Consider the following 115,343-nt stretch of genomic DNA (forward strand, 5'->3'; position numbering starts at 1 on the left):
ATTGAGTTATACACTTAGCGTCTGCTTTATATCTTTATGGTAGATAGGTTTTGCTATGACCATTCTTTCTATTGTTTTATGGAAAATACTCTGTTTAAACTGAGAGCGATTAATCCTAAAACAAAATTCATCAAAGTAAGCTTGTATATGCCATTTGGTAACATGGGTCGGTATTGCTCTTAGCCAAGATTTTAATTGCATGATTATAATATGGAGTTCTTTAAAGTTTTTACCGTTGTCACTAAATTTCTGTTCAATATTGTACCGCTTTTTTAAAGGTTCGTAACCTCTCCATTTATCAGTGACGATCTGGGCCGTAGTACTGATGTGTTCCTCGAATATTGGCGTTAACGATTTTGCGGAGTAATCGTCAATGGACCTGACATAGACCCGCTTGACCTGTTGCTTTTTACTCAATTCTACTGCTATAACAGCCTTTTTCTTTTTTGAATCGTAGCTCCTTCCCTGTTTGCCCTGTTCTTTTCCGCCAACAGTAAATTCATCGACATGGATCAACTCTGACAGAGGATAGTTTTGACTACTTTTCATAGCATTTCTAACTTTTTGCATAAAATACCAAGCTGTGCCCTGTCGAATGTCAAATCGTTTTCCCATTTGTATGCTCGAAACACTCTTACTGCTTGTACTCATTTCAAATACGACACAAAATGCCTTTTGCAATCCAAATTTAACCTTATGGAACAACGTGTTGGCGGTTGAACTTTCAACATGTTGGCACCCATAACATTGATATTTGTATCCAGATTTCTCACAGCCTTTTGTATGTCCACATTTCATGCAGGTAAAGCCGTCCTGCCATTTTATTTTTGCCAAATAGGCCTTACAAGCATCGTCATCAGGTAATTCCTTTATAAAGTTCAGTATACTTTGCCCTGTAAATTGTTCCATAATGCTTAGTTTTATTGGTGACAAGATACAGCATTTAAGTGACTAACTCAATAAAAGAATATGTCTCTATATGAGCGTGTTAGTGTGTGACGTATTTTAGATTCAATGATGAGATTTTGTTTATAAATATGATTCTACGCTAAGACAGTGCTAGCATGAGTAAAGCGGCAATTGTACCTCCTAAGATTGGAGCTACTACTGGAATCCAAGCATAACTCCAGTCGCTGCTTCCTTTCCCTTTTATGGGTAAGATTGCATGAATAATTCTGGGTCCTAGGTCTCTAGCAGGGTTTATGGCGTAACCGGTTGTGCCTCCCAACGATAATCCAATGGCCCAGACAACAAAGGCAACAGGAAGTGCTCCCAAAGATCCAAGTCCTATAACAGTTTTCTGGTCTAAAATTGTAGCATCCGTAAAATAGAGCACTGCAAATATTAAAACGAAGGTACCTATTACTTCACTAATGAAATTGGCGCTGGTATCCCGGATTGCGGGATCGGTACAGAACACCGCTTTTTTTAAATTAATATCATTAGTCGCCTCAAAATGTCTTCTATACATTGCCCAAACTAAGAATGCTCCTATCATTGCGCCAATAAACTGAGCAAGAATATAATAAGGCACTTCTATCCATGGAAATAGTCCTGCAACGGCCAGGCTTATGCTCACTGCTGGATTAAGATGAGCGCCGCTATATGGAGAGGCAACAACAACGCCAACATAAACGGCTAAAGCCCAACCGGTGGTAATAACAATCCAGCCACTGTTCTGTCCTTTGGTCATATTTAAGACTACATTAGCGACTACGCCTCCTCCCAAAAGGATTAGTAACATGGTGCCGATAATTTCTGCTATAAATGGTGTCATATATAAGTATGTATTAGGTTATTAGTTTTGCTCTGTCCAATATTGTAAAGCTTCAATTGCCCTATACCAACCTTCAATCCCTTTTTTTATTTCAGATTGTTCTTCAGTTGGAGAAAAGTGTACGTCGGTTTGCCATATTTTTTGGATTTCGTCTAGATCTTTCCAGTAACCAACGGCCAGTCCTGCTAAATATGCCGCGCCCATTACCGTTGTTTCAATCATTTTAGGCCTTACGGTATTCGTATTTAAAACGTCGGATTGAAATTGCATCATCAGATTATTAACCGTCGCGCCCCCATCTACCCTAAGTTCTTTTATAGTAACTCCAGAATCGGCCTCCATAGCTTTTAAAATATCCATGGTTTGATACGCTATGGATTCAAGTGCAGCCCTAGCAATATGGGCGTCAGTACTGCCTCTGGTGAGTCCGAAAATAGTGCCCTTTGCCTTTTGATTCCAATGTGGTGCTCCTAAGCCTGCAAAGGCAGGCACCAAATATATACCATCGGAACTTGCGACAGATTGGGCTAGCTTTTCTACGTCAGAAGAGTTGTTAATTATATTAAGGCCATCTCTTAACCATTGAACCACTGCGCCAGCTATAAAAATGCTTCCTTCCAAAGCATATTGGGTTTTGCCATTTATTTGCCAAGCTATAGTAGTTATGAGGTTGTTGGTAGAGATGATCGGTTTTTCTCCAATATTCATTAGCATAAAGCATCCTGTACCATAGGTGTTTTTTACCATTCCGGGTTTTGTGCACATTTGGCCAAATAAGGCGGCTTGTTGATCACCTGCGATGCCCGCTATAGGAATCTTAGTTGCGAAGAAGTTGGGATGTGTGTATCCGTAAATTTCGCTTGATTGCCTAACCAGAGGCAGCATAGTTTTTGGAATGGTAAACAAGTCTAAGAGTTCTTGGTCCCATTCCAAGGTGTTAATGTTAAATAGTAATGTCCGGCTGGCATTAGTAACATCGGTAATGTGCTGTTCTCCTTGGGTCATTTTCCAGATTAGCCAAGAATCTATTGTGCCAAATAGTAATTCACCAGCTTCTGCACGATTTCTAGCACCCTTTACATTGTCTAAGATCCATTTTACTTTGGTTGCCGAGAAGTAGGAATCAATAACCAATCCGGTTTTTTCTCGAATTAAGTCCGATTTCCCATTGGCTTTTAGGGAATCGCAATAATCGGAGGTGCGTTTATCTTGCCAAACTATGGCATTATATACGGGTTTGCCAGTATTTTTGTCCCAAACTACAACAGTTTCTCTTTGGTTGGTGATGCCTATTGCTGCTATATTGGCTCCACTAAGCCCTTTTTTTGTGACTACCTCTGCAGCCATGCCAGCTTGGGTTGACCATATCTCAATAGGATCGTGTTCTACCCAGCCTGGTTTTGGAAAGTATTGAGTGAACTCTTTTTGGGCTGTGGAAACAATGTTTCCTTTCTTGTCAAAAATAACAGCTCTAGAACTTGAGGTACCCTGATCTAGGGCGAGTATAAACTTTTCCATATGTTCTTAAAATCTTGGTTATAAGTTGATTAATTTTCTTTTTTCTGGTGTAGTATTGGGTTTGTTTTGTAGAACATAGTGCATGGCTAATGCGTTGTAATCTTCAATCTGTTTTTTTTGCCAGGTTAGATCTTTATTTAGTTCCAAAGCCATTATTTCAGCCACTATTGGAGCCATTTCAATTGAGACTTTGGCATCCAAAAATAATGCTCTTACCCTGCGTGCTAATACATCCTCTACGGTTCTTGCCATCTCATATCTAGTAGCCCAGACTACCTCTGCACCAATAAACTCTAACTTAGGATGTAGTTTTTTTCCCAAATCGGGAGAATTAACCGCTAATTCTAAAATAGCGTTTCTATCGGTTCCGTAGACGTATAAATGATCTTCACCGTGTTGAATATTTAACGATCCATGAATGGGAAGGTGTTGTGTGGCGCATTCTTTTTTGGGTAATTTTCCAATTCTAATTACTTTGTCAATGGTATCTTGCGCCATCCTTCTATACGTGGTCCATTTACCTCCTGTTATTGTAATCAAGTCCGATTTAGAAACAATGATCTTATGGCTTCTAGAGATTTCTTTGGTTTTTTCTGAGTCATCCTTAGGCGCTGCCAACGGCCTTAGTCCAGCAAAAATACTTAGTACATCTGACCTAGTGACCTTTTTAGAAAGGTAGTTGTTTGCCGTTTTTATTATAAAGTCAATTTCTTTTTGAAGTGCAACGGGTTCTAGGCTGTGGTCATCTAGAATGGTGTCTGTAGTACCAATTAACACTCTATTGTGCCATGGCACTAAAAATAGTACTCTTCCATCATCTGTTTTTGGAATCATAATTGCATCTTTCCCTGGTAAAAATGATTTGTCCAAGACCAAATGGATTCCTTGGCTAGGGCGAACCATATTTTTGGCATCTTTATTATCCATTTTTAAAACTTGGTCTGTGAATACACCTGTGGCGTTAATAATCACTTTGGCAGGTAGTACATATTCTTTATCGGTTTCCATGTCTTTTCCTACTACTCCATTTACTATACCTTCACCATCTTTTGTGAGTTGGGTCACTTGAAAATGGTTGAGAAGCGTCGCACCTTGTTCTATACAGGTTTGGGCAATATTAACGGCTAGTCTAGAATCGTCAAATTGTCCATCATGGTAAAGCACGCCTCCCTTTAATTTATGAGTTTTAATTGTTCTTAATCTACTTGCAGTTTCTTTGCTGTTAATATGAATAGATTTACCTAAGCTCAATCTACCCGCAAGAACATCGTAGATTTTTAATCCTATGGTATAGAACATTCCTCCCCACCACTTGTAATTAGGAATAATAAAAGACTGATTTTTTACCAGATGAGGTGCGTTTTTTAACATTAAGCCTCTTTCGTATAATGCTTCTTTCACTAAACCTAAGTCGCCCTGGGCTAAATAACGTACGCCGCCATGCACCAACTTTGTGCTCCTGCTAGAGGTGCCCTTGGCAAAATCTACTTGCTCTAGTAATAAAGTTTTATAGCCACGAACAACACTATCTAGAGCAACACCTAAACCGGTAGCGCCACCCCCAATAATGATAATATCCCACTTTTCTGGGGAGTCTAATTGTTTTATTATTGTTTCTCTCTTAAATAAATCCACTTTCGTTATGTTTCAAAATCATTCAATATTAGTTAAAATTATCCTAAATAAAAATATTATACAACAAAAATGAAAATTATTGAAGCCTAATTAAAAAGTTGGCTTATTATATGTTCTTCGAAAAACACTAAAGTATAGGGGTTATTTGTCTTTTTAAGTGTTTTAGATTATTTTATTATTAGATTGGAAAAATGATTTTAACCTTAATTTTGATATCTTCGTAAGGTTTCGTTTAGATGTTTTAATTTTGTTCTCTATAAGAGCTTATGGTATTTGTGCTTAGTGCTAAATAAAATTCAAAACCATTGAAAAACCAATAATTATGAAAAGACACCAAATTATATTGGAGAAACTTGCCCAAGAAAAATATGTTGAGGTATTGGATCTGTGTAAACTGTTAGGTGTTTCTGCGGTCACCATAAGAAAAGATCTTAAGTTTTTAGAAGAGAAAGGTCTTTTATTTCGTACCCATGGCGGCGCTTCTTTGGAAGATCCCTATATAAATGATAGGCATGTTACGGAAAAAGAGAAAATATCTGTAGAAGAGAAATCGGGAATCGCACAGGCTGCAGCTGCTCTTATAGTTGAAAATGATTCTATTTTGATCGGATCTGGAACAACGGTTCAGGCATTGGCCAAATTTAGCAAACCAATTGGTAAATTAATGGTGATTACCTCCTCTGTACATGTGGTTCTAGAACTTATAAAATTTAGAGATGTAGATGTTTTGCAGTTGGGTGGTTATGTAAGGCATAGTTCTGCCTCTGTAGTGGGAAGTTATGCATTGCAGATTCTGGAGAACGTTTCCTGTAGTAAGTTTTTTTTAGGGGTAGATGGGATAGACTTAGATTATGGCCTTACCACAACAAACTTAGAGGAAGCTCAATTAAATAGGAAGATGTTATCCTCTGCACAGAAGACAATTGTATTGGCAGATTCTTCAAAATTTGGTAAAAAGAGCTTTGCCAAAATATGTAATCTAGATCAGATAGATCATATTATTACCGATAAAGGGGTTTCTTCAACAGTGTTAGACAAGCTAGAAGATATGGGGATTTTAGTTACAGTAGTTTGATGCTTTTTCAATATTGAATTTACATCACCACATATAGAGTTAGTTATTTTGTAATAGGCTTTATATTTTTTAAAGCTAATATGTCTCCGAATAGGTGTTAGTTTCCGAATGCGAAACTTTTACCAATTCCTGTTTAGTTTATCCCCATATTAATCATAGCTTTGCCAATTAAATGGGGTGCTTACTAATTTATGTAGGCTGAGATGATACCCAAGAGCGCTTTTACGCTGTACCTGATCCGGATAATGCCGGCGTAGGGATTTTAGTTTATGGGTGTCCATAGTACTTCTCTTGATTCATCGTCCCATTTCATTGCTTAATATAAAGATTAATGATAGCGGATTTTTTAACGAACCTTACCGTACTAGAAGCTTTAGGAACTGCCTTTGGAGTTACTCAAGTCCTTCTAGCCAGAAATAATAATGTTAATAACTACTTATTTGGTATTGTATCCATTCTATTGGGGATATATGTACTATATCACTCTAAATTGTATGCAGATATCTTACTGAGCCTGTATTATTTTGTAATGAGTATTTATGGTTGGGTATATTGGAAATTTGGAAAGCATAAAGAGGAAGCCCCTATTTCCGGTTCTACTACCCAAGATCATTTAAAAGCGCTTGGGATTGTATTGGGTTGCTTTCTCTTAATGGCCTATTGGTTGCGATACCACACCAATTCCGATGTTCCATTTTGGGATGCTATTGTAGTAGCATTCGCTTGGGCAGGGATGTGGTTAATGGCGAAAAGAAAGCTTGAGAATTGGATATATCTCAATATCAGTAATATAATTTCTATACCCCTTCTATTTTATAAGGGCTTATACATCTACGCAGGTTTAACCATCTTTTTATTTATGGTGGGGACTTCTGGGTATTTAAAATGGCGTTCAATTGTTAGAAATGAAAGACAAGAAAAATATAACCCAGCTAAGGGGGCTGTGCTTAAATAAAGACCGATTCCCAAAGGCGGTTTTAGACTGGATACAAAATGAAAATCTTTGGAATATTTGGGTGCCTAAAGAATTTGGAGGTCTTCAAATGTCCTTGGTAGAAGGGTTGGGTCAACTTAAATCACTCGCCAAGATTGATGGGAGCTTAGGGTGGACAATTACCTTATGCAGTGGTGCCAATTTTTTTATTGGTAATCTGCAGCCTACAGTGGCGCAAAAAATATTTGGGGTAAATGCATCTCAGATCTGTTTTGGTGGTAGTGGAGGCGTATTTGGTAAGGCCGAAAAACAAGGAGATTCGTATATAATTTCGGGGAGATGGCACTATGCTACAGGGGCTGATTATCTTACTCATTTCACCCTAAATGCTAAAATCATGGAAGATGGTAAAGAGTTAGAGAATGCAGATGGTTCTCCTATGATTCGATCTTTTTTACTCCCTAAAGACAAAGTAGAAATTATAGAGAACTGGAATACTATGGGATTAAAGGCTACCGTAACTCATTCTTTTGATGTAAAAGAGGTGGTGGTAAATGAAAAATATAGTTTTCTTTACAACCAGGTATTGCTAGATTATCCAATCTTTAAAATTCCCTTTTCCGCTTTTGCCGATCTAACCCTTTGGGCCAATTATATTGGGATGGCTCAACATTTTTTGGAAGAAGCAACTGCAATTTTACCAACTGAACAGTTGGTTACTATAGAAGACACTATTGCTCATGCCGATAAAAATATGATAGGATTTGCCCAAGAGATGGAAGATGCAATTTCCAATCAATTAGTTTGTTCGGAAGATAAGGTTGTAAAGATCCATTCCCAAGCAGTAGATTCGGTTAAATCCATAACAGATTCTATTGTTAAACTCTATCCCTTTCTTGGAGTAGCAGCAAGCAGGGAGAATCATCAGATTAATCAAATTTTTCGGGATTATTTTACTGCCACTCAGCATCATATTTTTACTCGTTAGGTATCAGTTAAATTCTCCTGTGCTTGCGCGTAGGTAATCAGGCGGGCTTGCCCGAACGGTTACGGGCGGGTGTTGTTTTGTAATTGGTATATTCCTTTCATGGTATTATCGGTTTTCGATGAGATAATTTACTAGATAGGGATGGTTGTATTAGCCAATTCTTTAAGAAAACTATAACGACTTATTTTTCGTCATCATGACTTATAATTTTATCTTGGACTAAAAGATAAATTAATGGAACTAAAAGGTAAAGTTGCCTATATAACAGGCGGATCTAAAGGAATAGGGTACGGAGTAGCCCAAAAATTGTTACAAGCAGGAATGAAGGTGGCCGTTAGCGGTAGAAACTTAGATACCGTAACGAAAGCTGCAAAAGAATTAGGAACTGAAGAAAATGTGTTTGCGCTAGAATCAGATGTTACTAAACTTGAGGATGAGAATAAGGCTATTTCTCAAATTGTTGCAAAGTGGGGGAGCGTAGATGTAGTGCTCGCTAATGCTGGTGTAGGTCATTTCGCCCCCATAGATCAACTCTCTGATGATCATTGGCATCAGATGATAAATACTAACCTAACAGGGGCGTACCACACGCTAAAGGCTTCTGTGGAGGCTCTAAAGAAGAGTAAGGGGTATTATATAACCCTAGCTAGTCTTGCAGGAACTAACTTTTTTGCGAATGGAGCTGGATATAATGCCAGTAAATTTGGAGTAGTAGGATTTACTCAAGCAGCCATGTTAGACCTAAGGGGATATGATATAAAAGTCTCTACTATAATGCCTGGATCTGTGGCGACTCACTTTAATAATAATGAGCCTTCGGACAAGGATGCATGGAAAATTCAACCTGAAGACATAGGCGATTTGGTTTTAGATCTCTTACGTATGAACCCTAGAACCTTACCAAGTAAAATTGAAGTAAGGCCAACAAGACCCGATAAAAAATAAGCTATACCTCCTTTTCAGTTAGAGGAACGTCTGGATTACAGATTTCGGATATAAGCTTATTTAAAGCAGTGGTAAATAGGGCAATAGTCTCTTGGGTAATTTGATTATCCTTGGTTCTACTGCCCTTTTTTTCTTTGGTAGCAAAACTTAGAACTCCCGAGTTTAGATTTTTAAAAGAGATAATACCTGCTTCTATATTGTTAACCGGTGTAGTAGCATTGTACATTAAGGCGTAACAAAGTAACTGAAAGGCCTTGCTATATTCGTACTCTTCAATAAGGGTATCCCATTCCACTAACGCTACCTGAGTTTGGGTTACTCTGCCGGTTTTGTAATCAATAATCCTAATAACCCCGTCCTTCTCATCAATACGATCTAGTTTTCCTTTTAAGGTAATAGGGAACTCTACTCCGGGTACTGAAAGCTCTAATTTTAAATTCTCTTCAATTCCTAAAATCTTTATTTTGTGCTTTTTTATAGTTTCTAGCTCCATGGCTAGAAAATTAGAAATATACCTAAGGACTACCTGATATGCTATGAGGTTTTTCCCTTTAGAGATGTCTCCTTCTGCGAAACTTTTTGCAAAATGATGTAAAACGGTAGCCTTAACCTTTCCTTGCATGCTTTGTATCATACTAGCGTCTAGAAATTGATTGAGGTATGGCTTGTATAAATCTTCTAGGCTATCATGAACAATGGTACCAAAGGTATTACTCGCTACGGTCTCTTCTACTTCCATTACATCGTTTATTCCTAATAAGTTTCTTTTATAGAAGTCTATGGGGTTTCGTATATAATTGCTTAATGAGGTAGGGGAGAATCCACTGTTAGCATGTTTTTTAATTAAATCCATTAGTGGCACATCCTTATTTATGGATTGTAAGGTTTTAGGAGAGGTAGGTATCTTTGGGGCAGCAATAATTTCCGTTATTTGAGGAATTTTGTTTTCATCCGTAAGTAGCTGTGTTAGCAATCTACTCTTTTCCCCTCCTTCCAATACATCGGGTTCTGTATTGTATACTAGGTATATATTTTTTGCTCTCTGTAATAGTCGGTAAAAGTGATAGGTATAAACGGCATCCTTTTCTTTGTATGTGGGTAGTTGGTATACCTTTTTTAAGTCGAATGGAATAAAAGAGTTATTAGATTTCCCCGATGGGAGGATGCCTTCATTAACAGAGGTCAGTATGATGGTCTCAAAATCTAAAACCCTGCTTTCTAACATTCCCATTATCTGTAGCCCTTCTAGAGGCTCTCCTTGGAAGTCAAGCGTTTCTGTTCTAAGTAACTCTGTATACAGACTTTCCATAGATCTTAAGTCGTTTATAAACGCATGTTCAGCAAGCATTTCCTGAAGTTGGTTGAAGAGCGAATAAAACTTATATAGATATTCAAGCCCCAAATGGTCTTTAGATCTAGAAAACTTGTTTTTTAGTTTAAGGATTATCTCTTGGCTGTTATTTAAAAATTGAGAACCGTCGGATTGTCTTTCATAAAACAATAAATCTATTAGCTCAATAATATCAGGGGCAGCAGATCTAAGGTTGCTTGGATTTACAAAGGCCCAATTGTTCTTCTTAATTGTTTCTGCCAGTATACTAGCATGGTTTGTTTTGTTGTTGGTAAATAGTATTTGAATATAGGGGTGTGATAGAAAATCTAATACCTGCTGAAAGTACCATCCTTCCCCATCTCTTTTTAGGTATAGCTCTAAATACTGAGTGAATAGGCTTGCTAATGGCGTACTAGTTAATGGATAGCCCATGGTAATATTTACTGTATCTATTTCTTGGGGGATAGAGTTTAGGAGCGGGTTTAAAAGATTTTCGTCTCCAAGGACTATGGCAGCGTTTTTTAGGATATCCGGATTTTCTTGTTGTAGTTCTAATAGGAGGTTCCCCACATATTTGGTTTGTGAAACATTTTTTGGGACTCCTATGATGTTTATGTTTTTATTGTCCGAGTAATAGTTCGTAATGCCTTTTAGTGGTTTATTCTTTAAGGAAGGCCAAGACTTTAGGTGTTGTCTTATAAAATAGCCTGCATCATGGACTGGATCATTTAAAAAATAAGGATCGCTGTCCCAAAAGATTTCCGCATTACCTTTAGATAGTATTTCCTGAATAATAAAGGATTCGGCCGTATTTAGAGCGTTAAAACCAATAAAAACATGGGTCTTACTACTGTTGTTATTAAGGTATTGAGACAAATGCTCACAGGCGGTACGGTATATAAGTCCCTGATGGCCTATATTGTTACTCTTTAGTAATTGATTGAAAGTTGTATATAAAGGGTGTAATTGGTTCCAAAATTCGATATAGTTAGAAATAATTTCGCTTTTATCTTTTTGAAGCGACCAGTGGTTTATTTCCTGTACATCGGCTAAATAGGAGAATATATCTTTAGGGTTTATTAAATAGCGATCAATTTCATTAAAATCCTGTAGTAGAATTTGGCCCCATTTTGCAAAAGTGGAAAAGTTATCCTTTTCCTTTACCTCAAGAGTTAAGTAGGCTTTGTATAGTGTAAATAGCTGTTCGGTGCTACTAGCAGTTTCCAATTCGGAAATATGCTCTACAAAGTTTTCTATGCTATAAATTTTTGGGGCAAAACAAGTTTTGTTAGCTGTCTTTGCTATAGCAGTTCTTAATACTGTCCCTGCTCTTTTACTAGGAAGGACTAATACAATATTGTCTAGGGAAGGGTAGGTGTTTAAAAGATGGTCTACTATCTGTTGAAGAAAACTTTTCACTAGTGTTGATTTTGACAATTAATCTATAGGCTAAATATAGGGTATAGATTGGATTTAAGCACGTAGATGATGGCTTAAATGTGTAGGGAATAGAATATCACTTAAGTTTATTCTTGGCATAGGTTTAAACAAAAAAAGCTCCGCAATTGCGGAGCTTTTAATATACTTTTAGAAGTAACTAGTAATTATTTTACTAAGTTGATTTCAACTCTTCTGTTTTGTTCTCTTCCTTTAGCTGTATTGTTAGTAGCTATTGGCTTATCCTCACCGTAACCTACAGCAGATAATCTGAACTCTTCAATTCCTTTGTCTACTAAGAACTGCTTAACAGAAAGTGCTCTAGACTCAGAAAGTTTCTGGTTTAATGAGTTGCTACCTGTACTGTCAGTATGTCCTTCTACTGTAAACTTAGCAGTTGGGTACTCATTAAGAATTTTAATAATATCTACCATAGTTGAAGTAGAAGAAGCTTTGATAGAAGATTTACCAGTATCAAATAAGATAGTTCTAGCAAACTCGTTTAACTGCTTCTGAACCTCTTCAGTAACCTCAGGACAACCTTGGTTAGCTACAGTTCCAGCAACTTCAGGACACTTATCGTCTTTATCTAATACACCGTCTCCGTCAGTATCAGGCCATGGGCATCCTTTGTTTTCAGCAGGACCAGCCTCATTAGGACACTCATCATCCTTATCGGCAACACCGTCACCATCAGCATCAGGACATCCGTTTAAAGCAGCAGGGCCAGCTTCGTTAGGACAAGCATCATCTTTATCAGCAATACCATCTCCGTCAGTATCAGGACATCCGTTCATTTCTTTAGAGCCAGCAGCGTTAGGACACTCGTCATCCTTGTCTGGAATACCGTCTCCGTCAGAATCTGGACAACCGTTAAATTCAGCTAAACCAGGAATTTCTGGACAAGCATCGTCTTTGTCATATACACCATCACCATCAGTATCTACACCACCAAATTTAATGGCAAGACCAGCTAAATGCTGAAAATGAGTGATTGCTGCAGGGCTGCTAGGAGTAGCATAATCTTCAAATACATGCTTATAAGCAGTTTGTAAAGTTAAACCAATGTTATCGGTAAACCAGATATTAAGTCCAACGCCACCATTAATAGTACCAGCTCCAATTTCATCCATCCAAGTGTAACCACCACCGATTTCAACAAAAGGATCGATAACAGTGTTATTTAAGAAAGCATATTTAATTGTACCATCTAAAGCGTAATGAGAAAGGTCGTCTACCTTCATATCACCCCATTTGTCAATGCGGTTTAATGAACCTCTTGCTCCGATAGAAAAACCACTACCTACGTACTTAGATACTCCAACATAGGAGATAGATGGCAATACATTCCAGTGCTCAGATACATTGAAGAACTCCTTTCCGAAGCTGCTAACATCTCCGGTTGGGAAGACGTCAATAGCATTTGCCCCGAAACTTACTTGCCAAGGATTATTTTCGTCTTGCGCTTGTATGTTGTTGAAGCCTACCAGAAGTAAAGCAGCAACCAATAATTTGCTAAGATGTTTCATGTTCAATATTTTAAGTTAAGTGTTTATTAGCTGCAAATGTAAGTTGTTAATAACTATTAACAAAATCATTTAATTAGTTTTTTTGACTCAAAAAGTTTGGAAAAGGCCTCATTTAAATTACGTTCAGGCTTTTTCCAACCTCCGTAAATGCTTTAATTGCGTGGTCTAAATGAGCTCTTTCATGTGCTGCAGAAAGTTGTACTCTAATCCTAGCTTTACCTTTTGGTACAACAGGGAAAAAGAAACCAATTACATAAATTCCCTTTTCAAGGAGCATTTCTGCCATTTTCTGAGATAATTTGGCATCGTAGAGCATAACTGGGACAATAGCAGAGTCTCCGTCGATAATATCAAAGCCTGCTTTTTTCATTCCCTCTTTAAAATACTTGGTGTTTTCGTCTAGTTTTTCCTTTAGACTATTATCCCTTTCTAATATTTCAAATACCTTTAGAGAGGCGCCAACAATTGCAGGGGCTAAGGAGTTAGAAAATAAATAGGGTCTTGAACGTTGTCTAAGGATTTCAATAATCTCTTTTTTGCCGGTTGTATATCCGCCCATTGCTCCCCCCATGGCTTTTCCTAAAGTTCCTGTAATGATATCTACTTTGTCCATTACATTCTTTTCCTCTAGAGTTCCAATGCCTGTTTCACCAATAAAACCGGTAGCGTGGCATTCGTCTATCATCACCATGGCATCGTATTTATCTGCCAAAGCACAAATCTCATCTAAGGGGGCTACTAGTCCATCCATAGAGAATACGCCATCGGTTACAATTATCTTAAACCTAGCATCGTCTGCATTGGCTTGTTTTAATTGAGCCTCTAAATCTGCCATATCATTATTGGCATATCGGTATCTTTTTGCCTTACATAGCCTTACCCCATCAATAATGGAGGCGTGGTTTAGTGAGTCCGATATAATAGCATCTTCAGGACCTAATAAAGGTTCAAAAACCCCACCATTGGCATCAAAAGCAGCAGCATATAATATGGTATCCTCAGTTCCGTAGAATTCTGCTATCTTTTTCTCCAATTGTTTGTGGATATCTTGGGTGCCACAGATAAAGCGTACAGAAGACATACCAAATCCATGGGAGTCTAAAGTATCTTTTGCTGCTTGTATTACCTCTGGGTGAGATGATAATCCCAAATAGTTATTTGCGCAGAAATTGATTACCTCTTGTCCAGTATCAATTTTAATTACCGCCCCTTGAGGTGTGGTGATAATTCTTTCCTCTTTGTAAAGGCCCGCTTCTTTAATAGCGACCAATTCTTCCTGTAAATGTGATTTAATTTTTCCGTACATGTCTTTTGTTAAATAATAAAGTCTAATATAATATCGTCGTTGATATAAACAATTATTTTGTCTTTTATTTTATATCCCATCTTTTCCAAGGCCTCTGAATAGGCATAAAGTTGTTGGTGATATGCGTTATTTTTCTTTCCAGTTTTATAATCAATTATTGTAGCCTCATTGTTGTTTATTACAATTCTATCTGGTCTTAGTATCTTTCCGTCCACCGTAAGTATATCCTGTTCGTTCATAATAACTACATCAGGACTATAATATTCAGATAATTTGGAGTGCTCTACAATTGCGGAGATATTTTCTCTTACCTCATTATAATCTACCTGTGGAAGGTCCCCGTTTTTAACAGCGCTTTTAATCGCATTTTCAATATCTTCCTTAGTTTTAATTTGGCCTAAAATCAAATGGACTAAATTCCCTTTGCTAATAGCTGTTTCCCTTTCAGTATCCCAAAGCGCTCCAGATTTTGTTAAGATGCGGAATTCGGGTCGGTCTTTATGACTATAAAGGTATGGAATGTTTTCTTGTGTGTCATTTTGATTTAAAGTGCTATTAGCAATTTCTAACGCTCCAAACTGGTATTGAAGTTGACTTTCTTGCCATAACCCCTTCTCTATTAGATAGTGAATAAATAATCCCGAATAATATTTCGTTTTGTGTTCTCCTTTCTGGGTGAGGTCCTTCTTAGAAATAATATATAGGGCTTTTTCTGCTCTAGTTAATGCCACGTATAAAAGATTAAAGGCATCTAGCTCTAGCTTGTGCTGCTCTTCATTATATATAGACTCAGCCATCTCGCCATAGGTAATTACTTCTTGATTTTTATTGATTAATAGCTCTGTAAAACCATTAAACGATTCTTCTGGAACTGGAATCCATAATTTGGGGTTTATTTCTTCGTATATATTAGTGTTGGCAAAGGGATATATAACAATAGGGAATTCTAGGCCTTTGGACTTGTGGATTGTCATTATCTGCACAGCATCCACATTTTCTGGTGCTGTAATACTTAAAGAACTTTTCTTCTTTTCCCAATGGGCTAGAAATACTTGACTATTGGCACCTTCTTTTTGTTCTACTTCCTGTACTACATCTAATAAATAAGTAATATAAGCATCCGAAGTTTCTGCCAAATCGAACTTTCTAATGGCATTTTCCAAGCCGTCATAAACGGAAGATTGCTTCAACGTTTCTATGTTAAATCCATACTGTTCTGCTAATAGGGTAGCGACCTCTTGTAAGTGGGCATGAATATATTGATGTAAGTTCTCTTTACCGCTAAAAAGAAAGGATATAATGTTAAAACTAACTTCTAAATCTGTGGGTTGTAGGCTGTATCGAAGCAGATCAATTAAAAACCGAACCTTAGGATTGCTGTTCAGTAATAGGGTTTCAGATGAAATTATAGGGATGTTGTGTTGCATAAGGAAATCTGCCAAAAGAATTCCTTCTTTTTTCTTCCTAGTAAGGATACAGATATCTTTTAGAGAGTAATTTTTCTCTAAGACCTGCTCTAAAGTGTTTAAAACTGTTTTGCAGTACAACTCTCCTTCGTCTACATCCGCATCGGGATCTATAAAAGACAATTGAACCATGCCTCCCTTTTTGCTGTTGTACGCTTGTTGGTTGCCTTTTATAAATAATTCATTATAAGTGCTGTTTTCTAAAAACGGACTAGTAACAGTGAAGAAATTATTATTAAATTTGATGACTTCTTCATGACTTCTATAGTTGGCAGGAAGGTTTGTGGTTGTGGGTGGAAATACAAATGGATTTTCTTTTGTATTAATTAGATTTAAAAACTGCTCTGCTCTTCCTCCTCTCCAACGGTATATGGCTTGTTTAGCATCACCTACTAGCATTACGGAACCAATTTTTCCCAAGTCATCCTCACTTTCCAAGGCGTTGCCAATTAATGGGGTAAGGTTGTTCCATTGCATTTGAGAGGTATCCTGAAACTCATCAATAAAATAATGTCGGTATTTTTCCCCAATCCTTTCGTAAATAAACGGTGCCGGTTGATCTTTTATCTCGTTAGAAATAAGACTGTTAAAGGAGGAGATAGGTAATAGATCTCGTTCTGTTTCTAAAGATTTTATCTCTTGTTGTATAGCATTTAATACGGTTAAAGGAACTAGGTTGTTGTAGGCGTTCCGCATTAGAGATAGCGCAGTATTATTTTCTTTAATACGCTGAAAATAGTGGTTAAACTGAGAATGGAGTCCGTCTAAAATATCTTTTATGCCCTGTGGGCAACTCTTGGTATATAAAGGATCTGAATCGAACTTTTGTTTCCAACCGGCTTTAAAATCTATCTTTAAATCCCCGGATGCTATTTTATGAATGAATTTCGGAAAGTAGCTGGACTTAAAGTTGTTGAATTCTAAGCCATTCTCTTCTATTATATCTAGGACGTTTTGGGCGTCTTCTTTAATTTCTGCCTCTAATATTTTAACGTTTTGAATTAAGGTGGATTTTAAAACAAGGAAGTCATCGAGCTTTTTCTCTTCAAATTTTTTAAGATGAGGATGATGATTTTCGTTAAAGAGTAGCTTTCCAACATTGTGCAGGTCAATTGCGATATCCCAGCTTTTATCTTCGTCAATTTTTTCTAGTGCAAAGTCTATTAAAACTTTCGTTAAGGCTGCATCGCTACCCGCCTTATTTAGTAATTTGGCAATTGCCTCATCTAATAGAAGGTCGGTGTCTAATACCACCTCAAAATTTTGTGGCAACTTAAGATCCTTGGCAAAAGTTCTAATGAGGCGATGGGTAAATTTATCAATTGTAGAAACGTCAAAAAAAGCATAGTTGTGCAAAATTTCTTTAAGGGTTTGCTTAGCTCTTTTTTGTAAGATATGAATTTCAACTCCTAGCTCTTTAGAAATATCTAATAGCATTGGGGGAGTATCAGAATTTGCGCTTATTTTACCAAAAGCAAAAAGACTTCCTAAGATTCGTTGCTTCATTTCATTTACTGCCTTATTGGTAAATGTAATGGCGAGAATATTTCTATAACTCTTATTAAAATCGGAGGAAAGGATAATTTTCAGGTATTCTTTAGCAAGGGTATAAGTCTTACCTGAACCTGCAGATGCGTTGTATATATTGTAAGGAGCCTCTTGCACGTCGTTTTAGCTGCAAATTAAGCAATATTCAATAGTTCTTAACAAATATTTAGCTGAAAATCTAACTTAAATTGTTAATTTTGGGAAACAACATTATTTAACTTAAAAAAACATAATAATTATGGCTTTTGAACTACCGAAGTTACCCTATGCGTATGACGCATTGGAACCTCATATTGATGCTAGGACCATGGAAATACACCATACCAAGCACCATAATGGGTATACTACCAATTTAAACAATGCTATTGAGGGAACCGATATGGCAAACAAATCCATTGAGGATTTGTTGAAAAATATGGATATGTCCAACGCCGCAGTTAGAAATAATGGAGGAGGTTTTTATAACCATTCCTTGTTTTGGGATATTATGTCTCCAGACGGAGGCGGTGAGCCTACTGGCGAATTAGCTGATGCGATTAAATCTAGTTTTGGTTCTTTTGAATCCTTTAAGGATGCTTTTTCTAAAGCTGCAGGAACTAGATTTGGTTCTGGTTGGGCTTGGCTTTGTGTACATAAAGGTGGGAAGTTAGAAATTTGCTCTACTCCTAACCAAGATAACCCATTAATGCCAGATACAGGTTGCGGTGGATTCCCAATCTTAGGCTTAGATGTATGGGAGCACGCTTACTACTTAAATTACCAAAACAGAAGGCCAGATTATATTAATGCCTTTTTTAACGTGGTAAATTGGGAGAAAGTAGCTGCTGCTTACGCAAGCAACAAGTAATTTAATCTTTTGCCACCGTTAACAGCGTGTTGGTAAAATATTTAAGTCCCGTCTTAATCATAGAATTAGGACGGGATTTTTTTATTCTGGCGAGATGGTAGAAAATAGAAAAGGGCAGAGAAATCTCCACCCTTTTCATCCCAAATCTTACCATAAACTTAACCTACTTATGCTATGGCGAGACTAAAATAATGGTAATGGGAGATATAAAAAAGTTTTTTTATGAAATTTTCAATCATATATCCTATGTAAACAGATAAATGATTGCATAGATGGCAATTATTTTTGTTAAAATACTGATTTTCAATAATCAAAGGTTGTAAGTTTTTTATCCTGCTAAGTTTGGTTAATACAGCAGGAGTTTTGGTAGTCTAATTGAAGCTAACGTAAAGTAATGGGGTTTGGAGGAAGTAGAGGAGATATTAAAAGAGGGTATAAATCTCTTGTTTAAAAATAAAAAGGCAGAGTTTTAAACTCTGCCTTTTTCCCCAAATCTTACCATGAACTTAACCTACTTATGCTATGGTATAACAAACATATGTATAGCATTGGAAGGGAGAAAAGGTTTTGGTTGAACGTCTCTTAAATAGGTTGAAATACATGTTTGTGGCCAATTTCCTTAAAATAAAGCGGCTTGGATTTTGAGATAGAGGGGGCTGAATTTTAAACAATAAAAAAGGCGGGGAAATCCCCGCCTTTTTTGCCCCAAATCTTACCATGAACTTAAACCTACTTATGCTATGGTGATACTAAAGTAGTAGTGCTCAGTTCGATTTTAATTATAATTGCGTTGAAAAGTGTTAATTATCGATGAAATACACTTTTTTGTTAATTTATAATAAGTAAATGTTAATATGCTCTTTCGTTCTTGCCTTCATAAAAGTTTATAAAAGCCCTATTTACCACCCTGTTACCCCCTGGGGTAGGATAATCTCCCGTGAAATACCAGTCTCCTAAATTCTTAGGACATGCTTGGTGAAGGTTATCGATGGTTTGATAGATTATTTGGACTTCTGCTTTAATATCGGTCGGACTCAATAGCTCTCCAATTTTATCAGAAATTTCATCATCAGTAAATGGAGCGTAAAACTCTTTTACATAGTTTATTACGTCGGTATCTTTGTTGTGTACCTGCTTAAGACATTTTTGGTAAATCTCTTCCACAAGATGCATCGTATTTTGCTCTTCATGTAAGGTTAAAGCAGCCCTAAATGCGATGAAATCTTCTAGCTTAGCCATGTCTATCCCGTAGCAATCTGGGTAGCGGATCTGTGGAGCAGAAGACACCACTACAATTTTCTTGGGCGATAAACGGTCTAATATACCGAGTATACTCTTTTTAAGAGTTGTTCCTCTTACAATACTATCGTCTATAATAACTAGGTTGTCTCCCTTTTTTACAGAACCATAAGAGATGTCGTATACGTGTGCAACTAAATCATCTCTACTACTATCCTGAGTTATAAACGTTCTTAACTTGGCGTCTTTTATGGCTACTTTTTCTATTCTTGGACGTACTTCTAAAATAGAATGTAATTCTTCTGCAGTAATTCTTCTACCAATGGAAAGAATTTGCTCTTCTTTCTTTTTATTTAGGTAATTCTGTGCTGCAATTACCATCCCAAAGAAAGAGGTTTCGGCAGTGTTAGGGATATAGGAAAAGACGGTATTTCTTATATCTTCATCAATAGACTTTAAGATTAAAGGGAAAAGGAGTTTTCCTAGTTCTTTTCTTTCCTGATATATTTCCTTGTCGCTTCCTCTAGAAAAATAAATACGCTCAAAAGAACATGCCTTTCTTTCTGTAGGTTCTATGATTTTTTTGATTTTGACAGTGCCATTTTTTTTGATGATAATGGCATGACCTGGATCTAGTTCTTTTACATCATCAAAGTCTACATTGAAAACGGTCTGAATGGCGGGTCTTTCAGAAGCCACTACTGCAATTTCATCGTCCATGTAATAATAAGCAGGTCTTATTCCTGCTGGATCTCTAAGAACAAAAGAGTCTCCGTGACCTAATAATCCGGCCATTGTAAAACCTCCATCGAAGTTTTTTCCTGCCCTTTTTAAGATTTTGGCTACGTTTAATCTTTCTGCAATAAGTGGGGAAGCTTCTCTTTTGTTGTAGCCTTCCTTTTTTACCTCTTTGTATAGTTTTGCTACTGCATCATCTAAAAAGTGACCTATTTTTTCCATTACCGTAACGGTATCGGCCTTTTCTTTAGGATGTTGACCAATTTGGATGAGGTTGTCAAAAAGTTCATTAACATTGGTCATGTTAAAGTTTCCGGCAACAATTAGGTTTCGGTGCATCCAGTTGTTTTGTCTTAGAAAAGGATGTACATTTTCTATACTGTTTTTACCAAAGGTACCGTAACGCACGTGTCCTAATAAAACTTCACCTATATAGGGAATATGTCTTTTTTGTTTGGCAACATCATCGGCATATTCCGGATGTTCCTTAAAGCTTGTATTTATCCTATCGTTGATCTGGGAAAATATATCCTGAATTGGTTGCTTATCTATGGATCTAACTCGACTCATATATCTTTCGCCTACCTCCATATCTAACTTAATACTGGCAAAACCAGCCCCGTCCTGTCCGCGGTTATGCTGTTTTTCCATCATTAGGTACATCTTGTTTACTCCGTAAAATGCAGTACCGTACTTTTCTTTGTAATACTCTAATGGCTTTAGCAACCTTATTAGGGAAACTCCACATTCGTGTTTAATGGCGTCGCTCATTTTCTTCTAGAATTAAAAATGCCTTGATAGTTCAAGGCATATTATTATTGTAATTCAATATCAAATTGGGTTAATTCCCTAAATTGAATCAACCTATTATTAACTTCTTTTTTGTCTAAATTTTTCATGCGTTCGGTTCCAAATTTCTCTACGCAAAATGAGGCGAGATTAGAACCGTGTATTACAGCGCGTTTAAGGTTGCCAAAACTAGCATTCTTAGACTGTGTTAAATAGCCAGAAAATCCACCAGCAAAAGTGTCTCCTGCTCCAGTAGGGTCAAACACTTCCTTCAACGGAAGGGCAGGAGCAAAGAATACTTTGGATTCGTGGAATAGTAAGGCCCCGTGTTCCCCTTTCTTAATTACGATGAATTTGGGTCCCATTTGCTGGATTTTCTCAGCCGCTTTTACCAAAGAATATTCATTGGTAAGTTGTCTGGCCTCCTCATCGTTTATGGTAATTACATCTATATGCTTAATTACTTCCATTAGTTCGTCTAATGCATTGTCCATCCAAAAATTCATGGTATCCAATACTATTAGCTTTGGTCGTTCTTGCATTTGATTAATTACACTCAACTGAGTGCTGGGATGTAAATTTCCCAACATTACTACATCAGCATCCTTAAAGTTATCAGGAACTTTGGGTTCAAAATCTGCTAGAACATTTAATTCTGTGGATAAGGTGTCTCTAGAATTTAAATCGTTGTGATATTTACCGCTCCAAAAGAAGGTTTTGCCTCCTTTTACCACTTGTAATCCGGTGATATCAATATTCTTACTGGTTAATAAATCTAGATATTCTTGTGGAAAATCTTCACCTACTACTGAAACTATGGCCGATTCTAAATCAAATTGAGAAGCGGCTAAGCCTATAAAGGTTGCTGCTCCACCAAGAATTTTGTCAGTTTTCCCAAAAGGGGTTTCAATAGCATCAAAGGCAACGGTGCCTACAATTAATAGTTTACCCATTAAGTTTTAAAATTTGTGCAAAGATATGATTTTGAACTGCCAATCCCATACCTATAGAATTCAAATTTTATAAAAAAAACACTGTTATTTTATTTCCGACCAAAATCTGCAGGTATTTCCCCCCAGGCCTTGGTTTCCCATTTTACGATGACTGTGTTGTAAGAATTGGTTTTTAACCAGTTTTCTGCCCGTCTAACAAGGTCGAATACTTCTTTGTTTTTTGTAGATTCTTCTAGTTTTGAATTGCACTTTTTTTTGCGAACCCAACTCATTGCTGTTTTGGAGTCTGTGTAGATAATCCTATTGCTGTTGTGTTGTTTTAAAAAAGCCAATCCGTGTACTAGGGCTAAGAATTCGCCAATATTGTTGGTTCCTTGTTTAAAGGGGCCTTGTTTAAAGAGTTCTTTTTTGGTCTTGGTGTCTACCCCGCGGTATTCCATAATTCCAGGGTTGCCACTAGATGCGGCATCTACGGATATAGAATTGTAATTGGGGCTTCCTATCTTAAGAAATTGTTCTTTAGAAAGAGATGAGGTAGTGGCTTGTTTGCCTTTGTGGTCTTCATAATTTCCATCAAAGGCTTTTTTGGCTGTCTCAAAAGTAGGGAACGATTTATATTGTGCTCCTTTGTAATTGGTGATAGCGGCCTTGCATTCTTTCCAACTTTGGTAGATTCCTGGCTTATGGCCTTTCCAAACGGTATAGAACTTATTGTTTTTGGCCATTATTGCTCCATTACAATTTTGTGAATCACCTTTGGGAAATGTTTGTACTCCAATTGATGTACTTTATTTGCTATGGTTTCCGGGGTGTCCGTTGCCTCTAGAGTTACTTTTTCCTGTGCAATTATGGCGCCTTCATCATAATTTTCATTTACATAATGAATGGTAATGCCGGTTTCGGTTTCATTATTGTCTTTTACCGATTTGTGAACATGCATGCCATACATTCCCTTGCCACCGTATTTCGGGAGCAAAGCAGGATGGATATTTACAATTTTGTTGGGAAAGTTTTGAATGAGGTTTTCTGGAATCTTCCATAAAAAACCTGCTAGTACAATTAGATCTGGATTAAAAGATTTAAGGATCTCTAATACACAGTCCGATTGGTAAAAGGAAGTTCTGTTAAAATATAGTGCACTAACTTTTAGTCTATTGCAACGATCAAATACCTTTGCTTCCTTGTTGTTGGAAAGTACGCATTTAACATTAACCTCATTGCTATCTTGAAAATAATTGATTATATTTTCAACATTGGAGCCAGAACCGGAAGCGAATAGTACAATTCTTTTCATGTGATGATTTGGGGTTGTAATAGGAAAATAATTTTAGGCTAAAATAGCACTCTTGTGTTTAAATTTATTAATTTGGGTCACATTTTAACCACAAATGGTGTTATTAATCTAAAGTTTTTTATTTTTGCCAATCAATTTAAATTTTTAAAAACGATATTATTATGTCAGACATTGCATCAAGAGTAAAAGCTATCATCGTAGATAAGTTAGGTGTTGACGAGAACGAAGTGGTAACCGAAGCTAGCTTTACCAACGACTTAGGCGCGGATTCATTGGATACTGTTGAGTTGATAATGGAATTCGAAAAGGAATTTGACATTCAGATTCCAGACGATCAAGCGGAAAACATTGCTACAGTTGGTCAAGCTATAAGTTATATAGAAGAAGCCAAGTAATTTTATGATTTCTTGAACAAGTTTCAAAATTATCCATGTGGTAACGACGCTGCATGGATAATTTTTTTTAATTTACGCACTACTTATTTAGGTTAAACAAAAATTTGTTTCAATGCAATTAAAGCGAGTTGTGGTTACTGGTCTAGGTGCTTTAACGCCCATAGGCAATAATATAGAAGAGTATTGGGAAGGTCTTAAGAGCGGCAAAAGCGGCTCTGCACCTGTTACCTATTACGATACGGAGAAATTTAAAGTAAAATTCGCCTGTGAGTTAAAGGGGTATAATACTGAAGATTACTTTGATAGAAAAGAAGGACGTAAACTAGATAGGTTTGCTCAATATGCTCTTATCGCCTCTGATGAGGCCATAAAAGATTCTGGTCTTGATCTAGATAAAATAGATAAATTTAGAACTGGAGTTATCTGGGGAGCAGGAATCGGCGGCTTGGAAACTTTTCAAAATGAAGTTTTAAATTTTGCTGAAGGTGATGGAACCCCAAGGTTCAACCCTTTCTTTATTCCAAAAATGATTGCAGATATAGCTCCTGGGAACATTTCCATAAAGCATGGATTTATGGGACCTAACTATACTACGGTTTCTGCCTGTGCTTCTGCTGCTAATGCAATTATAGATGCATTAAACACTATCCGTTTAGGGTATTGTGATGTGGTAGTAACTGGAGGTAGTGAAGCTGCTGTGACCATCGCAGGAATGGGTGGTTTTGGAGCAATGCATGCACTTTCTACAAGAAATGACGAACCTGAAACGGCTTCTAGACCATTTGATGCTACAAGGGATGGGTTTGTTTTAGGAGAAGGAGCTGGTGCTTTAATATTAGAAGAATACGAGCACGCCAAAGCAAGGGGTGCAAAGATATACGCCGAAGTTGCTGGTGGTGGATTGTCTAGTGATGCTTATCACATGACTGCTCCACATCCCGAGGGAACCGGAGTGGTACGTGTTATGGAGAACTGCTTAAAAGATGCTGGGATGAAGCCAGAAGATGTAGATGCCATTAATACACATGGTACCTCTACTCCTTTAGGTGATGTAGCGGAATTAAAAGCAATCTCAAAGGTTTTTGGAGAGCATGCTCCAAATATCAATATCAACTCTACAAAATCTATGACGGGGCATTTATTGGGTGCCGCTGGTGCAGTGGAAGCTATTGCCTCTATATTGGCTATGGAACACGGCTTGGTGCCACCAACAATAAATCATACCACGGTAGATGAGAATATAGATCCGAAACTAAACCTGACGCTTAACAAAGCACAGGAACGAGAAGTGAATGTTGCATTGAGCAATACTTTTGGTTTTGGAGGACATAATGCATGTATTATTTTCAAAAAAATTAGTTAAGTCATCAGGTTATGAACTTTCCTACCAATTTATTTTATTCCCATTCCAAACAGGATGGGGATTTTTTTTTGGGAATGAGGAAAATATTGGGTTTTAAGCCCAAAAAAATAGAGATTTTTAAAAAAGCCTTTGTTCATCGCTCTGTCAATAAGAAAGATAAAGACGGAAACCCCATTAATTACGAACGCCTAGAATTTTTAGGTGACGCCATGTTGGGGACTATAATATCTAAGCATCTGTATTTAAAAGTTCCCGATGGTGATGAGGGTTACCTAACTAAAATGAGGTCTAAAATTGTGAGTAGAGAACACCTCAATGAGTTGGGGAAAGACCTGCGACTTATAGATTTTGTGGAAAGTAAAATCCCTAAATCTCGTTTTGGAGACAATATTCACGGTAATGTTTTTGAAGCCTTGGTAGGAGCTATTTACCTAGATAGAGGTTATAAATATTGTGAAAAGTTTATATCTGAAATGGTTATAGCGCCTTATGTTGATATAGAGCAGTTAGAAGGGAAGGTAATTAGCTACAAAAGTTTGGTGATCGAGTGGTGCCAAAAGCAAAAAAAATCTTTTAACTTTGATGTTTATGAGGATACAGGCAATGATGCTGTAAAGCATTTTGCTGTAAAATTAACCATAGATGATAAAGTGGTGGCTAAGGCTAGGGCTACTTCCAAGAAGAAAGCTGAGGAGAGAGCGGCGAAAAGAGCATACTTTGCATTGCAGGATAAAATAAAGAAATCTTAACGGAAAATATAGTGAACTCCAACGTTTTCGTAGTGCTAAGGTGGTTTTATAGGACCCGTAGACTAGGCTTGTTTCTATATTAACCCTATATTTACGACTTATCACGGAAAGTATGGCGGCGATATACAAAATTTCGGAAGATAGCTATGATGAGCAATTTACCTTAATCGCTTTACACTCTAGTAGAGAGGATCATTCACTTGTATACGCGCTAAATTCTTGTTTGAAAATAAAATTAAAAAGAGCGGTAAAGGATTTAGAAATATCTCCCAATGGAGCGTTTCCTTTTTTTGATTGGAGGGACCAGATTAACGATCGTTATTATACCCTTATTAGTAATAATAGCGTAGTAACAGAGGAATTAAACGTAGGAAACCTGTTCCAAGACCTTCCCTCATTTACTGCTTATAGTCTAATTCCTGAATATAAGGATGTGGATTATTTTTTAAAGGTAGAACATGATGAATGGGACGTGGAAAAGGAGATTCTTAAATCCATACTTACTATACCAAAGGTAATTACTGCTTATAGTGTGGATGCAAACAAACTTAAATCAAGAAATAATTTAATATATTAATATAATGCCAGCATTAAAAAAGACAAAAATAGTAGCCACCTTAGGGCCAGCTACTAGTAAGAAGAGTGTTCTAAGGGACATGATAGGAGCAGGAGTAGATGTCTTTAGGATAAATTTTTCACATGCCAACTACGATGATGTTAAGGAGCGTATAGCAATGATTCGCGAATTAAATGAAGAGTTGGGGGTCAATACTTCAATACTTGCAGATTTGCAAGGTCCAAAACTAAGGGTAGGAGTAATGGCAAAGGAAGTAATCGTTTCTCCAGGAGACGAAATTACTTTTGTTACGGGAGAACCTTTTGAAGGTGATTCTGAAAGAGTGTATATGAACTATGCTCAATTCCCAAAAGACGTTAACGAAGGTGAGCGTATTCTTTTGGATGATGGAAAGTTAATGTTCGAAGTAGTTTCTACTAATAAAAAAGATGAGGTAAAAGCTAAGGTAATTCAAGGTGGACCTCTTAAATCTAAGAAAGGGGTTAACTTACCTAATACCAATATATCTTTACCGGCTCTTACAGAAAAGGATGTGAATGATGCTATTTTTGCTATTTCCCAGAATGTTGATTGGATAGCCCTTTCTTTTGTAAGATTTAGTCAGGATTTAATTGATCTTCAGAACATTATAAAAGAACATTCAGAATATAAGATTCCTATTATCGCTAAAATAGAGAAGCCAGAGGCAGTAGAGAACATCGATAAGATTGTTGCCTATTGTGATGGATTGATGGTTGCTCGTGGAGATTTAGGAGTAGAAGTTCCTGCTCAAGAAGTACCACTTATTCAAAAACAGCTAGTATTGCGTGCTAAAAAGGCAAGAATTCCTGTAATTATTGCTACCCAGATGATGGAAACAATGATTACTAGCCTTACTCCAACTAGAGCAGAGGTGAATGACGTGGCTAACTCTGTTATGGACGGTGCAGATGCAGTAATGCTTTCTGGTGAGACTTCAGTAGGGAATTACCCAGTACAGGTTATAGACAGAATGGCAAGTATTCTTAAGAGTGTAGAGAATTCTGATCTTATTAAAGTTCCGCATGAGCATCCACACATCAGAACTAATAGATATATTACTAAATCTATCTGTTTTCATGCGGCCAATATGGCAAATGAAATAAAAGCTAAAGCTATTTCTACATTAACAAATAGTGGATATACTGCTTTTCAAATTTCTGCTTGGAGACCTAAAGCACATATTTTGGTGTTTACCTCAAACAAAAGAATCCTAACACAGCTTAACCTGCTATGGGGTGTAAGGGCATTTTATTACGATAAATATGTGTCCACAGACGAGACCATAGAGGATGTAAATAAAATTGCTTATGAAAAAGGATTTTTGGAAAAAGGAGATATGTTAGTCAGTCTAGCTGCCATGCCAATTAAGGCGAAAGGAATGGTTAATACACTAAGAGTTTCTGAAATGGGAAGCGATAATCTTAAAGCATAATTATATTAAACTTTATAGTTAAACCTGTTAGATTTAAAAATCTAACAGGTTTTTTTATGTCGATTATAGATCGAATTTTAGTTGTATAGAAACAGAGTTTTCAGTTTCTGGAGTGCTTTTTCCCGTATTTAGGTTAGATAAGGAAATACCTAGCAACCGAACAGAGTTTTCCAATTTTTCCTGATATAGCAATTCCTTGGCTAATTCTAAGATTAAATCCTTATCTGCAATAAAATATGGAATAGTTTTACTCCGCGTCTGGAGTGTAAAATCGCTATATTTAATTTTTAGGGTGATGGTCTTTCCAGCAATATTAGACTTTTTAAGACGTCGTTCCAATTCGTTGGCAATGTGTTTTAATCGCTCTAACATAAACACTTCGCTGCTAAGATTTTCATGGAAAGTACGTTCTGCACCTACCGATTTTGGAATTCTATTTGGTTTTACTGGACTTAGGTGTATGCCCCTTACCACATGATAATAGTATTCGCCACTCTTTCCAAAATGGGTTGTTAGGAACTCTAATGATTTTTGTTTTAAGTCTAGTCCAGTAAATACGCCTAGCTGATACATTTTGTCAGCCGTAACTTTTCCTACCCCATGAAATTTTCGGATTTCTAGTTCTTCTAAAAAAGAAAGTACCTCCTCCGGATTCACGGTTTTCTGACCATTTGGTTTGTTGTAGTCACTAGCTACCTTTGCAATAAATTTATTTATTGAGATTCCTGCTGATGCGGTTAGTCCTACCTCCTCATAAATTTTATTCCTTATTTCAGTTGCAATTAAAGAAGCAGAAGGATTTCCTTTTTTGTTGATGGTAACATCTAAATAGGCCTCATCTAAAGATAGGGGCTCTACTAAATCTGTATACTCTAAAAATATGTTGCGAATAAGTAGTGATATTTCCTTGTAACGGTCAAACCTAGGAGGTACAAAAATAAGGTCGGGACAGTTTCTTTTTGCCATGTAGCCACTCATGGCACTGCGCACGCCAAACTTCCTAGCCTCATAGCTTGCTGCAGCTACTACTCCTCTCTTTTCAGCTCCCCCAACAGCAATAGGCTTCCCTTTTAGGGTAGGATCATCCATTTGTTCTACAGAGGCATAAAAAGCATCCATATCTACATGTATTATTTTTCGTAGGGGAAAATCCAATTTCATACTGTAAATTTATAACAACTATAGGGGAGAACATATAATTATTGACTAAACTCGCATTGATTGAAAATAGGACTATGAAAGCAGAAATAAAAACCGCGATTATATTAGGAGCCACAGGATTAACTGGGGGGCTATTATTAAAGAAATTATTAGCAGATAATCGTTATGGTAAGATTAAGTTGTTTTCTAGATCTTCAGTAGGATTTACCCATCCAAAATTGGAGGAGCATCTTGGTGATTTGCGGAACTTAGCACAATATAAAAAGGAGTTTTATGCTGATGAGGTATTTTGTTGTATAGGTACTACAAAAGCTAAAACGCCAGATCCTGAAATGTATAGGGCAATAGATGTTGGTATTCCTGTTTCGGCAGCTAAACTCTGCAAGTCTAACAATATAAACACCTACATCGTTATTTCAGCTTTGGGGGCAAATCCAAAGAGTAGTACTCGTTATAACCGATTGAAAGGAGAAATGGAGAATACGGTATTGGAGTATGCTATACCTAAAACTCATTTCTTACGCCCCTCTTTAATTGTAGGGAAGAGATCAGAAAAAAGATTGGCAGAAGGGATAGCCAGTCAATTAATGAAAATATTGAATTTTGTGCTTGTAGGACCATTGGATAAATATAAGTCTATTAAACCTGATGCCATTGTTTCTGCTATGGTCTACTTGGCAAATAATCAGTATAATGAAGTTTATATCGAATCAGATCAGATAAGAAAGTTAGCTGAAGAATAGGGAAGCATAAGAAAGAACATTTCATCAATAAATAAATAGTGTGATAGAGATAGAACGTAAGTTTTTAGTGAATTCAGAGGCGTTTAAGGAGGGTTCGGTTAATTCTTATAGAATTACCCAGGGTTTTCTTAATACGGATCCTAGGCGAACGGTAAGGGTGAGAATCAAGGGGGATTCTGGATTCTTAACGGTTAAAGGAAAGGGAAGCGATAAGGGAACTACCCGTTTTGAATGGGAAACTAGTATTCCAGTAGAAGAGGCAGAGGCCTTAATGAAATTGGCAGAACCAGGAGTTATAGAGAAAATGAGATACGAGGTCCCAGTTGGCGAGCACTTATTTGAAGTGGATGAATTTTTTGGAGATAATACGGGATTGCTAGTGGCTGAAGTGGAATTAAATTCCGAGGATGAAGCCTATGAAACACCTGTATGGTTAGGGGAAGAAGTTACTGGTAACAACAAATACTACAACTCACAACTTAGTAAGCATCCTTTTAAAACATGGTAACAATGAGATATTTGGGCTATATTTTTCTTTTTCTATTAGTGATTTCTTGTAAAGAGACTGGAGAAAGGTCAGAAATGGTTAATACATCTATAGAAAAGAACACAGTTTCCGTAATGGAGAAGAAAAAGCGATTAGAGGAGCGGGGCTTTCAAACATTTGACTATGTGGATGAAGCAACTAAGGATACCATATTAATGCAGCAATATTTTATGGCCTTTTTAAAAAGAGGGAGTAATAAGTCTCTCTCTGAGGCGGAATTAGACAGTCTGCAAGCCTTGCATTTAGCACATCTTGGAAGAATGTATGAAATGGGGTATGCTGATATTTCTGGCCCTTTTGGGGATAATGGAGAAATAAGGGGAATTACGATTTATAATGTACCAACCCAAGAAATGGCAGATAGCCTTGCTAACTTAGATCCAATGGTTAAAGCAGGAAGACTTACTATTGAAATTCATCCGTGGTGGGCCGCTAAGGGATTCCATTTACGTTAGTCCTCATTTACTAAACCGCGAAAAGAATGGCTACATAATGGCAGATAGCAGCTGCTAATACAAAAAAATGCCATACAGCATGGTTGTAGGGATATTTTCTCCACAGATAAAAGATAACCCCCACAAGATAAAGGGCGCCTCCAATAAGAATCATGGTCATTATGTTAGAAGGAATAGTTTCAAAAAAAGTGCGTCCACCAACGAGCATAATGCAGCCCATTGCAATGTAAACGAGTGTAGAAATGATGTTCCACTTGCCCGTAAAAAAGATCTTAAAAACGATTCCAAATGCAGTTAAACCCCACAACACACTCAATAATGTAATACCAAACGTATTATTCATATAAATTAATAAGAATGGGGTATAGGTGCCGGATATGAGAAAGTAAATACTAATGTGATCTAGGATTTGAAATATAGGTTTTACCTGGGCATGTTGAAACCCGTGATAGAGTGTAGAAAATGTAAAAAGTTGTAAAAAGCAAAATCCATATATGGCTGCGCCAATAACTCCTACCGTATTATTGCTTTTTATGGCAAAAGCAATTAGAATAGGTATGCTAACTATTCCAAAAATAATTCCAAAGCCGTGAATGATGCTATTTACCAGTTCTAGCTTTATTTTTATATCGGGATTCTTTGCCTGCATGTTACTGAATTGAAATTTACTGATTGCACTTTATAACGCATACTAAGATACCGAAAATGGTGTATAGTGTACCTTCTTATGGCAGTGTTGTTAAATTAGGACATATAATTAAAAGTCAAAAAAAAAGAATGTAAAAGCTACCTTAAGTAAGTCTAATTAACCATCAAAATATTATGGAGATCTAAGAAGGTCTATCCTGGGTAATATATTAGAAGAATTGACCTAAGTGCTGGTGACACTTTTTTAACGGAAAGCACCTTCAGGGAATTTAACTTTATCTGGGGCTTCGTTCAGTATAGGCAGGGCGTATTTCAATATACGGTTCCTGCGAGCGGTGGCGTCTTTTGGTTCTACTGGATAGGATACTACTGCTTCCATCCACGCATATTTAGTTACTCTAAAATAGACTGAGGGTTCCCATGGTGTATGACTTTGGTTTATTAGCTGTGGATAGGTTTTTTTAAAATCTTTGGACGCCGCTTCCAGTAAACAGTCTTCTACAAATTGCAGGTCGCTCGTATAGGCTACCTGAACTGCAGTTTCATTCCATATAAAAGGAACTTCGGGGCCAGAGTAATTAATAATTTCCTCTCTTAATATCAGGCTATTTGGAAATCTAATTACTCTTCCGCTTTTACGATCGTTGCCAAGATAATCACCACTACACTCCAAGATAGAGGTGTCTAAATAACTTATCTCTACTACATCGCCACGGAACCCTTTTATCTGTATGCGATCTCCTACCAAATAGGATCTGCGAAAAATTAGATATACCCAGGCGATAAAAGAAGTGATAGGGGCTTGCAAGGCAAAACCGATAACCAAAGAAAATAATCCAAAGCTGACAACTGCTGCATAGAGGTTTTGGAATAGAAAGGAAGCCACTACTATAAGGCTGAATACCATTGCCAGGAAGCGGACAATTCGCAAGAGGTTATATCGATCCCCTTCAGAATTGGTCTGGGTGTCTATAATCTTCGAAATAATCTTACTTATCAGATAGATTATAGCAATTAAGAATAAACTTATAGTTAGTTTTTTCACAAAAGGAATGTACTGTTCCCAGGGATCAAAAACACTTAAGTTTAATAAATAATATATGGCAATGAGCAAAATCGCTATCACGCCATACATCGTAATTCCGCTTTTCTTTTTCATAGTATTGAAGGCCTAAACAAGCTAACTACGCTGCCTTATTTTATTGCCATCCTCCACCAAGTGCCTCGTAAAGAGTAACTATAGCATTTAACTGACCAAATTGAGAATCTATAAGGTTCAGTTGAGAATTAAGTACATTTTGCCTTGCGGTCAATACTTCTAAAAAATTGGATAGTCCGTTGTTTAGTAATTCTTCTGAATAAGATTCGGCCAGCATGTGGGATGCGAGTTCTTTTTTACGCACTTCAATTTTCTTGTTTTCCGCTTGATAGTCGTATAGAGCATCCGAAACTTCTTTTCCTGCTATTAATAACACCTTTTTATAACGTAATAAGGCTTGCTCTTGCTGTGCTTGTGAAACCTCATATTGCGTCTTAATCTTTCTGCCATTTAAAATTGGCTGTGCCAATGATCCTGCCAAATTTGAGAATAGAGAGCTAGCATTGAATAAATTATCCAATTCTAAGCTTTGAAATCCACCAGCAGCGGTAAGTCGCAAAGCAGGGTAGAAATGACTTCTAGCTACATTAGTAAGTTCAAAGGCATTGATTAAACTGTACTCGGCTTCCAAAACATCAGGTCTGTTAACCAATAAATCTGCAGGTACGCCAGTGGTTAATTCTGTTTGAAGTTCTTGTTCTTCTAAGGTGCCTCTTTGTACGCTTCGTGCCGATTCTCCCAAAAGAATAGAAAATGTATTTTCTAGTAGTTTTATATTCTTTTCAATGTCTACCAATATAATTTCTGTGGAATACAATTGCGCTTCGGTCTGTTTAACCGCTACTTCTGTAACCTGTCCGGCATCCTTAAGTGCCTGTGTAGTAGTAAGGCTACTTTTCCTAGCTTCTATTGTTTCCTTAATAATATCTTTCTGCTTATCAAGGGCCAATAATCTGTAATAGGTGCTACTAATGGCAGCTATAAGGTTGGTTTTTACCGCTTGGTGTGCCGCAACAGATTGTAAGTAATTAGCTTGGGATGCTCTGTCTGCACTTCTAATTTTCCCCCATATATCGGCTTCCCAAGATAAGGAGCCTGATAACTCGAATTGTTCGGTAGCAGACCCGCTATTCATAGCCATGGCACCATTTTCTGAAAAGGTAGAGCGGCCATAGCTTGCCATAGCATCTATAGTAGGGTAGTACCCTGCTTTTCCTTGCTTTAAATAGGCCTGTGCAGCATTAATGTTCTGCAGTGCCACCCTAATATCTAGATTGTTGTCTAGTCCTCTTTGGATATAATCGGTTAAAATAGGATCGGTAAACAATTCTCTCCAAGATAATTGGGCAATAGAATTGCTGTCTGTCTTAATATTATCCGTGCGGAAAAGTGCCTCGCTTTCAATTGAAGGTCTAACATATTCCTTGGCAGAAAAACAGGATTGCATTAATACCGGAACTATAGTTAACAGGATTATTCTGTACAAAGTGTTATGTCGCATAATATAAATTACTATTATTCTTCTATGGTTTCTACTGTGGGATCCCCGGTAACCTTCTCTTGCAGCCACTGGAAGAGAATAAATAATACTGGGATAATAAAAATTCCGATTACCGTACCTACTAACATTCCTCCAACAGCACCGGTTCCAATAGCATTGTTTCCTGCAGCTCCTACACCTTTTGCAACTACCAATGGCATTAGTCCAAGGATAAATGCAAAGGAAGTCATTAAAATAGGCCTTAATCGGGCTCTTGCGCCGTCTATAGCAGCTTCGGTAATGGTGAGGCCGTGCTGTCTACGTTGAATAGCAAACTCCACAATAAGAATAGCATTTTTCGCTAACAGACCAATAAGCATAATTAAAGCGATCTGGAAATAAATATTGTTTTCCAAGCCTAAAAATTTAGTAGTTAAGTAGGCGCCCGCTACTCCAACTGGCAGTGAGAGTAGAACTGCAAATGGTAGTAAATAGCTTTCGTATTGTGCCGATAAAAAGAAGTATACAAATATGATACTCAGTAAAAATATAATGCCCGATTGTCCACCAGAAGAAATTTCTTCCCTAGTTATCCCCGAAAAGGCAATCTCGTAATTTCGTGGCAAATGTTGTTCTGCAACTTCTGTAACGGCATTAATTGCATCCCCCGAACTAAATCCTGGAGCTGCTGATCCGTTTACTGTAACAGAATTAAACAGGTTAAATCTATTTACTGTTTGTGGCCCGTAAACCCTACTAAGGGTTACAAATTGTGATATTGGAGCCATTTCTCCGTCGTTGTTCCTAACAAACATACTGTGCAGACTGTTTTCGTCCTTACGGTCTTCTGGTTTAGCCTGTACCATTACTCTAAACTGTTTTCCGAAGCGACTGAAGTCGGCGGTGTATAAACCTCCAATATAGCCTTGTAGGGTTCTAAGAATGCTGCTAACCTCTACGCCAGCTTCTTTTGCCTTTGGGATATCGATATCCATTTGCAATTGTGGGAAATTGGTACTAAAAGAATTGGATGCATAGCCAATTTCTGGTCGTTGTGTAAGGGCGGCGGCAAATCCGTTCGCTATGGTATCTAACGTCTTTAGACTCCCCGCTGCGCGGTCTAAGATTTGTACCTCAAATCCATCTGAAGCACCAAATCCTGGGATACTTGGAGGTGCAAAGAATATAATATTCGCATCTGTAATATGTCCGGTCTTAGCAAATAATTGCTGTACAATGGCTTCTGATGAGGTTTCATCTGTTGTTCGCTTATCAAAATCTTCTAAAAGGATAAAGCCCATTCCATAGGAGCTACCTGCTCCGGAAAAGAAATTTCGTCCCCCTTGTAAAGAGGCAGATCTTACCCCCTCTATAGATTCAATAGCTTTATAAATGTCTTCGGTAATACTAAAAGTACGATCCAATGACGCACCTTGTGGAAGCTCTAAGTTCATAAAAATTACTCCCCTATCCTCAGAAGGAACAAATCCTGTTGGGGTAGTATTATTTGCCCAGAATATGCCAAATATAGAAACCAATAGGATAATTACCGTTACCCAACTATTCTTTACTAAGAATCTTAATGACTTAACATATTTGTTGGTGGTAGCTTCAAAACCTGCATTAAATGCGGTATAGAATCTCTTTACTATTGTCTTTTTCTTTTCGCCTTCCTTTTTAGTGGGTTTAAGAAAAATGGCACATAAGGCCGGACTTAATGTAAGTGCGTTAACCGCAGAAATCAAAATAGCAATTAACAGGGTAACCCCAAACTGTTCGTAAAATACCCCAGACGGACCTTGGATAAAGGTAATCGGGATAAACACTGCAGCCATTACTAATGTAATAGATACAATAGCGCCACTAATTTCGTTCATAGCACTCAAAGAGGCCTTTTTTGCAGAAGTGTACCCTTCTTCTAATTTGGCATGGACTGCCTCTACTACCACAATGGCATCATCCACTACAATACCGATAGCCAAAAGAAGCGCAAAAAGCGTTAAAAGGTTTAAGGAGTAACCCAGTAGGTTAAGGAAGAAAAAGGTTCCTATTATAGATACTGGTACTGCTATTGCAGGAATTAAGGTGGACTTAAAATCTTGAAGGAATAAGAACACTACTAAGAAAACCAATAAAAAGGCCTCTATAAGGGTTACTTGTACCTTGGTCATCGATGCCGTTAGGAATTTATTGGTATCGAAGTTTATAACATAATCAACCCCTGATGGAAATCCTTCCTTTAGGTCGTCTAACTTTGTATAGATTTCTTCAATAATTTCCTGTGCATTGGAGCCTGGAGTTTGGAAAATTCCAAAGCCAACTCCTGGATAGCCTCTAGCACGACCAATAGAAGTGTAGGAAAACGCATCTAATTCTACTTTAGCAACGTCACTTAGCTTTAGAAATTGACCGTTACCCAAAGATTTAATAATAATGTTCTGATATTCTTCAGCGGTCTTATATCGTCCTTTGTATTTAATAACATATTCAAAGGCTTCTCCAGAATTTTGGCCAAGAGATCCAGCAGCAGCTTCTAAACTTTGCTCTCCAATGGCTTGGGTTACATCGGTTACCGTTAAATTATATGCGGTGAGCTTAACAGGATCTAACCACACACGCATGGCATAATCTTTTCCTCCAAAAACATTCACGTCTCCTACCCCTTTAATACGCTGTAGTTCTGGTTTTACGTTAATATTAAGGTAGTTCTGAATAAAAGTCTCATCATAATCTGGATTGGTAGAGTATAAGGAGGCGTACATAAGCGCAGAGCTTTGACGCTTTTGGGTTATAACTCCAGAGCGGATAACCTCTGCAGGTAATAAGGCATTAGCTCTTGCTACTCTGTTTTGAACGTTTACAGCGGCGATATCGGGATCTACACCTTGTTCAAAATAAACTGTAATACTAGCGCTACCTGTGTTACTTGCAGTTGAAGTAATATAGGTCATATCCTCTACCCCATTAATCTGTTCCTCTATGGGGACAATAACACTCTCTAGGATGGTTTCGGCATTAGCTCCAGGGTAATTGGCAGATACTTGCACGGTAGGTGGTGCAATATCTGGGTATTGGGTAACGGGAAGGGTGAGTAATCCCAATCCACCCAGGAGTAATAAGATAATCGATATAACGGTGGAAAGTACAGGCCTTTCTATGAATGTTTTTAGCATACTGACTTATTTAAAAACAGGATTGTAAGAATTTATAATGCTGTCCATACTGGTAGGTTCTGGAATAATTTGTTGCCCCGACCTAACTTTACCAAGTCCCTTGGCCAATATTTGGGTGCCCTCTTCTAGTCCTTCTATAACAGAGATACCATTAATTGCAGCTTTTAATGTTACCGCCCTTGGCACCAATGAATCGCCTTGTACTAGGTATACAAATTTCTTTCCTTGTTGCTCAAAAGTAGACAAGGTAGGAATCACTAAAACATCGTTTAGTTTGTTGGGGAGAATGATGCTACCACTGCTTCCGTTTCTTAAAAGACCTTGTGGGTTGGGAAATGTTGCTCTAAAAGTAACGGTTCCGGTTTTGGTATTGATTTCCCCACTTATAGTTTCTATTTTTCCTTTGTGTTCATATATGGAACCATCTGCAAGGATTAATTGTACCTCTGATATATTTTTTGCTTTTTCTTCCATGGTACTTCCCTCAATATCCCTTAGGAAGCTTATAAGGTCCTTTTCGTTCATGGAGAAAAATGCATAAACGTGCTCTATACTAGATACAGTAGTTAAAGGCATAGCATCTTGTGCGCTCACTAAATTTCCTTTTCTAAAAGGTATAGATCCCACAACGCCATCTACAGGGCTTTTTATTTGGGCGTAGCCAATATTAGCGGCTATACTTTGATAGTTACTTTTTGCTTGCTCTAAATTGGCTTTGGCCGTTTCTATTTGTACACTGCTTATAATATTTTTTTCAACTAGTGGGCGTAGTTTATTTAACTCTACCTGAGCAGAATTAATTCTTGCCTGTGCTGCAGCTGCATCCTGGGTTAAGGATTGAGTTTCTAAAGTAAACATTAATTGTCCCTTTTTTACCTCCTGGCCCTCGTCTACCAACACTTCTTGGATATATCCAGCAACTTTTGCACGAACCTTACTATTAACTATTCCTTCTATACTAGCTGGATATTTCGTGAAGTTGTCTACCGTTCTTCTCTCTACCTTAATAGTGGGGTAGGGTGCTGCCGATGGAGCCTGGCTAGTTTGTTCCTTTTCTCCACAACCAACTAATAGGGTGATGCTAAGGATTATAGGTGCGATTAGTAATTTTTTCATTTGGAATTGGAGTTAATGGTAATTTTTAAATTTTCTTTGAGTTCATTCAAGTTTTCAATAAAATAATCTGCAAGTTCTGCATACGTCTTAGTATAGTGTAAACCAGGCGTATCCTTCTGATTGCTGCAGTTATTTTTAAGCGTATCTTTTTTAAAATTGTAAACTTTTAGATGCATTTCTTTCTCACTTTCCCATTGCTCAATTTTCTTTTCTAGCTGTTCAAAAATATCATTGGGAGATATTTTAAAATAACGTTTGCGTTCTCCGGGTTTTGTAAAGTAAACAATTCGCCCGGTGGCTTGCAAGAGTTGTAAGTTGGTGGAAATGGAGCTTTTACTAGCATAAAGACCTTCAACAAAATCATCAAATGAAATACCTTCTTCTTCAGTAAGAATTAACATAGCGAAGATTCTTGCAGCAAGAGGAGGTAATATTTTGTTGTTTTCAAAATATACTCCAAGCTCTTCAATTAACTGATTTTTATCTAGGTCGGTTGCCAAATCTGTAAAATCAAATGTAAGTTTACAAACTTAGTATTGGTTCTGAATAAAGCGAACCTAGTAGGTGTTAATCTTAAGTTAAAAATGCAAGGGGGTAGCTGACTATTTGGCTATCACCCCTTCTGTCTCCATTACAGGTAAGAGAGTAAGGTTGCTTTCCTGTATTGAGTTTTTTTCAAATACAAATCTTTTTTCATAGAGTTTGTTGTCTGCAAAATAGGTGACAAAAAATTCATTGTTAAAAGAAAGGACCTCTTCTTGTAGTAACTCTATTTTCCTATAAGACTTTGCAGAGACTTCCCCTAGGCCATGTCTCATGGTGGAAGTTTTTTGGTCTCCTTTGTAGCCAGTGGATACAGCTATTACACCTTCAATAGGAGTGTCCCGATCATTTATGATATAGGCATTCCATGTTTTTTCTAAGAATTCGTCGTTCCATTCATGGATAACACCTAGGTATACATTCTTTGAAACAGGTATTTCTATGTCCTTTTTCATTTTAAAATGCGGTTATAATTAGTTTGTTCCTAGAAAAGCGTATTGAATTAAAGGGCGCTTTTAAATTGCTCCAAGAATCTTAAATCGTTCTCACTCAAGAGTCGTATATCGGATATTTGATGCAGTAATAAAGCAATACGGTCTATACCCATTCCAAAGGCAAAACCAGAATATTCATTAGCATCTATCCCACAATTGGTAAGGACATTAGGGTCTACCATACCACATCCCATAATTTCTAACCAACCTGTACCTTTGGTCATCTTATAATCTGCTTCGGAATTCAATCCCCAATATACATCAACTTCGGCACTCGGTTCTGTAAAAGGGAAGTAGGAGGGACGTAATCGAATTTCAGATTTACCAAAAAGTTCAGTTGTAAAAAACTGTAAAGTCTGCTTTAAATCTGCAAAAGAAACGTCTTTGTCTATATATAGTCCCTCTATCTGATGGAAGAAACAGTGAGATCTTGCCGATATGGCTTCATTTCTATATACTCTTCCAGGAGATATGGTTCTAATAGGTGGCTTATTGTTCTCCATATATCTTACCTGAACAGAGGAAGTATGGGTACGCAACAAAATATCTGGATCTGTTTGGATAAAAAAGGTATCCTGCATATCCCTTGCTGGATGGTATTCGGGAAGGTTTAAGGCAGTAAAGTTATGCCAATCGTCTTCTATTTCAGGACCTTCTGATACATTAAATCCAATTCTGGAAAATATATCAATAATCTGATTCTTAACAATTGATATAGGGTGTCTAGATCCCAATTCTAAGGGCTCTCCAGGGCGAGTAAGGTCGCCATAGATGCCATGGGCCAACTTTTCGTTTTCCAGTGCTTGCTTTAAGGTGTTTACTTTTTCAGTAACAACGGCCTTGAGTTGGTTTACTGTTTGCCCAAACTCTTTCTTCTGTTCGTTAGGAACGTTTTTAAAATCTGAGAAGAAATGATTGAACAACCCCTTTTTTCCCAAGTATTTTATTCTAAATGCTTCAATGGCATCCTTATCGGAGGAAGTGAATTTTTCTACTTCCGAAATATGTTCCTTTATCTGATCTATCATTGCAATGGTATGGCTTGGATTCTCATCAAAAAATTGAACCGCAAATTTAAAACTTTTATGGCAAGCCACGAATAGATTTTATCTAAATCTATATTGTTGATGTCTTCTCTGCTTTGTAAGGGCTATAGTAACGATGTTTTTAAAGTCGCCAATACATAAGGTAATACCTTCCCAATGCTATTGGTAAACGCTATTTGCCGACCTTTTCAGTGATAATGCTGCTTTATAGTAAAGAGTTAAAGGTCTTTATAATCTAAGCGATAGATTTCCATGATATTATTAAGAATACCTTTGAAATCTATTTTTAAGTCTATCAACTTTCCAGTCTTAATATCGAACACCCATCCGTGTACAATGAGGTTTCTTTCTCTATATGCTCGTTGGACAGCTGCTGTTTTTATGAGGTTAATACATTGCTCCTGTACGTTTAATTCTACTAGGCGATTGTACTTTTGCTCCTCATCTTCAATAGCATTTAATTCAGTCCTATGTTGTCTGTACACATCCCTAATATTCCGTAACCATGGGTTTAAAATACCAAGGTCTTCGGATTGCATAGCGGCTTTAACTCCTCCACAAGAATAATGTCCACAGACTACAATATTATTAACCTTAAGGTGATCTACGGCATAGTTTACTACAGACATAACGTTGAGGTCTATACTAATCACCATATTGGCAATATTACGGTGAACAAAGACTTCTCCAGGGCCTAGACCCATTAATTCTTCGGTGGTAACCCTGCTGTCTGAACAACCAATGTATAGGATATCTGGTTTTTGACCCCTATCCAAATCTTTAAAGAAATCTGGATTTTTGTCCAGTTTATCTGCTATCCATTTTTCATTGTTTTTGAAGACATCGTTTAGGCTATCCATCTTTTCTGTTTTTTAATTTAGGAAATTATCCGGTTAGAAATGGTTCCATATAGGAATCGGTATTCCTAATTTTAATTAATCGAGGGCAAGATAATTATTAATTGAAAGGGAAATATAGGTTTGCACTGCTTTTTTTTAGCAAACGAATAGAAAACGGACTATTAGCGCAAGGTGGTAAAAAGGAATGCTTTTCCTAGTAACCGCGGTTAATAGCGTCTAGATCCGGTTCCTTAAGATATTAATATTCTAGAAATCTTTTAGTTCGCGTATCTCATTGGATAAAAGCCAGCCGGTTTTCCCATCTGCAAGTTCAATTTTTTTCCAGTCTTGCATCTCTTCAACTACTTGCACTTTGGTACCTGCATGTAAATTAAAGATTGCCTGACTCCTATTATTAGGTTCAGGCTTAATAGGGGCTTGTTCCACATATATTATAGCAGGTCTTTCAGAGTTATATCTATTATACTGAACATAGGATAAGGTAGAAGCAGTAAGTGATAGAATTAAGAATATAAGACTGAAGATAAAAGCAATTCGCTTTTGTGTAGAATATCTAAAGTAGTAGAAGGCTATGTAAAGACCTACAAATAAAAACATGAATACTATGGCTGTATATGCCCATTGATCAAAAGTAAGGTAGCCTGTAACCTTATTGTAGAATTTAGATATCGTTGTTTTGGGTAAGGGTTCAATAGCATCTAGGGTCATGTTTTTTGCAAAAGACAAGTTGTTTAAAATGTCTTGGTCCGAAGGGTTTAACAACAGTGCCTTTTCATAATAATAGATGCTTGGAGCAATATCATTAAGTTTATAGTAGGTGTTACCTAAATTAAAGTACAAGGCCGCGGAATGCGCTCCGTTTTCTAGGATTTTAAGGTAATTGTCCCTAGCCTCCTCATATTCCCCATCATTATAAAAAGTGGTGGCCTTTTCAAATAGCTCTTGGTTTTGGGAGTGTCCCAAAGTACCAATCATAAAGAAAAGAACTGCTAATACACGTACCATGACTTAAATTTGTTTGTCTAATTGTGAAATAACCTCGCTAGCTTTATCGTAATCTTGTTGCATCTGCACCTCTGAGAATGGGCTATATCTAGCCATTTCACAGCTTTCTAACAGCCCAATAAAACCGTTCTTTGTGTTATCATCAACATTTTTTTCTTGTAGTAGGGTGGCAATCTTATCCTTACTAAACTCAGAAGTTTCAATCTTCAGTTTTGCTTTTAGGTAGTTATGTAGCGCTTTTTCTAGTGCAACATAAAAAGAGTCTTTTGAACCTAGTGCTTTTTTAGAGGCTGAAAGATATTTTCTTGCCAATCTATTTGCTCTTTTAATTCTATTGCCTTCCACGTCACTTGCTATGGCTTCACGTTTTTTGCCAATAACAATTGCCACAGGAATTAGAATGATGGGGAGTAACCACCACAGGTAAAATGCCGTAGAACCAAAAAAGTAATTCGTTCCTATTGTAGTTAAATTAGGGGTTAATTTGTTAAAAACAAACTGGTCTGAAGACGCAACCACGAGCTGTTTGTTACTACCTCTATTATTGCTACTGGGTTCTGTTGTGCTTATTGCGCCACTTATAGGACCTTCTAATACGTTTATCATTGCCTCTTCTGAATTGAGGGTATGGTATTTTTCCGTTTTTGGATTAAAATAGCTAAACGTTAAACTAGGGATAGGATACTTTCCTCTATAGGTGGGTACTACAGTATAACTGTTTTCTACCTTTCCTTCCATCCCAGAAATAGTAGTTCTTATGTTTTCTTTATACTCTGGATCATAAACCTCTAGAGAGCTAGGAAGATGTAGTTTTGGGATTTCAAACAGTTTTAAATTTCCTTTCCCGTTAATACTTACTACCGCTTGTAAGGATTCGGAAGCATTCAGGTGGGTCTTGCTTGGAGTTACAAAAAAGTCGAACTGCCCTACGGCTCCACTAAAGCCTGCTGGTTTACCTTCTGTAGGAAGAGGTTTTACACTTAATGTTCTTTTACCTGCTGAAACTGTTTTGTTGGCTTGCGCCATAACTCTACCACCAAAAAAATCGCGTTTATTGGTAGGTACTTGTAGGCTAACATCTAGAGAGAGAGGTTCTAGATCTAATTCCCCTGTTCTTTGCGGATATAGTACTACTCTCTTTAGGATTACCGATCTATATGGCTTTCCTTTATAAGTAGTATTCTCAATAGAATATTTGGTTACTGGAATATCTTGACTCCAAAAATTATTATATTTTGGATTGTCTAGTGCTCTAAAGTTAGTTACATCTATATTAGGACTAGCATAAAGTTTATAAACCACTGATACGGCCTCATTTAAATAAGGGTTGCTTTTAGATATCTCTGCAACTAAATGTAAGCTTTCGTCCGCTACGTCATCTACTGTTTTTTCACCGTCTGGTCGGTCTACTGCTGCTGTAACTTCTACCTCCTTAGGTAGGGATTTATAAGTAGTACCATTAATATCTATTGTGGCCTGATTTATAGTAAACTTTCCTCTTGCTGTTGGGGCGAGAGTATAGCTATAGGTTTTAGAAAAGCTTCTAACTCCATTCACCCAAGACGAGCTTATGGACTGCGAAGGTCCCATAAGTACTCTAAACCCTTTAAAATCTGGCGGAGTAAAATTATCACCATCCCTGTTCATAGTAAAGTCTACCCGGATTCTTTCGTTAATACCCAGTTTATCTTTACTGAGTACCATTTCAAAAGTTACCGATTCATCATCCTTTTGGGCATTAAGTGTAATGGCCATGAACAATGCTACTACTAGCGGTATGTATCTTTTTAATATCATGGTTATTACCAATCTTTTTCGTTCTTAACTTTTGGTCCTTTTACCTTTTGGCCATCTATCTTCTCTTGAACTTTCTTTTCTTCATTTTGCATAGCCTCCAATAAACTTCTCACCTGCTGTGGTGATAATTGATTAGGCCTTGGCGGTTGTTGTTCTTCTTGATCTCCGTCTTGGGGCTGCTGGTCTTTTTTATCGCCTTCCCCTTCATTCTCGTCCTCCTTTTCTTGATCTCCTTGATCGTCTTGGTCTCCTTCGTCCTGATCTTGATCTTTGTTTTCTTGCTGGTTGTCCTTATTCTCCTGGTCTTGTTCTCCCTCTTGCTTGTCCTGGTTTTGATCTTGTTGGTCTTGCTGGTCCTCTTGGTCCTGGTTGTCTTTATCAGGGTTATTTTTTTGGTCTTCCTGCTGCTTTTTTAGCATCTCTTTGGCCAAGGCAAAATTATACCTAGTCTCCTCATCGGTAGGTTCATTTCTCAATGCTTCTTTATAAGCTTCTACCGCTTTTTCATATTCTTTGTTCTTCATAAACACATTCCCCATATTATGAAATGCCTTATGTTTTTCTGATTTGCTAGTTGCATTCTCAGCAGACTGCTTGTACCTGCCAAAGGCTTCGCTATAGGTTTCGTTTTCGTAATAGGCATTTCCTAAATTATAAGGGGCGATGCTATTATCGGCATTTTCGGAGATTGCTTTTCTGTATTTTGCTTCAGCATTCACAAAATCCTTTTCCTCTAAATTCTTATTACCTTCCCAAGTATAGGCTGTTGATCTCTTTATAGCCTTTTGTGTTTCTTTATCTATTTCTTGGGCATGGCCAAGATAGCCGAACAATAATATGATGCATACAATCCTTTTCATTTTTCTAGATTTATTGCTCATTCTCATTAAACAAGTTCAATTTTTTTAGCCATTTTGTTTTTCTGTCCAATACAAAGATGTCTAAAAATAGAAATAAAAGCGCCGCACCCAAAAACCATTGGAATTGATCCTTAAACTCTGCAAATTGTTTGGCCTCAAATTCCGTTTTATCTATTCTATTTAACTGGTCTCTTATAAAGGAAACAGCTTGTTCCGTATTTTCCCCACTGATGTATTCACCATTTCCATCGTTAGCAATATCACGCAAGGTTTGTTCATTCATTCTAGTAATGACTACTTCTCCTTCCCGGTCTCTTAAAAAGCTCTCTACAACTCCATTTCTTTTTAAAGGAATGGGTCCCCCTTTTGCAGTTCCTACCCCAACCGTGAAAATTCTAATATTTTCTTTGGTGGCCTCATCCACACTTCGGGTAATATCCCCTTCGGAATGGTCTTCCCCATCTGATATTATAAAAAGCACCCTATTGGTTTCTCCGTCATCATAATAATTAGTTGCCAAGTTAACGGCTTGGTCAATAGCAGTCCCTTGTGAGGAAAGCATATCGGTATTCATATTTTGCAAGAACATTTTTGCCGCCCCATAATCTGTAGTCAATGGCAATTGGGGGAATGCTTGCCCTGCGTAAGCAATAATCCCGATACGGTCGCTTGCTAGCTGGTTAATGATTTCAGAAACCAATCGCTTTGCTTTATCTAGTCTATTGGGAGCAATATCTTCTGCCAACATACTTTTAGAGACATCCACCGCGAATACTATGTCTAGTCCTTCCCTTTTTACCGTTTCTAGCTTAGTGCCCATTTTTGGATTTACTAGAGCAAGAGTCATAAAGGTAATTCCTAATAGGAGGAGTATCAGTTTTAAGGTAGCCTTAAAAGTAGATCTCTCTGGGGTTAATCGTTTTAGTAGGGTTGGGTCCGAAAATTTTCTTTGCGCCCTTTTTTTCCAGATTTGAAATAATACAAAAAGCACGATCATCACCGGGATGATGAATAACAGGTAAAAATATGTTTTTTCGTCTAATTGAATCATTATGCTTTCTTCATTTGTAACGGCTTGGTAACTTAGCCTTTTATTCTTACAGCGCTATATAAAACTTCTGAATAGGGTAATTCTAGTGAGCCATTCTATCAGTAATAATGCCCCTGCCAAATAGACCCAAGGTCTAAATTTTTCCTCGTATTTATAATACTTAAATTCCTCTATATCGGTTTTTTCTAATTTGTTTATTTCGTCGTAAATCGCTTCTAACTTTTTATTATCCGTGGCTCTAAAATATTTCCCGCCAGTTGTTGTTGCAATAGATTTTAATAACTCTTCATCTATTTCCACTGCTTCCATGGCATATCTAAAGGATCCGTCTGCGTTATAGGCTACGGGAGATAAGGCATTACCGTTAGTTCCAATAGCAATAGTATATGTTTTTATGCCAAATTCTACGGCAAGGTCGGCAGCGGTTTGCGGCTCAATAAAGCCAGAATTATTAACCCCGTCCGTTAGTAAGATAATAACCTTGCTTAATGCTTTACTGTCTTTAAGTCGGTTTACTGCAGTTGCAAGACCTAATCCAATTGCAGTTCCATCATCTACTTGTCCGTAAGTAATTTCCTTCAAGGCATTTTGTACTATAGCCTTATCACTAGTAATAGGGGTTTTTGTATAGCTTTCTCCTGCATATACTACTAACCCAATTCGGTCATTAGGTCTTTTGTCTATAAACTCTGCTGCTACTTTTTTAAGCGCTACTAGCCTGTTGGGTTTAAGATCTTGAGCCAACATACTAGAAGAAACATCTATAGACATTACAATATCTATACCTTGCGTTGTTTTTGTTCTGGTAGAGATGTCTTCGGTTTGTGGTCTGGCCATGGCTACTATTATAGCGGCTAACGCGAGCAAGCGTAGTGCAAATAACAGCGGTTTTAATTTTGGCAATATGCTATTGGTAGAAAATCCCTTTATGCTCGATATCTTTAGTGAAGCGGTTTCTTCCTTCCTTTTAAAGAAATACCATAGCATGGCCACTGGCAGCAATAAAAAGAGCCAGAAAAACTGTGGATTCGCAAATGAAATATTCTCTAACATTTATAAGGTCGTTTTTACTTCAACTGAATTTAAAATTCTATCTACAATTTTATCAGCATAGGGGTCATCTGCAAGCCAACTAAGAATAAGGTTTTGCTGAAAACCTTTGCCTCCAAAAAAGAGAACCACATAATTCCCTTCAACCAATTCTTCCGATTCTGGCACCGCAAATTTTCCGCTTCCATAGAGTTTTACACCTTTTACCCCTGTAAGCGTAGTGAACTCTTCTTGTTTGGTGGTAATGTTCCTAGCGCCTTGGTTTTCGAAATTTTGTAATATTTGTTCCGAAGATTTTGCGTAGTCTGGTTCCTCTGGCTGTGAAAGTAAGATAGAGGTGGTGGCTACGGTAAATAATCCTGTTTTGCTTCTATAAGCAAATGCCTGCATTTCTTTAATAGAGGCTTGCGATTCTGGTGGTAACTTTATCGTCTGGCGCAATAGTACCTCTGGGGTTTGCACACTAACAGGTGGGTAACCATAGTCGCTTTGCACCCAATTGCCTTCTAATAATTTTTTTGTGGGATGCCCAAGCACGGTATCCTTAACATAATCAAACCCGTAATAACCTACGGCAGCTGCTCCAGTAAATAAAAGCAAGAGCACAGCGGCCAAGGAAGTGAGAACTATTCTTTTTCTGTAATTCTTCTTCTGAAGCTCTTCTTGGTATTCTTCCTGCTGCATTAACTCTTCTTCCGTAGGTTCTGGAATAGCTTCTTTTGTTTTTATAACTATTTGCTCTACAGATTTTCTATCTGCTTCTGCTACAGAGGTCTCTGGTTTAGATTTTGCGAACTTTACCAAGTCGGAAGTTTGCAATACTTTTTTAAACTGCTGAATGGTTTCGTGTTCCAGTTTTAGTTTCCCGGCATCTTTCATCATTTCCAGTTTATCTATTAACTGGTCAGTGGTGCTTTCAAGAGCAGATACCTGTACTTCTTCCTCTAAGTAGGAGCGCACAATATCTGTTAGTTCGGAATAGTACGACTTATAATCGTCTTGTATTAGGTATTTGGATTTTTCTAACTGTTTTAACCCAAGGATGGCCCTATCAAATGGAGGTAAGAGAGCTACTTTCTCTTCTTCGCTTAGCGGTTTTTTTCTAAATACAAACCAATATAATAATGCTCCTAAAACAAGGAGGATACCCAGGATCCAAAAAATTAAACCCCATGGAATAGACCTGCTTTTCTCTATATTAATAATGGGTTTTATATCATACATTTTTTGGGCAGTAGTATCTACAGCTACATTTGCCACATTAATTAGTAGTGAATCTGTGAAAAAATGCTTCCCATTAATTTCAATCATCTGTGAAGGCAGGGTGTAGGTGCCTGAATCAAATTGGGTAAGGGCGTATGTTTTTTGAAGGGTTAACCGATCATTTTTCTTTACCGAATCGGTCTTTAGTGCTTCTACAGTTTCTAAGGGTGAAAAAGTCTGTCCGTCTGGAAATACAACACGAGATAAGGTATCGGTTTCTACCGTAACCTTAAATTTTATCTGCTCCCCAATCTTAATGGAGGTAGTATCTACAGTCGACTTAACAGTAGGTGTAGACTGGGAAAACCCTGGAGATGCTGCCATAAATAGGCATATAGCCAAGGTGCGCAGCAAATGCGAAGCAAATTTCTTAATAATAAATAGCACAGAATTCTTCATTTAAATCAACCTCGTCGCTTAAAATAGCCTAATAATTTTTTTACATAACTTTCGTCTACCCTACAACTCAATACTCCGCAACCCGATTTCGTAAAAGAGTCTTGGAAATAGGCAACCCGTTCATGATGATATTTTTCATAAGCTCTTCGTACTTGTTTAGATTGGGTGTTTACTAACTGTAATGCCCCTGTCTCGGCGTCCTGCATTTGTACCATCCCTATATTGGGAATATGTTCTTCTCTTTCATCAAAAACCCTTATACCAGTTACATCGTGTTTTTTTCCTGTAATTCGTAAGGTTTGTAAGTAATCGTCCGCAATAAAATCGGAAAGCACAAAAACAATGGCCTTCTTCTTCATTACGTTGGTAAGAAACTTTAGTGCTGCTCCCACATCGGTTTTAGTGCTTTTTGGAGTAAACTCTAACAGCTCCCTTATTATTCGTAGGGCATGACTTCTTCCTTTCTTAGGTGGAATATACAACTCCACTTCATCGGTAAATAGAAGTAGTCCTACTTTATCGTTGTTTTGTAACGCGGAAAATGCCAAGGTGGCAGAAATTTCCGTGATTACTTCTTTTTTAAATTGATTGTTGGTACCAAAGAGCTGGGATCCACTAACGTCTATCATTAGCATCATAGTAAGCTCCCTTTCCTCTTCAAAAACCTTAACGTAAGGCTCGTTATATCGTGCAGTTACATTCCAATCTATAGACCTAACATCATCCCCGTACTGGTATTGACGCACCTCACTGAAGGTCATCCCTCTTCCTTTAAAAGTAGAATGGTATTCCCCACCAAAAATATGGTCAGAAAGACGTCTAGTCTTTATTTCAATCTTACGTACTTTTTTTAGTAATTCCTTGGTATCCATTTTTCAGTTTACATTGATAAATATTCAACCATAGCCGGGCTTTTGCTCATGGGCTGATCACTGTAGACGGATTAAGGCACTTCAATTTCGTTTATGATCTTATTTATAATTTCTTCTGAAGTAATGTTTTCTGCCTCTGCTTCATAGGTTATTCCCACTCTGTGACGTAATACATCTAAGACAACTGCCCTAACATCTTCTGGTACTACGTAGCCTCTTCTCTTTATAAATGCGTAGCATTTGGCAGCTGTGGCCAAATTGATACTACCCCTTGGAGAAGCACCAAAACTTATTAATGGTTTTAAATCTTCTAAGTTGTATTTTTCTGGGTAACGGGTGGCAAAAATGATATCGAGAATATATTTTTCAATTTTCTCATCCATATACACTTCTCTAACCGCCTTTTGCGCTCTAATTATTTGGTCTATACTTACCACTCGCTTTACCTCGTCATAGGTGCCGCGTAGGTTCTGACGAACTATTAGTTGTTCTTCATGAAGCTTAGGGTAGTCTATCACTGTTTTTAACATAAAACGATCCACTTGAGCCTCGGGTAGTGGGTAGGTTCCTTCTTGTTCTATGGGGTTTTGGGTGGCCATTACTAAAAACGGCTTGTCCAAAATAAATGTTTCATCACCTATGGTAACCTGCTTTTCCTGCATAGCCTCTAAAAGTGCAGATTGTACTTTCGCTGGGGCACGGTTAATCTCATCTGCCAAAACAAAATTGGCGAAGATTGGACCTTTCTTAATAGAAAAGTCGTTTACCTTCATATTGTAAATCATGGTCCCTACCACATCAGCGGGTAAGAGATCTGGTGTAAACTGAATTCTGCTAAAGCTACCGTGTACTGCTTTGGCTAAGGTGTTTATTGCTAAGGTTTTTGCTAATCCAGGCACCCCTTCTAAAAGGATATGTCCCTGTCCCAAAAGACCTATTAACAAGCGCTCTACCATGTGCTTTTGACCTACAATTACCTTGTCCATTTCTAAAATAAGCAGGTCGATGAAAGCACTCTCCTGTGCAATTTTTTCGTTTACAGCGCTGATATCCACCGAAGTATTTTGTTCCATATAGCCCTTTGTTTTATTTTATGTTAAGTTGTAAGTTTCAAAAGTGGATGCAAAATGAAAATTTATTTAGTTATCCGCTGTTAATGTATGGTTAAAAATTTTGCAAACACCTAAGATTTATGAAGTAATTAAGGGATTTATTCATATTTTCACAAACATATGTAAAAAAAATGCATCGATTCAAAATAGGGTGCTGCATATAGCATTGTAGAATAATTTAGTTGTGAATTGCTTGTTTATAGTTCTTGAGAAGAAAGTGCAATAAAGGTTATTTTTTGGGTCTACGCTGCTTCGGATCTTAAGTGATTTTTATTGAAATACTCCGAGGTGCATTTCATTGTTTAGGCTTATGTGTTAAAAATCTAATATACCAGAATTATTATGCTATTATCAAACAAAAAACTTACGGCATTTATTACCGGAGCAACTAGTGGAATAGGGTTGGAAACGGCTAAGTTGTTTGCTGTAAATAAAATTGATCTTGTTCTGTGTGGGAGAAGACAATCAGTCCTAAATTCTTTAAAAAAGCAGCTTTCTAGATATGTTAGAGTTCATACTCTTAATTTTGATGTGCGAGATAAAGATGCTGTTTTTGAGGCGATAAGTTCGCTGCCACAGGACTTTTCTGATATCGACATTCTTATTAATAATGCGGGGAATGCACATGGGTTAGATAAGTTTAATGATGGGGATATTGATGATTGGGATGCTATGTTAGATATAAATGTTAAAGGGCTGCTTTATGTTTCCAAAGCTATAATTCCGATAATGGTAAAGAAAAGAGCCGGACATATAATTAATATAGGTTCTATTGCAGCTAAGGAGGTGTATCCTATGGGGAACGTTTATTGCGCTAGTAAACATGCCGTGGATGCCATTAATAAAGGGATGAGGATAGATCTTAATCAACACAATATACGTGTTGGGGCTGTTCACCCTGGTTTGGTAGAGACGGGTTTTAGCAATGTTCGTTTTAAAGGAGATAAGGAAAGAGCTGCAAAGACGTATAAAGGTTACCAGCCGTTACGGCCTGAAGATATTGCAGATGTGATTCACTTTATGGTTACACGGCCTTACCATGTTAACATTGCAGATTTATTGATTTTCCCTACAGCCCAGGCCGGTGCTACAATTGTGAATAAAGAGTCATGATTAATAAGCGTCTTCTTGTAAAAAACCTCTTGGCTCATAATGATGAAAATAGCTTTTATGATAAAAAGCGTTTTATAGATATTAGCCATAAAGAAGGCAAGGCTAAATTTTTAAAGCATGTCTGTGCTTTGGCCAATAGTAACCCAAATAACAATTCATTTATAGTCATAGGGGTAGAAGATGAAGACAACACGATTCTTGGTGTCGATTTTTTTGATGATAGTAGAATTCAAAACTTAGTAAATGCCTATCTAGATAATGCGCCACGAATCACTTATGAGAATATCCCTTTCCCACATCTTCCTTTAGGTAAGGTCGTTGGTCTTGTAACTATAAGGTCTAATGGAGAAGTATGTGCCTTGCGGAAGAATATCTGGAAATATTATGGTGGAATGGTGTTTTTTAGGGAAGGTAGTATAAGCTTGCCTAAATCCTACGGGATAGAATTGAAAGATATGAATGCTGAGGCTGTTTCTCGTATAGAACAGCATGCTAAAAACAATATTGAGCTTACCTTAGATGGGGTGGTCGATTTTTTAAATGAAAGACATAAAGACCTTACTAGTCATTATAAGGTTTTTAAAGAGCAATTTGTAGTGTGCTGGGCAGGAATACAGAAAAAAGTAAATGGAGAGACTTATTATTCACGGGTAGATATTGAGTTGATAAATGAACAGGTTAAGTTGTTTTATTCTGAGTTTGATGAAATTACTATTAGTTATGATGAAGATTCCTTTAGAACTATAGAATACGTGCAATTGGGATTAAATGAGCAGCAAAAATACTATCCATTAGAGAAAATGGTTATTACTTTTTTTGAAAATGGGACCTATACCATTCTAAGCGACTTAATTTTTGAGCCTCCCCGGTATGATAAAAAAGCCTTGTATCATATTTATAATGCCAACCTATCCTTATTAAAAAAGATAGAAGCGGGCATTGCTTTAACGCGTAATGAGAAAAAGGACTTGTCTTATTTATCTGATACGTTTCTAATATGTTATGTTAATGGGTTTGATGAGGCAAAGGAAATTATGGAAGAGGCTAAGCCTATGATTAAGAAATATGACCTTCCCACTTATCAGTCTATAAAAGAATCACTCCGTGTTATTAGAAAAATGAATTACAGTTAAAATAGTCTTTTATAACGCTTCCAATTGATTTTTATCTGGCAAGGATTCAATAGCACCGTAATTGGTTGTGGTTATTGCTCCTGCCTTATTGGCAAGGAATACCATTTCCTCTAGTTGCGCATACGATAATTCCTGAAGTTTTGTTGGGTTTTCAATTTTAGAAATTTGTTGTAATAAACAGCCTATAAAGGCGTCTCCCGCCCCGGTAGTGTCAACCGGTTTCACAGTTGTGCTAGGGATTGTTTTTTGGTGGGTAGTGGTGCTAAGAAATGTACCGTCTTTACCTAATGTAATGGTGATAATTTCTACCCCTAAATGGTGTAAAAAAGCACAGGCATCTTTGAGGTCCTGTTTCCCTGAAATTAATTGAGCCTCTTCTAGGCTAAATTTTGCTAAATGCGATTTTTTAATAAACGGCAGGCATTTCTCTACAAAAGTGTTTTCTGCGCCCTTCCAAAGATCGGTCCTGAAGTTAGGGTCAAAAGAAATAAAAGCATTACTTAAAATAGCATCTTGTAAATAGTTGGAGTATGTTTTTTCTAATTCTCCTCCTAAAAATGAGGTGGCAGCACCAAAATGGACAATCTGATTTTTAAAATGTTCCTTTAGGTCAGGGTTGTAGCTTAACTCTCTATCTGCACCACGACTAAAAACAAAATCGCGCTCTCCATCTGAAGCTAATGATACAAATGCTAGTGTGGTAAAAGTTGTAGAGCGTTGCGCTAGGGAAGTGTTTACATTCCCCTGTTGTAGAGTGTTTAAGAGAAAGGTTCCAAAGGGATCTTGTCCAACGCAGCCCACAAAATAGCTGGTGCCTTCTAGTTTAGCGATAGCGGCGGCAACATTAGCGGGAGCTCCCCCTGCTTTTTTGGAGAAATCGGTAGCCTTACTTAGGCTGTTCCCTTGTTTTTTGGCAACAAAATCGATTAATAATTCCCCAATACAGTAAACATGCTTCATTGTCTTTTTTTTGATTAAGTTATCAAAAAAAAGCCATCAACTATGCTTTTGTTTTTATAAAAGAGCATAGTTGATGGCAGTGAGTTATGGATTATCCACATTTTGATGATCCACAATCTTTACAGGTAAGGCATCCTTCCTGATAGATTATATTGGTGGAGTTACATCCGTCGCACTTTTGGCCTTTAACCTCTGTACCGTCTTCTACGTAGCGTTTTAGGGCTCTAGCTACACCGTTCTTCCAGGTGTTAATAGATTCGCTGTCTAGTTGTAGGCTATTGATTAAATCTACTACCTTTTCTATGGGCATGCCATGGCGTAAGGTGCTCGAAATTAATTTAGCATAATTCCAATACTCCGGGTTAAATTTATGGCTTAATCCCTCGATAGTAGTTTTGTATCCTCGTTTGTTTTTGTATTGGAAATCGTATCGTGAAGAGCCATCTTCATTTCTGCTCTTTAGGATTACTCCTCTACTTACCCAACGGGGAATTAAAATTCCATCCTCATCATCGGATATTCCGGTAAAGATTTCATATGGCTTTCCGTCGATTAACCCAATAAATGCAATCCATTTTTCTTTGTTGTTCTGAAGTCTTACTACATCAGCCTCCAAAACCAATGGACGTTTTACTGGGAACGGGTTAAGAGACTCTTCGTTCTCTTCAGTTTTTGGTTCGTTAGAAATTAATACTCCAGATCTAGATCCGTCACGATAAACAGTTACCCCTTTACAACCTGCCTTCCACGCTTCTAAATACAATTTGCCAACCAATTCTTCAGTGGCATCATTTGGTAGGTTTATGGTTACACTAATGGAGTGGTCTACCCATTTTTGTACGGCACCTTGTAAGCGTACTTTACTTAACCAATCTACATCATTTGATGTGGCCTTATAGTAAGGGGATTGTTTTACAATATCATTTAATTCTTCCTGGCTATAATTCTTTTCAGTGTCTATTCCGTTAACATTCATCCATTGTTTAAACCTATGGTGAAATACGGTATATTCTTCCCAAGAGTCACCAATCTCATCTACAAAGTCTACACGAACTTCCTTGTCGTTAGGGTTTACTTTACGTCTACGTTTGTAAACCGGTAAGAATACAGGTTCTATACCAGAAGTGGTCTGGGTCATTAGGCTAGTAGTCCCGGTTGGAGCAATGGTCAATAGTGCTATATTTCTACGGCCGTACTCTAACATTTCGTAGTACAACTTTTCATCTGCTTGCTTTAATCGAAGAATAAAAGGATTCTTCTTTTCGCGTTCCGCATCAAATATTCCAAATGCCCCTCTTTCTTTTGCAGTGTGCACAGAAGCCCTATAAGCTTCAATAGCAATAGTTTTGTGTACTTCAATGGAGAAATTGTTGGCTTCTTCACTACCATAACGAAGGCCTAATGCTGCTAGCATATCTCCTTCTGCAGTAATCCCAATTCCGGTTCTTCTACCTTCTTCGGCTTTTTGTTTTATTTTTTCCCAAAGTCTAAGTTCTACAGCTTTAGTCTCTTCTAATTCTGGATCTGACTTAATCTTATCTAGAATAACATCAATTTTCTCTAGTTCTAGATCAATGATGTCGTCCATAATGCGTTGAGCAGCAGCAATATGTTGCTTAAATAACTCGAAGTTAAATTTAGCCTTGTCGGTAAATGGCTGCTCTACATAAGAGAAAAGATTTATGGCTAAAAGACGACAAGAATCATATGGGCATAAAGGAATCTCGCCACATGGGTTAGTAGATACAGTTTGGTAACCAAGGTCTGCATAGCAATCTGGAACGGATTCATTTATAATAGTATCCCAAAATAAAATACCAGGTTCTGCAGACTGCCAAGCGTTATGAACAATCTTGCTCCACAATTTTTTGGCATCTATATTTTTGGTTGTTTTAGGGTTGTCGCTGTGGATAGGAAATTTTTGGGTGTATGGATCTCCTGTTTCCACTGATTTCATAAAATCATTATCCATTCTAACGGATACATTGGCTCCTGTAACTTTTCCCTGCTCCATTTTGGCATCTATAAAATCCTCGGCATCGGGGTGGTTTATAGATACAGAAAGCATTAGCGCCCCTCTTCTTCCGTCTTGAGCTACCTCTCTAGTAGTGTTGGAATAACGCTCCATAAATGGCACTAGTCCGGTAGAAGTTAGTGCAGAGTTTTTTACCGCAGATCCTTTAGGGCGTATATGGGAAAGGTCGTGCCCTACCCCTCCACGTCTTTTCATTAATTGTACCTGCTCTTGATCTATTTTTAGAATGCCACCATAGGAATCGGATACACCTTCGTTACCAATAACAAAGCAATTGGAAAGCGAGGCGATTTGGAATGGGTTTCCAATACCCGCCATAGGGCTTCCTTGAGGTACAATATATTTAAAGTCTTTAATTAGATCAAATACTTGATCTTCACTTAATGGATTAGGGTATTTTTTTTCTACCCTTGCAATTTCCCCAGCAATACGACGGTGCATGTCATTTGGGGTAAGTTCATAAATGTTGCCGTCCGAATCTTTTAGGGCGTATTTGTTTACCCATACCCTTGCGGCCAGGTCGTCTCCTTTAAAGTACTTAAGGGAGGCATCAAATGCTTCTTCCTGTGTATAGGTCTTTTTGATGTCTTGGGCTAATTTTGTTGGCATAGAATAAAAATATTACGTTAACGGGGTTGTGTCTAAGAAAGTGTAAAAGTATTGAATTTTTCGTCATAAACAACAAAGTGTGATTTTGTAAAGTTTACAAGAAAAACAAGTTAAATAACTGATAGTAAGGTAATTGTGATTTTATCAACATTGAAAAGTTAACAAATAAAATTAATTATAATAGTTTTGTTGAATTGCTAAATACTTGTATATTATACGAATTTTTCTTCTAAATTTAGAGCTTAAATGCTAGTGTTATAAAGGATTACGGGTGAATTTTGCTTACCTTTTATTCGACTTTTTAGCTGCGTTTGTAGATTTTTATGCTAGCTTAAATTTAATTGCTTTGAAAATTATTCACAATGTTTTTAAATGCGTCAAAGAATAACTTTAGACCTACTTTAGGAGGTAGATTTATACTTCTCTTAAGCTTCCAAGTAATGAATTTCTGGTTTTAGTATCTTTTGTTCTTGTTTTGATAGTGTTAATTACGATTTTTGCATCATGAGAACATTGGTTATTGGTGATATCCATGCCGGACTAAGGGCATTGGAGCAATTAATGGATAGAGCTAAGGTAGGTCCTAAGGATCATCTTATCTTTTTAGGAGATTATGTAGATGGGTGGAGTGAGGCCGTAGAAACTGTTGATTTTCTATTAGACCTACAAGATAGGCAACAGTGTACCTTTATTAGGGGGAACCATGATACACTTTGTAGTGATTGGTTAAAAACAGGGGGGCATAATGAATTGTGGTTGCGTCATGGGGGGAGTGCTACCCTAGAATCTTATGAAAAGGTAACCGATAGGGTGAGGGAAACTCATCTAGAATTTTATAATAATTTAAAAGATTATTATATTGACAGTGATAATCGCTTGTTTATTCATGCGGGTTTTACTAATTTAAAGGGGGTAGAGCAGGAATATGATTCCAAAGCGTTTTACTGGGATAGGACGCTATGGGAAATGGCATTGGCAATAAATCCCTCATTAGGCTTTGAGGATAACATTTTTCCTAAAAGATTAACTCATTATAAGGAGATATTTATTGGTCATACTCCTGTAACAAGAATAGGAAGTACAGCCCCAATAAAGGCAGTTAATATTTGGAATGTAGATACCGGTGCGGCTTTTAAAGGTCCGCTTACTATGATGGATATTGATTCCAAGGAATATTGGCAGTCTGATCCAGTACATTTGTTGTACCCTACGGAAAGCGGTAGGAATTAAAATTAACTGTTAATTAATAAAATTTCGAGATTAATAAGGATATTTACATAAAATAAGATTGAACGATGTCTACTACTGATAAGAAAAAGAATATAAGAATAGAAGTAATGCGAGCGATTGAGAGCAAGGTAGAGGGGTTTATAGACTCTTATCTTATTCCGATCGAGGAAATTTGGCAGCCAACAGATTTTTTGCCCGACTCTCAAAGTGAGGGGTTTTTAGACCATGTTACTCAGATTAGAGAGGAAGCTAAGGAACTAGGTTATGACCTATGGGTTACCTTGGTTGCAGATACTATTACAGAAGAAGCTTTGCCTACCTACGAATCTTGGTTAATGGACGTAGAAGGGATAGATCAGCACGGAGAGAATAAGAACGGTTGGTCTAAATGGGTGCGTCATTGGACGGCAGAAGAAAATAGACATGGTGATGTTTTAAATAAGTACCTCTATTTGTCTGGGCGAGTTAATATGAGGGAGATGGAGATAACTACGCAATACTTACTTGCAGATGGATTTGATATTGGTACAGATAGAGATCCGTATAAAAACTTTGTATATACCTCTTTTCAGGAATTGGCTACCAATATATCCCATAAGAGAGTAGGGCAAATGTGTAGAAAGGGAGGGAATTCGCTTCTTGGAAAAATGTGTAACATTATTGCAGGTGATGAGATGCGTCACCATTTGGCATATAGGGAATTTGTGAAGTTGATTTTTGAGCACGATCCTAGTCAGATGATGTTAGCTTTTTCCGATATGATGAAGAAAAAGATTGTTATGCCAGCACACTTTCTAAGGGAGTCTGGCGGTAGTATTGGTACTGCTTTTGAAAGCTTTTCTAATTGCGCGCAGCGATTAGGGGTTTATACCGCGCAAGATTATATAGATATCCTTAAGAAATTGAATAGCTATTGGGATTTAGAAAATATAAGAGCATTAGATGACGATGCTGAAAGAGCTCGAGACTATTTAATGAAGTTGCCTAGCCGTTTAGAGCGAATTGCTAGTAGGATGAAATTCCCTGAAGATCAATATACATTTAAGTGGGTTGAGGCTAATGGGAGAATGAGGTAGTCCTATCTTTTCTTAAGTAGATACAAAATAAAGGCAATCATTTGTTTCGGTATATTATGCCAAACAATAGATTGCTTTTTTTTTATGGATATATATAATTCTGATGTTTAAACGTGGTTCCTTCCCAAACGTAATTATTCCTTTATATGGTAAGTACTCTCTTTAACTTCTAAATGAGAGTTGGGTTTGCCCATACTTATGTTATAATCGGACTTGAGGAAAGGTTACTTGCTTCAAAATCTACCAATTACACAAATTTTAAGACCATCTATATATATTCCTACAAAAATGTCAATATAAATATGAATATTAGCATATACATAATTACATATAAGACCTTATTGTTTCCGAACTAGTTTCGGTAATTAAAATAGGTTTCATAAAAGTTAGTTTGAGTTAGTTTGGTTAAACCCGCAGCTATTGCAAATTTGCCTATTCGGGGGGAGGGGAGATTTTTAATGGCTTCGGGTTTTTTCCTGACTTATTCTGAAATTTTACTGTTATAGACTTATGTCTAAAAATAGAAAAGCCGTTCTTTCCAATATGGATATAGAACGGCTTTATTGATTTTATTAAAACTATGTACTATAAATCAAATTTAATTCCTTGGGCCAAAGGAAGTTTAGTAGTGTAATTAATGGTATTAGTCTGTCTTCTCATATATATCTTCCAAGCGTCAGAACCAGATTCGCGTCCGCCACCAGTTTCTTTTTCACCTCCAAAAGCGCCACCTATTTCAGCTCCAGAAGTACCAATATTTACATTGGCAATTCCGCAGTCGCTACCGTAGGCAGATAAAAAGTGTTCCGCTTCCCTAAGGTTGTTGGTCATTATTGCTGAGGATAAGCCCTGTACCACTCCATTCTGTATGGCAATAGCATTCTCTATATCTCCAGAGTATTTTAGGAGATAAAGCACTGGTCCAAACGTTTCGTGTTGTACAATATCATAGCTGTTTTCTGCTTCAGCAATGGCAGGTTTTACATAGCATCCACTTTCGTAACCTTCTCCTTTTAAAACACCGCCTTCTACAATTATTTTTCCACCTTCTTCCACTACCTTTTTAAGGGCTTGTTCATAATTTTTTACTGAATCTGTGTCAATTAATGGTCCCACATGGTTGTTTTCATCTAATGGGTTTCCAATGCGCAATTGCTTGTAAGCGGTAGTTATGGCTTCTTTAACTTTATCATAAATAGATTCGTGGATGATTAATCTTCGGGTAGAAGTACATCGCTGACCTGCAGTCCCTACCGCTCCAAAAACGGCTCCTATTACCGTCATTTTAATATCGGCATCGGGGGTTACAATAATAGCGTTGTTTCCTCCTAATTCAAGTAAAGACTTCCCTAATCTTGCTGCTACAGCTTGGGCAACAATTTTTCCCATACGTATAGATCCTGTAGCAGATACTAATGGGATACGACCATCATGGGTCATAAATTCGCCTACCTTGTAATCGCCATTAATTAAACAGGAGATTCCTTCTGGTAAGTTATTTTCCTTAAAAACAGCTGCAGCTATATTCTGACAAGCAATACCGCAAAGAGGTGTTTTTTCACTTGGTTTCCATATACAAACATCTCCGCATACCCATGCTAAGGCCGTGTTCCATGCCCAAACAGCAACCGGAAAGTTAAAGGCAGATATAATTCCTACGGGGCCTAAGGGGTGGTATTGTTCGTACATCCTATGTCCAGGTCGTTCAGAATGCATGGTGAGTCCATGAAGCTGTCTAGATAACCCTACTGCAAAATCACAGATATCAATCATCTCTTGCACTTCCCCAAGTCCTTCTTGGTAGCTTTTCCCCATCTCGTAGGAAACTAATTTTCCTAGAGGTTCTTTTAATTCTCTTAATTTGTTTCCAAATTGTCTAACAATCTCGCCTCGTTCCGGTGCAGGTTTCGTACGCCACTCCTTAAAGGTGGCGGTGGCCGTATCCATTACTTTTTCGTAATCTGCTTTGGTTGTGGTTTTAACTTTTGCTATTAAAGCACCGTCCACTGGGGAAAATGAATCAATAGTTTCTCCAGATGAAAAATTTATAGATCCAGTTGAAGTTCCTTCATTAATATCTTTGATTCCCAAGGCGGTGAGGGCATCTTGAATTCCAAATTCTTGTGCTATTTTCGACATTTATAACTTTTTAGGTGTTAATTGTGATATTTTTCGAATTTACAAATTTATTAGTGGATATACATAATGTGTAATCTTAAAGCAGTATCAAAAGCTATTTATTTGTCTTCATCCGAAATATATCTAGGGTCTATTGGCATTACAGTTCCGCAGTTATTACAGGTTCTCAGTTTTTTGGAGCTATAGAAAACTTTAAAGTGGGCTAGAAAATCTTTTTCAATATCATTTAAGGTGAAGTAAGCTTCATACAATTTGTTATTGCAATTATCGCAGAACCAAAGCAGGCCGTCATCTATTTCCATGTCCGCTCTTTTACGTTCTATAACTAGGCCTATGGACCCTTCATGTCTAACGGGAGAATGGGGAACCTTGGCTGGGTGAAGATACATGTCGCCAGGACCTAAATGCATGGTTTTCTTTTTACCGTCTTCTTGGATGTGCACTTCTATATTTCCTTCTAACTGATAAAAGAGCTCTTCGGTTTCATTATAATGATAGTCTTTCCGGGCATTTGGACCGGCTACTACCATCACAATATAATCTCCAGATTCAGTATATAGGTTTTTATTGCCAACTGGAGGTTTTAAGATTTCACGGTTTTCTGAAATCCATTGGACTAAATTAAATGGCCGTTTTATAGACATACTTTTTCCTGCTTTATTTATTAGAATAATGTAACGGGGGTAACGTAGGTGAAATTTTAACGGTATACCAACAATTACACCTGTCTAATCTCAAAAATAAGAAAAGTAGGGTCATTCTAGCCTTGCTTTCTGCAATTTTAGATATTGAATGAGAATTAAGAAGTGCTGTTTTTCTATTTATCTATAAAAGAGGTGTGTAAAATACAGCTTTCCTTCGCTGTTGCGTTTAGCACTAACTGCACTATGGGTAAATTCGCCCTCTATAGTTTTGCGATGGTCACTACTTGCTAACCATTGTTGGAAAGCTTCTAAGGCAGTTTCATAATCCTTAGCGACATTTTCCGATACCAAAGTAGCATTTGTTGCTGAGGAAATAGTGGAAGCACGCACCTTAAAGTTATCATGATTAGTAGTGCCTTTGGCAATCATATAATCAGTGTGTTTGTTGGCATGCTCATAGGCCAGGTCGCTAAAACTTAACTCATTAAGATCTAATGAGGCTCTGTGCTCATTAACGAGTAGCAGTATTTGCTCTTCTACTTTTACCGCGTTTGTTGCTGTTTCATTAAAGGTGGGTTCTATAGTCTCGGTACTACAAGAACTCATTGCAAACGCGAACAAAAGCATTAATACATAATGCGTTTTCATATAGTGTTCTATTTACAAGCAGGTAAGCGGGAAAAATGGGGTATTCTTGTGTTCTAAATTAGGTTGGCTTCTCGTGACCAACGTTATAATGTTACAAAAAATAGTTGAAATACAATATATTGTTGTTTTAAAATTGCATTATGGCGAATAATTAAACCTTTGGTGGGATTTTCACCTAATTGCATCCGCTATTTTGGATTAAAAAAAACATTTTGCCTAGTTTATAAAACACTTTCCATTAGGTAAATATTATATCTTTAATGTGCTATAGGTGAGAAAGGAAAGGTAAACCCGGAATTCCTTATATATTTACAAGGCCAAATACATACTCCTATGAAATTACTTTTACGTGTCCTTCTACCACTCATTATTGTAGGTTGTAATCAAGAGCGGAAAGTCGAGAGTTTAACTTTAGATAATATTAATCTTTATCAAGATTATATTGCTGAAATTACTCACGGAATAATCTCTACTAAATCAGATGTAAGGGTTGTGTTTAAAACTCCCGTAGATGATTGGGAAAGCGGACAGGAGTTGAATGCGGACCTGATGAAAGTATCCCCTAAAATACAAGGAAAAGTAATTGTCTTAGATACCCGTACTCTCGCTTTTATTCCGGAAAAATCTTTTAAGCAGGATACCAACTATCATTTTACGTTAAACTTAAAGGAGTTGGTGTCAGAAATACCTAAAGACTTGCAAAACTTTACTTTTGGGGTAAAGACCATAAAGCAGCAGTTTAATGTATATACTCAGGCAATCCAGTCTTATTCCAAAGAATATCAATATTTAGAAGGGCAGTTAATTACTTCCGATCAATTATCATTAAAAGAAGCAAAAACACTTATTACAGCATCGCAGAAAGGTAAAAACATACCTTTAAAATTTGATTCCGCAGTAAAGGAGGGTTACCAATTTCCGTTTAAAATAGATAGTATTTCCCGTTTTGAAGAAGATACGGACTTGGAAATAGTTTGGGATGGTAGCGGTTTGGGAATTGAAAGTTCCGGTAAAAATTCTGTAATGATTCCGGGGAAAAATAATTTTAGTGTTTTAGATGCGATTGTTGAAACGGACGGTAGCCAAGTGTTGCTAATCAATTTTTCCGATCCCTTAAAAAAAGGTCAGAATTTAAAAGGATTGGTGGTTTTGGAGGGCGATGAGAGTCCTAAATATGCTATTGAAGGAAATGTACTAAAAGTATATCCTTCCGTAGAAGCAAAAGGCTCTATGAAGCTTTCTGTTTTTGAAGGTATACAAAGTGTGGAGGGGTACCGATTAAAATCTAATTTCACCCAAAGTATAGCCTTTGAGCAAGTAAAACCTCAAGTGAGACTTCTTTCTAGCGGTACTATTTTACCCTCTTCCAATAATCTAAAAATAAATTTTGAAACGGTAAATTTAAAGTCGGTTCACGTTTCTGTACTTCGAATCTTTGAAGATAATGTGCTGCAATTCCTTCAGCAAAATAATATTAATGAGAGTTATGACCTAAAAGCTGTTGCGCGACCCATTGCAACTAAAACTATTGATTTAGGTAACAGTATTGCAGTCCGCAGTGGGAAATGGACCGCACATGCTCTGGATCTAAAAACATTAATTAGACCAGAAGTTGGAGCAATATATAGGGTAGAATTAAGTATAAAACCATCGTATAGCCTTTACGAATGTAATGAAACCAATTTTGGCGTTATGGAATCGGATGATTTGGACTCCAAAGAGGAAGTAGATTCCAGATCTTGGGATGGGGTAGAAGATTATTATAGTGATTATTACTATAATTACGATTGGAACCAACGAGATAACCCTTGCCATACTTCCTACTATTATGATAAAACTATTGGGACAAATGTTTTGGCTTCGGACATTGGGGTCACTATAAAACGAGGTACCAATAAAAGTTACTTTATTGCGGTTAATAATATTGTAAACACCGCACCTATAGCGGGAGCCAAGGTTACCTTTTTTAATTACCAACAGCAACCATTGGGACAGGTAATTACAGAGGAGGATGGAACATCTAGGTATAACTCTGAACACCTAGCCTTTTTTGCTGTGGTAGAGAGCCAAGGTCAAAAAACATATGTTAAACTAAACGATGGAAATGTACTTTCGGTAAGTAAGTTTAAAGTAGATGGAGAAGTCATCCAGAAAGGGATAAAAGGATTTATTTTCGGGGAAAGAGGAGTTTGGCGCCCCGGCGATAATATCTACCTATCGTTTATGCTGAATGATAACGATAATAAACTTCCTTCCCAACATCCTGTGAAATTAGAACTTATAGATCCCTATAATAAATTGGTGCACCGTGAGTTAAGCACCCAGGGGTTAAATAATTTTTATAGTTTTCAGTATAAGACCGATGAAAATGCACCTACAGGTAATTGGTTGGCAAAAATTAGCGTAGGCGGAGCTACGTTTACAAAAACAATAAAAGTAGAGACTATCAAGCCTAATAGACTTAAGATTAAAACAGCGTTTGGTAAAGAGCTCCTTAGTAGTACTTCCCCTATTAGCGGAAATATGCAAGTGGCCTGGTTGCATGGGGCAGTGGCTAAAAATCTAAAAGCCGATATTACTGCGAAATTTAAAGTACAAAATACCACTTTTAAAGCGTTCCCTAATTATGTTTTTGATGATCCTACGCGCGCTTTTACGATGGAAGACCAACTAGTCTTTAATAACAAAATAGATGGAGAAGGACGTGCTACCTTTACAATGGATCCAAAATTTAGTAGTCCTGCTCCAGGGATGCTGAGTGCTGTTTTTGTGACTAAAGTCTATGAAAATGGCGGTGATTTTAGTACGGATGTGTTTGCTAAAACGTACTCACCCTATTCTACCTACGTGGGATTAAATATACCCGAAGGTGATAAGACTAGTGGAATGCTTCTGACTGATGTACCTCATAATTTTGGTGTGGTAACGGTAGATGAAAATGGTAGTCCTAAGGCTACGGAGAATTTAAAAGTATCTATTTACAAGATAAATTGGAGATGGTGGTGGGAGACCTCTCAAGAGAACCTTTCTAATTTTAATAGCGACCAGTATAAAGAAAAAATATTCGAGAAGACTATAAATACTGACTCCAAGGGACGAGGGTCTTTTTCTTTTGAATTAAAGTATCCTGATTGGGGTAGGTATTTGGTAAGGGTAGAAGACCCTAAAGGGCAGCATTCTACTGCATCTACGGTTTATGTAGATTGGCCTAGCTGGGAAGGGAAGTCAAGAAAGAGCGATCCCTCTGCAGCTACCATGTTAGTATTCTCTACAGATAAAGAGAAATATAATGTTGGTGAAATGGCCACAATTACTTTCCCTAGCGCTAAAGGGGGAAGGGCATTGGTTACTATGGAGAACGGAGTTGAGGTTTTAGATGCCCATTGGGTGACAACTACGCAAGGGGAAACTAAATTCCAACTTCCGATTACAGAACTACATGCTCCTAATGTGTTTATCAATATTAGCTTACTGCAGCCACATGCTTCTACCTTAAACGATAACCCTATAAGACTATATGGAATTGTACCTATATCAGTAGAAAATCCGTCAACAAAACTAGAGCCTTCCATTGCTATGCCTAAAGTATTAAGGCCAGAAGAGAAGGTTACCGTAAAAGTGAAAGAAAAACAAGGCAAGGCGATGACCTACAGTATTGCTATGGTAGATGAGGGGCTGTTAGATTTAACAAGGTTTGCCACTCCAGATCCTTGGAAAACCTTCTATGCAAAAGAAGCGTTAGGTGTTAAAAGTTGGGATGTGTACGATGATGTTATTGGAGCGTTTGGAGGTAGAATAGATCAGGTATTTGCTATTGGAGGTGATGGGGAATTAGCAGGAGCAAAAAATAAAAAAGCAAATCGTTTTGAGCCTATGGTGGTGTTTATGGGGCCATTCTCTCTGAAAGCAGGGGAAACCAAAGCCCACGAAATTAATATACCAAAATATGTAGGTTCTGTGCGTACCATGGTGGTAGCGGGTAATGCTGAAAAAGCGGCCTATGGGATGGCGGAAGAAACTACTCCCGTACGTAAGCCTTTGATGGTTCTTGCTTCACTACCCCGAAAAATTACTCCTGGGGAAACGGTAACCTTGCCTGTTACGGTATTTGCTATGGAAAACAAGGTTAAGGAGGTGAATTTAAAGTTAAAGCCTAACCCTTCGATTAAGGTGTTGGGCAATGCAGTGCAAACGGTATCTTTTGACAAGCCAGATGAAAAGATGGCGTACTTTCAACTACAGGTGTCCGATTTTAATGGAATAGGTAAGGTGGTTGTAGAGGCTTCGGGGAATGGTGAGAAAGCTTCTTTTGAAATAGAGATAGATGTGGTGAACCCCAACCCGATCAGCATCCAAACGGAAAATCTTACATTAGCTCCTAATGAGTCGCGCTCCCTAGCATTAACCACTTTCGGAATAGAGGGAAGTAATACGGCACAGCTAGAATTCTCTACGCTTCCAGCCATGAATTTTAATGGGCGGATGGAGTATTTAATTAACTATCCTCATGGGTGTTTAGAGCAGATAACTTCTGGTGCTTTCCCTCAATTATTTCTTACTGATATTTTTGATCTTAATTCTAATAAGAAAAAAGAGATCCAACAGAATGTGGAAGACGTTATTAAAAGAGCAGCGACACATCAACTCCCGTCGGGTGGATTTTCTTATTGGCCGGGACAGCATCAGGCTGATGATTGGAGCACTTCTTTTGTTGGGCATTTTTTATTGGAAGCCGAAAAGAAAGGATATGTGTTGCCCATAGGATTTAAATCTAGTTGGATAAAATATCAACAGAATATGGCTAAAGCATGGCGAGGTGGATCTAATACCTCCGATCTAGCACAGGCTTATAGATTGTATACATTGGCATTTTCTGGAAATGCAGATATAGCCTCTATGAACCGACTTAGAGAGACTACTGCCTTATCTAATGAGGGGAAATTTAGATTGGCTGCTACTTACGGATTAATCGGACAAACCAAAGTGGCTAGAGAAATTTTGAGAACAGCTAATTATAATCAGCATGATAAAGATGGGTATTATAGGACTTATGGATCTATATATAGGAATAGAGCTATGGCTCTGGAGACCTATGTGCTATTGGGGGATAAAGTGAAATCCCAGGAGCTGGCTAAAATGCTTGCGAAACGATTGTCGGAAGATAGATGGATGAGTACACAGAGTACTGCTTACAGCTTATTGGCGATGGCCAAATTTGCAGAAATGATCGGTGGAAAAGGAATAAAAGCTTCAGTTCAGTTCAATCAAAAAGCAACTCAGATAGCATCAGAAAAAGCCCTGGAGAATATGGACTTGAAAATAAGTAAGGGTAATAACACGCTTGTTATAAAGAACGATGGAGATAATACTTTATTTGTAAGTATTATAAAAAGTGGGGTTTTACCTGTTGGGGAAGAGAAAGAAATCTCCCGAAATATGGTGGCCAAGGTAATCTATAAAGGTAGAGATGGTACTGTTATTAATCCTAGTAAGTTAAGTCAGGGTACAAACTTTGTAGCCGAAGTATCTTTGACCAATACTAAGCCTGAAGATCTTAAGAACATTGCTCTTTCCCAGATTTTCCCTAGTGGATGGGAAATTGTAAACACCCGATTTACAGATTTTGGTGATTTTGTAGAAAACGAAGTAACCTACACAGACCTTAGGGATGATCGTGCGCATTTTTATTTTGATATGAAGGCAAACGAAACAAAAACCCTTCGGATATTGTTGAATGCCTCGTATTTAGGAAATTATTATCTGCCGGGAATACAGGCAGAAGCCATGTATGATAATGATTATTTTGTACGTACAAAGGGGCAATGGATAGAAGTGACTCAATAATTATAATAACGTAATAGAAATTTTATGTTGTTTTTCACGCAACCAAATAAAAGTTTTTGCATTATAAGGGGTGATAACAAAAATTCTATCTATGAAATTAAGAAATGCATTAATGAGTTTTGGAGCCGTTGCACTTGCAATTGGCCTTAATAGTTGTAACCTCTCCGACGACGCGGAATTTGAATGTGCTGAGGATTTTACAGGAACTCTTATGGAAAACGAAAATGTGATGTTGGGCACATGGGAGTTAACTGGGATTGTAGCAGATAAGGAAGTGGATATTACGGAGGATAGTGAGAACAATCCTAAGAAGGATATTTACGTACAATATTCAGATTGTAAAAAGGATGTAGACTTTGTTTTTACAGAGGATAGAGCTTATACCAATTCGGAGGGTCAGAATGCGACCGATTGTAGTAATAAAGCAAAATTTACTGGGACCTGGAAATTAAAAGAAACTGTTTTAAGCATGGTAAGTAACTGTTTTGTGCAAACTTTGCCTTTGGAGTTTAACGATAATAAGACCGCTTTTTCTTATGAAGGTAATTACACTATTACAGATGTACACGGTATAAAAATTCAAACAAATGTTACCTTTACTTATACTAAAGTAGCAAACGATTTACAACCAGAATAGTAGGCGTTGGAATTTATAGGAAAAATGGGTCAGATTTTATTGTCTGGCCCATTTTTTATAAATAATAACTAGTTTCTGAAGCTGTTATTGCGGAAATCTATAGCTTAAAAAGACAGAAAACTATCTTCATGTTCTTTATCATCATCATTAAAAGATTGGGTCTCTTTTAATACTCTGCTAAAAACAAATGCGCCAATTTCTTTTACTGGGGTGTACAGTTTAGATTCTTCCATAAAATCAGATTTTATAACACCAAGCTGATTATTTCCCTTTTCAAAAAAAACTAAAAAAGCACCTAATATTACCGCAACTTTTAAAGTGCCAAATACAGCGCCTGCCAATTTATTTAAGAGCCCTAACATGGCAAAGTCGGCTATTTTTGTCAATATTTTTCCAATGAGAATTACAAGGATAACGATAAGAATAAAAGTAAGTGCGAAAGCTATAGTGTTCATGTGCTGCTCATCCCAATCCATATTTTTAGAGAGGTATTCTCCAGTAATATAAGAAAAATGAATTGCTCCATACAGGCCTGCAATTACGGCTATTAGGGAAGCTAATTCCACAAATAGGCCATTTCTAATGCCCTTGTAAAGGCCATAAACTAATAGCAGCCCTAATATAATGTCTAAAATTCCCATTCTTAATTTCGCTTTTTACAAATATAGAACTTTGATTTGTACCTTTGATAATTCTGTGAAATCCACATTGCGAATTGAAGAACAGAATAAAGATCTGGAATAGGAAATAGTATTATGTCAAGAGATACAGAGTTAAAAGAAAGATGGAAGGTTTTGGTAGAGAAACTTTCTGCGCAATTTGCGGATAATGATCCGTTAGAATTAGACGCAATAATATATTTGGTAGGACTTCAAGAATTAGGTCAAATCCATAGGAAATATAAAAAAGACGAAAAGCTAAACCTAATGCATATAGCCATTTGTAGGCTTTTGGAACCTTATGGTTATTATGAGTTCGATTATTTTGATGAAGATGGTTGGCCGCATTATACCATAAAAGAAGAGCTACCTGCCTTAAGAGCTGGGGAGCAATCCGTTTTAATGAAAGAAGCATTAGTGGGTTATTTTTTAGAAAAGGAATATATTTCATAAAGGAACAAGACTCAAAATACTGCTCTGTTTTGGAGCGTATTGCTTGGTTTGGGATGGTGTTATAGTATGCTTAACTTTAGGAAGCATAATAGGCAAAGGCCTAATGGGGATATAATACTTAAATGGATAGAAACGATATACTATCAAGTGGTGGAGGTAGGGCCTTTTCGGTAAAGAAAAGAAAACATTTTATAGTACTATCCTTAACGATACTCATTTTTATCGGCTATTATTTTTGTTTGCCAAACAAGCTGTTTAATGTTCCTACAGCAACAGTGGTAGAGACTGCTTCTGGAGAACTTTTAGGGGCACGTATTGCGGACGATGGCCAGTGGCGATTCCCGGCAGTAGATAGTGTTCCCTATAAATTTGAGGTGAGTATTTTAAATTTTGAGGATGCCTATTTTTATAACCACCCTGGCTTTAATCCTGTTTCTATGGCTAAAGCTTTTGCCGCTAATTGGAGATCCGGAAAAACGGTAAGGGGTGGAAGTACTATTACTCAGCAGTTGGTACGCTTATCTCGCCACCAGCAAAATAGAACCTATTGGGAGAAAGTTAAAGAATTGGTTCTTGCCACTAGGGTAGAATTGCGCTATTCCAAAAAAGAAATATTAAAGCAGTATGCAAGTCACGCTCCTTTTGGTGGCAATGTAGTGGGCTTGGAAATGGCAGCATGGCGTTATTTTGGATTGCAGCCACATCAATTGTCATGGGCAGAAGCTGCTACATTGGCTGTTTTACCTAATGCTCCCAGTCTTATTTATCCTGGGAAGAATCAGCAAAAATTATTAGAAAAAAGGAATAGATTACTTTATAAACTTCATAAGAATCAATATCTAGATAGTCTTACCTATCAGTTGTCCCTACTAGAAAAATTGCCCACAAAACCTTATAATTTACCAAATAAGGCTCCTCATTTGTTGCAGTTTTTAGCAAAGAGCAATAAGGGTGAGCGCATTACCACTACTTTAGATCCCTATTTACAATCTAATGTAAATGCAATAGTAAATAATCACCATAAGATTCTTAGACAGAATCAGGTTCACAACGCTGCGGTCTTTGTAATGGAGGTTAATAGCAGAAAGGTGCTGTCTTATGTAGGTAATACTTCGGCAGGGTCAGATCATGAGGAAGATGTAGATATGGTACACGCCAATCGTAGTACGGGAAGTGTTATTAAACCACTCTTATATACTGCTATGTTAGATGCGGGGGAATTATTGCCCCGAATGCTAGTGCCAGACATTCCTACTCGTATTGCAGGTTACTCTCCTGAAAATTTCGATTTAACTTATAGTGGAGCGGTAAGAGCAGACAGGGCTTTGGCAAGGTCCTTAAATATTCCGTCTGTACGGTTGTTGCAAGATTATGGGTTGCATAAGTTTAGAGATCAATTAGACCTTTTTAAGTTAAGGGGGCTTAATAAACCCGCAGATCATTATGGGCTGACGCTTATTCTTGGCGGGGCCGAAAGCAATCTTTGGGACCTCTGTAAAACATATGCTTCTTTAGCTTCTACCGTTAACCATTTTAATAAAACTTCTAGTGAATATTATACTGGAGAATTTACAGAACCAATAGTCCGTGAGGGCTTGTACCCCAATTTTGGTGAGCTAACCACAGAAAAAACCATATTTGATGCCGCAAGTATCTACCTCACTTTTGAGGCTATGAAAGAATTAAATAGGCCAGAGGGTAGTGAGTCGTGGGAGTTCTACGATTCTTCCAAGAAAATTGCTTGGAAAACAGGGACTAGCTTTGGAAATAAGGACGCTTGGGCTATTGGAGTAACTAAAGACTATGTGGTAGGTGTGTGGGTAGGTAATGCAGATGGGGAAGGAAGACCTAATATGATGGGATTAAATACGGCCGCCCCTATCTTATTTGATGTGTTTGATGTTCTCCCTAACTCCTCTTGGTTTCCTATTCCTGAAGATGAGTTCACTACAATTGATGTTTGTGCAGATAGTGGTTTTTTGGCATCCAACATTTGTCCAGCCACGAGCATTCGTATTCCTAACAAAAAGCAGTATGTAAAGGTTTGTGAGTATCATACCCTAGTACATTTGGATCAAAAAGGTGCGTTTAGAGTAAATTCTTCTTGTGAAAAAATCACCGAAATCCGTACAGAGCCTTGGTTTGTATTACCTCCATTAATGGGGTATTACTACCAAAGGAGTAATCCTACCTATGCTATGTTACCTCCCTTTAAATCTAATTGTAAGCAAGCCGGCACCCCAGAGATGGCTTTTATTTATCCCAAAGATGGAAGTAGAATTACCCTTACCAAAAATTTTACTGGAAAAACAGGGGAATTGGTCTTTAAAGTGGCGCATACTAAACCTGATGCGAAGGTATATTGGTATTTTAATGAAACTTTTTTAGGAGAAACTGTTAATTTCCATGAAATAGGGTATATCCCAAAAAAAGGAATGCACCGTATTACCGCAGTAGATAATTTGGGAAATGAAATTATGGTTAACATTTCTGTAGAGTAGCATTTCTCTTTTGATACTGGAGTGAAAACTCATATCTTTATTAACTAAGTTTTCAATAAATTAATTAGATGTCTTGTTAATCTCCTAAAAATAGATTTGATGAAAAGTAATGTGCCATTTTCCAATTTGGATAGACAAAAAACCGTTAACAAACTAAAAGAAGAATCGTTTGACCTCGTTGTTATTGGAGGTGGAATTACTGGAGGTGGAATTGCGCTAGACGCTGCTGCTAGAGGATTAAAAGTAGCTTTAATAGAAAAGAACGATTTTGCTTCGGGAACCAGTAGCAAATCTACCAAGCTAATACATGGGGGATTGCGTTACCTTAAGCAGTTCGATTTTTGGTTGGTTAAGGAAGTAGGTTCAGAACGTGCAATTGTGCACAAGCTAGCGCCTCACTTGGTATTGCCAGAAAAAATGTTGCTGCCCCTAATAGAAAACGGGTCCTATGGAAAATGGCTTACATCAATTGGGTTAAAAGTATACGATATTCTAGCTCAGGTGACTGGAGATGATAAACGGCAAATGCTGAAGAAGAAAGAAGCATTAAAATTAGAGCCGCTCTTACCTAAAAAGATTCTTAATGGTGCTGGTTATTATGCAGAATACCGTACTGATGATGCCCGGTTAACATTAGAGACAATAAAAACAAGTCTACAGTTTGGAGCTACAGCTATAAACTATGCCGAAGTTTCACAGTTTATTTATAACGATGATAAAGTAGCAGGAGTTAAGGTTTTAGATCATATTTCCAATAGTGAGTTTATAATAAAGTCTAAATATGTGATTAGTGCAGCGGGACCATGGGTAGATGAACTGAGGTCGCTTAACAACTCCAAAAAAGGCAAACGATTGCATCTTACAAAAGGAGTTCATTTGGTTTTTCCCTATGATAAGTTACCTATAAAACAATCTGTTTATTTTGATATCCCTGATGGTAGAATGATGTTTGCCATACCTAGGGGGAAAATTACTTATGTAGGTACCACAGATACCAACTATACTGAAGATAAGGATAGAGTGAGGGTTGATATGACTGATGCGCTTTACCTAATTTCCGCAGTGAATAATATGTTTCCAAAAATTAATTTGAAGCTAGAGGATGTAATTTCCTCATGGGCAGGTTTAAGACCGCTGATTCATGAAGAAGGGAAATCAGCTTCAGAACTCTCTCGAAAGGATGAAATTTTCACTTCAGATTCCGGGTTGATTAGTATTGCAGGTGGTAAACTTACTGGATACAGGAAAATGGCCGAAAGAGTAGTGGATAAGGTGGCTAAAAAGATAGAAGAAGAGTATGGTGGTGAATTAAAAGACTGTGCTACAGATAAAATTCCGCTTTGTGGAAACGATTTTAAGAAGTACAAGCACGTTAAAAAGTATATTTCAGAAGTACACGAAAGATTGGCTTCAGACGGATTTTCGAAATATGACGCCTGGTATTTGGTGACTAATTATGGCAAACAAACCGAATCTATACTGGCTGAATATGCCAAGCAAAAAGATCAGGATCATGCTATAGGTATGGCTAAGGCTGAGCTGAAATTTGCAATTGAACATGAAATGGTGATAACTCCAATGGATTTCTTTATAAGAAGAACGGGGCGTTTGTACTTTGATATAGAAAGTGTAAAAAAGTTAATGGAACCTATTTTAGAAGAGTTTCAAAGAGCTTACAAGCTAGATAAAGATACCATCGATACCTATAGGAAAACCCTAGAAATGGAAATAGAGGAACACTCCAACTTTTCCCTAGCTAGGGAGTAAAATATTAATCTCCCTAACTATAAGCGTAATAATATATAGTTAGGGAGGTATTTAATCCAATTTATCGGTCAATTCTTTAAAGACACGTTTTGGGTTCTTCTCTTCGTATAACACTTCGTAAACCGCATTTAAAATGGGGGTTTTCGATTCTTTTTTTCTTTTTGATATAATTAAATAGGCGCTTTTTGTGGCGTAGTAGCCCTCGGCAACCATTTTCATTTCCATCATAGCGCTTTTTACAGTGTAACCTTTGCCTATCATATTGCCAAACATACGGTTACGGCTAAAAATAGAATATCCAGTAACTAGCAGATCACCCAAATAAGCCGAGTTGTTGATGTTGCGTTTCATTTTGTGTACCTGTTTAATAAAGCGCTTCATTTCTCTAATAGCATTGCTCATTAGGACACTCTGGAAATTGTCCCCATATCCAAGCCCGTGTGCAATTCCTGCTGCTATTGCATAAACATTTTTTAACATTGCGGCATATTCCGTACCTATAATATCATCCGATATTTTGGTCTTAATATAATCGCTGCTTAAATGTTTGGCTACCAATTCTGCCTTTTCAGTATCTGCACAGGCAATGGTTAAATAAGAAAGTCGCTCTAAGGCTACTTCCTCGGCATGGCAAGGCCCAGTAATTACCCCTATATTTTCGAAAGGAACCTGATAGTGTTCATTAAAATGCTCTCCCACTATTAAACCAGACTCCGGAACAATTCCCTTAATAGCAGAAAAAATAATTTTATCCTTTAGAGGGACAGTCAATTGCTTTAATTCTGAATCTAAGAAAGCTGAAGGAATTGCAAAAATAAGGACGTCTGCATTAGCTATTGCAACATTCATATCATCAGTTAGTTTTAACTGATCCGTTTTAAACTCTACTGAACTTAGGTATTTAGGGTTGTGCCTATGACTCTGTATATGTTCTATAGCATCCGTATTGCGCATATACCATTGCACTACGTCGGCATTTTCAGTTAACATTTTTACAATGGCCGTAGCCCAACTTCCCCCACCTAAAACGGCGAAACTCTTATCGTTTTTCATCAGCATAAAGGTATTAATTTTTTTACTTCCCCTTCTAATGGACCAGTATTAGGATGACCAATATAACAAACCGGACTCCTGCTATACCTCCTCCTTTCTAGCAGTACGGTAATCTTATGATGTCCTATATAAAAAGAAAGGACGGGGCTACTAAAGCAATAGTGGTCCCTGTTATTTTATTGGTCGGCAATGTAGTACGGTTTTCTGGAGTTTCAAAATTCAATTATGATGTGCTGACTTCTAATTGGAAGGGATATAATTCTGTCGTTAATAAAAATCTAAAAGTATTTAACATGTTGTTAATCAACATGTTGAAAAATTCGGCATGATGATTGTTTTAAGATTTTTGAATAACCGATAAAAAGGAAGCATATGAAAACTATAAAACTACTATCCATCATGTTTTTAATGGGAGCTTTGGTAACTAGCTGTTATACCGAAGTTATTGTGGAGGACGACTATATACAAGAAGCCGGACCTAATTTAAGGGAGTTAGTACATTCTTATGAATTGTGGTATGTAGACATAAATGCTACCTTGGGAAATGGTGAAGTGCCTTTTCTACAGCGAGCTTTTACGGTTTCTTTTAGAGGAGGGGAACTATATGCTAACAATAACTTAGCCGGATTTGGTAAAACTGGGAATGGTTATGGAATACCAGTAGGGTTCTTTAATACTGCTAATGGAAGGCTCAATATAGATCATGATGTAGATGGTTTATGGGGTTTAGAGGTGTTTGTAGTGAGTAATAATACTATTGAGCTATACGATAGTCAAAGTGATACTTCTTACTTTTTAAAGGGTTACCAAAGAAATAACTTTAATTATGACAAGGTATTCTACGATAACTTACAATATTTTCTTCAGGAATATGATCTATGGGAAAAGGTGAAAACAAGTAGTGAGGGGGAAATAAATGAGTTTGATGATGAAAATTACTTGCAATTTTTTGAGGATTCAAAAGGTAGTGGTTTTCGATCTTCATTAGACCCTAATGGAATTGCTTTAAATAAGATAATTTGGGATTACCAAGGAGGTTATGAGGTTTACAACCTTGCTAATAACCACCTAGTTAAAGCGGTAACTTTGGATTATGATTTCATGGGGAGTGACTATTTTGAACTGTATGTTATTAATGACAGTACCGTAGAGCTATATCATACGGGTAGTGGAACTGTTTACACTTTTAAAGGCAGAGGGTTTACTACCTATTTAAAGTCTAGCGCATCACCAGTTAGTAAAAAAAGAGTGAAAACAGAAAATGCAACAATGAATGTATCTGTAAAAAGAAAAGGGTAGGTATAGGCTCTAATTCAGTGAACGTAATGCAGCTATAATATTGCTTTAAGATTAAATAAGATTTTAGATGGTTAATAGGTTAAAGCCGTCCCTGCGATGAAGTAGGGGCGGTTTTACGTTTTAGGTACTTTGTGGAGACTTCAATGCTCAGATGGTTGCCTCGAAATGTTGATGGGGTTTACCGTACTTATTTCAAGTATCTAAATATGATCTCCCAATTATTTTTCAGTGTCATAGTAGTTAATTTAATTAACAATCTGTACCTTAATTGTTTAAGAGAAAGGGGTGAGTGTATAGGAATTAATTCTATAAATCTTGGGTTCCTATTACATTTCTAGGCCTAATAAGTCACTATATAAATTGATTAAGAAGTTAAAAATTAGCTGTTATGAAAAAATCGAAAATAGAAATGGGTAATAAATATCATGAAGCAATTCCTGGCAATCCATCTACAGCTACTACAAGCAGTATAAAACTAAACGACAGGAAAAAAGAATCAAAATTGCGAGTGCTAAGTGAGGCCGATTGGCAATTTTGGGTACATAACGGGTATGTTATTATTAAAAATGCCATATCAAAGGCTCAAGTTCGGGAGACGGCCCAATTCTTATGGGAATTTGATGAGAAAGACCCTAATAATCCGGAAAGTTGGTATGCTCCTCCACGAGCTGAAATGAAAATGAAAGAGTTAACAGGCACGGGAATGGTAGAAGTGTATAATAATCAGGTGTTATGGAACAATAGGCAGCAGCAAAGAGTTTATGATGCTTTTGTAGATGTTTGGGGTACAGAGAAATTATGGGTAACCATTGATAGAGCTAACTTAAATTTTCCCAATAGGCCTGGTTATGAACAAAAGGGATTTATCCATTGGGATTATGATCCGGAGACTAAGCCACAAAATGTTCAGGGGGTTTTGGCGCTGTCCGATCAAACTGATGAAAATATGGGCGGTTTTCAATGCATCCCATGGTTATATCGTAATTACGAAACCTGGAAGACTACACAGCCCGATGATAGAGACCGCTTTCTACCAGATGTAAGCAATTTGCAAGATAAGATTGTAAAGGTAAAGCTAGAGGCTGGAGATCTGTTGATTTTTAATAGTTTATTGCCGCATGGGATTAGGCCTAATCGCAGTAAAAATAAGGTGCGAATTGCTCAGTATATCTCTATGATGCCAGCAGAGGAAGATAATAAACCACTTCGTGAATGGAGGATAAATTCTTGGCGAAATAGGGTGGCTCCTGAAGGATATGCCTTTCCTGGAGATCCAAGAAATTGGGAACAGCTAAAATATCCAAAAGCAGAATTAAGTGAGTTAGGAGCAAAACTATTGGGTTTAAAACTGTGGTAGTTGCGTGGTAAACTGAATTTTAGTGTTTTAATACACTTAAAAATAAGGAAAAGCAGTACTTTTGCACCCTTAAATAAAAAACGTGAAAAAGTATTTAAATCTCTTTGACTTTAAGCAAAAAGTAAATTACAAAACTGAAATTTTAGCTGGACTCACGGTGGCTATGACAATGATACCAGAGTCGCTCTCATTCGCTATATTGGCAGGTTTATCTCCTTTAACGGGACTTTATGCTGCCTTCTTAATGGGGATTGTGACAGCTATTTTTGGAGGTAGACCTGGTATGGTTTCGGGTGGTGCCGGTGCTACAGTGGTTGTACTAATTGCGCTAGCAGCTACACACGGAGTAGAATATCTTTTTGCTGCGGTGGCCCTAGCTGGACTGCTACAATTATTAGTAGGACTCTTTAAGTTAGGGAAGTTTGTTCGACTTATTCCGCAACCAGTAATGTTTGGTTTCTTAAATGGACTTGCCGTGATTATATTTATGGCACAGGTAGCCCAATTTAAGACTATGGAAGGTGGCGCTGAGGTATGGATGGAAGGCTCAGCACTATATATAATGGCCGGTTTAACCTTATTAACTATCGCAATTGTAGCCTTGTGGCCAAAAGTTACTAAAGCAGTTCCACCTTCATTAGTAGCTATATTAGTGGTATTTGGGATTGTTTTCTTCCTCGATATAGATACTAAAAAAGTATTAGATATTGCTACTGTAAGTGGTTCGTTACCTTCGTTCCATATCCCAAATGTTCCTTTTACCCTAGAGACGTTAACGATTATTATGCCATATGCAATGGTTATGGCGGGAGTGGGGCTTATAGAATCTCTATTGACCCTAAATATGGTAGATGAAATTACTAATACTAGAGGTAAATCTAATAGGGAAGCCGCTGCACAAGGTATAGCGAATATTACCAACGGATTCTTTGGTGGTATGGGAGGTTGTGCTATGGTGGCACAAACACTAGTAAATGTTGGTTCTGGAGCAAGAGCGCGACTCTCTGCTATTATTGGAGCAATGACAATTTTGTTCATCATTTTAGTAGGTGGACCCGTAATAGAACAAATTCCAATGGCCGCATTAGTAGGAGTGATGATGGTGGTGGCTATAGGAACCTTTGAGTGGGTTAGCTTTAAAGTAATTAATAAGATGCCTAAGCACGATATTTTTGTGTTAATCTTAGTAGCTGTAGTTACAGTAGTGTTCCACAATTTGGCTGTAGCGGTATTGATCGGAGTTATTATTTCTTCTTTGGTGTTTGCATGGGAAAGTGCTAAACGTATTAGAGCAAGGAAAAGTGTAGACGAAAACGGGGTGAAACATTATGAAATTTACGGTCCGCTTTTCTTTGGTTCTACTGCAACATTTATTGAAAAATTCGATGTAGAAAACGATCCTGAAGAAGTGGTCATCGATTTTAAAGAGAGTAAGGTCGTAGATATGTCGGCCATAGATGCCCTAAATAAAATTACTGCCAAATATCAAAAACAAGGGAAAACATTACGTCTAAGACACCTAAGTCAAGATTGTCTAAGGTTATTGACAAATGCCGAAAGTGTTATAGAAGTAAATATAATTGAAGATCCTACTTATAGAGTAATGCTTAATAAATAGTATTAAGTATAAAGTAGTGAGTACAAAGTATTGAGTATTGAGTCCCTCCCTCGGGCAAGCCCGAGAACACGAACTTTAGCTAACTTAAGTTTTGGATAGTTTTATGGTAAAACTACTTCATTGGCGAAGCGAAACTTCTTATCCGCAGAGGACCGCGATGTAAGTGTAACGATTTGCATTTGCAGCAAGGGGACAGCTGGCGCGCTGGACAATCCCGATGCCTCGGGACCGAAATCAGGAACGAAGGAACGTAGCGACGCGGAGTTTCGTCCAAGGTTTTTCGACCTCGTTGTCGAAAAAAATCATTAGAGAAGGCGCCTGTGATTTATCACGGGGGTTAATCAAATCTTCAAATCTACAGCACCATAAGATTGAGCGTACAAAATATAATGGGTAAAGGATAGTTTGCAGTAATTACCTTCTTTGAGCAGTCTAGTTTAGAAACGAAAAAATCGCTGACGGGAAGCTTAGGCAACCAATCAGCGATTTAATTTTATAGGAAATTATCAGTCTTATAAAGTTCTGAAAAATTCAGCCACTGCTCTTGCGTCTTCTTCAGATAAATTCTGATTTAGCATAATGGCATTGTTGTATTCTTTTAGTAATGCCTTAGCAATAGGATCCTCTTTAAGCATTCCATCAGGATTCATAATCATATTCATTACCCATTCTGGACTTCTTCTTTCATATACCCCTTTAATTGCTGGGCCTATCATTCTTTGATCTACCATATGGCAAGCTACACATAAAGTGTTAAATGTTTTTTCACCTTTTGCAGCCATTTCGGTGTCTATTTCATCCGCAAAAGTTACAGACTTTATAGGACCAACACCTTTGTTGTCTAAGTCTACAGGTACGCCTTCACTTTTGGTAGTTGCTTTAACTTCCTTCTTTGTGCGGTTCATTTCAAACCCAGACTTCTTCTCTTCTTTCTTTTCACCACAGCTCATTAACAATCCCACTATGGCAAAAGGGATTAATAGTTTTTTCATCTTTTTTTTTTAATTAATCCACTAAGATATGAAATAGATTTTTTTATTATAGCGCTTCGATAAAATTTAGTGTTCTTTTTTCAGTATAGGTAATATTGTTACGATCATAAAACCCTACATGTCCCCCGTAATTTGGAGATTCAAAATACAGATTATCGGTTTCCTGAGCTTCTTTATAGGGGAAGCATGCCGTTCCTAAAAAAGAATCGTTTTTTGCGTTAATGATTAAGGTGGGTAGGTTTATAGCCTTTAAAAACTGTAAAGAACTGCATTGCTCGTAATAATCTAAGGCATTTTTAAAACCATGTGCCCTACTAGTATATAAATCATCAAAGTCTTTTAAGGTTTTAATTTGGGCAATATCATGGTCACTGATCTTTTCTGGGAAAAGCAACTTCTTCTCTTGTAATTTTTCTACCAGTCGTTTTTTAAACCGATTAGCGTATAAACGATTTTTTGACTTTAATAATTGCTCTAAAGAGCTGTGAAGGTGGCAGGGTACAGAAATGGCGACAGCACCTTTTATTTCTTTGGGTATCTCGCGGTCTTCGCCTAAATATTTCAAAGCCAAATTGCCTCCAAGACTAAACCCTTTTATGAATATCTGATTGTATTTATCCTTTTGTAGAATATGGTTTACTACACTATCTAAGTCTTCCGTTGCTCCGGAATGGTAAGATTTAAACAATAAATTTGCTGTCCCGCTACAACCCCTAAAATTTACAGCGCAAACATCTATCCCGCTTGCATTAAGATAGTTCGCGGCTCCTGTGATATAGGGGCGCTGTGCATTTCCTTCTAGCCCATGTAATAATATGGCGACCTTGCTGCTTGACTTATTTGCATAACTCCAATCTAAATCCATAAAATCCCCATCTGGGAGAAATATACGTTCCCTTTTTTGAACGGGTCCCTTTACCTTTCTTATTATTCCAGAATAAATGGTAGAGAAATGACCATTTTTAAAGGGAAGTGGGGGGTTATAAAGAGAGGATATTATGGGCATGGATCAATCTTATTTTGGATAGATTTCTAAAAGTTTTATTTGTTCCTCAATAGCTGTTTTAAATTCTGATTTTAAAGTTCCTATCAGTTCGGAAACGGAGGGCACATTGTCTATACTAGTTACCCCTTGCCCAGCAGACCAGATGGTTTTCCAAGCTTTAGCTTCGGTGTTTAACTCTTTTCCAAAATCTATTTTAGTGTCTTTTTTAAGATCCGCTTCAGTGATTCCTGCAGCTTTTAAACTGGCTCCTAGGAAATTGGCATGTACCCCAGAAATAGCTGCAGTATACACCACGTCATCTGTACCTGCATCGATAATCATTTTTCTATACTCCTCAGTGGCTTTACTTTCCTTGGTATTTATAAATCGTGTTCCCATATATGCTAAGTCTGCCCCCATTTGAAGGGCGGTGGCAATATCTCTTCCATTGCTTAGGCAACCCGAGAGCAAAATGGTCTTGTTAAAGAATTTTTTTATTTCTGCTACAAGGGGAATTGGATTAATAGTTCCGGCATGTCCGCCAGCTCCTGCAGATACTAGAATCAATCCATCTACCCCTGCTTCTGCCGCTTTCTCTGCATGTCGCTTCTTAATAATATCGTGAAACACCAAACCTCCGTAACTATGAACAGCATCGACTACCTGAGAAACAGCTCCCAAAGAAGTAATGATTAAAGGGACTTGATGTTTAATGCATATTTTTAAATCGGCCTCTAGTCTAGGATTTGTAGGATGTACAATAAGGTTAACACCAAAAGGGGCTGCTTTCTTTCCCGTCTCCTCCTCAAAGGCATTTAGTGCTGATTTAATCGCTATCACCCATTCTTCAAAACCTGCTGTCGTACGTTGGTTAAGCGCAGGGAAAGTCCCTACAATTCCATTTTTACAACATTCAATAACTAGTTGAGGACCCGATATTAAAAACATGGGGGCCGCTACCGCTGGTAAGGATAGATCTTTTATAAAAGTTGCTTTGTTGCTCATTTGGATTTATGTTTTACGATGAGGAATTATTGCCAATATATGAGATTTATAGGTTTAAAAGGGATATTCTCCAAAATCTGACTACTTTTGATAAATATTATGCATGCATAGCATATTCAAATGTACTAAATATAATAAGGATGTATATAAAAGATTTCGAAATTCGTTGGAGTGATGTGGATGCAAACGGTCATATGGCCAATTCTGCCTATTTAAACTTTATGAGTCATACGAGAATGGCTTTTTTATTGGAATTGGGTTTTAACCAGCAGACCATGGCCTCACATAATATTGGGCCCGTTGTATTCCACGAGCATGTCTATTATTTTAAAGAAGCCTTCTTAGGAAAGCCGGTAAAAGTTTCCCTAGAATTAATGGGACTAAGTGAAGACGGAATGTTTTTTGAATTCCACCATAACTTTTATGATTCAAAGGGGAGGAATTTTGCCCATTGTCAGGTTATGGGAGCGTGGATAGATTTAACAACTAGGAGTCTTACCGGATTAGGTGAAGAGTTTTTAGAGATGTTTAATAAGGTTCCTAAAGGAGATGGGTTTAAAGCCCTTACTAGGGAAGATACCCGAAAATTTGCGGTACGCCCTAAAGATTTGAAGTAGTTTTTCTACTTGCTAAATATACTCCCATCAATACAAATATAATGGCAACTATCTTAACAATGGTAAGGTGATCTTTTCCCATGACTATTGCGAATATAATCCCTATTAATGGTTGTAGGTACATAAAAACGCCAACGGTAGAAGCTTTTAATTGGGTAAGTGCAAATACATTGAATAAATAGGTTAAAAAGGTTGTTCCTATGATAACAAAGGCTATTGCTCCAAGAATATCTATAGGTAACTCTTGCCATTTAATTAGTAAGAATTCGGGATATGTGATGGGGAGGGTGATAAGGAATCCAATGGAGAACAACCATTTCATCAAGGTAAATGGATGATACTTTTTTAGTAATTTTTTTACAAGAATAAGATACAAGCCATAGGTGGTGGCATTTACTATAAAAAGGGCATTGCCTAAAGGGATATTACTGGCATCACTTCTAATTTCGGTGCCAAATAGAATAAGACCTAAAGCGCCTATTAAGCCAATAAACACTCCAGCTCCCCTTTGTAAGGAAATTTTTTCTTTAATTATTAGAGCGGAAAGTAGTACCACTAAGATTGGGGTAATTGTAATTAGAATAGCGCTATTGATTGGGGTAGATAGTGACAACCCCTTAAAAAAAGTAAGCATATTTATGCCCATACCAAGCACGGCGCATACCAATACCCTTCCCCAATCTTTCTTTTTTAACCTTTCCTTGGGGCCAAAGAACGAAATACCCCAAAACAATAAGGTGGCTCCAATAAGCCGTAGGAAAATAAATCCATAAGGGGGTACATAATGAGGCATTGCCCCTTTAGCAATAGTGTGGTTAATACCATATATGGTGGCAGCGCCAAAAGCGGCTAATATTGCGAGGTTCCGTTTACTCACGAATTTATTTTCTCCTTGGCAGCAGCAACTTCAGATTTGCTATTCCCTACAAAAATATTATCGTCTATTATAATTACGGGACGTTTTAAAAAGGTGTAATGTTCTAAGATTAAATCTTTGTAGTCAGTCTCCGAAAGGGTTTGCTCCTTTAAATTACGCTCCTTATAGAGTCGCGCACGCTTACTAAACAAGCTTTCATAGCTCCCCGCCAGTTGAGCCATTTGTGATAATTGGTCAGGGGTGATGGCATCGGTTTTTATATCCTGTAGTTCAAATTCTTTTCCAGGTTCCAATTCTTTTAATATCCGTTTACAAGTATCACAAGTGCTGAGGTGGTAGATCTTTTTCATTTTTTGGTATCCTTATTATTAATAAAAATTAGACGTACAAAGAAACCTATTTTCATTGAAATGTACTATTTTTAGTGGCAATTGTAAATAGATACGATCGTAAAATGGAAGCTTTAGAAAACGCATTTAACATTAGTTTACAGAATAGAAAGATACTTTATAAATTCTTAAAGGATACTCCAAGGGATTTGTTGTTGAAGATTCCTAATGGGTACCGTAATAATATATGGTGGAATATTGCTCATGTAGTGGTGACTCAACAATTATTGATCTATAAACTAGGAAGACAGCCCATGAGGGTAGATTCCGCCTTAGTAGAAAAGTTTCAAAAGGGAACAGTGCCAGATGGTACGGCTTCAGAGGAAGAGATTATAGAAATTACGGAGTTATTGCATGCTACCGTAGAATGGGCGCAAGAAGATTATGAGAACGGAATATTTACCAACTACCAAGAATATACTACAAGTGCTAATGTAACACTGAAAAGGGTGGAAGATGCTATTTTATTCAATGTATTCCACGAGGGAATTCACCTAGGAACCATCCTATCCCTTCAAAAGGCAGTAAGACTGACTTAGGAATCCAGCTTCTGCTTTAAATATGTTTTTATCTTTTGATAAGGTAATACAAGAGTAATGGGGCCATCTGCATAAGAGGATACCTCATACTGTTCGTAGATTAATTTAAGACCTTCCTGGGTATATCCTATGTTGTAGGGGAGGTAAAACTGATCGCCTTCAAACATAAAACCAGTGTAGTTGATATTTTTGTTTTCTGGAATGTCTTCTAGTTGTCTAAATTGTTTTTCTGCAAAATCTGTAAACTCTTGAAGGTCCTTGAATAAATCTTCATTCTCCAACTCTATGGCCTTCTTTTTATCAAAATTTAAAAATCTGGTGGAAGAAAATCCATGAGCCCCTCCAGTAAAGGAATAAGAGTTTAGTTGTATTGTTAGGACGTTTTCATCCTCATAAGTGATCTCTCCTTCTATTGTGGCTTCCCATCCTACTGGTTCGTCAGGATATAGTTCTTTTAGTTCTAAATAGCCATTATTGAAAGATAAAATGGCCTCCTCTATAGTGGTTGCCTCTATTTCATCGTCATAAATCAGCATGGAAATAACTTCTTCTCTAAGAGCCGTATTTATGGTGGTGCTCAAGGTGTCCTTTTGTAGCGCTTTAGGGATGCTAATATAAACTTCGGGACAACCATCACAGTTATCTGAAGTGAATTCCTGAGGCTCAAATGCAAGTCGCTCCTCATCTTTACAGCTCCATACCAAACTCAAAACCAAGATACAAAAGAATATATTTTTCATATTAGAATGCAGTTTTAGAAAGCTGCAAAGCTACAACAAGATTGTAATCTCGGAAAGATAAAGGTACATTTGTATATATAATATTTCGCTATGAGCAAAAATAACCTAAGATTTAATAGTAAAACCATACATGGAGGGCAGTTTCCAGATAAAGCCTATGGAGCTGTAATGCCGCCAATTTATCAGACTTCTACCTATGCACAGACCACACCAGGGGGGCATAAGGGTTATGAATATTCTAGAAGTGCTAACCCTACTAGAACGGCTTTGGAGAATGCTTTAGCTAGTATAGAAAATGGAAGTTATGGACTTGCATTTGGTAGTGGCCTCGCTGCTATAGATGCAGTTATGAAACTATTGAAACCGGGGGATGAGGTAATTTCTACTAATGACCTTTACGGAGGTAGTTACCGTATATTTAAACGGATATTTGAGCAATATGGTATTGTATTTCATTTTGTAGGGATGCAAGATGTGGGTGCTATTGAAGCGCATATAAATAAACAGACAAAACTAATCTGGGTAGAGACGCCTACTAACCCAATGATGAATATTATAGATATTAGGGGTGTTGCTGCATTGGCAAATAAGAATGATATTATGCTTGCTGTAGACAATACTTTTGCTACACCTTATTTACAGTTGCCCTTAGATCTAGGGGCCGATATAGTAATGCATTCCGCTACAAAATACTTAGGAGGTCATAGTGACGTGGTGCTGGGGGCGTTGGTAGTGAAGGACAAGGAATTGGCAGATAAGCTTTATTTTATACAAAATGCTAGCGGGGCAGTTTGTGGGCCCATGGATAGCTTTCTAGTGTTAAGAGGGATAAAGACCCTGCACGTGCGGATGCAAAGACATTGTGAAAATGGAAGGGCAGTAGCAGAGTACTTGTATACCCACCCGGAAATAGAGAAAGTGTACTGGCCAGGGTTAAAAGACCATCCCAATCATCAATTAGCAAAAGCTCAGATGAAGGATTTTGGTGGGATGATCTCATTTGTTCCTAAAGGGGCCGACTATGCTACTGCGATAAAAATTGTGGAGAAGTTAAAGGTCTTTACTTTGGCAGAATCTTTGGGTGGAGTTGAGAGTTTGGCGGGACACCCTGCGAGCATGACCCATGCTAGTATCCCTAAGGAAGAACGAGAAAAAAGTGGGGTAGTAGATTCATTGATAAGACTTAGTGTAGGAATAGAGGATGTGGACGATTTAATTGAAGATTTAGAGCAGGCGATTCAGCAATGATTTCTACGAAAATCAATAAAATTGATTGAGAAATAGCATAAAAGCCATATTTTTGTCATCAAAATCAATATTAACTTAAGAATAATAAACTGACAATATTTTTTATGGAAGAAAGAATTAAAGCATTCATGGACGAGGTAAAGGCCCGTAACGGTCATCAACCAGAGTTCATTCAGGCAGTTCAAGAAGTAGCAGAAACCATTATACCTTTTATTTTCCAGCCTGGAAACGAAGGTTATGGTGGAAAAAACCTGCTTCTAAGAATAGTAGAGCCGGAGCGCTTAATTTATTTTAGGGTGCCGTGGGTAGATGATAAGGGAGAGATAAATGTAAATAGAGGGTACAGAGTGCAAATGAACTCTGCCTTAGGACCTTATAAAGGGGGGTTAAGGTTTCATCCAACTGTAAACGCGAGTGTTTTAAAATTCCTTGCATTTGAGCAGGTATTCAAAAATAGTTTAACTACTCTTCCTTTAGGAGGTGGTAAAGGGGGTGCAGATTTTGACCCCAAAGGAAAGTCCGACGGAGAAGTTATGCGCTTCTGTCAATCTTTTATGACGGAACTTTGCAGACATATAGGTCCAGATACCGATGTGCCAGCAGGGGATATAGGAGTAGGGGCTAGAGAAGTAGGCTACTTATTTGGAATGTATAAGAAAATAAGAAACGAATTTACCGGGGTGATGACTGGGAAAGGTCTTTCTTATGGAGGGTCTAAAATTAGACCAGAGTCTACTGGTTATGGGACAGTATATTTTGTTCAAAGTATGCTAAATGAAGGAGACGAGAAAATTAAAGGAAAAACCTTTGTTATCTCTGGATCTGGGAACGTTGCGCAATACGCTGCGGAAAAAGCATTGGAATTGGGAGGTAAAGTACTTACCCTTTCAGATTCTGGTGGATATATTTATGACAAAGATGGTATAGATACCGAGAAGCTTGCCTTTGTGATGGATTTGAAAAACAATAAAAGAGGAAGAATCTCGGAATATGTAGAGCAATATCCATCAGCAGTTTATAAGGAAGGGGAAACACCTTGGAAAGTAAAATGTGATATTGCCTTGCCATGTGCTACTCAAAATGAGCTTAATGAGGAAGATGCTAAGATTCTTTTGAAAAATGGTTGTATCTGTGTAGCGGAAGGCGCTAATATGCCATCTACTCCAGAGGCTGTAGATCGTTTTCTAGAGGCTAAAATCTTGTTCGGACCTGGTAAAGCAGCTAACGCTGGGGGGGTATCAACTTCTGGATTAGAAATGTCACAAAACTCATTGCGATTAAGTTGGACTCGTGAAGAAGTAGACAGAAGATTACAAGTAATTATGAGTGATATTCACGCTGCTTGTTTAGAATATGGACGTGAAGAGGACGGATATTGTAACTATGTAAAAGGAGCTAATATTGCTGGATTTATGAAGGTTGCCGATGCAATGAATGCTCAAGGGGTGATATAGCACTTAAAAATCAAAAAGGGTCAATACAAATAGGGACCGGAACGGCGAATTAGAGCATTTCCGGTCCTTTTTTATGCGTTCATCAACAGCTATAATGTGTTTGTAATGTCCGCAGTGCAGGAAATAATAAGTTTATTTGGGAGGACTATTGGTTCCAGAAAATAAAGAGACCATGCAGGTTACTACAAAGGCAATTGTTCTTAGGGCTATAAAATATGGGGAGACTAGCTTAATTGTTAAGATGTATACCCTATCTAGTGGGATAAGGTCTTATATGTTAAAAGGTATTCTCGCTGCTAAAAAGGGAAAAATGAAAGCTGCCTATTTTCAGCCCTTAGCACAGTTAGAAATTGTTGCGGTGCATAAAGATAAAGGCGCCTTGGAGCACCTAAAAGAGGTAAGGGTAAGTTACCACTGCCAAAGCCTTCATACCCATATTGCAAAAAATGCAATCACCTTCTTCTTAGCTGAGATGATTGCAAATAGTATTCATGAAGAAGAACCTAATAAAGAACTTTTTCAATTTATAGAGGCCTCACTACAATGGTTAGATGCTCACGATAATTATGCCAATTTTCATCTACTATTTCTTTTGACCCTAAGTAGGTTTTTAGGTTTTTATCCTGAGGAGAAAAATAAAGATTTCCCATATTTTGATCTTTTAGAAGGGGAGTTTGTAAAAGAACCTACTCTTAACTCTTTCCTAGAAGGAAGGGAACTATTTTATTTTAAAAGCATTTTAGGCATAAGTTTTGATGCCATTGAGGGAGTTAGAATTGGTAAAAATGACCGAAAAAACCTACTAAATAACCTAGTTCTCTTTTATGAACTACAGTTACAGGGGTTTAGGAAACCAAAATCGTTGGCAGTGTTAAATGAAGTTTTTAGTTGATATGCAAAAGACCATTTTCATAGTAATTCTTTTGCTTTTTTATGGAGCTAGGGGTCAAGAAGTTATTGTATTAGATGAGGAGGATCACCAGCCTCTGGCTAATGTAATTGTTTACAATCTTGATAAATCGAAAACTGCCTTATCCGATTTTGATGGGGTATGTGATCTTTCTCAGTTTGATGATAACGAACGGATTACTTTTAGACATATTGGGTATCAGCTAGTAAGAGCTACAAAGGAAAATGTAGTAAGAAAAGGAAAGCTTTATATGACCCATAACGCTGAGCAATTGGATGAGGTGATTATGTCTATTTCTAAATGGGAGCAACAACGGAAAGATATTCCTCAAAAAATAGCGGTTATTAATGCTCCAAGTATTGCTTTTACAACACCGCAAACTTCTGCAGATTTGCTTAATAATAGCGGAAAGGTGTTTGTTCAGAAAAGTCAGTTGGGGGGAGGGAGTCCAATGATACGTGGATTTGCAACAAATAGACTGCTGATTTCTATAGATGGAGTGCGAATGAACAACGCTATATTTAGGAGTGGGAATATCCAAAATATAATCTCTTTAGACCCTTTTATAGTAAGGAGTACCGAAGTTATTTTTGGTCCTGGATCCGTAATTTACGGTTCAGATGCTATTGGAGGAGTAATGAATTTTTATACTAAAAAGCCACAATTTTCTGGAAAGGACAGTCTGTATGTTTCAGGGAATGGAAACTATAGATACGCCTCGGCAAATAAGGAGAATAGCCTTCATGTTGATTTTAATCTAGGTAAGAAAAAATGGGCCTTTTTATCTAGTCTAACCTATAATAGTTTCGATGATCTTAGAATGGGGTCTTACGGACCAAAATCATACCTAAGGGATAAATATGTAGTTGCTAATAACGGAGAGGATATTATACAACAAAACAAAAATTCTAAGGTGCAGCGTCCTACTGGTTATAATCAATTGAATCTAATGCAAAAAGTTGCCTATAAGCCTAATAATAACTGGAATATTGATTTAGGATTGTTTTATTCTGAAACTTCAGATTTTGCAAGGTATGACCGACTCATTAGACCTTCCAAAGATGGAATGGGGCTACGCGCTGCGGAATGGTATTACGGGCCACAGAAGTGGTTTATGGGGAATCTTCAATTCTATCAAAATGGCATTCGTAAGTTCTATGATGGTTTAAAGATAACTGCAGCATATCAAAATTTTAAGGAGAGTAGGAATGACCGTAAATTTCAGGATGTATATCGCTATACCACCCAAGAGAATGTAGATGCTCTTAGTGTAAACGTAGATTTTGAAAACAAAAGAATGGGCAGCCTTCGGCTATATTATGGGAGCGAGTATGTCTATAATAAAATTGGTTCCGAAGGGAGTAAGTTTAATCTTTTGGAGAATAGCATTATGCCATCTGCTTCCAGGTACCCTAATGGATCTAGTTGGCAGACTTTAGCTGCTTATGTAAGTGGAGAGCTAAAAGCGAAGCCTAACTTAACCCTTTCTTCGGGCCTACGGTATAGTCACGTTTGGATAGAGGCTGGTTTTGATAATACCTTTTATAGCTTTCCTTTTCAAAATGCAGATTTAAGTACCGGAGCCTTAACGGGGAGTGTTGGTTTTAGCTGGTTTCCTAGAACAGATTTACAGCTTACCCTTAATGGGTCTACAGGATTTAGAGCCCCTAATATAGATGATATAGGTAAAATATTTGATTCCGAGCCTGGGGCTGTAGTGGTGCCTAATGCGGATCTAGAGCCAGAATATGCCTATAATATTGAAATGGGGATTCAAAAGAATTTTAAAGGGCGAACAACTTTTAAGGGAGCTGCATTTTATACCTATTTAGTTGATGCATTGGTGCGTCGCGATTACCAATTTAATGGCAAAAGTGAAATTGAATATAACGGGGAAATGAGTAGGGTTCAAGCTGTGCAGAATGCTGCTATGGCTTATGTCTATGGATTTGAGTTTGGTGCCGACGTGTATTTAACAGAAAACCTGTCTATGGCCTCCAACCTAACAGTAACTAAGGGAGAGGAAGAAGAGGATGATGGATCGCATTCCCCAGGAAGGCATGTAGCCCCTGTTTTTGGAGATTTCCATATGGTTTGGAAAAATTATAAATTAAAGACCGATCTATTTGTAAATTACAATGGTGAAATTTCTCATGAGAATATGGCCATTTCTGAAAAGAAGAAAAATTATATCTATGCTCAAGACGCTAATGGTAATTCTTACTCTCCGTCTTGGTATACTTTAAACCTTCGCTCACAGTATCAGATTACCCCATCTTTAAAAGTATTGCTACACTTAGAGAATATAACGGATCAGCGATACCGCTCTTATTCATCAGGAATTGTAGCCCCTGGAATTAATCTGATACTGGGCGCAGGTTATACGTTTTAAGAATTAAAACGTCTTGTGATTAACAATCTAGAGTTTAATCTTCGATATCTTCTTTTATTTCCTTGGCTTTGTCGGCCACTTTGTTAGCTGTGTTTTTAGTGTCTTCGCCAACTTCTTTTGCTGCTTCCTCAATGCTTTTCGCAGTTTTATCGGCTTTGTCCATTGCTTCTTCTCCAGCTTCTTTAATTTCTTCGCCTAATTCTTCAGCTGCATTAATAACATCATTGCCGGCTTCTTCTAAATCGCCTTTAGCTTCTTTTAGTGCTTTGTTGGTTTCTTCTGTGGCAGATTTTGCTTTCTCTTGAGTCTCTCTACAAGAGGTAAATGAAACACCTAAGGCTGCCATTAAAATAAAACTCAGTACAATTCTTTTCATGATTTTTGGTTTTTGTGTTTTAATTGTTTGTTGTTTAATGTACGTAAAAACTATTACTATGGATTATATGAAGTTGGTTTGGGTGCCTAATATTAAAGACGAAAAGCAAGAAAATGAATCTATTTGTCTCATATATAGCACGCTATAATGTTAATATAAAAATACTTAACGAATAAAATAATTAGAAGGGGAATTGAATCCGTGAGTTTAGTGCTTTATTAGTTGGTATGAGAGGCCTTATATATGCTTTTTCATTAAAGCTTAGTATCGGTAGTAGAAAAATGTGGTATAAAATTAAAAATTTATAATGCTGTTTTTTAGTGAATTAAATGCGATTTCCTCAGTTTTAACATTTGTGCGGTAGGGTAAATTAGGGTTGTGGTGTTTTATAGACAAATACGCAAACTAATTTATTCTGAAGATTATGAAAAATTATTTTAAGAATGCAGGATTGATATTGATAGCTATGACAGCCATGATATCATGTGATAAAAGTGACGATTCATCTATGGAGGGCGAATCCTATAACACTACTTTTGAAGTTACAGATGCCCCCATAGATAACGCCGATGTAAAGGCAGTTTTTGTGACCATTGCTAATGTTTCGGTAGATGGAAAACCTTTGGAAGGTTTTAGCGCTACTACAGTAAATTTGGCAGCCTTGGTAGATGGTAAAACAAAAGTTTTGGGGAATATGGACTTACAGGCAAGGTCCTATTCTAACATTGTATTCGAATTAGATTTTGAAAAAGATGTAAATGGTAATGCTCCTGGATGCTATGTGGAAAAGGCAAACGGGGAAAAGGATAAGCTAGTAGCTTCTTCTAATAAAATTAATATTACCGATACTTTTGAGGTGCTTGCCCAATCTAGAAATGTAGTGGTTATTGATTTTGACCTTAGAAAAACAATCAAGGAAGAAAAAAGCACCTTCTCTAGCGACTTCAATTTTGTGACTATGGCTGAGTTATCAGCGGGTATAAGAACTGTAAATGCAGATCTTACAGGAAAAATATCTGGAACGGTAAACGATTCTAAGAATACGTCTGATAAGATTATTGTATACGCCTATAAGAAAGGAAGTTTTAATGCCGAAGTGGAAACCCAAGGCAAGGGTGAAAGCGAAGTTACTTTTGCAAATGCAGTAACTAGTGCTGAGGTAAAAGGTATAGGTAGATCTTATAGCTTAGATTTTTTAAAGAAAGGAGAATACGAATTAATCTTTGCTTCGTATAAAGAAAATCAAGAAAATGAACTGCGCTTTAATTCCTTATTGGAAGTAGAGTCGGCTACAGGAATAAATCTTGGAGCTATTAATGTTGACTCTTTAATAAAAATTAGTGCCAACGTTACAGTAACAGGGTCTATGTAATACTTATCACTATCCATTAATTGTTTTAAAGAGGTTGCCCTAAAGGCGACCTCTTTTTTGTTTCCTTATTTTACTAGTGGTATAAATTAAATAATGAAACATATAGCTTTTGCAATTAAATACGAGATAGAATAGCGGATCAATTGATAAAAGATTTTTTTACCGGGGGTAAGATGGGTAGTAATTTGTTCAGATTTAGTAATTTTGCAAACTTAAATTGAAGCAATAGAAGCTGTTATTATGAAGTTTGCAGAATATAAGGGATTAGATTTACCGAAAGTCGCAGAGGAGGTTTTAAACTTCTGGAAGGAGAATACTATTTTTGAAAAGAGTATTACTTCTAGAGAGGGCAAAGAAAGTTTTGTCTTTTATGAAGGACCCCCATCTGCAAATGGTTTGCCAGGGATACACCACGTTATGGCACGTACCATAAAGGATATATTTCCAAGGTATAAAACTATGAAAGGTTTCCAAGTAAAGCGTAAAGCTGGTTGGGATACCCACGGTTTGCCTATAGAATTAGGTGTGGAAAAGGAATTAGGGATCACCAAGGAAGATATAGGTAATAAAATCTCTGTTGAGGATTATAATGCAGCTTGTAAAAAAGCGGTAATGCGCTATACGGATGTTTGGAATTCCATGACCGAAAAAGTGGGATACTGGGTAGATATGGAAGATCCTTATGTTACCTATAAATCCAAGTATATGGAGTCTGTATGGTGGTTACTTAAACAGATCTATGACAAAGGTCTTATTTATAAAGGATATACCATTCAACCTTATTCTCCTAAGGCGGGAACCGGATTAAGTTCGCACGAGCTCAATCAGCCTGGGACGTATCAAGATGTAACGGATACTACGGTGGTAGCCCAGTTTAAGGTGATAAAAGAAACCTTAAATGGTGTTTTTGACGGGTTGGATAGTGAAATCTTCTTTTTAGCATGGACAACCACGCCTTGGACTTTACCTTCTAATACGGCACTGACTGTTGGTCCGAAAATTGACTATGTTGCTGTAAAAACTTTTAATCAATACACCTTTGAGCCTATTGTAGTTGTTGTTGCTAAGCCTTTGTTAGCTAAACAATTTAGTGGTAAATATTTTGCTGCAGAAAGCGAAGAGGATTTTGCGAACTACACTTCAAAAGACAAGAAAATTCCTTACCAAGTGGTGGGAGAGGCTAAAGGGGCCGATTTAGTGGGGATAAGATATGAGCAGTTGTTAGACTATGCACAGCCCTATCAGAATCCAGAAAATGCATTTAGGATAATCTCTGGGGATTTTGTTACCACTGAGGATGGTACTGGAATAGTGCATACGGCACCTACCTTTGGAGCAGACGATGCCTTGGTTGCCAAGCAAGCAGTTCCAGAAATACCGCCAATGTTGGTCTTGGATGAGAATAATAATCCAGTACCTCTCGTAGATCTACAAGGGAAATTTAGACCAGAACTACAGGAGTTGGCCGGGAAGTATGTGAAAAATGAATATTATGAGGATGGTGAAGCTCCAGAAAGGTCGGTAGACGTTGAAATAGCCATTAAACTAAAAGAAGACAATAGAGCTTTTAAAGTAGAGAAGTACGTGCATAGCTACCCTAACTGCTGGCGTACAGATAAGCCTATACTATATTACCCATTAGATTCTTGGTTTATAAAGATTACGGAAGTTAAGGGAAGAATGTTCAATCTAAATCAGACTATTAACTGGAAGCCTAAGGCTACCGGAGAAGGAAGGTTTGGAAATTGGTTGGCTAATGCCAACGATTGGAACCTTTCTCGTTCCCGTTATTGGGGAATTCCCCTGCCTATATGGCGAACAGAAGATGGTAGTGAGCAGTTGATGGTTGGTTCGGTGGCCGAGCTTAAGGAGGAGATGAAGAAAGCGGTAGAAGCAGGAGTTTTAGAAGAAGATATCTTTAAGGATTTTGTAGTCGGAGATATGTCCGATGATAACTATGAGAAAATAGATTTACATAAGAATATTGTAGACCAGATAACCTTGGTTTCACCTTCTGGGAAACCTATGAAACGAGAGGCTGATCTTATCGATGTGTGGTTCGATAGTGGCTCTATGCCTTATGCCCAATGGCACTACCCCTTTGAGAATAAAGATTTAATAGATGGGGGAAAAACTTTCCCTGCCGATTTTATTGCAGAGGGAGTAGATCAGACAAGAGGATGGTTCTATACGTTACATGCTATAGCTACTATGGTGTTCGATTCTGTTGCCTACAAAAATGTAGTTTCTAACGGATTGGTGTTAGATAAAGAAGGGAAGAAAATGTCTAAGCGACTTGGTAATGCTGTGGATCCTTTTAAGACTATGGAAGAATTTGGTCCAGATGCCACTCGTTGGTATATGATTTCCAATGCAAATCCATGGGACAATTTAAAGTTTGATGTCGATGGGATTGCGGAAGTTAAGCGTAAGTTTTTCGGTACCTTGTACAATACGTACTCTTTCTTTGCTCTGTATACCAATATAGATAAATTTGAATATGCTGAGGCTGATATTTCATTAAAGGATAGGCCTGAGATTGACCAGTGGATTTTGTCCGAATTGCATTCATTGATAAAAACCGTGGATGAGGCTTATGGCGATTATGAGCCTACAAGAGCTACAAGGGCTATATCTGAATACGTGCAGGAAAACCTAAGTAACTGGTATGTTCGCTTAAGTAGAAGACGTTTCTGGAAGGGAGATTATCAGCAAGATAAGATTTCTGCATACCAAACGCTTTATACTTGTTTGGAAACTATTGCAAAATTGTCTGCACCAGTGGCGCCATTCTATATGGATCAACTTTACAAAGACTTAACGAATACCACAAGAAAAGAACCGTTTGAAAGTGTACATTTGGCTGAGTTTCCAAAGTATAACCCAGAGATGGTGAATAAGGAATTGGAGAGTAAAATGGCAAAGGCACAAATTATTTCCTCTTTAGTGTTGTCTATTAGGCAGAAAGAGAAAATAAAGGTACGTCAGCCGTTACAGAAGATAATGATTCCTGTATTAGACCAAAAGCAAAGGACGGAAATAGAAGCGGTGGCAGATTTGATAAAATCTGAGGTTAATGTTAAGGAAATTGAGTTGTTAGATGATGCTTCTGGAGTTTTAGTGAAGAAAATAAAACCCAATTTTAAGACCTTAGGTCCTAAATATGGGAAGGATATGAAGCTAATTGCTGCTGAAGTAGCTAAACTAGACCAGGAGGACATCTTGAAAATTGAGCAAGAGGGCGAAATTTTACTAAATATTGATAATAAAAGCATTACTTTACGGCTTGGTGATGTGGAAATTACCTCACAAGATATAGAGGGTTGGTTGGTAGCAAGTTCGGGCGCTATAACAGTTGCATTGGATGTGTCTATCAATGAGGACTTAAGAAAAGAAGGTATTGCTAGGGAACTAGTCAATAGGATACAAAACCTGAGAAAAGAATCTGGTTTTGAGGTAACTGATAAAATTAATATCAGTATATTGAAAAACGGTTTTGTGCAAGAGGCGGTAGAAAGTAATATAAACTATATTAAAACGGAGACGCTAGCTGCAGAACTAAATTTTGAGGAGAAGTTGGATAATGGTATTGAGGTAGCTTTTGATGACGTTAATACCAGATTGTTTATTGTAAAACATTAAAATTATGGCCGAAGATTTAAAAGTTAGGTATTCTGATAAAGAATTAAGTGAATTTAAAGCTCTAATTGAAGAGAAAATTGAGAAAGCAAAAAGTCACCTAGAGCTACTTAAAAGCTCGTATATGAATGATGGGAATAATGGTACAGATGATACCTCTCCTACATTTAAAGCGTTTGAGGAAGGCTCGGAGACTATGAGTAAAGAGGCTAATACTCAATTGGCGATTAGACAGGAGAAATTTATTAGGGATTTAAAGAACGCATTATTGCGAATTGAAAATAAAACCTACGGAGTGTGTCGTGTTACAGGGAAATTAATAAATAAGGAGCGACTAAAGTTAGTCCCGCATGCAACCCTGAGTATCGAGGCAAAGAATATGCAAACAAAGTAATTAAGAAAAAAACGCCTGAAAGGGCGTTTTTTTATATCAATAGTACTACTTTCTTTATAATTGTTTTGCCTGTACTGCAAAATTATTCCTTATCTCTGCAGCAGAAATTATCTCCATAAGAAAAACCGGAAAATATGTCTATTTTTGCCGCATCTATTTTTTAAGTAATGAGTTTAAAAAAATCACTTTTCATTGTCATTCTGATCCTTTTAATTGATCAGATAAGTAAAATATATATCAAAACGAATTTTGTTCTAGGGGAGTCAGTAGATGTCTTTAACTGGTTCAAGATATTATTTATTGAGAATGAAGGCGCAGCATGGGGTACCAAGTTAAGTGATATACTTCCAATTTCAGATGAGGCAGGAAAACTTATTCTAACTATTTTTAGGCTGTTTGCAATTGTTGGTATCGGTTATTGGTTGTGGGATAATATAAAAAAACATGCTTCTAAAACGTTAATTGTAGCAGTATCTCTCATATTTGCTGGAGCTTTGGGAAATATTATAGATTCTGTCTTCTATGGAGTGGTTTTTAATGATAGTTATTCTCAAGTGGCTACCATGTTTGCAGCAGAGCCTTATGGGAGCATTTTTCATGGGAAGGTAGTAGATATGCTTTATTTTCCAATGATTGATACTGTATGGCCAGAATGGGTGCCTATGGTAGGAGGAAATACCTTTCGTTTTTTTGAGCCAGTGTTTAATATAGCTGATATGGCTATAAGCACTGGAGTGGGGATTTTAATCGTCTTTAATAAAAAGGCCTTCGGAGAACCATCTAATGATGCTAAAACGAATAAATCCGATCAGGAGTAACACAATAATCCATAGGCACGTCGTGTGGCTCGCTATCGGAAATTAAAGTCTCGGCAGCAAAGAAGGATAAACCAATTTTAATAACGTCAGGTCTACACTCCTGTAATAAGGTGTCGTAAAATCCTTTTCCATAGCCTACTCTATTGCCTTTTAGGTCAAAAGCTAGTAAAGGCATGAATACTACATCCAATTTTTTTGGTGGCACCTCAATTCCATCAACAGGCTCGGGAATGTTCCAATGATTTTTCTTTATTATAGTATTGTCGGTAAGTAGATAATTGATAAGATTTTTATCATCTACCATTTTCGGAAGTACAACATTTTTATCCTTTCCTTGCAATATAGATAGCACCATGCTGGTGTCTACTTCTTTTTTTTCTGATATGGAAAGGAATAAATGGTAATAAGAATACTCCCAAATAGGAGCTTTTAGGAGCTGATTAGCTATAGCTAAGCTAAATGCATCAAGTTGCTGATTACTAAGATTTTTACGACGCTCGTTATATTGTAATCGCAAATCCTTCTTCAGCATAATATAAAATTGTGAATAGGCTATCTAAATTTTTAAGGGGAAGTAGTCTGTATTTTATAATTGAGAGAACTAATCTTTTGAGGAGACTCTTAAATTATAATATAACTTTAAAACACCCATTAAAAACAAGTAGGTTACTAAGGTGATAATGTAGCTGTCCATTTTCTAATTGGCTTAAGATTAGTCAAATATAGGAAAAAAGAGTTAGGTTTATCCATAAAGAGCACAATTTAATCGATGAAATGCACCTTTTTTAACATTTGATTCTGAATTAAGTACATTATGCTTTAGGTGTTTTAAACAATTTAAGAGGGGTAAACTGCTGTAAATAAGCAATATAGTGATTTTTTCAATATTAGAAGTTGTTTTCAGTTGATTTTAGGTGTTTTGCCGATAGATTTATCATTTTAGCGATTTTTTTTGGAATATAAAGAGTAAAGTAAGGTTGTTTTTACTCATTCTAAAGGATGGTTATGTTTGTTATTTCAATACGACAAATGAATTTTATAGGTCATTAAAAATCTGTAAATTCTATGTGCTCTAAGAAAATCGCAGTAATTTTCGTTTATAATTAAGAAAGGAGAAACCTTAAAAATAATGCCTCATATTCCACTTGAAGTTCAGTTGAAATCGTTGCCGGATAATCCGGGAGTATATCAATTTTATGATGCCGAAGAGAAGATTCTCTATGTAGGGAAAGCAAAAAACCTTAAAAAAAGGGTGAGTTCTTATTTTAATAAAAACCACGAGTACGGTAAAACGCGAGTGCTAGTAAAAAAAATAAAGACCATTCGGCATATAGTGGTGCCTACCGAATCTGATGCCTTGCTTTTAGAGAACAACTTAATTAAAAAATATAGGCCTCGATACAACGTTCTATTAAAGGACGATAAAACCTATCCTTGGATTTGTATTAAAAATGAAAGGTTTCCAAGAGTATTTTCTACCAGAAGGTTAATTAAAGATGGGTCGGAATATTTTGGTCCCTATACTAGTATGAAAACGGTCCATACCTTATTAGATCTTATAAAAAGCGTATACCCCTTGCGTACCTGTAATTATGATCTCTCTCCCGAGAAAATAGCAGCTGATAGGTATAAGGTGTGTTTAGAATATCACTTAGGGAATTGTAAAGGGCCTTGTGAAGGTTTGCAAACAGAAGAGGATTATAGGCGGCAGATAGCGGATATCAGGGAGATTGTAAAAGGGAATTTTAAATCGTCACTCCATTATTTTAAGAATCAGATGAAGCAATTAGCTGAGGAGATGAGGTTTGAGGAAGCTCAGAAGATAAAAGAGAAAATAGAGGTGTTAGAGAATTATCAGGTAAAATCTACCATTGTAAATCCTAATATCAATAATGTAGACGTTTTTAGTATTGTCTCTGATGAGGCATATGCTTACGTTAATTTTCTTCAACTTTCCCATGGATCAATCATAAGGTCTCATACCATGGAGATTAAGAAGAAATTGGATGAAACAGATGAAGAGCTATTGCAGTTGGCTGTGGTAGAGATTAGGAATCGTTTTAATTCGCAGTCTAGAGAGGTGTATCTTCCTTATAAGGTAGAGTTAGAGGATCATTTGAAAATTGTTGTACCTAAATTGGGAGACAAGAAGAAAATATTGGAGCTGTCTGAGCGAAACGCTAAGTTTTTTAGACAAGAGCGTTTTAAACAAATAAAAATAATTGATCCAGATAGACATGTTAAACGATTGATGGCGCAAATGAAGACCGATTTAAGGCTTTCGCAAGAGCCCAGGCATATAGAGTGTTTCGATAACTCTAATATTCAAGGTACTCATCCAGTAGCAGCTTGTGTGGTTTTCAGAGATGGTAAACCGTCTAAAAAGGAATACAGGCACTATAATATTAAAACTGTTACAGGGCCAGATGATTTTGCCTCTATGGAGGAGGTGGTCTATAGGCGATATAAGCGACTAATGGAAGAAGAGCAGTCCCTACCGCAACTCATAATAATAGATGGAGGGAAAGGTCAACTTTCCTCTGCCCTAAAAAGTCTAGATGCATTAGGTCTTAGGGGGAAAATAGCTATCGTGGGAATTGCCAAAAGGTTAGAAGAAATATTTTTTCCAGAAGATCCAATTCCGCTTTATTTAGATAAGAAGTCCGAATCCCTAAAGACTATTCAGCATCTTAGGAATGAGGCACATAGATTCGGAATTACCTTCCATAGGAACAAAAGGAGTAAAGCCGCTATTAAATCAGAATTAGAATCGATAAAAGGTATCGGTAAAAAAACCGAAGAAGAGCTGTTAAAGAAATTTAAGTCGGTTAAAAGGATAAAAGAAGCATCTTTGGACCAATTGGCAGCAGTTATTGGGGAATCTAAGGCGAAAATAATTTATGAATCCTTTCATTAAACTCGTACTTTAGTAATATGTCGAAACTCCTAATCCTTATTGTCTTATTCTTTTCTCACATGGTGCTATGGGGGCAGGACGTTAATGATTCTAAAGACTTAAAAGTTGGTCTTGTTCTTAGTGGAGGAGGAGCTAAAGGGCTTGCTCATATTGGGGCATTAAAGGTGATAGAGGAAGCTGGGGTGAAAATAGACTATATAGGGGGTACTAGTATGGGGGCTATTGTAGGGGCGCTTTACGCATCAGGGTATTCGGCTTCTGAGCTAGATTCTATTTTTAAAAGCACTAATTTTATGGCGCTTATCCAAGATAATGTACCAAGAAGCTCCAAAACCTTTTACGAGAAGGAAGATTCTGAAAGATATGCGGTTACCCTTCCCTTTAGTAGGTTTAAAATAGCAATTCCGCAAGCTATTTCTGGGGGTCAAAGTATTTACAACGAGTTGGTTAGGTTGCTGTATCATGTGAAAGATATAAATGATTTTAGTAAGTTAAAAATCCCTTTTATATGCATGGCGACGGATGTGGAAACTGGGGAAGAAGTGCGTTTAGATCGTGGATATTTGCCTCAGGCCATTCTGGCTAGTGGTACTTTCCCTTCGTTATTTAGACCGGTAGAGATAGATGGGAAGGTGTTAATAGATGGCGGGGTAGTTAATAATTACCCTATAAAGGAAGTGAAAAAAATGGGAGCCGATATTATTATCGGAGTTGATGTGCAACATGGTTTATCTGATAGGGAGTCTTTAGCATCTGCAACCGAAATTCTATTGCAGATTAATAACTATAGAACGGTGAAGGATATGCAAAAGAAGTCGGAACTGACGGATATTTATATTTCACCAGATATAAAAGATTACTCGGTGATTGATTTTGCTTATGGTAAAGCAATAATAGACAAGGGAGAGGAAGCTGCGCGTCTAAAATTTGATGATTTACTTCAGATTGCAAAGGGCCCCGTATTGGAGGGGCGGCATGGGATAGTGCCCGCTAAACTTAAAGATACCATTCGCGTGAATGAAGTTATGATTCAGGGGAATCATAACTATTCTAGGGCCTATATTATGGGTAAGTTGCGGTTTAATGAAGATGACGACATCACCTTTGCGAAACTACAACGGGGGATTAATAACCTATCGGCTACCGGAAACTTTATGTCTATTAAATATGAGTTGCGAAGTAACGGAGGTGGGGATGGACTTCTGCTTAATGTAAAAGAAAACCCAAATAAAATGTTCATTAGATTGGGACTGCATTATGATGAACTTTATAAAAGTGCCGGAATTCTAAATTTAACGCGGAAGAATTTTTTGATGGATGATGACGTGGCTTCTTTCGATTTTATTATCGGAGATAATCTTAGGTATAGATTAGAATATTATGTGGATAAGGGATTCTACTGGAGTTTTGGGATGAACTCCCAATTTGATCATTTTAATAAGGAGGTAGATTTTGACCTTATAAAATCTAATTATGAGGTTGATGCTAGCTCTAATATTCAAAAAATAAATCTAAGTGCTACCGATTTTACCAATCAGGTGTATATGCAAACGGTGCTAAAGGAGGAGTTTGCATTTATTTTAGGTCTTGAGCATAAGTTGCTGAAATATAGTACTAAAACACTTAGTCTTTCGGCACCTACAAATGCGCCTAACCTTCCCTCTAATGGTCGAACTTATTTTGAGAACAGTAACTTTTATAGCGCCTATGGAAAACTGACCTATGATACCTACGATGATATTTTCTTTCCTACCAAAGGGCTTTATTTTGATGGCGATTTTCATTTCTATTTATTTTCGTCCGACTTTAATAATAACTTTAAAGAGTTTAGCGTAGGAAAGGCTAGGATGGGCGGTGCATTTTCGCTGTTTAATAAGGTGTATTTAAACTTGGAGACCGAAGGTGGTTTTAAATGGGGGGTTTCTCCTGTTGCTTCAATGGATTTTATATTGGGAGGGTATGGTACCCAATTGGTAAATAATGCCATCCCTTTTCTAGGGTATGATTTTTTAAGCCTTGTAGGAAATAGTTATGTTAAGGCAATGGTTAAGGTAGATTATGAGTTTTTGCCAAAAAACCATATTTTACTAGCTGCAAATGTTGCTAATGTTGGAGACGACCTATTTAGAACAGCAGATTGGTTTGTGCCTCCCGAATATACGGGATATGGAATTGGCTATGGTTTAGAATCGTTTATTGGTCCTATTCAAGTATATTACTCATTTACTCCAGAGCAAAGGGAAAACCACCTCTTTTTTAGTGTGGGGTATTGGTTTTAAGAAGTTTATAAGATTTAAATTATATGAATTAACATATTAGGACCGTGTTTATTCCGATATTTGTTAGAGAGGGTCTAAATAAATGCCAATGTTGGACTATAGGGTTGATATAACTGCTCATCTTAGGGCAATGTGGTAAAGGATATCAGGATTTTTTTTGGTAACCCGATTTTTAGAAGGAGTATGTATTCTAATCCTCTAAAGATGTATTTTTTAATGGATACAATTCAACTTAAAAACAGTAACATGGCTACAGATAAAACTTCTTTAAACTTGCCTAAAGAGAACCTAGAGGCAGAAGATTTCTTGCCAATCTTGGGAACAGATTATATTGAATTATATGTTGGGAATGCTAAGCAGGCGGCGTATTACTATATGTCTGCTTGGGGTTTTCAACCATTGGCCTATTCTGGCTTAGAAACAGGCCTTAAAGACAAGGTTTCCTACGTGTTGCAGCAAGATAAAATTAGATTAGTGTTAACCTCTCCCTTAAAATCTGGAGGGGAAATAAACAAACATATTGAGGCGCATGGCGATGGGGTAAAAGTAATTGCCTTGTGGGTAGACGATGCTAGAAAAAGTTATTCGGAGACCGTAAGTCGGGGTGCAAAAAGTTACATGGAGCCTAAGGTTTTAAAAGATGACGAGGGAGAGGTGGTGCTGTCTGGAATACACACCTATGGAGAAACGGTACATATTTTTGTAGAACGCAAAGCGTATAAAGGGGTTTTTATGCCGGGGTATAGAAGTTGGGATCCTTATTACAAAGCTTCGGATGTAGGTCTAAAATATATAGATCATATTGTGGGAAATGTGGGGTGGAATGAAATGAATAAATGGTGTAAATTTTATGCCGAGGTAATGGGTTTTGCACAATTAGTATCTTTTGATGACAAGGATATTTCTACGGAGTATACGGCTCTTATGAGTAAGGTGATGAGTAATGGAAATGGGCGTATTAAATTTCCAATTAATGAACCTGCATCGGGGAGGAAAAAATCGCAAATAGAAGAGTTTATAGATTTTTATAATGGGTCTGGTGTACAGCATATGGCGCTTTCTACAGATAATATCATAGAAACCGTTAGTTCTTTAAAAGCTAGGGGGGTAGAGTTTCTTACTATTCCATCTAGTTATTACGAGGATGTTTTGAGTAGGGTGGGAGAAATTGATGAAGATTTAGCGCCCTTAAAAAAATTAGGGATACTTATAGATAGAGATGACGAAGGCTACTTGTTACAAATATTTACTAAGCCAATTTTAGATAGGCCAACAATGTTTATAGAAATTATACAGCGAAAAGGGGCAAAATCGTTTGGGAAAGGAAACTTTAAGGCGTTATTCCAGGCAATAGAAAGGGAGCAGGAGTCGCGTGGCACCCTTTAGGAAGCGTGATTTTCTTAACTGTTTCCCAATTTTATATTTCAAAATATTAAATAATGTTAAGGTAAGCGTTAAAGTAAGTTAAATCCTATTTCAGAAAGTATTCTTGTTTTAAATTTGTACTCGCAAGGGGTGGTTCCCTTGCAACTTTAAGTATTGGTTTTTCATAATTTAAAGTTTGGTTGGTTATTTAGGAAAGCCCAGTTTTACGACTGGGCTTTTTTTATGGACAATACTTTGGAATAATTCTTGTTTAGGTTAGTAGCGAATAAAGCCACAGTTCAAAGGTTTTTATTAAATTTACAACATTAAGCAAATATGAAAAAGATAAGTATTTTCCTAGTTTTAATAATGAGTTTTTCTCTAAACTCCCAAAGCCATCCCACTAAAGAATGGGATACCGATCCTGTTTCAGATTCAGAAGAGGAAAAGGTGTCTGCATTTAAGCCAGGGGAATGGTTAAAGTTTCGTATCCACTACGGTTTTTTAAATGCAAGTTACGCCACATTACATGTTACCTCTAAAAATTTAAATGGAATTCCTGTTTACCACGTTGTTGGTAATGGGAAAACCACAGGCTTTGCTAGTATCTTTTTTAAGGTAGATGATACTTATGAGAGTTATTTTGATAAACGAGATGGTAGGCCTTATAAATTTATTCGAAAAATAAATGAAGGTGGGTATACCAAGGATGTTGAGGTTAATTTTGATTATGACTCCGAAACTGCTGTATTGAAAGATAAAAAGAACGATAAAAAGTTTAATTTTACTATTCAAGAGGATATCCAAGATTTAGTTTCTGCATTTTATTATATTCGCAACACTTACAAATTTGAGGATTTGGTAGTTGGCCAAAGTATTAAGCTTGATGTGCTTTATGATGATGATGGAGTGTTTAATTTTAAGCTAAAATATTTAGGTAAAGAGGTTCTGAAAACCAAATACGGTAAGGTTGAAAGCCTAAAGTTTAGACCCTATGTGCAATCCGGAAGAGTCTTTAAGGAGCAGGAGAGCTTAACATTATGGGTTTCCAATGACGAAAATAAGATTCCGTTACGTATACAGGCAGATTTAAGAGTTGGTGCCATTAAGGCCGACTTAGATGGGTATAACGGACTTAAACATCAATTTAAAATAATAATGGATTAGAATGGATAAAGATCATATAGATTCCCAGATTTCCAAATTAGAAGAAAAATACAAGGACTCCGGGCAAGATCTTAGTTCTTATTTAGACGGGCTGCTCTATCAGCGGTACTTAACTTATTGGGATTATATTAATTTGGATACCCTGCTTAGTATTCAAGTGCCTAGAACGCATTTTCCCGATGAGGAGATATTTATAATGTACCATCAGATTACCGAGCTATATTTTAAGCTTATACTGCACGAACAAAAACAACTGGTGGATGATAAATCTCAAGATGTTGATTTTTTCATAGAAAAGGCGAACCGAATAAATAGCTATTACAAAGTACTGATCTCCTCTTTTAGCGTAATGATAAAAGGTATGCAGCGGGAGCAATTTATGCAGTATAGAATGGCCTTATTGCCGGCTAGTGGATTCCAGTCTGCTCAGTACAGAATGATAGAGCTCTACGCTACCTCTATGGAGAATTTAGTTCATTATTCCGAACGCGATAATTTTTCTTCTGATGATACTATTGAGGAATTGTATGAGCAAATCTATTGGAAAAAAGGTGCTACCGATAAAACTACAGGAGAAAAGACACTCACTCTAAAGCAATTTGAATACCGTTATACTCCTAGATTGATTAGGATAGCTAAGCAAGTGCAAAACAATACCATTTATAATAAATACCAACAACTTCCGCAAGAGGCCAAGAATAATAAAACATTAATTGATGCGTTAAAAGCATTGGATATGAATGCGAATGTGAACTGGCCATTAATGCATATGGGGTCGGCTTATCGATATCTTACCAAAGATGATACCCAAATAGAAGCTACTGGAGGGACTAATTGGAAGCAATATTTACCTCCTAGTTTCCAAAAAGTGATATTTTTTCCAGAATTATATACAAAACAAGAGTTAAATAATTGGGGAAAACAATGGGTAGACCATATCTTTAACCCCGAAAAAGTAAATAGTAACGATGAGTAAGTATTGGGTCCTAGTTTTTAGTTTAGTCTTTGTTGTTTCCTGTAAAGAAAGCAAGAAGGAAAGGGATGATGTGGCAGAATTGGTTACCATAGAGAAGCCTGTGGTAATGGAAGAATTTGGCTTTAATTTGAATGAATTTGAGGTGCTTAGGGATACCGTAAGGAAAGGAGATATTTTTGGTGAGATAATGCTAAAAAATAAAGTATCCTACCCTAAGATAGCTGCTATTACTGAAAATTATAAAGATACTTTTGATGTTCGTAAATTTAATATAGGGAAGCCGTATTTAATTTTAAAATCAAAAGACACCGTCAATACTGCTCAAGTTTTTATCTACCAAGACGATCCTATTAATTACACTGTAGTAGATTTGCGAGATAGCGTAGTGGCTTATAAGAGAAAGCAAAAGGTAAAATATGTAGAGCGTGAAGCCTCTGGCGTTATAGAAACCTCCTTGTCTGAAGCTATTTTGGCACAAGGAATAGATTATAACATTACTAATAGGTTATCTGAAATTTACGCATGGAATATCGATTTTTTTAGATTGCAAAAAGGGGATAAGTTTAAAGTTATTTATAAAGAGAAATACATTAACGACTCTATTTATGCTGGTGCAGGAAAAATAGAATCTGCTTATTTTGAGCATAATGGCGAACCGTTTTACGCTTTTAATTTTGTTACAGATTCTGTAAGGAATATCAGTGAGTATTATGATCAGGAAGCAAAGAATCTTAGAAGAGCATTTTTACGTTCTCCGGTAGAGTTTAGTAGAATATCTTCTCGCTATAATCTTAATAGAAGAATTGCATATTACGGGTATAAAGTACGGCCTCATAAAGGAACGGATTACGCTGCTGCGATTGGAACGCCTATTAGAGCAACGGCAAGTGGAACTGTGGTAGAGTCTACTAGAAGAGGCGGGAATGGTAAATACGTGAAAATAAAACACAACGGTACTTATAGCACGCAGTACCTGCACATGAGAGTGCAACATGTGAAGAAAGGTCAGTATGTAAAACAGGGGGATATAATTGGTGAGATCGGGATGACCGGAAATACCAGTGGTCCGCACGTATGCTACCGTTTTTGGAAAAATGGGGTGCAGGTAGATCCCTTACGAGAAAAGTTGCCTACGGCAGATCCTATTGCTGATAGTTTAAAAACACAATACTTAGAGTATATAGCTCCATTAAAAAATAAGTTAGACTGTATAGAATTCATAGAGCTTCCAGAGGAAGATCTACTTACTTTAAATAATTAATATGGCCATAAAGCATAGCAATCCTACTAATACCAACGCTTGGAAAGCATTATCATCTCATTTTAAGGAGAGTTCAAATAAAACAATAAGAGAATATTTTTCCTCAAACCCAGATAGAGCCAAGGAATTTTCTATCACATGGAATGATTTTACATTGGACTATTCTAAAAACAAAGTTTCTGGAGAAACTATGGAATTGCTTTTGCAATTAGCCAAGGAAATGGGGCTGCAAAATGCTATTAGTGATCAGTTTAATGGGAAACATATTAATGAAACTGAAAATAGAGCGGTTTTACACACAGCTTTAAGAGCAAAAGAGTCTGATGTTATAAAGGTAGATGGGGTAAATATTGTCCCAGAAGTGTATGCTGTTAGAAAGAGAATGCAGCAATTTTCCGATTCTATAATTTCGGGCGGTGCAAAAGGGTATACTGGAAAAGCCTTTACCGATGTTGTAAATATTGGAATTGGTGGATCTGACCTAGGACCAGAAATGGTAGTAAAAGCCCTTAAATTCTATGGTAACCATCTTAAGATGCATTTTGTTAGCAATGTAGATGGGGATCATGTGCATGAAACTTTAAAAGAATTAGATCCAGAAACTACCTTGTTTGTTGTGGTTTCTAAGACTTTTACTACTCAGGAAACACTTTCTAACGCAACTACTATAAAAAATTGGTTCTTAAAATCTGCAAAGCAAGAAGATGTGGCCAAACATTTTGCTGCGGTATCTACGAATACTGAAAAAATTGCCGAATTTGGAATAGCATCGGAAAATGTTTTTCCAATGTGGAATTGGGTGGGAGGCCGTTTCTCTCTATGGAGTGCGGTAGGTCTATCTATATGTCTAGCCGTAGGTTATGATCATTTTAGTGCTCTTTTGGAGGGGGCTAATGAAATGGATACGCATTTTAAAGAGGCAGATTTTGATCAGAATATACCTGTTGTACTGGCATTGATTAGTGTTTGGTATAATAATTTTTATGGAGCCGAGACAGAGGCTGTTATACCTTACTCTCAATATCTATCTCGTTTTTCAGCCTATCTTCAACAAGGAGTTATGGAGAGTAACGGGAAAAGTGTAGATAGGAATGGGAATCCGGTAGATTATCAAACAGGTACAATTATTTGGGGGGAGCCAGGAACTAATTCGCAACATGCCTTTTTTCAATTAATCCATCAGGGAACTAAATTAATTCCTACTGATTTTATTGGATTTAAAGAATCCCTATACGGAGACGACGATCATCATAATAAATTAATGGCAAACTTTTTTGCCCAAACCAAGGCTCTTATGAGAGGTAAGACGGCCGAGGAGGTAAAAGAAGAGCTTAAAAATCAAAATAACGGAGAGGCTGCTGTACAATCTATTGTACCTTTTAAAGTATTTGAAGGTAATAAGCCAACCAATACCTTGCTTATTAATAAGTTGACTCCAAAATCTCTTGGTGCTCTTATAGCGTTATATGAACATAAAATATATGTGCAAGGGATAATTTGGAACATTTATAGTTACGATCAGTGGGGAGTAGAATTAGGTAAGCAACTAGCCACTGCGGTTTTAAATGATATAAATGGTCAGTCTGTTGCGGATCATGATGGTTCTACGTTAAATCTTTTAGCTTTGTTTAAAAATTAGTCCGAAAGTTTTGCGTTTTTCGCTAATCGTCAGCAACTTATTCTTTGCTGTATTTCTTACTTGAGTTTTTTTGTTAATTTTGCGCCAACTAATTTAACATTGAATTAATATTCTGTTGCAAAAAAATAAACATGTTTGCAGCGTTAATTAAAAACTCTTTAACTCAAGAAGGATGAGAAAAATTTACTTGGTTTTTGCTTTAGTATTAAGCACGGCGGTCGGATTTGCACAGGGTGTAATTACCGGTTCTGTGGTAGACGGTGATTTAGGCGGACCTTTGCCAGGGGCAAATGTTATGGTTCAAGGCACCACTACTGGTGTTGCTGCTGATTTTGACGGGAAGTTTAGTATAGAAGTTCCGCAAAATTCTGGTACGCTAGTGATTTCCTATATCGGATTTGTTAGTAAGAAGATCAAATTTACTAAGACAGGTAATATTGGTGCTATTACTTTATTGCCCGATGCAGCGGAGCTAGAGGGTGTAGTAATTATTGGTACAGGGGTAATTGATTTGGCTAAAGATAGGCAAACTCCAATCGCTGTATCTACTATTAAGGCTGCTGATATAGCGCTTAAAGGTGGGAATTTAGAATTTCCAGAATTATTAAAATCTACTCCATCTGTTTATACATCTAGGAGTGGAGGTGGATTTGGAGATTCTCGAATCCAAGTTCGTGGTTTTGACCAATCTAACACGGCGTTCTTATTAAACGGACAGCCAATTAACGGAATGGAAGATGGTAAAATGTACTGGTCTAACTGGCAAGGGGTAACGGATGTTGCTAATGCGGTTCAGGTACAAAGAGGATTAGGTTCTTCTAAATTAGCTATTTCTTCCGTTGGAGGTACTGTAAACATCGTTACCAAAACAGTAGACTCTAAAGAAGGAGGTTTTGTACAAACTATGGTAGGTAATGATAACTACCTAAAGACTTCTGCTTACTATTCTACTGGATTAAGTGAAAAAGGATGGGCGTTTTCTACCCTTTTAGGTCACTGGCAAGGAGATGGTTATAACGATTTTATGTCTGGAAATGGTCAGACTTACTTCTTCTCTGTAGGATATGTTCCTAATGAAAATCACACCTTTAACTTTTTAATTACAGGTGCTCCTCAAATTCACGATCAGAGAAACAGATATACTATTGCTACCCTTTTAGAAAAAGGAAAAAGGTATAATGATCAGTGGGGTTATTTAAATGGTGAGTTCATGAATACTTCAGGAAACTACTACCATAAGCCAATAGCTAACTTAAGCTGGGACTGGAAAATGAACGATAGATCAGAATTGTCTACTGTGCTTTATGCGTCATACGGTAGAGGAGGATCTATTGGATTAAGAAATTACAGCTCACAAGGAGATGATAATTTTGACTTAACTGGTCAATACAGATATAATAGGTCATTACCATTAAACTCTAACGGTTTAATTGTAGGGGAAAGAAGAGCTAATGGCCGTCAGGCAGATATTTTAAGATCTAGTGTTAATGAGCATAGATGGTTTGGTATTGTAACTAACTTTAATCACCAAATCAACGATGTATTAAGTTTTAACGTAGGTTTCGACGGAAGATCTTATCACGGAGAGCATTTTAGAAGAGTAGTAGACTTCTTAGGTCTTGATGGATGGGATGATGATACCAATAACGAACAATTGGGATCAGACTACGTAATTACAAAGTCGTATAGTCCTAATCCTTGGAAAGCAACTTTCCACAGTACACCAAGAGATCAAAGACTTGGTTATGATAACCCAGAAGATATTCGTTACCTAGGTGGTTTCACTCAGTTAGAGTACGCAGGTGAAAAACTATCTGCTTTTGTACAAGGTGCAGTATCAACTCAGTCTAACCAAAGATTTGATTACTTTAATTATGCTGAAGGAAACGAAGCTTCTGAAAAAGTAACCAACACAGGATTTAATGTGAAGACTGGTGCCAATTATAACTTTAATGCACAACATAATATTTTTGTTAATGCTGGTCATTATTCACGTCAGCCTTACCAAGATAATATGTTCCTGAACTTTAGAAACGATATAAACCCATTATTAACCAATGAGAAAATCACTGGTTTCGAAGCTGGATACGGGTTTAGAAGTAGTGTTTTTGCTGCTAACGTAAATGCTTACCACACTACATGGGATGACAGAGTAGTTAGTGGTAGTTTAAGTTCTGGAGAAGGATTTTATCAGTTTGAAGGCGTAAAACAGGTGCATAGTGGTGTTGAAGTAGATTTCACTTTAAGACCAACCGATAACTTGCAGTTTAGAGGATATACTTCTATTGGTAACTGGGAGTATGACGGAGATGCTAGTCAGACTGTTTATGATGATAACCAAAATGTGGTAGCAGAAGGGGATCCTTTATATCTAAATGGAGTAAAAGTAGGTGATGCAGCTCAGTTCACTTATGGTTTTGGTGGTAAATATGAATTTGTAAAAGGGATTAGTATTGATGCAGATTTTAACCAATACGATAATCTTTATGCAGGATTCTTACCAACTGATAACGAATTTAAAACTCCTGATAACAGAGGTTCAGTGAAATTACCATCTTATGGGTTATTAGATGCTGGATTAACCTTCGATTGGAAAGTTAACCAAACGTATGATCTAGTATTTAGAGTGAACATGAACAACGTTTTAGATGAGGAATATATTTCTGAATCCTTGAACAACAAACATGCAGAGGCTGGAGATGTAACTTATAAAGGAGTTAACGTTGCTAACCAAGCCTATTTTGGTTTTGGTAGAACTTGGAACGCTAGTATCCGTTTGAAGTTTTAATTATAACTTCTAAAATAATTATTAAACCCTGCCATTGGCAGGGTTTTTTTATGCATAAAATTCAGTACATTTATGGCTTAAACTTATATCTATGTACGAAGTATTATTAAACTCACATTCTTATTTGGCCTACGTGGTTTTGGCCGTACTTTTTTTAGCGGTTGCTAATGCAATTTTAGGGTGGACAGGGAAAAAGGACTTTACCTTGACCAAAGATTTTAGAATTAGTTTGTTTGCTATGATTCTAGCTCATCTACAGCTTTTAGTAGGGCTAATTCTTTTCTTTGTTTCTCCTAAAGGATTAAATGCCATTCAAACATTAGGTATGGGAGGTTTAAGTTCTGCCGCTCGTTTAGTTGCTGTTGAACATCCTTTTATAAATATTATTGCACTTGTTTTTATTACCATTGGATGGTCTAAGCATAAAAAAATATTAGAAGCCAAAGGGAAATTTAAAACAATTACCATTTTCTACGGTTTAGGATTGCTGTTATTTTTAAGTAGAATACCGTGGACACAATGGCTTAACTAATACGAAAGTATATTTGAAATACAATTCTAATTTAACCACCAATATTTTTACCATGAAAAACTTATTTACAATATTATTTTCCCTAACAGCCGCATCTATGATGGCCCAAGAAATATCTCTTTTTAATGGGAAAGACCTTAGCGGTTGGACCATTCATGGCACTGAAAAGTGGTATGTAGAAGATGGGTTGTTAGTATGTGAGAGCGGTCCTGACAAAGGATACGGATATCTAGCCACAGATAAACATTATAAGGATTTTGACCTTACACTAGAGTTTAAGCAGGAAGCAGATGGTAATAGCGGGGTGTTTATAAGATCTACCGTAGATGGAACTACTGTAAGCGGTTGGCAGGTAGAAGTAGCCCCTCCAGGACACAATACCGGAGGTGTGTACGAATCCTATGGTAGAGGTTGGTTAATTAAGCCAGATCCATCTAAGGACAGTGTTCTGAAGGAAGGTGAATGGAACACAATGAAGATTAGACTTTCTGGAGGTACCCTAATCTCTTGGTTAAACGGTACAGAAATGGTTAGGATTACCGACGACAAGATAGCAGAAGGCGAAGGATCAATAGCGCTTCAGATACATGACGGTGGGGGAATTAGAGTGAAATGGAGAAACATTAAACTTTCCATACCACAATAAAAAAACTAGGGCAAGGGCCTTATTAGGAATATGTATACTGGGAAATGATCACTATAGCCTCCAACGTAATTGCCATTGGCATAGGTGCGCAAGGGATAACCCTTATACTTCCCTTTTTTATCTATTAAATAAGAAGGATTAAATATACCCGCCTTCCAATATTTATACCCTGGAGTAGGGGCTAAATATAGGTTGGCGGTAAAGTATATTTGGTCAAATAAATTCCATCGGTCTCTATAGGCCAGTGAGCCTATTCCTTTCTTATGGAGGTTTTCCATAGGATTGTATAATTCCGTTGGCTCTAGGATTTCTTCCTTAGTCTTTATCTTTAATATTTTCTTTAAGCTGTAGTCGGTAGGGTCATCATTTAAATCGCCCATACTTATAATCTTGGCATCAGGAGATTGTTTAATAATAGAGTCTATTATTCTTTTGTTTAACTTGGCTGCTGCTATTCGGTTAGGTCTACTTCTGGCCTCTCCGCCACTCCTAGAGGGCCAGTGATTAACAATAAAATAAATTGATTCGCCATCTAGTAGTCCGCCTACTACCAGTTGGTCTCTGGTGTAGTCCCTATATTCATCTTGTTTAGTTAGGAGTAGCCTATGACTGCGAAAAGAAGTAGGTAGAAATGCCGTCTTTCGAAATAATAGTGCCACATCTATTCCGCGTTCGTCTGGAGAATCAAAATGGATGATATCATATTCTAATCCCCGTAGGGTTGGATGCGATATTAAATCTATCAATACCGATCTATTCTCAATTTCACTCAAACCAATGATATCTGGCGCGTTGTTAGTAACATCCCTTCCAATCTGAGATAATACCTTGGAGATATGGTTCAGTTTGGCTTGATAACGCTCTTTAGTCCATTGGTTTTTTCCTAAAGGGGTGTAATCGTCATCAAAGATGAGAGTGTCCTTATGAGTGTCGAATAGATTCTCTACATTATAAAAAGAGACCGTCCTTATTTGGTAGCTTTTTGCCTCTTGACAATACATCCTTATGGTCATGGAAACGAATAGCAGTATAGTGAAGGTTTTGGTCATTTCTTAATGATAATCAGTGTAATTTAACTAAAAAGTCAATAAATCTTAATTTTAACCATATTTTATTTGTAAAATAGCAATAAATTAACTCTTGTTTTAATAAAAACTAACCTTACTACATGGTTAAGCCTCTAGTTTTATCGCTATTTATTTTTGCTAGTCTTCAAGCTAGGGCACAACAAAAAATGGAGGTATATGGGGTTGTTTTAGATTATTATAATCATGAAGTTGTTTCGGGTGTGCAATTAGAATTACCCAGAAATCAGGTAGCCAACCCTGACCCTATAAGTGGGAAATTTGTTTTTACGGTAAGTCCTAACGTAGAATATATTTTAACCATTCAGGCTCAAGACTATATTTCCAAACGTATTCCTTTTATAGTAACAGATCAAGCGATAGACCTGGGAACTATATTTTTAGAAAGAGATATCACCTATGAGAAGTCTAATAACCTTATTACCCTAACAGATTCTGACCTTCTGGAGGATGAAATGAGTTCTATAACCTCCGGAATGTTACAAGCTAGTAAGGATGTTTTTC

General features: G+C 37.2%; 92 protein-coding genes (1 of these 92 running past the window's edge). 46 read left to right on the forward strand and 46 right to left on the reverse strand.

Features of this window, described 5'->3' with window-relative positions:
• Positions 1-6: 6 nt before the first annotated feature.
• The 4 genes from H344_RS0100965 to H344_RS19510 form a co-directional block, all read right to left on the reverse strand.
• Entirely contained in the window at positions 7-909 is a 903-nt protein-coding gene (locus tag H344_RS0100965; RefSeq protein ID WP_026808569.1) for an IS1595 family transposase, read from the reverse strand.
• Between the two features lie 139 nt (positions 910-1,048).
• The gene (locus H344_RS0100970) at positions 1,049-1,777 is read right to left on the reverse strand and encodes an MIP/aquaporin family protein (RefSeq protein WP_026808570.1); all 729 of its coding nucleotides are present in this window, start codon (positions 1,775-1,777) and stop codon (positions 1,049-1,051) included.
• 21 nt (positions 1,778-1,798) lie between these two features.
• Positions 1,799-3,295 carry a glycerol kinase GlpK gene (glpK, locus tag H344_RS0100975; RefSeq protein ID WP_026808571.1) on the reverse strand — a complete coding sequence of 499 codons (1,497 nt, stop codon included), beginning with the start codon at positions 3,293-3,295 and terminating at the stop codon, positions 1,799-1,801.
• Positions 3,296-3,313: 18 nt separating this feature from the next.
• Positions 3,314-4,939, reverse strand: coding sequence for a glycerol-3-phosphate dehydrogenase/oxidase (locus H344_RS19510; protein WP_051253995.1), 1,626 nt, complete (start codon positions 4,937-4,939; stop codon positions 3,314-3,316).
• Between the two features lie 313 nt (positions 4,940-5,252).
• Between H344_RS19510 and H344_RS0100985 the strand changes: the two genes are divergently transcribed.
• The 4 genes from H344_RS0100985 (at position 5,253) to H344_RS0101000 (ending at position 8,872) form a co-directional block, all read left to right on the forward strand.
• Positions 5,253-6,005, forward strand: coding sequence for a DeoR/GlpR family DNA-binding transcription regulator (locus tag H344_RS0100985; RefSeq protein WP_026808572.1), 753 nt, complete (start codon positions 5,253-5,255; stop codon positions 6,003-6,005).
• Positions 6,006-6,336: 331 nt separating this feature from the next.
• Positions 6,337-6,960 carry a nicotinamide riboside transporter PnuC gene (pnuC, locus tag H344_RS19515; RefSeq protein WP_051253997.1) on the forward strand — a complete coding sequence of 208 codons (624 nt, stop codon included), beginning with the start codon at positions 6,337-6,339 and terminating at the stop codon, positions 6,958-6,960.
• Positions 6,911-7,927, forward strand: coding sequence for an acyl-CoA dehydrogenase family protein (locus tag H344_RS0100995; protein WP_026808573.1), 1,017 nt, complete (start codon positions 6,911-6,913; stop codon positions 7,925-7,927). The genes pnuC and H344_RS0100995 overlap by 50 nt, the downstream gene beginning before the upstream one ends.
• A gap of 234 nt (positions 7,928-8,161) precedes the next feature.
• Positions 8,162-8,872, forward strand: coding sequence for an SDR family oxidoreductase (locus H344_RS0101000; protein WP_026808574.1), 711 nt, complete (start codon positions 8,162-8,164; stop codon positions 8,870-8,872).
• Position 8,873: 1 nt separating this feature from the next.
• Here the strand turns inward: H344_RS0101000 and H344_RS0101005 are convergent, their stop codons facing one another.
• From H344_RS0101005 to H344_RS0101020, 4 genes are all read right to left on the reverse strand, one after another.
• Complete coding sequence (locus H344_RS0101005; protein WP_026808575.1) at positions 8,874-11,624, reverse strand: PD-(D/E)XK nuclease family protein; 2,751 nt, start codon at positions 11,622-11,624, stop codon at positions 8,874-8,876.
• A 185-nt stretch (positions 11,625-11,809) separates the two neighbouring features.
• The gene (locus H344_RS0101010) at positions 11,810-13,171 is read right to left on the reverse strand and encodes an OmpA family protein (protein WP_026808576.1); all 1,362 of its coding nucleotides are present in this window, start codon (positions 13,169-13,171) and stop codon (positions 11,810-11,812) included.
• Positions 13,172-13,283: 112 nt separating this feature from the next.
• Positions 13,284-14,477, reverse strand: a complete 1,194-nt coding sequence (gene kbl, locus H344_RS0101015) for a glycine C-acetyltransferase (protein ID WP_026808577.1) — start codon at positions 14,475-14,477, stop codon at positions 13,284-13,286.
• A gap of 8 nt (positions 14,478-14,485) precedes the next feature.
• The gene (locus tag H344_RS0101020; protein ID WP_026808578.1) at positions 14,486-17,608 is read right to left on the reverse strand and encodes a UvrD-helicase domain-containing protein; all 3,123 of its coding nucleotides are present in this window, start codon (positions 17,606-17,608) and stop codon (positions 14,486-14,488) included.
• A gap of 121 nt (positions 17,609-17,729) precedes the next feature.
• Here H344_RS0101020 and H344_RS0101025 point away from each other — a divergent pair, with 121 nt between their 5' ends.
• Positions 17,730-18,338, forward strand: coding sequence for a superoxide dismutase (locus H344_RS0101025; RefSeq protein ID WP_026808579.1), 609 nt, complete (start codon positions 17,730-17,732; stop codon positions 18,336-18,338).
• An 849-nt stretch (positions 18,339-19,187) separates the two neighbouring features.
• Here the strand turns inward: H344_RS0101025 and H344_RS0101040 are convergent.
• The 4 genes from H344_RS0101040 to purN all read right to left on the reverse strand — a co-directional run bounded on the left by H344_RS0101040 (position 19,188) and on the right by purN (position 23,351).
• Positions 19,188-21,086: an amidophosphoribosyltransferase gene (locus H344_RS0101040; RefSeq protein ID WP_026808581.1), complete on the reverse strand. Its 1,899-nt coding sequence runs from the start codon at positions 21,084-21,086 to the stop codon at positions 19,188-19,190.
• A gap of 44 nt (positions 21,087-21,130) precedes the next feature.
• Positions 21,131-22,057, reverse strand: coding sequence for a PfkB family carbohydrate kinase (locus H344_RS0101045; protein ID WP_026808582.1), 927 nt, complete (start codon positions 22,055-22,057; stop codon positions 21,131-21,133).
• 89 nt (positions 22,058-22,146) lie between these two features.
• Positions 22,147-22,782, reverse strand: a complete 636-nt coding sequence (locus H344_RS0101050; RefSeq protein WP_026808583.1) for a ribonuclease H1 domain-containing protein — start codon at positions 22,780-22,782, stop codon at positions 22,147-22,149.
• Positions 22,782-23,351: a phosphoribosylglycinamide formyltransferase gene (gene purN / locus H344_RS0101055; RefSeq protein ID WP_026808584.1), complete on the reverse strand. Its 570-nt coding sequence runs from the start codon at positions 23,349-23,351 to the stop codon at positions 22,782-22,784. Before purN ends, H344_RS0101050 begins: the two co-directional genes overlap by 1 nt.
• Positions 23,352-23,512: 161 nt before the next feature.
• Between purN and H344_RS0101060 the strand changes: the two genes are divergently transcribed.
• The 5 genes from H344_RS0101060 (at position 23,513) to pyk (ending at position 27,888) form a co-directional block, all read left to right on the forward strand.
• A complete protein-coding gene (locus H344_RS0101060) occupies positions 23,513-23,746 on the forward strand; it encodes an acyl carrier protein (RefSeq protein ID WP_008269813.1) in 234 nt (77 codons plus the stop codon).
• Between the two features lie 112 nt (positions 23,747-23,858).
• Positions 23,859-25,109 carry a beta-ketoacyl-ACP synthase II gene (gene fabF / locus H344_RS0101065; RefSeq protein WP_026808585.1) on the forward strand — a complete coding sequence of 417 codons (1,251 nt, stop codon included), beginning with the start codon at positions 23,859-23,861 and terminating at the stop codon, positions 25,107-25,109.
• 11 nt (positions 25,110-25,120) lie between these two features.
• Positions 25,121-25,858 (forward strand): ribonuclease III, encoded by a 738-nt coding sequence (rnc, locus tag H344_RS0101070; RefSeq protein ID WP_026808586.1) that lies wholly within the window; start codon positions 25,121-25,123, stop codon positions 25,856-25,858.
• Between the two features lie 112 nt (positions 25,859-25,970).
• Positions 25,971-26,435: an IPExxxVDY family protein gene (locus tag H344_RS0101075; protein ID WP_026808587.1), complete on the forward strand. Its 465-nt coding sequence runs from the start codon at positions 25,971-25,973 to the stop codon at positions 26,433-26,435.
• Between the two features lie 4 nt (positions 26,436-26,439).
• On the forward strand, positions 26,440-27,888 hold the full coding sequence (pyk, locus tag H344_RS0101080; protein ID WP_026808588.1) for a pyruvate kinase: 1,449 nt from the start codon (positions 26,440-26,442) through the stop codon (positions 27,886-27,888).
• A gap of 63 nt (positions 27,889-27,951) precedes the next feature.
• Here the strand turns inward: pyk and dinB are convergent, their stop codons facing one another.
• On the reverse strand, positions 27,952-29,049 hold the full coding sequence (dinB, locus tag H344_RS0101085) for a DNA polymerase IV (RefSeq protein ID WP_026808589.1): 1,098 nt from the start codon (positions 29,047-29,049) through the stop codon (positions 27,952-27,954).
• 74 nt (positions 29,050-29,123) lie between these two features.
• Here dinB and H344_RS0101090 point away from each other — a divergent pair, with 74 nt between their 5' ends.
• Genes H344_RS0101090 through H344_RS0101100 form a run of 3 tightly spaced genes read left to right on the forward strand, consistent with a single transcriptional unit; the run spans position 29,124 to position 30,794 of the window.
• Entirely contained in the window at positions 29,124-29,792 is a 669-nt protein-coding gene (locus H344_RS0101090) for an NAD(P)H-binding protein (RefSeq protein WP_026808590.1), read from the forward strand.
• A gap of 40 nt (positions 29,793-29,832) precedes the next feature.
• Positions 29,833-30,300, forward strand: a complete 468-nt coding sequence (locus H344_RS0101095) for a CYTH domain-containing protein (RefSeq protein WP_026808591.1) — start codon at positions 29,833-29,835, stop codon at positions 30,298-30,300.
• A 2-nt stretch (positions 30,301-30,302) separates the two neighbouring features.
• The gene (locus tag H344_RS0101100; protein ID WP_026808592.1) at positions 30,303-30,794 is read left to right on the forward strand and encodes a YciI family protein; all 492 of its coding nucleotides are present in this window, start codon (positions 30,303-30,305) and stop codon (positions 30,792-30,794) included.
• 10 nt (positions 30,795-30,804) lie between these two features.
• Here H344_RS0101100 and trhA read toward each other — a convergent pair whose 3' ends face one another.
• From trhA to H344_RS0101185, 17 genes are all read right to left on the reverse strand, one after another.
• Positions 30,805-31,443, reverse strand: coding sequence for a PAQR family membrane homeostasis protein TrhA (gene trhA / locus H344_RS0101105; RefSeq protein ID WP_026808593.1), 639 nt, complete (start codon positions 31,441-31,443; stop codon positions 30,805-30,807).
• 243 nt (positions 31,444-31,686) lie between these two features.
• On the reverse strand, positions 31,687-32,601 hold the full coding sequence (locus H344_RS0101110; RefSeq protein WP_051253999.1) for a mechanosensitive ion channel family protein: 915 nt from the start codon (positions 32,599-32,601) through the stop codon (positions 31,687-31,689).
• 40 nt (positions 32,602-32,641) lie between these two features.
• Complete coding sequence (locus H344_RS0101115) at positions 32,642-34,042, reverse strand: efflux transporter outer membrane subunit (RefSeq protein WP_026808595.1); 1,401 nt, start codon at positions 34,040-34,042, stop codon at positions 32,642-32,644.
• Between the two features lie 14 nt (positions 34,043-34,056).
• Positions 34,057-37,194 (reverse strand): efflux RND transporter permease subunit, encoded by a 3,138-nt coding sequence (locus H344_RS0101120; RefSeq protein ID WP_026808596.1) that lies wholly within the window; start codon positions 37,192-37,194, stop codon positions 34,057-34,059.
• Between the two features lie 6 nt (positions 37,195-37,200).
• A complete protein-coding gene (locus tag H344_RS0101125; RefSeq protein ID WP_026808597.1) occupies positions 37,201-38,310 on the reverse strand; it encodes an efflux RND transporter periplasmic adaptor subunit in 1,110 nt (369 codons plus the stop codon).
• Complete coding sequence (locus H344_RS0101130; RefSeq protein ID WP_026808598.1) at positions 38,307-38,810, reverse strand: GbsR/MarR family transcriptional regulator; 504 nt, start codon at positions 38,808-38,810, stop codon at positions 38,307-38,309. Before H344_RS0101130 ends, H344_RS0101125 begins: the two co-directional genes overlap by 4 nt.
• Before the next feature lie 102 nt (positions 38,811-38,912).
• A complete protein-coding gene (locus H344_RS0101135; RefSeq protein ID WP_026808599.1) occupies positions 38,913-39,308 on the reverse strand; it encodes a hypothetical protein in 396 nt (131 codons plus the stop codon).
• Between the two features lie 47 nt (positions 39,309-39,355).
• Positions 39,356-40,375 (reverse strand): phenylalanine--tRNA ligase subunit alpha, encoded by a 1,020-nt coding sequence (pheS, locus tag H344_RS0101140; protein WP_026808600.1) that lies wholly within the window; start codon positions 40,373-40,375, stop codon positions 39,356-39,358.
• Between the two features lie 236 nt (positions 40,376-40,611).
• Positions 40,612-41,253 carry a carbonic anhydrase gene (locus H344_RS0101145; RefSeq protein ID WP_026808601.1) on the reverse strand — a complete coding sequence of 214 codons (642 nt, stop codon included), beginning with the start codon at positions 41,251-41,253 and terminating at the stop codon, positions 40,612-40,614.
• A 246-nt stretch (positions 41,254-41,499) separates the two neighbouring features.
• The gene (locus H344_RS0101150; protein ID WP_026808602.1) at positions 41,500-42,258 is read right to left on the reverse strand and encodes a tetratricopeptide repeat protein; all 759 of its coding nucleotides are present in this window, start codon (positions 42,256-42,258) and stop codon (positions 41,500-41,502) included.
• 3 nt (positions 42,259-42,261) lie between these two features.
• Positions 42,262-44,055 (reverse strand): BatD family protein, encoded by a 1,794-nt coding sequence (locus H344_RS0101155; protein ID WP_026808603.1) that lies wholly within the window; start codon positions 44,053-44,055, stop codon positions 42,262-42,264.
• A 5-nt stretch (positions 44,056-44,060) separates the two neighbouring features.
• Positions 44,061-44,915, reverse strand: coding sequence for a tetratricopeptide repeat protein (locus H344_RS0101160; RefSeq protein ID WP_026808604.1), 855 nt, complete (start codon positions 44,913-44,915; stop codon positions 44,061-44,063).
• A gap of 10 nt (positions 44,916-44,925) precedes the next feature.
• Complete coding sequence (locus H344_RS0101165; RefSeq protein ID WP_026808605.1) at positions 44,926-45,966, reverse strand: VWA domain-containing protein; 1,041 nt, start codon at positions 45,964-45,966, stop codon at positions 44,926-44,928.
• Positions 45,967-46,020: 54 nt separating this feature from the next.
• Positions 46,021-47,019: a vWA domain-containing protein gene (locus H344_RS0101170; protein WP_026808606.1), complete on the reverse strand. Its 999-nt coding sequence runs from the start codon at positions 47,017-47,019 to the stop codon at positions 46,021-46,023.
• Positions 47,020-48,678, reverse strand: coding sequence for a BatD family protein (locus tag H344_RS0101175; RefSeq protein ID WP_034255971.1), 1,659 nt, complete (start codon positions 48,676-48,678; stop codon positions 47,020-47,022). It abuts the gene before it with no gap.
• A 5-nt stretch (positions 48,679-48,683) separates the two neighbouring features.
• On the reverse strand, positions 48,684-49,550 hold the full coding sequence (locus H344_RS0101180; protein ID WP_026808608.1) for a DUF58 domain-containing protein: 867 nt from the start codon (positions 49,548-49,550) through the stop codon (positions 48,684-48,686).
• Between the two features lie 71 nt (positions 49,551-49,621).
• Complete coding sequence (locus H344_RS0101185) at positions 49,622-50,623, reverse strand: AAA family ATPase (RefSeq protein WP_026808609.1); 1,002 nt, start codon at positions 50,621-50,623, stop codon at positions 49,622-49,624.
• A 381-nt stretch (positions 50,624-51,004) separates the two neighbouring features.
• Here H344_RS0101185 and H344_RS0101190 point away from each other — a divergent pair, with 381 nt between their 5' ends.
• Together H344_RS0101190 and H344_RS0101195 are read left to right on the forward strand one after the other, a co-directional pair.
• On the forward strand, positions 51,005-51,775 hold the full coding sequence (locus H344_RS0101190; protein ID WP_034255972.1) for an SDR family NAD(P)-dependent oxidoreductase: 771 nt from the start codon (positions 51,005-51,007) through the stop codon (positions 51,773-51,775).
• On the forward strand, positions 51,772-52,908 hold the full coding sequence (locus tag H344_RS0101195) for an ATP-binding protein (RefSeq protein WP_026808611.1): 1,137 nt from the start codon (positions 51,772-51,774) through the stop codon (positions 52,906-52,908). Before H344_RS0101190 ends, H344_RS0101195 begins: the two co-directional genes overlap by 4 nt.
• Before the next feature lie 9 nt (positions 52,909-52,917).
• Here the strand turns inward: H344_RS0101195 and H344_RS0101200 are convergent, their stop codons facing one another.
• Together H344_RS0101200 and H344_RS0101205 are read right to left on the reverse strand one after the other, a co-directional pair.
• The gene (locus tag H344_RS0101200) at positions 52,918-53,868 is read right to left on the reverse strand and encodes a carbohydrate kinase family protein (RefSeq protein ID WP_026808612.1); all 951 of its coding nucleotides are present in this window, start codon (positions 53,866-53,868) and stop codon (positions 52,918-52,920) included.
• A 91-nt stretch (positions 53,869-53,959) separates the two neighbouring features.
• The gene (locus tag H344_RS0101205) at positions 53,960-56,512 is read right to left on the reverse strand and encodes an adenosylcobalamin-dependent ribonucleoside-diphosphate reductase (protein WP_026808613.1); all 2,553 of its coding nucleotides are present in this window, start codon (positions 56,510-56,512) and stop codon (positions 53,960-53,962) included.
• A 504-nt stretch (positions 56,513-57,016) separates the two neighbouring features.
• Here H344_RS0101205 and H344_RS0101210 point away from each other — a divergent pair.
• Positions 57,017-57,742, forward strand: a complete 726-nt coding sequence (locus H344_RS0101210) for a metallophosphoesterase (protein WP_026808614.1) — start codon at positions 57,017-57,019, stop codon at positions 57,740-57,742.
• 65 nt (positions 57,743-57,807) lie between these two features.
• Positions 57,808-58,818 (forward strand): acyl-ACP desaturase, encoded by a 1,011-nt coding sequence (locus H344_RS0101215; RefSeq protein WP_026808615.1) that lies wholly within the window; start codon positions 57,808-57,810, stop codon positions 58,816-58,818.
• Positions 58,819-59,403: 585 nt separating this feature from the next.
• On the opposite strand, the gene amaB is transcribed toward H344_RS0101215, so the two are convergent.
• From amaB to H344_RS0101230, 3 genes are all read right to left on the reverse strand, one after another.
• Positions 59,404-60,957 (reverse strand): L-piperidine-6-carboxylate dehydrogenase, encoded by a 1,554-nt coding sequence (gene amaB / locus H344_RS0101220; protein ID WP_026808616.1) that lies wholly within the window; start codon positions 60,955-60,957, stop codon positions 59,404-59,406.
• A gap of 98 nt (positions 60,958-61,055) precedes the next feature.
• The gene (locus H344_RS0101225; protein WP_026808617.1) at positions 61,056-61,601 is read right to left on the reverse strand and encodes a 3-hydroxyanthranilate 3,4-dioxygenase; all 546 of its coding nucleotides are present in this window, start codon (positions 61,599-61,601) and stop codon (positions 61,056-61,058) included.
• Between the two features lie 177 nt (positions 61,602-61,778).
• Positions 61,779-62,249, reverse strand: a complete 471-nt coding sequence (locus H344_RS0101230; RefSeq protein WP_051254001.1) for a CAP domain-containing protein — start codon at positions 62,247-62,249, stop codon at positions 61,779-61,781.
• Positions 62,250-62,582: 333 nt separating this feature from the next.
• On the opposite strand from H344_RS0101230, the gene H344_RS0101235 reads away from it, so the two are divergent.
• Positions 62,583-68,093, forward strand: a complete 5,511-nt coding sequence (locus H344_RS0101235) for an alpha-2-macroglobulin family protein (RefSeq protein ID WP_026808619.1) — start codon at positions 62,583-62,585, stop codon at positions 68,091-68,093.
• A 91-nt stretch (positions 68,094-68,184) separates the two neighbouring features.
• Positions 68,185-68,730, forward strand: a complete 546-nt coding sequence (locus H344_RS0101240; protein ID WP_026808620.1) for a DUF5004 domain-containing protein — start codon at positions 68,185-68,187, stop codon at positions 68,728-68,730.
• Between the two features lie 104 nt (positions 68,731-68,834).
• On the opposite strand, the gene H344_RS0101245 is transcribed toward H344_RS0101240, so the two are convergent.
• Positions 68,835-69,371, reverse strand: a complete 537-nt coding sequence (locus H344_RS0101245; RefSeq protein ID WP_026808621.1) for a CvpA family protein — start codon at positions 69,369-69,371, stop codon at positions 68,835-68,837.
• A 114-nt stretch (positions 69,372-69,485) separates the two neighbouring features.
• Here H344_RS0101245 and H344_RS0101250 point away from each other — a divergent pair, with 114 nt between their 5' ends.
• The 3 genes from H344_RS0101250 (at position 69,486) to H344_RS0101260 (ending at position 74,110) form a co-directional block, all read left to right on the forward strand.
• Complete coding sequence (locus H344_RS0101250) at positions 69,486-69,842, forward strand: hypothetical protein (protein WP_026808622.1); 357 nt, start codon at positions 69,486-69,488, stop codon at positions 69,840-69,842.
• A gap of 122 nt (positions 69,843-69,964) precedes the next feature.
• Positions 69,965-72,343 carry a penicillin-binding protein 1C gene (pbpC, locus tag H344_RS0101255; protein WP_051254004.1) on the forward strand — a complete coding sequence of 793 codons (2,379 nt, stop codon included), beginning with the start codon at positions 69,965-69,967 and terminating at the stop codon, positions 72,341-72,343.
• A gap of 99 nt (positions 72,344-72,442) precedes the next feature.
• Positions 72,443-74,110, forward strand: coding sequence for a glycerol-3-phosphate dehydrogenase/oxidase (locus H344_RS0101260; RefSeq protein WP_034255974.1), 1,668 nt, complete (start codon positions 72,443-72,445; stop codon positions 74,108-74,110).
• Positions 74,111-74,161: 51 nt separating this feature from the next.
• Here H344_RS0101260 and H344_RS0101265 read toward each other — a convergent pair whose 3' ends face one another.
• Positions 74,162-75,163 carry an NAD(P)H-dependent glycerol-3-phosphate dehydrogenase gene (locus tag H344_RS0101265; protein ID WP_026808625.1) on the reverse strand — a complete coding sequence of 334 codons (1,002 nt, stop codon included), beginning with the start codon at positions 75,161-75,163 and terminating at the stop codon, positions 74,162-74,164.
• Between the two features lie 372 nt (positions 75,164-75,535).
• On the opposite strand from H344_RS0101265, the gene H344_RS0101270 reads away from it, so the two are divergent.
• The 3 genes from H344_RS0101270 to H344_RS0101280 all read left to right on the forward strand — a co-directional run bounded on the left by H344_RS0101270 (position 75,536) and on the right by H344_RS0101280 (position 79,437).
• Positions 75,536-76,462, forward strand: a complete 927-nt coding sequence (locus H344_RS0101270) for a nicotinic acid mononucleotide adenyltransferase (RefSeq protein ID WP_026808626.1) — start codon at positions 75,536-75,538, stop codon at positions 76,460-76,462.
• Between the two features lie 388 nt (positions 76,463-76,850).
• Positions 76,851-77,819: a phytanoyl-CoA dioxygenase family protein gene (locus H344_RS0101275; RefSeq protein WP_026808627.1), complete on the forward strand. Its 969-nt coding sequence runs from the start codon at positions 76,851-76,853 to the stop codon at positions 77,817-77,819.
• A gap of 82 nt (positions 77,820-77,901) precedes the next feature.
• Positions 77,902-79,437 (forward strand): SulP family inorganic anion transporter, encoded by a 1,536-nt coding sequence (locus H344_RS0101280; protein WP_026808628.1) that lies wholly within the window; start codon positions 77,902-77,904, stop codon positions 79,435-79,437.
• Between the two features lie 512 nt (positions 79,438-79,949).
• On the opposite strand, the gene H344_RS0101285 is transcribed toward H344_RS0101280, so the two are convergent.
• The 3 genes from H344_RS0101285 to H344_RS0101295 are packed head-to-tail and all read right to left on the reverse strand — an operon-like array spanning position 79,950 to position 82,419.
• A complete protein-coding gene (locus tag H344_RS0101285) occupies positions 79,950-80,429 on the reverse strand; it encodes a c-type cytochrome (protein WP_026808629.1) in 480 nt (159 codons plus the stop codon).
• Between the two features lie 46 nt (positions 80,430-80,475).
• Complete coding sequence (locus tag H344_RS0101290) at positions 80,476-81,435, reverse strand: YheT family hydrolase (protein ID WP_026808630.1); 960 nt, start codon at positions 81,433-81,435, stop codon at positions 80,476-80,478.
• Between the two features lie 9 nt (positions 81,436-81,444).
• Positions 81,445-82,419: an NAD(P)H-dependent flavin oxidoreductase gene (locus tag H344_RS0101295; RefSeq protein ID WP_026808631.1), complete on the reverse strand. Its 975-nt coding sequence runs from the start codon at positions 82,417-82,419 to the stop codon at positions 81,445-81,447.
• Positions 82,420-82,559: 140 nt separating this feature from the next.
• Between H344_RS0101295 and H344_RS0101300 the strand changes: the two genes are divergently transcribed.
• The gene (locus tag H344_RS0101300) at positions 82,560-83,036 is read left to right on the forward strand and encodes an acyl-CoA thioesterase (RefSeq protein ID WP_026808632.1); all 477 of its coding nucleotides are present in this window, start codon (positions 82,560-82,562) and stop codon (positions 83,034-83,036) included.
• Here the strand turns inward: H344_RS0101300 and H344_RS0101305 are convergent.
• Both H344_RS0101305 and H344_RS0101310 read right to left on the reverse strand, forming a co-directional pair.
• Complete coding sequence (locus tag H344_RS0101305) at positions 83,020-83,913, reverse strand: DMT family transporter (RefSeq protein WP_026808633.1); 894 nt, start codon at positions 83,911-83,913, stop codon at positions 83,020-83,022. The two genes, H344_RS0101300 and H344_RS0101305, sit on opposite strands and share 17 nt — an antisense overlap.
• Complete coding sequence (locus H344_RS0101310; RefSeq protein WP_026808634.1) at positions 83,910-84,263, reverse strand: arsenate reductase family protein; 354 nt, start codon at positions 84,261-84,263, stop codon at positions 83,910-83,912. Before H344_RS0101310 ends, H344_RS0101305 begins: the two co-directional genes overlap by 4 nt.
• 74 nt (positions 84,264-84,337) lie before the next feature.
• Between H344_RS0101310 and H344_RS0101315 the strand changes: the two genes are divergently transcribed.
• Positions 84,338-84,841: a DinB family protein gene (locus tag H344_RS0101315; RefSeq protein ID WP_240484927.1), complete on the forward strand. Its 504-nt coding sequence runs from the start codon at positions 84,338-84,340 to the stop codon at positions 84,839-84,841.
• On the opposite strand, the gene H344_RS0101320 is transcribed toward H344_RS0101315, so the two are convergent.
• Complete coding sequence (locus H344_RS0101320; RefSeq protein WP_026808636.1) at positions 84,838-85,581, reverse strand: DUF3298 and DUF4163 domain-containing protein; 744 nt, start codon at positions 85,579-85,581, stop codon at positions 84,838-84,840. The two genes, H344_RS0101315 and H344_RS0101320, sit on opposite strands and share 4 nt — an antisense overlap.
• Positions 85,582-85,671: 90 nt before the next feature.
• Here H344_RS0101320 and H344_RS0101325 point away from each other — a divergent pair, with 90 nt between their 5' ends.
• The 4 genes from H344_RS0101325 (at position 85,672) to H344_RS0101340 (ending at position 91,585) form a co-directional block, all read left to right on the forward strand.
• On the forward strand, positions 85,672-86,829 hold the full coding sequence (locus H344_RS0101325; protein ID WP_026808637.1) for a cystathionine gamma-synthase: 1,158 nt from the start codon (positions 85,672-85,674) through the stop codon (positions 86,827-86,829).
• Between the two features lie 104 nt (positions 86,830-86,933).
• Positions 86,934-88,283, forward strand: coding sequence for an NADP-specific glutamate dehydrogenase (gdhA, locus tag H344_RS0101330; protein ID WP_026808638.1), 1,350 nt, complete (start codon positions 86,934-86,936; stop codon positions 88,281-88,283).
• Between the two features lie 136 nt (positions 88,284-88,419).
• The gene (gene recO / locus H344_RS0101335; protein ID WP_316929551.1) at positions 88,420-89,175 is read left to right on the forward strand and encodes a DNA repair protein RecO; all 756 of its coding nucleotides are present in this window, start codon (positions 88,420-88,422) and stop codon (positions 89,173-89,175) included.
• Positions 89,159-91,585, forward strand: a complete 2,427-nt coding sequence (locus H344_RS0101340; protein WP_026808640.1) for a TonB-dependent receptor — start codon at positions 89,159-89,161, stop codon at positions 91,583-91,585. The genes recO and H344_RS0101340 overlap by 17 nt, the downstream gene beginning before the upstream one ends.
• 34 nt (positions 91,586-91,619) lie before the next feature.
• Here the strand turns inward: H344_RS0101340 and H344_RS19525 are convergent, their stop codons facing one another.
• Positions 91,620-91,961 (reverse strand): hypothetical protein, encoded by a 342-nt coding sequence (locus tag H344_RS19525; protein ID WP_051254006.1) that lies wholly within the window; start codon positions 91,959-91,961, stop codon positions 91,620-91,622.
• A 424-nt stretch (positions 91,962-92,385) separates the two neighbouring features.
• On the opposite strand from H344_RS19525, the gene H344_RS0101355 reads away from it, so the two are divergent.
• From H344_RS0101355 to H344_RS0101370, 4 genes are all read left to right on the forward strand, one after another.
• On the forward strand, positions 92,386-93,333 hold the full coding sequence (locus H344_RS0101355) for a DUF4382 domain-containing protein (protein WP_026808641.1): 948 nt from the start codon (positions 92,386-92,388) through the stop codon (positions 93,331-93,333).
• 240 nt (positions 93,334-93,573) lie between these two features.
• The gene (gene ileS, locus H344_RS0101360) at positions 93,574-96,975 is read left to right on the forward strand and encodes an isoleucine--tRNA ligase (RefSeq protein WP_026808642.1); all 3,402 of its coding nucleotides are present in this window, start codon (positions 93,574-93,576) and stop codon (positions 96,973-96,975) included.
• A 4-nt stretch (positions 96,976-96,979) separates the two neighbouring features.
• Complete coding sequence (locus H344_RS0101365; RefSeq protein WP_026808643.1) at positions 96,980-97,366, forward strand: TraR/DksA family transcriptional regulator; 387 nt, start codon at positions 96,980-96,982, stop codon at positions 97,364-97,366.
• Between the two features lie 167 nt (positions 97,367-97,533).
• Positions 97,534-98,184 carry a lipoprotein signal peptidase gene (locus tag H344_RS0101370; protein WP_026808644.1) on the forward strand — a complete coding sequence of 217 codons (651 nt, stop codon included), beginning with the start codon at positions 97,534-97,536 and terminating at the stop codon, positions 98,182-98,184.
• Here the strand turns inward: H344_RS0101370 and H344_RS0101375 are convergent.
• Positions 98,156-98,716, reverse strand: a complete 561-nt coding sequence (locus tag H344_RS0101375; RefSeq protein WP_026808645.1) for a 5-formyltetrahydrofolate cyclo-ligase — start codon at positions 98,714-98,716, stop codon at positions 98,156-98,158. The genes H344_RS0101370 and H344_RS0101375 overlap by 29 nt on opposite strands.
• A 597-nt stretch (positions 98,717-99,313) precedes the next feature.
• Between H344_RS0101375 and uvrC the strand changes: the two genes are divergently transcribed.
• The 10 genes from uvrC (at position 99,314) to H344_RS0101425 (ending at position 113,754) form a co-directional block, all read left to right on the forward strand.
• The gene (uvrC, locus tag H344_RS0101380; protein ID WP_026808646.1) at positions 99,314-101,101 is read left to right on the forward strand and encodes an excinuclease ABC subunit UvrC; all 1,788 of its coding nucleotides are present in this window, start codon (positions 99,314-99,316) and stop codon (positions 101,099-101,101) included.
• Between the two features lie 17 nt (positions 101,102-101,118).
• Positions 101,119-103,380, forward strand: coding sequence for a patatin-like phospholipase family protein (locus H344_RS0101385; protein WP_026808647.1), 2,262 nt, complete (start codon positions 101,119-101,121; stop codon positions 103,378-103,380).
• 246 nt (positions 103,381-103,626) lie between these two features.
• Positions 103,627-104,766 (forward strand): 4-hydroxyphenylpyruvate dioxygenase, encoded by a 1,140-nt coding sequence (hppD, locus tag H344_RS0101390; protein ID WP_026808648.1) that lies wholly within the window; start codon positions 103,627-103,629, stop codon positions 104,764-104,766.
• Positions 104,767-105,081: 315 nt separating this feature from the next.
• Positions 105,082-105,912 carry a DUF3108 domain-containing protein gene (locus H344_RS0101395; RefSeq protein WP_026808649.1) on the forward strand — a complete coding sequence of 277 codons (831 nt, stop codon included), beginning with the start codon at positions 105,082-105,084 and terminating at the stop codon, positions 105,910-105,912.
• A gap of 1 nt (position 105,913) precedes the next feature.
• The gene (locus H344_RS0101400) at positions 105,914-106,888 is read left to right on the forward strand and encodes a tryptophan 2,3-dioxygenase family protein (RefSeq protein ID WP_026808650.1); all 975 of its coding nucleotides are present in this window, start codon (positions 105,914-105,916) and stop codon (positions 106,886-106,888) included.
• Positions 106,881-108,149, forward strand: a complete 1,269-nt coding sequence (locus H344_RS0101405; RefSeq protein WP_026808651.1) for a peptidoglycan DD-metalloendopeptidase family protein — start codon at positions 106,881-106,883, stop codon at positions 108,147-108,149. The genes H344_RS0101400 and H344_RS0101405 overlap by 8 nt, the downstream gene beginning before the upstream one ends.
• 1 nt (position 108,150) lies before the next feature.
• Positions 108,151-109,788: a glucose-6-phosphate isomerase gene (gene pgi / locus H344_RS0101410; protein ID WP_026808652.1), complete on the forward strand. Its 1,638-nt coding sequence runs from the start codon at positions 108,151-108,153 to the stop codon at positions 109,786-109,788.
• Between the two features lie 172 nt (positions 109,789-109,960).
• A complete protein-coding gene (locus H344_RS0101415; protein WP_026808653.1) occupies positions 109,961-112,576 on the forward strand; it encodes a TonB-dependent receptor in 2,616 nt (871 codons plus the stop codon).
• 91 nt (positions 112,577-112,667) lie between these two features.
• Positions 112,668-113,108 (forward strand): hypothetical protein, encoded by a 441-nt coding sequence (locus tag H344_RS0101420; protein ID WP_026808654.1) that lies wholly within the window; start codon positions 112,668-112,670, stop codon positions 113,106-113,108.
• 52 nt (positions 113,109-113,160) lie between these two features.
• Positions 113,161-113,754: a 3-keto-disaccharide hydrolase gene (locus H344_RS0101425; protein ID WP_026808655.1), complete on the forward strand. Its 594-nt coding sequence runs from the start codon at positions 113,161-113,163 to the stop codon at positions 113,752-113,754.
• A 5-nt stretch (positions 113,755-113,759) separates the two neighbouring features.
• On the opposite strand, the gene H344_RS0101430 is transcribed toward H344_RS0101425, so the two are convergent.
• Positions 113,760-114,803: an endonuclease/exonuclease/phosphatase family protein gene (locus H344_RS0101430; protein ID WP_026808656.1), complete on the reverse strand. Its 1,044-nt coding sequence runs from the start codon at positions 114,801-114,803 to the stop codon at positions 113,760-113,762.
• Between the two features lie 119 nt (positions 114,804-114,922).
• On the opposite strand from H344_RS0101430, the gene H344_RS0101435 reads away from it, so the two are divergent.
• Positions 114,923-115,343 carry the start of a TonB-dependent receptor gene (locus H344_RS0101435; protein WP_026808657.1) on the forward strand. Its footprint extends 2,321 nt past the window's final position, so 421 of the gene's 2,742 nt are visible here — the first part of the coding sequence; the start codon lies at positions 114,923-114,925; its stop codon lies beyond the right edge, outside the window.

The organism is Arenibacter latericius DSM 15913 (assembly GCF_000424985.1).
Lineage (GTDB): Bacteria > Bacteroidota > Bacteroidia > Flavobacteriales > Flavobacteriaceae > Arenibacter > Arenibacter latericius.

Coding starts and splice junctions, on each gene's coding strand:
- H344_RS0101075 (WP_026808587.1), top strand. CDS start 25,971: ATGGCGGCGATATACAAAATTTCGGAAGATAGCTATGATGAGCAATTT.
- H344_RS0101190 (WP_034255972.1), top strand. CDS start 51,005: ATGCTATTATCAAACAAAAAACTTACGGCATTTATTACCGGAGCAACT.
- pnuC (WP_051253997.1), top strand. CDS start 6,337: ATGATAGCGGATTTTTTAACGAACCTTACCGTACTAGAAGCTTTAGGA.
- H344_RS0101040 (WP_026808581.1), bottom strand. CDS start 21,086: ATGAGCGACGCCATTAAACACGAATGTGGAGTTTCCCTAATAAGGTTG.
- pgi (WP_026808652.1), top strand. CDS start 108,151: ATGGCCATAAAGCATAGCAATCCTACTAATACCAACGCTTGGAAAGCA.
- trhA (WP_026808593.1), bottom strand. CDS start 31,443: ATGCAGGCAAAGAATCCCGATATAAAAATAAAGCTAGAACTGGTAAAT.
- H344_RS0101355 (WP_026808641.1), top strand. CDS start 92,386: ATGAAAAATTATTTTAAGAATGCAGGATTGATATTGATAGCTATGACA.
- H344_RS0101420 (WP_026808654.1), top strand. CDS start 112,668: ATGTACGAAGTATTATTAAACTCACATTCTTATTTGGCCTACGTGGTT.
- fabF (WP_026808585.1), top strand. CDS start 23,859: ATGCAATTAAAGCGAGTTGTGGTTACTGGTCTAGGTGCTTTAACGCCC.
- H344_RS0101290 (WP_026808630.1), bottom strand. CDS start 81,435: ATGCCCATAATATCCTCTCTTTATAACCCCCCACTTCCCTTTAAAAAT.
- purN (WP_026808584.1), bottom strand. CDS start 23,351: ATGAAAAGAATTGTACTATTCGCTTCCGGTTCTGGCTCCAATGTTGAA.
- H344_RS0101100 (WP_026808592.1), top strand. CDS start 30,303: ATGAGATATTTGGGCTATATTTTTCTTTTTCTATTAGTGATTTCTTGT.
- H344_RS0101145 (WP_026808601.1), bottom strand. CDS start 41,253: ATGGATAGCCTAAACGATGTCTTCAAAAACAATGAAAAATGGATAGCA.
- H344_RS0101395 (WP_026808649.1), top strand. CDS start 105,082: ATGAAAAAGATAAGTATTTTCCTAGTTTTAATAATGAGTTTTTCTCTA.
- kbl (WP_026808577.1), bottom strand. CDS start 14,477: ATGTACGGAAAAATTAAATCACATTTACAGGAAGAATTGGTCGCTATT.
- H344_RS0101115 (WP_026808595.1), bottom strand. CDS start 34,042: ATGCGACATAACACTTTGTACAGAATAATCCTGTTAACTATAGTTCCG.
- H344_RS0101415 (WP_026808653.1), top strand. CDS start 109,961: ATGAGAAAAATTTACTTGGTTTTTGCTTTAGTATTAAGCACGGCGGTC.
- H344_RS0101230 (WP_051254001.1), bottom strand. CDS start 62,249: ATGAAAACGCATTATGTATTAATGCTTTTGTTCGCGTTTGCAATGAGT.
- H344_RS0101000 (WP_026808574.1), top strand. CDS start 8,162: ATGGAACTAAAAGGTAAAGTTGCCTATATAACAGGCGGATCTAAAGGA.
- H344_RS0101125 (WP_026808597.1), bottom strand. CDS start 38,310: ATGAAAAAATTACTAATCGCACCTATAATCCTTAGCATCACCCTATTA.
- pyk (WP_026808588.1), top strand. CDS start 26,440: ATGCCAGCATTAAAAAAGACAAAAATAGTAGCCACCTTAGGGCCAGCT.
- H344_RS0100965 (WP_026808569.1), bottom strand. CDS start 909: ATGGAACAATTTACAGGGCAAAGTATACTGAACTTTATAAAGGAATTA.
- H344_RS0101425 (WP_026808655.1), top strand. CDS start 113,161: ATGAAAAACTTATTTACAATATTATTTTCCCTAACAGCCGCATCTATG.
- H344_RS0101325 (WP_026808637.1), top strand. CDS start 85,672: ATGAGCAAAAATAACCTAAGATTTAATAGTAAAACCATACATGGAGGG.
- H344_RS0101310 (WP_026808634.1), bottom strand. CDS start 84,263: ATGAAAAAGATCTACCACCTCAGCACTTGTGATACTTGTAAACGGATA.
- H344_RS0100985 (WP_026808572.1), top strand. CDS start 5,253: ATGAAAAGACACCAAATTATATTGGAGAAACTTGCCCAAGAAAAATAT.
- uvrC (WP_026808646.1), top strand. CDS start 99,314: ATGCCTCATATTCCACTTGAAGTTCAGTTGAAATCGTTGCCGGATAAT.
- H344_RS0101110 (WP_051253999.1), bottom strand. CDS start 32,601: ATGAAAAAGAAAAGCGGAATTACGATGTATGGCGTGATAGCGATTTTG.
- H344_RS0101185 (WP_026808609.1), bottom strand. CDS start 50,623: ATGGAACAAAATACTTCGGTGGATATCAGCGCTGTAAACGAAAAAATT.
- H344_RS0101050 (WP_026808583.1), bottom strand. CDS start 22,782: ATGGCCAAAAACAATAAGTTCTATACCGTTTGGAAAGGCCATAAGCCA.
- H344_RS0101200 (WP_026808612.1), bottom strand. CDS start 53,868: ATGAAGCATGTTTACTGTATTGGGGAATTATTAATCGATTTTGTTGCC.
- H344_RS0101275 (WP_026808627.1), top strand. CDS start 76,851: ATGAAAAAATCGAAAATAGAAATGGGTAATAAATATCATGAAGCAATT.
- H344_RS0101225 (WP_026808617.1), bottom strand. CDS start 61,601: ATGTCTATAAAACGGCCATTTAATTTAGTCCAATGGATTTCAGAAAAC.
- H344_RS0101210 (WP_026808614.1), top strand. CDS start 57,017: ATGAGAACATTGGTTATTGGTGATATCCATGCCGGACTAAGGGCATTG.
- H344_RS0101045 (WP_026808582.1), bottom strand. CDS start 22,057: ATGGGTAAACTATTAATTGTAGGCACCGTTGCCTTTGATGCTATTGAA.
- rnc (WP_026808586.1), top strand. CDS start 25,121: ATGAACTTTCCTACCAATTTATTTTATTCCCATTCCAAACAGGATGGG.
- H344_RS0101250 (WP_026808622.1), top strand. CDS start 69,486: ATGTCAAGAGATACAGAGTTAAAAGAAAGATGGAAGGTTTTGGTAGAG.
- H344_RS0101365 (WP_026808643.1), top strand. CDS start 96,980: ATGGCCGAAGATTTAAAAGTTAGGTATTCTGATAAAGAATTAAGTGAA.
- H344_RS0101340 (WP_026808640.1), top strand. CDS start 89,159: ATGAAGTTTTTAGTTGATATGCAAAAGACCATTTTCATAGTAATTCTT.
- H344_RS0101215 (WP_026808615.1), top strand. CDS start 57,808: ATGTCTACTACTGATAAGAAAAAGAATATAAGAATAGAAGTAATGCGA.
- ileS (WP_026808642.1), top strand. CDS start 93,574: ATGAAGTTTGCAGAATATAAGGGATTAGATTTACCGAAAGTCGCAGAG.
- H344_RS0101385 (WP_026808647.1), top strand. CDS start 101,119: ATGTCGAAACTCCTAATCCTTATTGTCTTATTCTTTTCTCACATGGTG.
- gdhA (WP_026808638.1), top strand. CDS start 86,934: ATGGAAGAAAGAATTAAAGCATTCATGGACGAGGTAAAGGCCCGTAAC.
- H344_RS0101160 (WP_026808604.1), bottom strand. CDS start 44,915: ATGAAAAGGATTGTATGCATCATATTATTGTTCGGCTATCTTGGCCAT.
- H344_RS0101285 (WP_026808629.1), bottom strand. CDS start 80,429: ATGAAAAAACTATTAATCCCTTTTGCCATAGTGGGATTGTTAATGAGC.
- H344_RS0101175 (WP_034255971.1), bottom strand. CDS start 48,678: ATGAAGAATTCTGTGCTATTTATTATTAAGAAATTTGCTTCGCATTTG.
- H344_RS0101135 (WP_026808599.1), bottom strand. CDS start 39,308: ATGAAAAAGGACATAGAAATACCTGTTTCAAAGAATGTATACCTAGGT.
- H344_RS0101430 (WP_026808656.1), bottom strand. CDS start 114,803: ATGACCAAAACCTTCACTATACTGCTATTCGTTTCCATGACCATAAGG.
- pbpC (WP_051254004.1), top strand. CDS start 69,965: ATGGATAGAAACGATATACTATCAAGTGGTGGAGGTAGGGCCTTTTCG.
- H344_RS0101195 (WP_026808611.1), top strand. CDS start 51,772: ATGATTAATAAGCGTCTTCTTGTAAAAAACCTCTTGGCTCATAATGAT.
- H344_RS0101150 (WP_026808602.1), bottom strand. CDS start 42,258: ATGGTACGTGTATTAGCAGTTCTTTTCTTTATGATTGGTACTTTGGGA.
- H344_RS0101375 (WP_026808645.1), bottom strand. CDS start 98,716: ATGCTGAAGAAGGATTTGCGATTACAATATAACGAGCGTCGTAAAAAT.
- H344_RS0101060 (WP_008269813.1), top strand. CDS start 23,513: ATGTCAGACATTGCATCAAGAGTAAAAGCTATCATCGTAGATAAGTTA.
- H344_RS0101090 (WP_026808590.1), top strand. CDS start 29,124: ATGAAAGCAGAAATAAAAACCGCGATTATATTAGGAGCCACAGGATTA.
- H344_RS0101320 (WP_026808636.1), bottom strand. CDS start 85,581: ATGAAAAATATATTCTTTTGTATCTTGGTTTTGAGTTTGGTATGGAGC.
- H344_RS0101370 (WP_026808644.1), top strand. CDS start 97,534: ATGAGTTTAAAAAAATCACTTTTCATTGTCATTCTGATCCTTTTAATT.
- H344_RS0101180 (WP_026808608.1), bottom strand. CDS start 49,550: ATGGATACCAAGGAATTACTAAAAAAAGTACGTAAGATTGAAATAAAG.
- H344_RS0101205 (WP_026808613.1), bottom strand. CDS start 56,512: ATGCCAACAAAATTAGCCCAAGACATCAAAAAGACCTATACACAGGAA.
- H344_RS0101010 (WP_026808576.1), bottom strand. CDS start 13,171: ATGAAACATCTTAGCAAATTATTGGTTGCTGCTTTACTTCTGGTAGGC.
- H344_RS19525 (WP_051254006.1), bottom strand. CDS start 91,961: ATGAAAAGAATTGTACTGAGTTTTATTTTAATGGCAGCCTTAGGTGTT.
- glpK (WP_026808571.1), bottom strand. CDS start 3,295: ATGGAAAAGTTTATACTCGCCCTAGATCAGGGTACCTCAAGTTCTAGA.
- H344_RS0101155 (WP_026808603.1), bottom strand. CDS start 44,055: ATGATATTAAAAAGATACATACCGCTAGTAGTAGCATTGTTCATGGCC.
- H344_RS0101120 (WP_026808596.1), bottom strand. CDS start 37,194: ATGCTAAAAACATTCATAGAAAGGCCTGTACTTTCCACCGTTATATCG.
- H344_RS0101265 (WP_026808625.1), bottom strand. CDS start 75,163: ATGAAAAACGATAAGAGTTTCGCCGTTTTAGGTGGGGGAAGTTGGGCT.
- amaB (WP_026808616.1), bottom strand. CDS start 60,957: ATGTCGAAAATAGCACAAGAATTTGGAATTCAAGATGCCCTCACCGCC.
- H344_RS0101405 (WP_026808651.1), top strand. CDS start 106,881: ATGAGTAAGTATTGGGTCCTAGTTTTTAGTTTAGTCTTTGTTGTTTCC.
- H344_RS0101270 (WP_026808626.1), top strand. CDS start 75,536: ATGAAAACTATAAAACTACTATCCATCATGTTTTTAATGGGAGCTTTG.
- H344_RS0100970 (WP_026808570.1), bottom strand. CDS start 1,777: ATGACACCATTTATAGCAGAAATTATCGGCACCATGTTACTAATCCTT.
- H344_RS0101240 (WP_026808620.1), top strand. CDS start 68,185: ATGAAATTAAGAAATGCATTAATGAGTTTTGGAGCCGTTGCACTTGCA.
- H344_RS0101300 (WP_026808632.1), top strand. CDS start 82,560: ATGTATATAAAAGATTTCGAAATTCGTTGGAGTGATGTGGATGCAAAC.
- H344_RS0101025 (WP_026808579.1), top strand. CDS start 17,730: ATGGCTTTTGAACTACCGAAGTTACCCTATGCGTATGACGCATTGGAA.
- H344_RS0101235 (WP_026808619.1), top strand. CDS start 62,583: ATGAAATTACTTTTACGTGTCCTTCTACCACTCATTATTGTAGGTTGT.
- H344_RS0101170 (WP_026808606.1), bottom strand. CDS start 47,019: ATGTTAGAGAATATTTCATTTGCGAATCCACAGTTTTTCTGGCTCTTT.
- dinB (WP_026808589.1), bottom strand. CDS start 29,049: ATGAAATTGGATTTTCCCCTACGAAAAATAATACATGTAGATATGGAT.
- H344_RS0101245 (WP_026808621.1), bottom strand. CDS start 69,371: ATGGGAATTTTAGACATTATATTAGGGCTGCTATTAGTTTATGGCCTT.
- H344_RS0101165 (WP_026808605.1), bottom strand. CDS start 45,966: ATGATTCAATTAGACGAAAAAACATATTTTTACCTGTTATTCATCATC.
- hppD (WP_026808648.1), top strand. CDS start 103,627: ATGGCTACAGATAAAACTTCTTTAAACTTGCCTAAAGAGAACCTAGAG.
- H344_RS0100995 (WP_026808573.1), top strand. CDS start 6,911: ATGAAAGACAAGAAAAATATAACCCAGCTAAGGGGGCTGTGCTTAAAT.
- H344_RS0101400 (WP_026808650.1), top strand. CDS start 105,914: ATGGATAAAGATCATATAGATTCCCAGATTTCCAAATTAGAAGAAAAA.
- H344_RS0101295 (WP_026808631.1), bottom strand. CDS start 82,419: ATGAGCAACAAAGCAACTTTTATAAAAGATCTATCCTTACCAGCGGTA.
- pheS (WP_026808600.1), bottom strand. CDS start 40,375: ATGATAGATCAGATAAAGGAACATATTTCGGAAGTAGAAAAATTCACT.
- H344_RS0101260 (WP_034255974.1), top strand. CDS start 72,443: ATGAAAAGTAATGTGCCATTTTCCAATTTGGATAGACAAAAAACCGTT.